Here is a 115,343-nt window from a genome sequence, read left to right on the forward strand (position 1 = left end):
CTCCGCGGACTTCTTCCACACCCTGGCTTCCAGGTGTGCCTCGCCCAAGGCCTGGGTCAGCTCGGCGACCTCGGCCTCCAGCTGTTCCTCTCGGGAGGATGGTCCGGACCTGCCGGCCACCAGGGCGGTCTTGCCGGCTTCCAGGAACTCGGCCTTCCACCGTCCGATGGACTGCTCACTGACTTTCTCCTTGCGTGCCACTTCGGCGATGGACATCTCGCCGGCCAGCACGCTCAGCACTATCCGGGTCTTCTTCTCCGCCGGAATCGAGGGTGGTCTACCCATGACTGACTCTCCTTCAGGACCTACATAACGGCCCTGCCACTAAGTCTGACGCGCGACACCTGCACGCCGGTGGGGGCTCGGGGCTACGGAAGTCCTGGTTCGGCACCAGCTGCTGCCCCACCAATATCGCCCGCACCCTGTCCTCAGTGCACCTGTATCTGGCCACTGCCACCGAGGATGCCGTACAGATCCACCAGTACGCCGAGGCGGAGCTGAGCGTTGCCCTGGCTGAAGGAACCCTGGGGCTCCAGATGCGAACTAACTACCCCAGCGACGACGTCGTCACCCTCACCATCACCGAGGCGCCCGCCGCTGAAGCCGGGCTCAGTCTGCGGATCCCGGCCTGGGCGAAGAATGCCACCGTGGAGATCGACGGCACCCCGCTCACCCCCGGGGAGGAGATCCGTCAGATCTTCACCCCGGGTCAGCGCATCACCCTGACCCTGCCCCGGGAAGTCCGAGTGGTCCAGCCCGATCCGCGCATCGACGCGGTCCGCGGTACTGTCGCCATCGAACGCGGCCCCTGGGTGCTTGCCCTGGAGGACATCGACATCGACGCCGAGACCACCGTCAATGAGGTCGCCATCGACCTCAGCGAACCGCCTGTGGCAGTCGGGGCCGATGATGCCGAGGTGACGTTGAAGCTTCTGACAGAACCCAGCAGTTGGTGGCCCTATACCGAAGGAGCTGAGCAGCCGGCGTCGTCGGCCACTCGTGTGCGACTGCACCCCTACCGGGTGTGGGCCGAGCGCGGTCCGACGACGATGCGGATCTTCCTCCCGCTGCCAGAACAGGAGAGCGTCCCGGCCACAAGCGAGTAGACTGTTGCATATGGCAACTTTTATTTCCGTGACTGAGCGCGCCCTGGTGGTCCCGCTCACTGCCCCGTGAGCGCGGCTGCGGCCGACTTCGACGACACCCCGGAGGGGATGACCCGGCGGCAGGTCAACTGGGCCATCGCCGGGTTGCTCGCGGTGTTCTTCACCGTCGGGCTGTCGATGAACATCGTGCTCACTGCACTGCCGGTGATCGTCGGGGAGCTAGAAGGTAACCAGATCCAGTACTCCTGGGTCGTCATCATCAACCTGCTCGCCAACGCCTCATCGACCCCCATCTGGGGCAAGCTCGCCGATATGGTCTCGAAGAAGAAACTCTTCCAGGCCGCCGGGGTCATCTTCATCATCGCCTGCCTGATTGCCGGCTTCGCTCCCACCATGGAGCTGCTGCTGCTTGGCCGGCTCTTCCAGGGCATCGCCATGGGTGGAGTGCTGACCTTGACCATGGCGATCATTGCCTCGCTGGTCTCCCCGCGGCGGCGCGGACGCTACGCGGGGTGGCTGGGGCTGTGCATGACGACCTCCACCATGGGTGGTCCTCTCATTGGTGGGCTCATTGTGGACACCATCGGGTGGCGCTGGTGCTTCCTCATCGGTGTGCCGATGACCCTGGTGTCCCTGTCGATCTTCTCCGCGGTGCTGAAGCTGAAGACCATCAACAAGCCGGTCAGGCTCGACATCCTCGGAGCGGTACTGCTGGTCACCATTGCCTCCACCGTGCTGATCTGGCTCTCCTTCGCCGGGCTTGATGAGTTCTTCCCGTGGGTCTCCTGGCAGTCGGCGGCGTTGTTAGGTGCCGTGGTGGTCTTACTGGGTCTGTTCCTGCTCGCCGAGCGGCGCAGCCGTGAACCGGTGGTCCACCTGCGGATGCTCACCAACCGGACCACCTTCCTGGCAGTCATCTCGTCTGTCTCCATCGCGGTGACCCTGGGGGCGCTCCCGCCGTATCTGATGCAGTACCTGCAACTGGGCCGGGGCTTGAGTCCCACTGAAGCGGGCCTGATGCTGGTGCCCCTGATCGGCGGGAACCTGGTCTCCACCACGATCAGCGGGCGGCTCATCTCCCGTACCGGCAAGTGGAAGGCCTGGCTCATCGGTGGGGCGGTGGTGCTCACCGCCGCGTTCTTCATGCTCTCCACGGTGGCCGGTGATACGGCGATCTGGGCGGTGGCCGCGGTGCTCTTCACGATGGGTCTGGGGTTCGGTGCCCAGATGCAGAACTTGATGCTCGCGGTGCAGAACACTGTTCAGGTCACCCGAGTGGGGCAGGCCAGTTCCCTCATTGCGTTCTTCCGCACCTTCGGTGGCGCGAGCTGGAACTCGCTGCTGGGGTCGGTGATGGCGCTACAGGTCGGTGGGCTCGCGGTGGCGGCTCCGACTTCAGGTGTAGCGGACCCTGCCTACGCCGACGCCGCCGGGACAGTGTTCTTTGTGGGCGCCTGTGCGACGATCCCGGCGATTATCGCCAACCTCCTGATGCCGGAGGAGCCCCTGCGCACCACGATCTGATGCCCTCTCCCCCAAACCCTCCGCGGGAATGTACAACCACAGCGGCATATATCCCGCGGTGATTCGACAAAGCCGCGGAGGTTCAGGGGAACGGGTGGAGCGGAGAGAGGGGGAAGGCCCCTGCTCTCCGGTGATGGCCCAAGGCGGTGGTGGTTCAGGGGAACGGGCGAGCGGAGGGAGACGGGCAGGGGCCTCTGTCTACCGGTGGTGGCTCAAAGCTGCGGAGGTGAGGGGGTTGATCCCCCTTTTGTAAGATGTACAATTGCACAGGCGGATATCCTCTCCGCCGGAGGTGAAAACCTCCCCTTAGGTGCGGGTCCAGGGGTTGCGCTTGACGGCCGATCGCCGGTACTAAGCGTGACCCCTGGTCTGCCTTGACCAGCAGGAGCGATGAAAGGGCCTCATGGGGTACTCACTGCCCGGTCTCTGGGTGACCGAGCACACGACGACCGTCCCGCTCGACTGGCAGAACCCCGGAGGTGAAACCCTCCAACTCTTCGTCCGCGAGATCGTCGACCCGGACAAGAAAGACGTCGATCTGCCTCTGCTGGCCTTCCTCCAAGGCGGCCCCGGCGGTGCCAACCCCCGGCCGCTGCAGCCGGGTGGATGGATCACCGAAGCCCTACCGCACTATCGCATCGTCTTCGTCGACCAGCGCGGCACCGGCCGATCCACCCCCTTAGAAGCCCGCGACGTCGCCGAACGCGGCTCCGCTGAGGCCGGCGCCGACTACCTGATGCACTTCCGCGCTGACTCCATCATCCGAGACATGGAGCACGTCCGCGCTGAACTCTACAACGGGCGCAGCTGGGCCACCCTGGGGCAGAGCTACGGCGGCTGGTTGACCTTAAGCTACCTCTCCCTGGCTCCTGAAGCCCTGACGGCCTGCTACATCTGCGGCGGAGTCCCCGGCACCCCGCCGCGAGCCGCCGAGGTCTACCGGCGGACTTTCCCCCGTGTGGAAGCCAAAACCGCCGAATACTACCGCCGCTACCCGCAGGATGAGCCCATCGTCGCTGAGATCGCCGATCTGCTGGCCGCTGAGGACATCCGGCTGCCCGACGGTGACCGGCTCACCGTTCGCCGGTTCCAAACCCTGGGCAAGGACTTCGGTATGAAACCCGGCTTCGAGCGGCTGCACTGGCTCATCGAGACCGCCTTCGCCCGCCCCGGTCGGCTCTCTGAACGGTTCCTCGCCAACACAATGACCAGCACCTCAGCGGTGGACGGGCCCATCTACTGGGGCTTGCAGGAGGCCATCTACGGCGACCCCGAGTCCGGACCCACCAACTGGGCGGCCCAGGCCGAACGCGAGAAGCACCCCCAGTTCGCCGAAGACAACCGCCCGCTGCTGTTCACCGGGGAGATGGCCTTCCCCTGGATGTTCGAGGAGATCCGGGCCCTGCAACCGGCGGCCGCGGCCGTCAACGCTCTGCACGCCCGCAGCGACTACTCCCAGATCTACAACTACTCGCACCTGGCCGCCAATGACATCCCCGTCGCCGCCGCGGTCTACTACGACGACATGTTCGTCGACGCTCACCTGCAACTCGACACCCTCAGCCGGGTCGGTAACTCCCAAGCCTGGGTGACCAACGAGTTCGAGCACGACGGCATCGGTTCCGGCAAAACGTTCAGCTACCTGCGCACCCTCGTGCGCGACCGCGGAGGAGAGAAGAAACACTGATGAGTACCACGACGACGTCGCACACCTCCCCCACACTGCGGACAGTCCCGCACGCGGCAGCTGAAGTCGCCGCCAGCAGCATCTTCGCCCCCGCCCGGGACCGGATGCTCCACCTGGCCCGGGTCTACCCGGCCGACCGTCTGCTGGCCATCTTCCGCGCCAACGCCGGGTTGGATACCCGCGGCGCTGAGCCGCCCGGCGGCTGGGAGGGGTGGGGCCACCCGAATGAGGAGCCCTGGGGCGAACACGACTACCCCGGTCAGGAGAACGCCCAGACCGCCAACCTGCTGCGCGGCCACTACGCCGGGCACTTCCTGTCCATGCTCGCCCTGGCCTACGCCGGCACCCAGGAGCAGGACCTGAAAACCAAAGTCGACGACGTCGTCAGCGGCCTGGCCCAGGTGCAGGACACCTTGGCAGCCACGGGTCGGTTTAGCCACCCCGGGTTCCTGGCCGCCTACGGGGAGTGGCAGTTCTCCCGGTTGGAGGGCTACGCCCCCTACGGTGAGATTTGGGCGCCCTATTACACCACCCACAAGATCATGGCCGGGCTGTTGGACGCCTACGAGCTGGCGGGTAACAGCCAAGCCCTGGAGGTGGTCACCGCGATGGCCCACTGGGTGCATCACCGGCTGGAAAAACTGCCGGCTGAGCAGATCCAGAAGATGTGGAGCCTCTACATCGCCGGGGAATACGGGGGGATGAACGAGACCCTCGCCCGGTTGGCCCAAGTCACCGGTGAGCAGAAGTTCCTGGCCACCGCGCAGTTCTTTGACCAGGCGAATCTGCTGCAGGCCTGCTCCACGGGGGAGGACATCCTCGATGACATGCACGCCAACCAGCACATCCCGCAGTTCATCGGCTACATCCACGAATACGAGCTCACCGGGGATCGCCGCTACTTAGACGCCGCCACCGGACTGTTCGACATGGTGGTCCCCGGGCGCACCTACGCCCATGGCGGTTCCGGGGAGTCGGAGCTGTGGGGGCCGGCCAACACGCAGGCCGGGGACATCGGCCGGCGCAATGCCGAGACCTGCGTGGCCTACAACATGCTGAAACTAGCCCGCGGACTCTTCGGCCACACCCGGGACCCGAAGTACATGGACTACTACGAGCAGGCGGTCACCAACCAGATCCTGGGCTCGCGGAAGAACGCTGACTCTGACGTCAGCCCCGAGGTGACCTATATGTTCCCGGTCCACGCCGGGGCGCGCCGCGAGTTCAACAACATCGGCACCTGCTGTGGGGGCACCGGCCTGGAGAACCACGTCAAATACCAGGACACCGCCTTCTTCACCGAGGCCGGCGCCACCTGGGTCAACCTCTATTCTCCGGCTACGCTGCACGCGGCAGACGGTGGGCTGGGTCTGCAGATCACCGGGGACTACCCGTACCAGACGCAGATCCGGCTGAATATCACCAGCGCACCGGGCACCGACCACACCCTGCAGCTGCGCATCCCCGGCTGGCTGGCACAGCAGGGCCAGCCCCGCGTGGCGGTCAACGGCGAAGAGACCACCACATCCCCGGTACCGGGCACCTACCTGCCGGTGACCCGCGTCTGGCGAGCAGGCGACGTCGTCGATCTTCACTTTCCGATGCGCCTACGGGCCGTGCCCAGCATCGACGACCCGACCGTTCAGCACCTGCAGATCGGGCCCACGGTGCTGCTGGCCCGCAGCGAAGACACGCTCTTTCAGAAGCTGCCACTGACCGGCTCCCGGATCCTCGACGCCAGCCTCACCTTGCCCACTGAACCGACCGGCGACATCGAGGCAGACACTGCTGCGGTGCTGACTCGGTTGCGCCAGACCGGCACAGTGCCCTTCGGCGGCTATGACTGGGAACCAGCCCACTCCGGGGAGCAGACCAGGTACCACATGTACCTCACCGCCGACGACGCCACTGTCGCCTTCGCCGGGGAGGACTCCGGGGTGCCCAACCGGCTGCGGCACAACGGGCAGACCGTGCTGGAGTCCATCTGGGCTGGTGGGGACGCCACCGCCGGGGGATTCACCAGCCGGGAAGCCTTCCTGGCCCGCACTGGGGAGATCGTTCACACCGCCCGCACCGAAGGCGTGCTCTCGGCCACCGAGGCTGAAACGGTGTTGACCACCGCAGCTGCTGCCGATATCACCGCCTCCGGGCACCGGTACCACGCCAGTATCGACCGGCAGACCCGTCCCGAACGGCTCACCGCCACGGTGAGCACCGACGCCGATGCTCACACTGGTACTCACCACACCGGTGCTCATCACATGGAGGCGGTCACCTGGCAGTTGCCCGCCGGGTGGGAAGAGATCACCGCCCCGCCCATCGTCACCCTCGAGGTCAACGGCACCGTCTCCTCCAGCGGCTGGTACACCACCCACCCGCAGATCACCGTCACCGCCGAACACCTGGACGCGGCCGGGACCACCGAGGGGCTCACCGTGGAATACCAGCTCGACGAGGAGCCCTGGCAGCCTTACACCGAACCGGTCACCCTGCACACCGAAGGGGCCCACACGGTCCGGGCGCGCATCACCGACGCCGCCGGGCACACCAATCTGGCCGAACGGCGGCTGCGCATCGACACCGAACCTCCGGTGACCACCCCCCAGGTGCTCATCATGGGCTCGGGAGCCGAAATCCGGTTGCGCGCCAAAGATGCAACCTCCGGCGTCGAACGCGTTCAATGGGAAGGGCCCGGCACCTTCTGGGCCACCTACCACGGCCCCGTCGTGCGGGCGTTGGGGGAGACTGAACAGGTGATCGAATTCGCCGCCACCGATGTCGCCGGCAATGAAGAACCCCGCCAACGCATCACCCTGCCCGCCCGCGAGGGCTGACCCCAGCCCCACCGAGTGGCGGGCAGGCAGTAGCCACCACCGAGTAGCGACCCCGAGTAGCTCCCACCGAGAGGACCCCTGAGATGACCACACTCGCTCTACGCAACGGACGCTTCTACGATCCGGCCACCGGCACCACCACCGAGGGTGACCTCGCCATTGATGACGGTGTCATCACCGCCGTGGGGAGCATTTCCGGGGCCTTCGACGCCGAAGAGGACCTCGCCGGTGGCACCGTGATCCCCGGACTCATTGACGCGCACTTCCACGCCTACGCCCACGATCTGGGCGGTTACACCCTGGAGACCCGGCACCTCTCCTATGTGGCGATTAACGGGGTGCGGCGGCTGGCCAAAGCGTTGCGGCGCGGATTCACCACGATCCGCGACGTTGCCGGGGGAGACCTCGGGCTGCAGCAGGCACTCCAGGCAGGGGACGAACCGGCCTGCCGGTATCTGTTCACCGGGCCGGCGCTGAGTCAGACCGGCGGTCACGGTGACGCCCGGCCCGCCGAATACGACATCTGCCTCAACCACGGGCACATCGGGGAGATCGTCGATGGGGTCGACGACATCCGCCGGGCTGTCCGGGAACGCTTCCGGACCGGAGCCCACGCCATCAAAATCATGGCCTCCGGGGGTGTAGCCTCCCCCACTGACCCGCTGCGCATCCCGCAGTACTCCGCGGAGGAGATCGCCGCTGCCTGTGAGGAAGCCGGTCGGCGCGGCAGCTACGTGGCCGCCCACGCCTACACCGCCGACGCCGTCATCCACGCGGTGACCAACGGTGTGGTGTCAGTGGAGCACGGCAACCTCATCGACGCGGAGGCGGCCCGCATCATGGCCGACCATGGCGCGTATCTGGTTCCCACGTTGGCCGCCTACGACGCCATGGGCAGGCGAGGCCCCGACGTCGGGCTTCCCGCGGTGAGTCAGGCGAAGAATGAGGAAGTCCTCCACGCCGGCAAAGACGCGGTGCGCATCGCCGCCGAGGCGGGGGTGAAGATCGGTTGGGGGAGTGACCTCATGGGGGTTCTCGAAGATGACCAGCTACGCGGTATCGCCCTGCAAGCTGAGGCGCAGAGCCCCGAGGAGCTGCTGCACTCGCTGACGGTGGTCAACGCCGAACTTATCGGTTCCCCGCAGCTGGGCACCCTGGCCGAGGGCACACCCGCTGATCTGCTCGTGCTCCAGGGTGACCCGCTCACCCAGCCTGACCTATTGTGGGACACGACACATTCCCGCACCGTGATTCGCGCCGGAGAGGTAGTGACCTAAACCCCATGCTCACCCACGAGACTCGCACCCCCTACGCAGGGCGTCTGGCCCCGGCCCGCTCCTATCTGCACAGTGACGCTCCGGCGGTGAGTCTCAACGGCACATGGGGCTTCACCTTCCACGAGCAGGTCCCCTCCACCCCACCGGCAGACCAGCCCGCCGAGGAGATCACCGTGCCTTCAACCTGGGTGCTCGACGGCCGGTGGAACAAGCCGATCTACACCAACACCCAGTACCCCTTCCCCATCGATCCGCCATACGTGCCCGATGCCAACCCCACCGGTGACTACGTGCGCACCATCGAGGTGCCCGCCGCGTGGCTGGAAACGGGCAGTGGTGACAGTGCGGCTGACGAGGCCACGGCTGGTGACAGCACCGGCGGTGACGCCGGTCGGGTGCTGCTGCGTTTCGACGGTGTGGAGTCCTTCATGCAGGTCTGGCTCAACGGGGAAGAAATCGGTGCCGCCTACGGCTCCCGGCTCGCCCACGAATTCGACATCACCGAGGCCGTCACAGCAGGGGAGAACACCCTCACTGTGCGTGTGGTGCAGTGGTCGGCGGGCTCCTACCTCGAAGATCAGGACCAGTGGTGGTTGCCCGGGATCTTCCGTGACGTCACCCTGCTGCACCGACCCGCCGCCGGCCTCGACGACGTCTGGATCCACGCCGATTACGACCCCGCCACCGGACAGGGGTTCATCGTCCCGGAGATCACCGCTGCCCAGCAGGCTTTTCCCGTCCGGCTGAGCATCCCGGAGTTGGACATCGATGTGGTGTGGAACAGCCCCGAGGAGGTCACAGAGGTACCCGTCGGCGTCGTCGAACCCTGGTCGGCTGAGGTGCCCCGACTCTACGAGACCACCGTGTCCAACGCCGCTGAGACGATCAGCCTGCGCAGCGGGTTCCGGCGCATCGAGATCATCGGCGACCACCTGCTGGCCAATGGGCGCCGCGTGGTCTTCTCCGGGATGAACCGGCACGAAACCCACCCCGATCGGGGCCGGACCTTCGACTACGACGACGCCTACGCGGACCTGGCCATGATGAAGCAGCACAACGTCAACGCCATCCGCACCAGCCACTACCCACCACACCCGCGGCTGCTGGACATCGCCGATGAACTCGGCTTGTGGGTCATGCTCGAAGGTGACCTGGAGACCCACGGCTTCGGCAGCCGCGACTGGGCCCTGAACCCCAGCGAAGACCCCGCCTGGCGTGAGGCCTACCTGGACCGGATCGAACGTGCCATCGAACGGGATAAAAACCACCCCAGCGTGGTGATCTGGTCACTGGGTAACGAAGCCGGCCGCGGGCAGAACCTCGCCGCCCAGGCCGAATGGATCCGGCACCGCGACCCCACCCGACCCATCCACTACGAAGGTGACTACGCCGGGATCTTCACTGACGTGTACTCGCGGATGTACGCCCGGGTGCCGGAGACTGAGTCCATTGGGCGCGACGACGACTACCGCCCTCTTCTGGGGTGTTCAATTGCCGAATCCGCACGCCAGCGTTCCAAACCCTTCATCCACTGCGAGTACGCTCACGCCATGGGCAACGGTCCCGGTGCCCTGGATGATTACCGGCGCATGGTGGATACCTATCCGCGGCTGCACGGCGGGTTCATCTGGGAGTGGCGGGACCACGGGCTCCGCACCCAAACCGAGGACGGCACGGAGTTCTTCGGATACGGGGGCGACTTCGGGGAACTGGTCCACGACGGCAACTTCGTCATGGACGGGATCATCCTCTCCGATGGCACCCCCTCACCTGGGCTGCTGGAGTACAAGCACGTCGAAGCGCCCCTGGTGTTCACCCGGGCCGGGCGCGGCAAAGTCCACGTCACCTCCCGCCGGCACACCGCTGACACCACCGATCTGGCGCTGAAATGGACCATCACCCACGACGGCATCGAGGTCGCCTCTGGTCAGTGTGAGATCACCGGGGAAGACGGCAAACCCGTGGCCGCCGGGGGCAGCGCCGTGGTGGACCTGTTCCACCCCGCCGAGGCCCCCGCTGCTGAGCCCGGCACCGAAGTCCACGTCACTGTGGAAGCGGTGCTGCAGGCGATCGTCAGCTGGGCTGAGCCCGGCCACGTGGTCGCCCGCGGGCAGTGGGAGGAGACCGTCCCGGCCCCGGCCCTGCCCCGCCGGCGCAGTACCCTGCCGCTGGCCGAGGCGCCAGCCGGTTTCGCTGAAACGAGCCTGTCAGACCTGGCTGGATTGGCGGTGGCTGGACCCCGGCTGGAACTGTGGCGAGCCCCCACTGACAATGACAACGGCGGGGCCTCCCATAACTACGACGTCACCGACCCGACCGACTTCGTCACTCGGGGGGAGCCCTCGCCACCCTCGGCGGAACGGTGGCGGCGAGCCAAGCTGGACAAGCTCATCACCCGCACCCTTGAGGTGACTCAGACGCAGACCAGCCGCACCGTGCGCCGCCGGTTCGCCGCACCCCAGCAGCGCACCGCGGTGGACCTCAATGAGACCTGGACCGCCGAGCGTGCCGCCGATGGGACCGTGGAACTGGTGCTGCGGGCCTCCATGGTGCCCAACCGGGAGTGGAATGATGTCTGGCCGCGGCTGGGCCTGCATTTCACCCTGCCCACGGAGGTCGACGGCGCCGCGTGGTTCGGACTCGGCCCGCACGATACCTACCCGGATGTCTCCAGCTCCGGTTGGGTGGGACGCTTCGAGGCCGGGCTGGAGGACCTCACAGTGGAGTACGCACGCCCCCAGGAATCCGGGCACCGCTCACAGCTGCGGGAGCTGACGCTACGCCGCGGTGGCACCGACTGGGTGCAGATCACCGCGGAGCAGGACCTCGCCGGCCGCCGCCCGGGGTTCACCCTCAGCCCGCACAGCGCACATGAGCTCGACGCCGCCGCACACCCGCACGAGCTGCCCGAGCCGTCTGCCACTCACCTCTACATCGACGCCGCCCAGCACGGACTGGGCTCGCGGGCCTGCGGGCCGGATGTGTGGCCGGATCATATGCTCCGGCCCACCGCCCGCACCCTCACCCTCCGCTTCCGCGCGCTCTAAGGACTTGATTCTGGCAACGAGTCGTTGGGACTCCGCGATCCGGAACGGGCGCCAGCCGCCCTCGCGAAACAAGATTTCGCGAGGGGGCCAGGCCCATCCACGGCGCCCTAACCCGGATCGCTACGCCCCACTCTCTTCTCGGAGCAGAAGCGGAGGAGGAAATGTGGGCCGGTCACTCCAGGACAGCGGTGGAGAGAGCGCGCAGGAGGGTGAGGGCACCGGGCTTGTCCAGAGGACTGTTGCGGTTGCCGCATTTGGGTGATTGCACGCAGGAGGGGCATCCGCTTGAACACGGGCAGGCCTCGATGGCCGCTGCCGTGGCGCGGACCCATTCCTCCATCACCGTGTACCCCCGTTCGGCGAATCCCGCGCCACCGGGGTGCCCGTCGTAGACGAAGATCGTCGCGGCCTCAGTGTCCCGGTGCAGAGCGGTCGAGACCCCACCGATGTCCCAGCGGTCCGAGCTGGTCAGCAGCGGCAACAGCCCGATCATGGCGTGTTCGGCGGCATGCAGAGCACCCGGGATGTGCTCTACGGTCACTCCCGCCTCGGTCAGCGCAGTCTCCGGGGCACTGATCCACACCGCTTGGGTTCGCAGGGTCGACGGCGGCAGCTCGAGCGGTTCATCAGAAAGCACCTCCGAGGTCCCCAGGGCTTTGCGCTGAAACCCCACCACCGCGCTGGTGACCTCCACTGTGCCGAAGCAGAAGCGGAACCGTTCCCCCTGCCGATGGGTCAGCTCTTCGAGGACCTCGATCGACGTCGTTTCCCGGGCCTGGGTGTAGAACGGCGGGTCAGCGGGTCGAACGAGGACCGTGTGCTGGTCTGGGTGAAGATCCTCCACCACGTAGGTGCGGCCCCGGTGGACGTACACCGCCTGCGGGTGGGCTTGGCTGTGTACCTGAGCGGAACCGATATCACCCACCACGGTGCCGTCGTCGATATTGACAATCGTGTACGGACCGGCCCCATCACCGCGCATCCGCACCCATGAGGCGGCGGAGGCGTCGTCGTGAGCAAAAAACCAGCCGGTCGGTCGGCGGCGCAGATGACGCTGCTGCGTGAGAGTTTCGACCAGCTCGCGCAGACCGGTGAAGAGCCCACTGTCGAGGTCCCCCGGGTGGAGCGGAAGCTCCTGGGCCGCGGCGAGCAGATGTGGCGCCGCAACATGCGGGTTATGCGGGTCGGTGACCGCGTCCTCCACTCCAGTGTCGAAGATCGCTTCCGGGGTGCTCAGCAGATACGAATCCAGGGGGTCGTCCCCGGCGATGAAGAACGCCGCACCGCGTTGCCCGGAGCGTCCGGCCCGTCCCAACTGCTGGAAGAACGAAGCACGGGTACCCGGCCAGCCGGCGATGAGAACCACATCGAGCCCGGTGATGTCGATCCCCAGTTCCAGGGCTGGAGTGGAGGCCACCCCGAGCATCCGTCCGGCACGCAGAGCCGCCTCCAGTTCCCGCCGCTCCTCCGCCAAATACCCGGAACGGTAGGCGGAGACCCGGTCAGTGAGAGCAGGGTCGATCTCCTTCAGGTTCTCCGCGGTGATCCGGGCCATCGTCTCCGCCCCGCGCCGGGAGGTGATGAACGCCAGGGTGCGCCGTCCGGCCACCACCAGTTGGGTCAGCAGATCCGCGGCCTCCACCACCACACTGCGTTTGAATGAGGTCTCCCCCGCAGCGCTCGGTCCCGCCCCCGCCACAGCGGGGTCGTGTGCGGAGTCCCACAGGTAGACATCCACCGCACCGTGCGGGGAGCCATCCTCAGTCACCGCCAGCACCGAGGAGGTCTGCTCACCGATGAGCTGAGCGAACGACGACGCCGGCGCGCCACTGGTGGCGCTGGCTGCGGTCATCACCGGGTCGGCTCCGTAACTGCGGGCCACCCGCCGTAGCCGCCGCAACAGCAGGGCGATATGCGAACCGAAAATCCCCCGAGCAGTGTGCGCCTCATCGACGATGATGTAGCGCAGCCGGGAGAAAAACCGGGCCCAGCCGCGGTGGTTGGGCAGGATCCCGGCGTTGACCATATCCGGGTTGGTCAGCACCACATTGGCGTGTTGACGCACCCATGTGCGGGCTTCAGGTGCGGTGTCGCCGTCGTAAGCTGCCGCACGGATCCCGCCGGCTGGTCCCACCGCACCGACGGTCTCTGCCAATTCGGTCAGGGCCTCGAGCTGGTCGGCGGCCAGAGCCTTCGTGGGAGAGAGGTAGAGGACTGTGGCCTCCCCAGTGGGGTGGGCGGTGACCGTCTCCGCGGCGGGTGCCCCGCAGATCGCCGCCAGCCCCGGCAGGTGGGTGGCCAAGGATTTCCCCGAGGCGGTGCCCGTGGCCACTACTGTGTGCCGGCCGGTGTACAGGGCCTGTGCTGCGGCGACCTGGTGGGTGAAGGGGCGGCTCACCCCGACCTGCCGGTAGGCGGCGCGTAACGGGGCCGGTACCCACTGTGGCCAGTCGGCGTGGATCGCCGTGCGAGCCGGCAGGGTCCGGATATGCCGCAGCGGGCCGTGCTCACTGACCTCAGCGGGCAGCTTCGCCTCGCGCAGCAGGGTCAGGGGGTCTTCGGTGCCGGTCACCGCTCCAGGGTAGACCGCCGCGTGGTCAGTTCAGTTCATCGATCTGACTGTGCGAAGGCCGGCGTCGGTCGCTGGCCCCGGGGGAGCCGAAGACGTGCACATCGGCCAGAGTCTCCCAGCCGAGGTACTCGTAGAGCTGCACACCGTCCAGGGTGGCGACCAACAGTCCGTAGTCGACGTCGTGCTCATGGGCGATGGCCAACAGGGCTCGGGTGACAAAAGTCCCCAGGCCCTGGCGGCGATAGTCGGGCGCCGTGTAGACCCGGTCCACAATGCAGAATTCACCGACGACGGCGACCCGTCCCCGAGCAGCAGTGTTGTCTCCCTGCCGCACGGTGAACAGGGTCCAACCCTCGAAGTCCTCCCGTTCGGTGGTGAAATCTTCCGGGGTGATGGGGTCTTCAACGTCCTGGTTGGCCATATCGCAGACCATGAGTTTCTCTTCATCGCTGAGCAGTTCCAGGCCGTCGATCTCATTGACTGCCATGACGTCGTCGTCGGGCTCGGCGATGACCGTCAGCAGCTTCCGTGGGCTCTTGGCCACAGCGGAGGCGACCTTGCGCAGATCGGTCTCATCGGGGGCGTAGAGAACGTACTCGGCCTCCTCGTCCTGCCCCGGAGCGGAGGCGGAGTGGATGCGGCCTTCGTTGCGCACCTCGTAGCCGTGGGTGCGGGACCAACCGGTGACCCAGGTCTCGACGAGTGCGTCGCTCAGCTCAATATCCATACTTCGACCATATAACGCGCCTCACATTCTGCGGTAGGCCGATCGTCACATTTACCCCGCAAGGATGACCCCGACTCATCCCTGCGTTGCAGAGGCCAGCAGTCGGCCGATACCCTTAGGGGAGTGAGCATCTCCCGCATTGTCCTCTACTACCAGTTCACCCCGCTGTCCGACCCTGAGGCGGTCAAACTCTGGCAGTACACCCTCTGCCGCGAGCTGGGGCTGCGGGGCCGGATCATCGTCTCCGAACACGGCATCAACGGCACCGTGGGAGGCCAGCTGCAGGCAGTCAAGCAGTACGTGAAGCAGACCCGCAACTACCGACCGTTCCGGAACACGGAGTTCAAATGGTCACCCGGCGGGGCGGAGGACTTCCCCCGGCTGAGCGTCAAAGTCCGCCCGGAGCTGGTGGCTTTTGGGGTGCCCGATGAGGTCAAAGTCGGAGAAGAAGGAGTCATCGGCGGGGGTGAGCATCTCAAGCCTGAGCAGGTCCATGAGCTGATCGAAGCCAAGAAGCGCGACGGCGTCGATGTCACCTTCTTCGACGGGCGTAACGCGATGGAGGCTCAGATTGGACGGTTCAAGGACGCCGTGGTGCCGGATACCGAGACCACCCGTGACTTCATCACCGAACTGGACTCCGGTAAGTACGACCACTTGAAGGACAAACCGGTCATTACCTACTGCACCGGGGGGATCCGCTGCGAGGTGCTCTCGGCGCTGATGAAGGACCGCGGGTGGGAAGAGGTCTACCAGCTCGATGGCGGCATCGTTCGGTACGGGGAGACCTACGGTGACTCCGGCTATTGGGAGGGCGAGCTGTATGTCTTCGACGGGCGGATGAACATGCGGTTTTCCGAGGAGGCGAAGACTCTCGGTGAGTGTGTGCACTGTGCCGCGCCGACGTCGCGCTTCTATAACTGTATGGACCGGGGGTGTGCCACCCTGCAGCTCTACTGCGATGACTGCGCTCACATCCCGGCCAATACGCGGTGTCACCGCTGTCAGGCGCGGCTGGCGGCGAACCCAACTGACCCGAACTCCGGCCCGCTGGAGAAACAACGCCGCCCGATGGAGCTGAGATAAACCCCGATCCCGCTCGATGTCTTGCCATGCGGTTGAGGATGGTCAGGCGCTTGAGGATGGTGAGCCGAGCGCGTCTAGGCTGGGACTATGTCTGAGACCGCTGCGCCGCAGCCGCACTCCCCACCCCCGCCTGACTCTGCTGAGCTGGAGCTGATCGCTGCGCTGCGGGCCGACCTGGCGGAGGCCGAGTTCACCAACGACGCCGTCGCCTCGCTGCTAGGAGAAGACGCCGTTGCGGCCCTGGATCGGGAGCAGGTGGTTCCCGGGCAACTGGCCGTTGAGGCTGAACTGCCCCGGCTCAGCCACGAGACCCACCCCCAGCAAAACCCCTCACCGGCGCAACTCCGCTCACCCCAGCAGCGTTGTGCGGTCCTGACCGCCCTGTGGCTGGTCTCCGTGGAAGTCACCGTCCCGCAGGTCGACGCCGCCCTGCCGCGGGTGGGAGCCGAGGGCCTGGTGGAACTGAACCTAGTGGAGATCACCGCTTCCACAGCCGACGACGCCGCCATCACCCCACAGCGTGGCCTCACCGGTGACCACCCTGAGCCACTGCAGCGAGTCCGGCCCACGGTGGATCTGCGCCCCTACCAGGTGGAGGCTGCCCACGGCATCCGCGATCTGTGGGTGACCAGTGACCTTTCCGCCCACCAGGTGGCCGGGCCCTTGCCGCACGACCATGTATTGGGCATCGGGCACGCCAGCCTCACCTTGGCCGGCATCACCCACCGTCGGCCGGTGGGGACCGCCTTAGATATCGGCACCGGCTGCGGTATCCAGCTGCTGCACTTATTGGACCACGCTGACCATGTCACCGGTACCGACCTCTCCACCCGGGCGTTGGACTTCGCGCGGTTCAACCTGCTGCTCAACGCCCCGACGCTGGGTTTGGACCCGCACCGTGTAGAGGACCGTGTGGAGCTGGTACAGGGCTCGCTCCTCGAACCGGTGGCGGGGCGACGGTTCGACCTGGTGGTCTCCAACCCGCCGTTTGTCATCACTCCGCGCGGAGTCCAGGAGACCGAGGCTGACCGCTATATCTACCGCGATGGCGGACGAGAAGGGGATGCCCTGATGTCCGAGCTGATCGCCGGTCTGCCTGCAGTGCTCACCCCCGGTGGCACCGTCCAGATGTTAGGCAACTGGGAAATCCAGGCCGCCTTCAGGGGTGAGGATGCGGAGGGTGGTGAGAATGCGGAGAGTGTGGACTGGTGGGATCGCCCCCAGCAGTGGGTCACCGAGGCCGGCCTGAACGCCTGGTTCATTCAACGCGACCATCAGACCCCGGCCCAGTACGCCGAGACCTGGCTGCGGGACGCCTCCGAGGAGCGCGACCTTCCGGCCTACCGGCGCCGCTACGCCGATTACCTGGCGGACTTCGCCAGCCGGGGGGTCACCGGCATCGGCTTCGGCCTCATCTGGTTGGGTGCTGCCCTGCAGCCGAGTACTACAGCGGCGGAGTCGGAGCCCTGGCGGCGGTTCGAGGAGCTCACCGGAGCGCTCCAGCAGCCGCTGGGCCCGGTGATCGGCACCACTGTCCAACGTGCCGCCGACACCGCCGACGACGCCGGCGCCGCACTTGACCAGACACTTGTGGTCGCTTCGGATGTCACCGAAGAGCGATACCAGCGCTTCGGTGCCGAGCACCCGGAGGTGATCTTCGCCCGCCAGGGTGCGGGGTTGCGCCGGGCACGCCCGGTCAGTTCCGCGGCCGCCGGGTTCCTCGCCGCCGCCGATGGGGAGTTCACTGCCGCCCAGCTCATCACTGCCGTGGCCTCCCTCACTGACACCGATGAACAGGCCCTGACCCGGGAGATCCTGGACCTCTATATCGATGGTTTTCTGCACGCTGCCGGGCCGTAGCGGCCGCAACGGCCCGCCTCGGCACACTGTTATAGTGAGCACCCGACGGCGCCCCCTCACTATCAGTTGCACCCGCCGTACAACGCCCAAGGAGTTCCGTGTCAGGCAAGAAGCTCGTGATCGTCGAGTCCCCGGCGAAGTCCCGCTCCATCGGCAAGTACCTTGGAGAGGACTTCATCGTCGACGCCTCCGCCGGGCATATCCGTGACCTGCCGCAGCCCTCGGAGCTGCCCGATGACATGAAGAAGGGCCCGTTCGGCAAGTTCGCCGTGGACCCCGAGCATGGGTTCGAGCCCTACTACGTGGTCTCGGATTCCAAGAAATCCAAGGTCCGGGAACTCAAACAGCGGCTCAAAGAGGCCGACGAACTCTACCTCGCCACGGACGCCGACCGTGAAGGTGAGGCGATCGCCTGGCATCTCTACGAGGTGCTCAAACCCAAGGTGCCCACCTACCGGCTGACCTTCACCGAGATCACCAAAGAAGGTATCCAGCGGGCCCTGCAAAGCCCCCGGGAGATCGACAACCATCTGGTGGATGCCCAGGAGACTCGGCGGATCCTCGACCGGCTCTTCGGCTATGAGATCTCCCCGGTGTTGTGGCGCAAAGTCGGCCGGGGTCTCTCCGCTGGGCGTGTGCAGTCGGTGGCCACCCGCATGGTGGTGGACCGGGAGCGGGAGCGCATGGCGTTCATCCCCGCCTCCTACTGGGATTTAAGTGGCACGTTCTCCACTGATGGTGGGGAGTCCTTCACCGCGAAGCTGCACACTGTTGATGGTGAGCGCATCGCCTCGGGGGGCGATTTCGATGACCGCGGGGAACTGAAGAAGAACCGGCGCGACGTCGTCGTCCTCACCGAAGCCGATGCGACCTCCCTGGCCGAGGGGCTCACCAAGGCCCGCTTCACCGTGGACTCGGTGGAGGACAAGCCTTACTCCCGCCGGCCCCAGCCGCCGTTCATCACCTCCACGCTGCAGCAGGATGCGGCCCGCCGGCTGCGGTTCTCATCCCGGGTAACCATGCAGGTGGCCCAGCGGCTCTATGAGAACGGGTACATCACCTACATGCGTACCGATTCGACGACCCTGTCGAATGAGGCGCTCAACGCCGCCCGCAAACAGGCCAGTGAGCTCTACGGCAGCGAGTCGGTACCTGAGAAGCCCCGAGTCTACGGCAAACGCAGCCAGACCGCCCAGGAAGCGCATGAGGCGATCCGGCCAGCCGGGGACTCCTTCCGCACCCCCAAACAGGTCAAAGGGGAGCTGTCCGCTGATGAGTACAAGCTCTACGAACTGATCTGGAAACGTACTGTCGCTTCTCAGATGGAGGACGCCAAGGGTTACACCGCCAGTGTGCGGCTTTCCGGGGAAGCCTCCGACGGCCGGCGGGCCACCTTCGGCGCCTCCGGGACGGTCATCACCTTCCCCGGGTTCCTAGCCGCCTATGAAGAGGCCAGGGACACCACAGAAGCGTCGTCGTCCGACGACGCCAAAGACCGCCGCCTGCCCGAACTCACCGAAGGGGAGAACCTCACCGGGGAGGACATCGAGGCCAAGGGGCATGAGACCACCCCGCCGCCGCGCTACACCGAGGCGAGTATTGTCGCCGAGCTGGAGAAGCGCGAAATCGGCCGCCCCTCCACCTACGCCCCGACGATCTCCACCATCATGGACCGCGGCTATGTCACCAAACGCGGCTCCGCTCTGGTGCCCTCGTGGACGGCATTTAGCGTGGTCCGGTTGCTGGAGGAACACTTCGGCCGCTACGTCGACTACGACTTCACCGCCCGGCTGGAAGACGATTTGGACCAGATCGCCCGCGGGGAGATTGAACGCGAAGCGTGGCTGCAGCACTTCTACTTCGGCGCCGAATCCGGAGAAGAGGGGCTCAAAGCCGTGGTGGATAATCTGGGGGAGATCGACGCCCGGGCGATCAACTCCATGGAGATCGCCCCCGGGGTGGAGCTGCGTGTGGGTCGTTACGGTCCGTACCTGGAGCGGGCCAACCCCAATGGCGAGGTCGGCGAGGACGGTGAGCTCAAACGCGACCGGGCCAATATCCCCGAAGACATCGCCCCGGATGAGCTGACCGCTGAAAAAGCCGAAGAACTCTTCGAACAGGCCGCCCACTCCGGGCGAGTGCTCGGCACTGACCCTCAGACCGGTCGGCAGATTGTGGCCAAGGACGGTCGGTACGGCCCCTATGTCACTGAGGTCATCGAGGAGATGACCGCCGAAGAGATCCAGGCGGCGATGGACGCCCAGCCCACCGAGTATTACAAGAACGGCAAACCGAAGCCGAAGAAGAAGCCCAAGCAGCCCAAACCGCGCACGGCCAGCCTGCTGAAGTCCATGAGTCTGGAGACGGTGACTCTGGAGGATGCGCTCAAGCTGCTCTCCCTGCCGCGGGTCGTCGGCACCGACGACGACGGCCAGGAGATCACTGCCCAGAACGGCCGGTTCGGTCCGTACCTGAAGAAGGGATCGGACTCCCGCTCCTTACAGGACGAGGAGCAGCTGTTTACCATCAGCCTCGATGAGGCGAAGAAGATCTTCGCTCAGCCTAAGCAGCGCGGGCGGCAGGCCGCTCAACCACCGCTGGCTGAATTCGGTGCCGACCCCACCACGGAGAAACCGGTGGTGGTCAAAGACGGCCGGTTCGGTCCCTACATCACCGACGGGGAAACCAATGTCACCGTGCCACGCGGTACCTCGGTGGAGAATCTCACCAAGGAGCAGGCCTTTAGCCTGCTGGCGGAAAAGCGCGCCAAAGGCCCGGCATCCAAGGGCAAGGGCGGGCGCCGGAAAACGACGGCCAAGGCCTAGCAGGGGGACCTGACACTGATGCGACTGGGTGTGCTCGACATCGGCTCGAACACCGTCCACTGTCTGCTCGTCGACGCGCATATCGGGGCTAAACCCTCGGCATTTGCTTCGCATAAGCGCCCGTTGTCGTTGGTGAAGTACCTCGACGACGACGGCGCGATCACCGCAGAGGGGCAGCAGAAGCTGATCGACTTCATCAATGAAGCCGGACGCTTCGCCACCCGCCACCGGGCCGAGGATCTGCTGGCTTTTTGCACCTCCGCGATCCGTGAGGCCGCCAACGGGGCTGAGGTGATCGCCCGGGTGGAGGCCGAGACCGAGGTGGAACTCACCGAACTTTCCGGGGCCCAGGAGTCGGCGATGACGTTCTTCGCGGTCCGCCGCTGGCGGGGGTGGAGCGCCGGGCACATCCTCAACTTCGACATTGGCGGCGGGTCCTTGGAGGTGGCCTACGGGCAGGACGAACTCCCCTCCACCGCATTGTCCGTGCCCCTGGGGGCCGGCCGGTTGACCCGAGAGTTCTTCCCCGCTGAGGGCAAAGGACTCCCCGGTGAGCAGGTACCCTCCAAGGCTCAGATCAAAGAGCTGCGCACCTACGTGCGCGAAGAGATGGAAGCCGCCCGGTTGGAGTTCCCCCGGCTGGACGAGCAGACCGAAATCACCGCGACCTCCAAAACCTTCCGCTCCCTGGCCCGGATGACCGGGGCCGCCCCCTCAGCGGAGGGGCCGTATGTGAAACGGACGCTGAGCTATAAGAACCTCAAGCCGCTGGTGAAACGCCTCGGGGAGATGAGCGCGAAGGAACGCGCCAAGCTGCCCGGTGTCTCCGAGATGCGGGCTCCGCAGGTCTTCGCCGGCGCCGTGGCGGCCGAGGCGGCAATGCGGGCCTTCGACATTGAGGAGCTGAGCATCTGCCCCTGGGCGCTGCGTGAGGGGCTCATCCTACGCCGATTGGACACCCTGGCCCGGGACTCGGAGGTGGAGATCCCGCACGCCCCGGCCGTGGGGCACGTGGACCTCAACCGAGGATTGCGCCGGCCGCAGCACAAAGACGTTCGCACCCTGACCGTGGAGCACGCCCATGGCTGAGCACCTCAGAGACCAGATCCCGGTGGCGCTGTCGACCTCGTCGGTCTACCCCCTGGGGGTGGCCGAAGGTTTCTCCATCGCCGAGGACCTCGGCTATGACGGGGTCGAGGTGATGGTCACCCACCGCGCGGAGACCCAACAGGCCGCAGTCATCAACGCCCATGTGGAGCGGTTCGGCCTGCCCGTGGTGGCGATCCACGCGCCCACCTTATTGCTGACCCAGCAGGTATGGGGTTCGGCCTGGGACAAGCTGCACCGGTCAGCGGAGCTGGCACAGCAGGTCGGCTGCGATGTGGTGGTCGCCCACCCGCCCTTCCGGTGGCAGGGCACCTACGCCTCGCAGTTCGCCGAAGGGATCAAGAACATCGAGGCAGAGACCGGGGTGATGTTCGCCGTGGAGAACATGTACCCCTGGCGTGCCCGCGGCCGGGAGGCGAAGATGTACCTGCCGCATTGGAACCCGGTGGGCTTTGACTACCCGCACGTGACCTGGGATTTCTCCCACGCGGCGACAGCGGAGGACGACTCCTACGAGGCCATTAAGGCACTGGGTCAGCGCCTGCGGCATGTGCACCTGACCGACGGGTGGTCCAACGGGTTCAAGGATGACCACCTGGTCCCCGGTCACGGCAATCAGCGGGTGGCCGAAAGCATGGAACTCATTGCCCAGCCGGACTTCGGCGGCACCGGGTTCGATGGTGTGGTCGCCGTGGAGGTGACCACACGCACCGCCCGCAAGGTGGGGCAACGCGAACGGATGCTCGCCGAATCCCTGGCCTTCGCCCGCACCCACCTCGGCCAGGAGTAAACACTAAACAGCGGTCGACAGCGCTGATGGATGGGGTGACAGGATCAGCGCGCAGTAGGGTGGGAGGATGAGCTCACCGAGAATCGCCATGCTGGGGCTGGGGTCGATGAACGGAGCAATCCTCGCCGGGCTGATCAGCTCCGGGGTGCGGCCCGACGACGTCACCGCCACCACCCGCTCAGCGGCCTCCGCTGAAGACAAAGCTCACCACTACGGGGTGGAGGTCCTGGCCGAGGAGACCCAGCAGGCAGCCAACGCTGCCGCCGTGGCTGAAGCCGACGTCGTCGTGCTCGGGGTCAAGCCCTATCAGATCACGGGGGTCTGCGAAGAAATCGCCTCAGCGCTGAGACCACAGGCTGTGGTGGTCTCGGTAGCTGCCGCGGTCACAGTGGACATGATGGAATCCGCTCTGACATCGGGCCAACCGGTCATCCGCGCTATGCCGAACACGCCGATGTCCGTGGGGCTCGGGGTGGTGGGCTTGGCCGCCGGGACCCACGCCACCGATGAGCACCTCGAACAGGTCAGCGGACTCTTCGCACCCTCGGGGACAGTGCATGTGCTGCCCGAGGAGCAGATTGACGCGCTGAGCGCTATCGCTGGGTCGGGGCCGGCGTACGCTTTCTACCTGGCCGAACACATGGCCGCCGCCGGAGTGGAACTCGGCCTGGATCCGGACCTGGCGGCCGATCTGGTCGCACAGACCATCCACGGGGCGGGAAAGATGCTGGTGGAAAACCGTGTCAGTGCTGATGCGGCCCAACTGCGGGCTCATGTCACCAGCCCCAACGGGACCACTGAACAGGCGATTGCCACATTCGACGCCGCCGCCATGGGACAGACGATCCGGCAGGGCGCTGCTGCGGCTGCCGCCCGGGCCGCGGAGATCACCCGAAGCCTCTGAGAAGTCCCCTTCGGCTGCCAGGGGGTCAGGCAGAGGTCGCGCCGGCTTCGGTGAGGAGTCGGCGCATCCGTGCGGAGTCGAACTTCCAGAAGTCGCGGACCTGCCCATTGATGCGCAGCACCGGGATCTCTTCAGCGAACTGTGTGGCCAGGGCGGGATCTTCCTCCACATTGGTCTGGGTGTAGTCCAGGCCCAACTCAGCGCAGATCGCCTCTGTGACCTCCAGCGCCTCAGCACACAGGTGACATCCGGGTTTGACGAGCACTTCGACATCGACGGACTGACTCATCAGTTCTCCTTGAGGTGGTGCGGGATACGCGAAAGCCCCGGCCGGTGAGCCGGGGCTGAGCGTGAAGTGTGAACTCCTACTTATTACGCCGCTGGTGGCGGGTCTTCCGCAGACGTTTGCGGTGCTTCTTCTTCGCCATGCGCTTGCGGCGCTTCTTAATCACAGAACCCATAGGGTGAACAGTCCTTGTCTGTCGGGTACGGGCACACCAGTGCCCGGTGAAAAGGTCTCACGGCAGTCTACCGACTTCCATCGAGGACGGCGAACCGAGCGCCTGGCGGACTGACGCGTCACATCTCGCGAAGTTCGCGGCGGGCTCGTCCGATAATGCGGTCGCGACGGAAAATCCGCTCCAGGTGATCCATCTGCGCCTCGACCTCCGACTGTCCGGAGGAAAAGGCCTCTAATGTCTGACGGTACTGTTTCTCGAAGCGGTCCCAGTCCTCTGCTTCCAGCTGCGGTGCCAGCTCCCGCAGCTCATCCAACGCGCGCTGGGCCTCGACACCCTGAGCGTGGGCCTCAGCGGTGACATCGGCTAACAATTCGACGGTTGCCGTGGTGTCCAGCCGGTGCGGTTTCTCATCCTCATCGTCGCTGAAGATCCACATGATCCCGTAGATGAGGAACAGCAAGGCCGCCACCGACCCGAAGGTCAGGGCCACGATCTCCCACCACGCGTTAAATTCGATGCCCATTGCGCCCTTCGTCCTCGGGGCCCTTCATCGTCAGTGCCCTGCCTCCACGTCCTTCGTCCGTTCTCCCGCCGAGTGTACAAGGAGTGCACCGCCGAGGCTGAAGGCGCCGTGATCTCAACGGCGTCAGGAGGTGCAAAAGAGGGTCGACGACGGCGAACCGCGGCTTAGAAGCGGCCGCGGCGTCCTCCGCGGGAGCCGCCGCCAAAACCACCGCTTCGTCCGCGCCGGGAACCACCACCGCCGAAACCCCCACTGCGACTCCGCCGTGCCCGCGGTGCAGAGAAACCACGACCGGAGGTGCCCCGGGACCGCCCCCCGGAGAACCCGCCACTGGGACGGGAGGTAGACAGCCCGCCACCCCAGCCGCCACGGTGCCTGCGTGATCCTCCGCCGGAGCCCAACAGGCCGCCGATGAGCAACCCCATGGCCATATTGCCCATGGCGTTGCCGCCCCGCGGTGCTCCCGCCCCGGGCATGGGACCCGGGTACCTCGCCGGTGCGCTGCGAAACTGCGTATTGTCTTGCTGGGCCAGGTCGTGGGCCTCATCAGCCAGACGTTCGGCCCGGGAGAGCAGCTCCACCGCCTGCTGGGGGTCCTGAAGGGACCGAGCTTCCGCGAAGAGCCGCTCGGCCTCGGCCAGCCGAGTCCGGGCTGGCTGACCCACCGAGCCGCGGTGAGTGGAGACGAAGTGCTCCACCATGCGTAGTTTCTCCGCCACGCGGTCGGTGCGGCGCTGCCGCAACGTCTCGGCGCGCCGTTGGGCCTCCACCCGCTCCCGGGCGGGGGCCAAGGCGGTATCCAACTGCGTTTCGGCGTCGTCGAGGTCCCGGAGGGCAGCCACCGGGTCCCCCTGCTGCTGGCGTGTGTCACGGGCCACCCGCAGCGCCCGCTGGGCGTTGTCCCGGGCCGCGAGGACGGCGTCATCCCGCGGAGCCAGCCGGGCAGCTTCCTGAAGGTCTTCGGCCAGGGAATCAATGGCGTCGTCGAGCGCGGTGTAGGACTCATCGAGCAACGAGCCGGCCTCTTCGACGTCCTGCAGCAGTGTGGCTGCCTGGCCCACGGCCTCTTCGGCGATCTGCACGTGCGTCACTGCGGTCTCGCGGTCCTCGGCTTTCAGAGACGCTCGGCCCTCTTCGACGGCCTGACGCGCCGAGTCCAGGAGCTCCTCGGCCTGCTCTGGGTTTTCCGCCACGGAGGTCACCGCCTGCGGGGAGTACCGCGACTGCAGATGAGCCAGCCGAGCCCGTGCCGACTGGATCCGTGCGGAGCTCTCCTCGGCGCGCTGTTCGACTTCGCGTAGCGCCTGGGGAAGCCGTTGGAGGAGATTGCGCATCTGCTCGAAGTGTTCGGCCTGTTCGGTGAGCGTCTCGGCGACGTCATCGGAGAGTTCGAGGATCCGGGCGTGAGTGGCACGTTGCTCGTCCTCGGTGGTGATCTGCTGTTCATCCAGTTGCTGACGTAGGGCGAAGGCCATCCGCGCCTTCTGTTGGGCTTGGGTCAGTGCCTTCTGGAAGGGATCTGTCGCTTGCAGGCCAAACTGGGCCCGGGCGAACCCCAGCTCCTCCTCTGAGCTGCGCAGAGCGTCGTCGATCTCCACCAGCGCCTGACCGCTGCGGGCCGAGAGTTCCTCCATCGGCAACTGCTGGACTCCACCGGGTGGTATGGAACCGTCTTGTTGTCCCTGCTGCTTGCCTCGCCGCAGGAAATACCACAACAGTCCACCGCCCACCGCGAGCACGACCAGTGAGATCAGCATGACGATCACCAGTGCGGTGGCCACTCCCGCCCCGGGTTCCCCCGCAGGCTCTGCGCCCTCGGTCAGGTCCTGTTCACCGGTGGCCAGCTCCTCGACCCCTTCACCGAAGGCCAGGGCTGCCTCCGCCCAATCTTCGGCACTGAGGTGGGCGACGACGTCGTCGGCCGTCATCGCTTCCAGGTCCGCTTCGGTGATCTCAGCTTCCTCAGCGGCACTGACCGCCCAGGCCTCATCCTCGATGGAGACCACCAACAGTGGACTGTTCACGCCGAGTCCGGACTCTATCGCGACCTCCACCGCATACCAGTCAGGGTCCTCTCCTGCGAGATCCTCAACGAAGTGCACGTAGACGACCTGCCCGGTCTCCTCGGCGATACCACTGTAGGCCGACTCGATCTCGGCGATCTCCTCTTCAGTGAGCACCCCGGCGAGGTCGCTCACCTGCTCTTCGAGGTGCGGAAGATCGTCAGTGGCCGCGGCGGGGACAACGCTGAAGCTCATGGCACCAGCCTATGCGCTCGGGGTGAGTGCCGGAGTCGGGAAACCACAGGGGGCGTCACGCCGCGGGTCTTGTCCCTTCACGCGTCTAGTCAAACCACGGATCCATGCCCCAGAGGGGGAAAATTTCCCGGCGGGTCTGGATCACCGCCCGGTCTAAGTCGTCCTCCGGGTCGTAGCCGGCCTCCCAGCTGCGGAAACGTAAGTCGGCGCCGTCGTCCATGGTTTCGGGGGTGTCCACCCCGTAGGTGGAGCGCACGTAGTCCCGCCAGGCCCCGGGCACTGCCAGTCCCTTCGGCAGTGCGGCACCGGAGGCCGCTGCGGTCAGCTGGGTCCAGCTGCGCGGCACCACCGTGTGGATGGCATAGCCGCCGCCACCGGTGGCGATCCACCGGCCGTCGCAGAGCTCATCGGCCAGCTCACCCACCCGGAGGGCAAGCAACCGGTGGGCGTCAATGCTTAAGTGCAGGTCGCTCATCGGGTCCAGCGTGTGCGAGTCACAGCCGTGCTGAGAGACGATGACATCGGGTTCGAAGGCGCGCAGTACCGCGGGGATCACCGCCTCGAAGGCGCGCAGGAAGCCGGCGTCACCGGTGCCCTCTGGGACTGCGATGTTCACCGCCGATCCCTCCGCCCCGGGGCCTCCGGTCTCATTGGGGAACCCGGTTCCCGGAAACAGGCTCACCCCGGACTGGTGCATCGAAATGGTGAGGACGTCGGCGTCGTCGTAGAAAATCTGCTGGGTGCCGTCCCCATGGTGGGCGTCTAAGTCGATGTAGACCGCATGCACTCCACAACGGTGCCGCAGGTGTTGGATCGCCAAGGCAGCGTCGTTGTACACACAGAACCCCCCGGCTTTGGCGCGGGAGGCGTGGTGCATCCCGCCGGCGAAGTTCACTCCGCGCACCGCTGCACCGGAGGCCAGCGCCTCCGCGAGCCCCAGGGTGCCGGCAGCAATCCGGGCGGCACCTCGGTGGATACCCTCAAAGACGGGGGTGTCCTCAGTGCCCAGCCCGTGGTCGGTGGACGCCTTCCCGGCCTCTGAGGCACGGTGGACAGCGGCGATGTACTCCCGGCTGTGCACGGTGGCCAGGGCGTCGTCGTCGGCGATTCCGGGCACGGTGAGGCTGACGTGTTCGGCATCGAAGACACCCAGCTCGCGGCAGAGCCGTTCGGTCAGTTCCAGACGCACCGGGTCCATGGGGTGGGTGGCGTTAAACCGGTAGTTCAGCAGCGCGGAGTCCCACACCACGGAGGTCGGCGGGGGAGTGCGTGTCAGCTGAGTCACACGCGCCAGCATAGCGGGATCACGGTGTAGGACGTGGTCGCTGTGTTGTGGCGTGACACCCTCAGGCGTGGTCGGCGAACCACTCCAGCTGGCTGACATCACCGGAGACGATGATGGTGTCCCCGGCCGAGACCACCGTGTCCGGTTCGGCGTAGACAAAATCCTTGCCCGGTGACTTCACTCCGAGCACATTGACGCGGTGGCGCTTGCGCGGCTGGGCCTGGTCGATCGTCTTGCCATGGAGGGCCTTAGGCGGACGCATCTTGACGATGGCGAAGTCGTCGTCGAACTTAATGAAGTCCATCATCTGCCCGCTGACCAGGTGAGCGGCGCGCACCCCGGCATCGTGTTCGGGGTAGATGACGTGGTGGCAGCCGATGCGGGTGAGGATCTTGCCGTGGGTGGGGTTGATGGCCTTGGCCCACACCTGGTGTACGCCCAAGTCCACCAGGTTCGCGGCGATGAGCACACTGGATTCGATGGAGGTACCGACGCCGACGACGGCGGAGTCAAACTCCTCAGCCCCCAGTTGCCGCAGAGCCTCCATGTCTGTGGCGTCAGCAGTCACCGTGTGGGTGAAGGCATCGGCGTGCTTCTGTACCAGCCGCGGGTCCCGGTCCACGGCGAGGACTTCCTTGTTCTGGCTGACCAGCTGCTCGGCCAGGGCGATGCCGAACCGGCCCAGCCCGATGACGAGCGTTGGTTTATTCACATGCTGCTTCTGCTTGGCCACGTCACGGTCCTCCAGGGGTGGTGTTCTCTTCAGCGTAGCGCTCAGCCGATGATCGGCCGGCCCTCCGGGTAGCGGTAGCGGATCCGACTGTGCCGCAGTGTCAGGGCGGCGGCGAAGGTCATGATGCCCACGCGTCCGGCGAACATCAGCCCGGAGAGCACATACAGTCCCGACGGCGGCAACTCCTCCGTCAACCCCGAGGTCAGTCCGGCGGTGGCGAAAGCGGAGATCGATTCGAACAGCGGGCGTTCGAGGTCCTCACCGGTGATGATGATGAGCGCCAGGGTGGAGACCAGGACGAAAGTTCCGCCCATGGCCAGCACGGACACTGCCACGCGCACCGCCTGGGCAGGAATGGTCCGGCCGTGGGCGGTGGATTCCTCGTGCCCGCGGGCTTCAGCGAGGAAGGCGAGGAGGATCACCGCGAAGGTGGTGACTTTGATCCCGCCTGCGGTGGAGGCTGAACCGCCGCCGACGAACATCAGCGCATTGGTGACCAGCATGGTCTCCGAGTGCTCCATGATGTTGTCGACCACGGAGAACCCGCCTGAGCGCATCATCACCGAGGCGAAGAGGGAGTTCTGGATCTTCTCCCAGACGGACATTGGTCCGAGGGTGTCGCTGTGACTCCACTCCAGAACAGCGTAGGCGACGGCGCCGATCACCATCAGTAGTACCGTGACCTCCACGGTGAGTTTGGTGTGGAGGCTCCAGCGCTTGATCCGCCAGCGCTCCCGCCACAGCACCAGCAGGACGGGGAAGCCGAGACTTCCCAGGAAGACACCGATCATGATCGTCCACAGCACGATGGGGTCGTGGCCGACGTCGGCGAGCCCTTCGGGGTGGATGACGAATCCGGCATTGTTGAACGCACTGATGGCATAGAAGATGCCGTACCACGCCCCGGTGGCGGCGTCGTCCTCCAGCATCATCATCCGAGGCACGAGGATCGCTGCCAGGGCGGCTTCCACCACCACCGAGCAGATGACCACAGTGCGGATCAGTGAGCCGACTTCCCCCAACCGGCCGGTGGAGATGCCCTCCTGGGCCACGAGCCGGGTCCGCAACCCCAGGTGATGGGTCACTGACATGGCGACCAGGGAGGCCAGGGTCAAAATGCCCAGGCCCCCGACCTGGATGGCGGCCAGGATGACGACCTGCCCGGCACCGGACCAGTGTTCGGCGGTGTTGACTGGGGTCAGACCGGTGACTGAAACCGCGCTGGTGGCCACGAAGAGGGCATCGTGAAACTGTGCGGAGCCGCCGTCGGCGGTGGCCCAGGGCATCATCAGCAGTGAGGTGAACACAGCGATGACCAGGGCGAAGATGAGCAGGGCCATCCGCGGCGGGGAGGACTGCGCCAGCCGGCTGAGGAAGCCGGTCAGTCGCTGCCAGGTCAGGATCACGGGCCCTACTCTAGACTGCGCGCCCGCCGGGGTGAGGTCTTCTCAGGCCGAGAAGATCAGTCGTCTTCGATGATGAGCGGGTAGACGCCGTTCTCGTCGTGGACCTCGCGTCCGGTGACCGGCGGGTTGAAGACGCAGACCATGCGCATCTCCTCTTCCACATCCACCTGGTGCTTCTCGTGGCCGTCGAGCAGGTAGAGGAAGCCGTCGGTGATCTGGTACTTCTCGCCGGTCTCTAAGTCGGTCAGTGTGCCCTTGCCGCCCACACAGTAGACGGCTTCGACGTGGTTGGCGTACCAGAACTCATTGTGGGTTCCCGCACGCAGGGTGGTCTCGTGCAGCGAGAAACCGACTTTCTCCTTGGCCAGGATCATCCGGCGGGAGCGCCAGTTTGGGGTGTCGATGTCCCGCTCGGTGCCGTTGAGGTCGTCGATGTGCAGGGTGTACATACGTCTCCTTAGGAAGTTTGCTTCAACACGGCCTGGAAGTCTTGTCCGCCAGCGTAGCGGGCTTTGCCCGCCCGCCGGGACTAACTCAGTGCGGGGCCCGCAGGCGGGAGGGCTCACCCATCTGGCCGGTGGCGGCCAGCACGGCTTCCTCTAGGATCTGCAGACCCTTCTGCAGGTCCTCATCTGGGATGTTCAGCGGGGGCATGAGTTTGATGACTTCATCCTGTGGTCCGGAGGTTTCTACGAGCATATTGCGCTTGTATGCCTCGGCGGCGACCTTACCGGCGGTGTCCGGGGCGGGGAAGGAAATCCCGGCGAGGAAGCCACGGCCCTTGACGTAGGAGCCTTTGACGTGGCCGGTGATTTTCTCCATGCCGGTGTGCAGGGCCTCGATTTTGCCGGCGAGTTCCTTCTGGAAGGAGTCATCAGACCAGAACAGTTCCAGGGCACGGGCGGCGGTGACGAAGGCGAGGTTGTTGCCGCGGAAGGTGCCGTTGTGTTCCCCGGGCTCCCAGACGTCCAGCTCCGGTTTGAACAGGGTCAGTGCCATCGCCAGGCCGTAGCCGGAGATCGACTTGGAGACGCAGACGATGTCCGGGTAGATCCCCGCTTCTTCAAAGGAGAAGAAGGTGCCGGTGCGCCCGCAGCCGGCCTGGACGTCGTCGACGATGAGTAGAATCTTGTGCCGCTTGAGCAGGTTGGACAGCTCCTTGAGCCACTCCATGCGTGCGGCGTTGAGGCCACCTTCGCCTTGGACGGTCTCCACGATGACCGCGGCGGGCTTGTCCACACCGGAGCCGGCGTCTTCAAGGACCTTCTCCAGCCAGATGAAGTCGGGTACGTCCCCGCCGAAGTAGTCGTCGTAGGGGATCTTCGAAGAGTTCGTCAGTGGGATCCCGGCCCCGCGGCGCTTCATGGAGTTACCGGTGACCGACAGGGACCCCAGGGTCATCCCGTGGAAGGCGTTCGTAAAGGACAGGATGTGTTGGCGTCCGGTGACTTTGCGGGCCAGCTTCAGGGCCGCCTCCACGGTGTTGGTACCTGTCGGGCCGGGGAACATCACCTTGTAGTCGAGGTTGCGCGGTTCCAGGATGAGCTTTTCGAAGACTTCCAGGAAGCGGCGCTTGGCCGGGGTCTTCATGTCCATGGAGTGGGTGACCCCGGCGTTGGCGACGTACTCGACGATGAGTTCGCGCAGTTCGGGGTGGTTGTGCCCGTAGTTCAGCGCACCGGCACCGGAGAAGAAGTCGAGGTACTTGGTGCCGTCTTCGCTCCACTGGTAGGGACCCTCGGCTCGTTCGAAGACAGCCGGCCAGTTCATGCAGTAGCTGCGAACCTGGGACTCGCGGGTGTCGAAAATGTCAGTAGCCATGGCGGTAATGGGTTCCTTCGGTACCTAGCGGATAACGGAAAATATGGTCGAACGTCTTCTTGAGGACATCACTGACGACGACGTCGTCAGGTCTGCTGTAACGGTTCCACGATGTAGAGATCCTCGGCAGCGTGGCTTTCCCCGGTTTCCTCTTGTGTGGGGAAAAGATCCGGGGTGAACAGTGGTTGCCGGCGGATTTCTGTGCCGTGCTCGCGGGCCAGCGCGGTAAACAGTGCGATGGAGGCTTCATTGTCCGCGGTGATCGTGGTCTCTAGGCGGGCGGCCTGGGAACGGCCGACCAGCTCGAAGAGCATCTTCTTGGCCAGTCCGCGCCCCCGGAAGCGGGAGTCCACCGCAACCTGCCAGATGAAGAGGGTCTGAGGGTCAGAGGGCTTCAGGTAGCCGGAGATGAACCCGGCCGGTTCGCCCTCTACCTCGGCCAGTACCGAGGAGGCGGAGAAGTCTCGGGCCCACAGTAAGTAGGCATACGGGGTGTTGGTGTCGAGCACTCCGGTGCCCGCGGCCAGACGCCAGAGGTCGGCGCCGTCGGCCACTGTGGGTGCGCGCAGGATGATGAGCTCGTCGTCAGTGTCCATCACTGCATAACCCTAGCCAGACGCCGGTGGGAATCAAATACTTGCGGCGCGTGGGGTGCGTAACAAGCTGGGAAATTCCTGGTCATTCCCCGGCGTGGTGAGGGGGCGTCGTCGTGGTCTCTGACTGCCTGCTGGGAGTCCGGTATGAATCCGCTTGAACCTGCTGACAAGGCACGACGCCGCCCACTAGGGTCGTGAGGTGAAAGGTCGGCAACAGATAGAGGAGGTTCCTCCCATGGGACTCGAGGACAAGGCTGATGCACAGAAGGACAAGCTCGCCGGAGCCACCAAGGAAGGTGCCGGCAAGCTCACCGGTGACAGCCAGACCGAGGCGGAAGGGAAGGGCCAGAACCTGCAGGGCAAGCTGAAGGACGCCGCTGAGTCGGTCAAAGACGCCGCAGGTGATGCCAAGGAGTCCGCCAAGGGCTTTACCGATGGACTGAAGAAGGACTAATCCCGGCTGCGCAGCATGCGCCGGTGAGAGCAGAACACCATACGTAGGCCCCGGGGAGTAGTGCTCCAGCACGCTCCTCGGGGTTTTCTCGTATTCTGGTCTGCCGTGACCAAGCGCATCATTCCCGGCTTCGGCTGGAAGCTCCACGGAGACGGCAAGACCATCCGGCCCGGCGACGTCGTCGCCCCCGAGGAACGGCTCAGTTGGCTACAGACCACCGGAGTGGGGATGCAGCACGTGGTGGCGATGTTCGGGGCCACCTTCCTGGTGCCGGTCATCACCGGGTTCCCGCCCTCGACCACCCTGCTGTTCACCGGAATCGGTACCCTGCTGTTCCTCATCATCACCGCAGGGCGGGTCCCCAGTTATCTGGGGTCCTCCTTTGCCTTTCTGGCGCCCGTGGGGGCTGCCACCGCCCAGTACGGGATGTCCGGAGCGCTCGGCGGGATCTTCCTGGCCGGGCTGGGTCTGGTGCTGGTGGGAGTGATCGTCCACTGTGCGGGTCCGGCGTGGATCCAGCGGCTGATGCCTCCGGTGGTCACCGGCTCCATCGTGGCGCTCATTGGACTCAACCTCGCTCCGGCGGCCTGGGGCAATGTGCAGGAAGGCCCGGTCACCGCTACGGTCACCATCGTGGCCATGCTGGTGGCCTCGGTGCTCTTCCGGGGAATGCTGGGCAGGCTCTCCATCCTGGTGGGTGTAGTGATCGGCTACCTGGTGGCGGTCTTCCGCGGGGAGGTGGACTTCTCCGAGGTCGGCGACGCCGGCTGGATCGGCCTACCGGAACTCACCGCGCCGAGTTTCCACCTGGGGACCGTGGCGCTGTTCATCCCCGTGGTGCTGGTTTTGGTGGCCGAGAACATTGGGCACGTGAAGTCAGTGGCTCTGATGACCAAACGCGACCTGGATCCGGTGACCGGCCGGGCGTTGATGGCCGACGGTGCGGCGACGATGCTGGCCGGCTCCGGTGGTGGTTCCGGGACCACCACTTACGCGGAGAACATCGGGGTGATGGCCTCCACCAAGGTCTACTCCACTGCTGCCTACTGGGTGGCGGGGACTTTCGCCATCCTGCTGGCGCTGGTGCCGAAATTCGGCGCGGTGGTAAACACCGTGCCCGACGGGGTGCTCGGCGGTGCCGGCACAGTGCTGTACGGAATGATCGGCATCCTGGGTGTGCGCATCTGGGTGCAGAACAAGGTGGACTTCTCCAACCCCATCAACCTGGCGGTGGCCGGAGTGCCGCTCATCATCGCCATCGCCGACTACACCATGATGTTCGGGGAGATCGTCTTCACCGGTATCGCCCTGGGTTCGATCGCGGCACTGTTGATCCACCACGGGATGGGGCTCATCGCCCGCTGGCGCGGCACCGACCCCGGCTACGAGGACGCCGACCCGGAAGCCATCGCGACCCCGCTCAACCGGGAGGATGTGGAGTACCTCGACGGTGGGGGTCGTCTCGACGACGACACCTCAGGCCGCTGACCGCATCATCTGCGCGGCCAGGGCCAGGAGCAGTTCCTCACTGTGCTGCCGGCCGATGAGCTGGATCGACCAGCTCAAGCCCGACGCGTCGGTGTGCACTGGCACGTTGATCGCGGGTAGCCCGAGCACATTGACCACGGAGCTATACGGGGTGAACTGGCACTGGGCCCGGTAGTTCTCTTCCGGGCTCAACCCGGCGAAGAACCCGACCTGTGGGGGAGCGAACCCCAACATCGGGGTCAGAAGCACATCCCACGGCCCGAGGATCGCCTCACCGGCGTCGGCGAACTGCTGGAGCTGTTCCAGTGCCTGCTCGGTTTGCTCGGTGTCCCGGGCTGCGGTCAGTTCGAGGAACCATCGGGTCAACGGTTCGAGGTCTTCGGGATCCTCCACGGGTACCCGCCCCAGTCGGGAGGTCCATAGGGCGGTGAATTGTTCGTAGTAGTTCTCAGGCCAGAACCGTTCTGTGCCGGTGCAATGTGAGGTGCCCTGGACGTGGTGGCCTTCGGCAGCCAGCCGGGTGATGCCTTCCTCCACGGCGACGATGGCGTCCTCAGCCAGGACGATGTCCAGCTCGGGGGAAAACGGCGACTCCGTGGTGACCCCGATCTGCAGGGCGGGCAGACCTTCGGACAGTGCACTCTGTACGGTACGCAGTGCACCTGCGGCGGCCAGGTCTTCTGCGGCTGCGGAGGTGAACCGGTGCCCGGCCATCACATCGAACAACAGGGCGGCGTCTTCGGCGAGCACGGCGATGGGGCCCGAGGTCATCAGGTTGGTGACCGAACTGGAGGCATCGTCATCGGGTAGGCGCCCGCGTCCTGGTTTGAGACCCACTAGCCCGCAGGCGGCTGCTGGGATGCGCACCGACCCGCCGCCGTCATTTCCTGGCGCCACAGGCAGGATCCCGGCCGCGACCGCGGCAGCGGCGCCACCACTGGAGCCCCCTGGGGTTCGGCTCGGATCCAACGGGTTGCGCGCGGCCGGGGCGATCCGATTTTCCGTGTAGCAGGGCAGCCCGAACTCGGGCACTTGGGTTTTGCCGATGCTCACAGCACCGGCGGCGTGGACCCGGTGAGCTAAAGGCGCATCCCGGGCAGGCACCCGCGGGGCCACCTCGGCGCTGCCCAGCCGCAGAGGCATCCCCGCCACGGGAATCAGATCCTTGAACCCCACTGGCAGCCCCAGCAGCGGGGCCGCTGCGGAAATGGCCGCAGGGGAGGCACTACGGCGCAGAGTCTGCAGGGAGGAGTCCATCTGGCTGGCTCGCGCCAAGGCGAGGTCTGGGTCCACTTCAGCGAAAGCGCCCAGGCGCGTCAGCGTGGCGGCGGCGGTGATCGCCGTCGTCGTCAGTTCTACACAGCTGACATCACCGTTGATGACAGCCTGCCGCCAGTGCTCGGCGGTCGCGGCACGGAAGTCGACCATCGAGAGGTCTGTGGTGTGCTCAGCAGCGGGTGTGGGCATAGGCCCCGGGGTGGCTGCAGGGTGCTCCATATGGCAACTGTATACGCCGCCCTCCGGCCCGGACAGGCAGACCGATAAGATGGTTGCGCTATGAGTGACGTCGACACTGTTCCCGCCGCAGAGGTGCCCGCCGAGGCGCAGATCCTCGACGTGCGTGAGGCCTACGAGTACGAGGTTGGCCACGCCCCCGGGGCGGTGCATATCCCGGTCGATGAGATTCCGGTGCGTTTTGACGCCGAACTTGATCCCGACGTCGACTACTACGTCATCTGCCGCACCGGTGGGCGTAGCATCCAGATCGCCCAGTGGCTCACCGTTCAGGGGTATTCAGTGTTCTTCGTCGGCGGTGGTTATGACGCCTGGGTGACCGCTCAGCGCCCGCTGGCCTCCGTCACCGGAGAGGAGCCCCGCATCCTGTGAGCGCTCCACCGTCCGTGGCTGGTTCCGGTACTCCCCGCTATTCCTTCCTGGGGCCTTCGGGTACCTTCACCGAGGCTGCCCTGCTGAAGATGCCCGGGGGGCAGAACGCCGAACGGGTGCCCGCCTCGAGTGTGCTGGCGGCACTGACCATGGTCGACGACGGTGAGGTCGACGGCGCCGTCGTGCCCATTGAGAACTCCGTGGAGGGCGGGGTGACTGCCACGCTCGACGCCGTCTCCGTGGCTCACCACCTTCACCTCACCGCAGAAGCCCTGGTCCCCATTAGTTTTGTGCTCGTCTCGGCCGAGCCCAAGCCGCTCAGTGAGGTGAACTCGGTGGCCACCCACTCCCACGCCTGGGCTCAGGTGCGCCGGTGGGCCGAGGCCAGCGTGCCACGGGCCGAGTTCGTTCCTGCCTCCTCAACCGCGGCGGCCGCCCACGGTCTGCTGCGTGATGAGCCATTGGCCGATGCAGCGATCTGCGCACCCTTGGTGGCTGAACAGTTGGGGTTACACGTCATCGCCTCCGGGATCGAGGACACCCCCGGTGCGGTGACCCGGTTCGTGCTGGTGACCACTCCCGGGCCGGTGCCGGAGCACACCGGAGCCGATAAGACCACCGTGATGATTCCCTTGCCCGAGGACCGACCCGGCGCGCTGATGGAGATCCTGGAGCACTTCTCCACCCGCGGGGTGAACATCTGCCGTATCGAGTCCCGTCCCACCGGCAACGGAATGGGGGACTACTTCTTCTCCATGGACTTAGAAGGCCACATCAGCGAAGCGCGGGTGGCCGACGCGCTGGCCGGCATCCACCGGGTCTCCCCGAAGATCCGGTTTCTCGGTTCCTACCCCCGGGCCGATGGTAAACGCCAGCAGGTCGACCCCGAGGTCTCTGAGGCGTCTTTTTCCGCCGCGCAGCGCTGGGTTAACTCCCTGCAGCAGTGAGCGCCGAGACCGGGGAGACGGCCCGAGCCACCCCGTTAACGGTCAGTGAGCCGGCGGCGACCTCCGCACCGACCCCGACCACCTCGCCCACCGGGTCGCCGTCGATCTGAAACGGCATGGGTTCCTCCATCCGCAACCACCCGGAACGGGCCTGCCGTACGGTCATCACCGGGATGGAGGAGGACAGCCGCAGTGCGGTTTTCGCCATGATCCGTGCCCAATCCAGGGCGTGGCGGGGAGTGAAGAGCACGGCATCGAAGTGCCCGTCGTCGAACCGTGCTGAGGGGATCAGCTCAATGCCGGCCTGTAGTGATCCGCAGTTAGCCAGCAGGACTGAACGGACACGGAAGGTGGCGGGGTCGCCGTCGTCGAGCTTGACGGTCACCGACTTCCTGGAACCGGCGACATGCCGCAGCCCAGCTTCCCCGTAGGCCAGCCATCCGGCACGGGCTTTGAGCACCTCACGAGTATCAGCCATGACTTCAGCGTCCAGTCCGCCGCCGGCGATGACCAGGGAGATCTCTTCATCCTGCCGTCCGGCGGGGCGTTGCAGGGTCAGTTGCAAGGTGTCCACCCGGTGTGGGGTGCCGTGGATGGCTTCCTCCACACAGGCGGGCAGGTCGTCATAGGGCAAGCCGATGTTGCGGGCGAATAAGTTCCCGGTGCCCAGCGGGATCACCCCCAGGGCGGTTTCCCGGCCGGTGAGTTCGGCGGCCACTGCCCGGACCGTGCCGTCCCCACCGGCGGCGATCACCACATCACATCCGTGCTGCAGTGCTTGCCGGGCCATCCCCCGCCCGGGGTCTTCTGCGGTGGTGTCAAAGATGACCGGATCGGGCATACCCGCTTGGGTGCAGGCGGTATAGACAGCGGCGACGGCGTCGGCGGCGCTGTCTTTGGTGATATTGACCACGACGCCGACCAGCCGCTCCTCGGGCTTCTTCGGGTGGGCGGCCAGGAGGCCGGCGAGTTCGGCGTCGTGTTCTAACTCGGCAACTCGGTGCTTCAACTGGCGAACCCGCACGACGTAGCGTGCTGACACCACCAGCAGCACAGCGGCGAGCACCGCGCAGGCCAGTACAGCCCACTGCAACGCCGAGGAAGGATCCATGCCGGGAGTCTATCCAGCCGCCCTGAGCGCCGGTGCCGAACGCAGCGAAGGTGCTGTGGACAGACCACCGTGGGGCAGACGGGTGGGCACTGCCGTGCCTGGTGGCACCGTGGCGGGACGAGTCTGAATTAGGCTGGGCTGCGTGATCGACATCAAGGACCTCCTGGAACGCCCCGACGTTTACCGTGCCAGCCAACGCGCCCGTGGCGCGGATGAATCCGCCGTTGATGAGCTCATCGCCGCTGCGGAGGCACGGTCGGCGGCGATCACCCGCTTTGAGACTCTCCGCGCCGAGCAGAAAGCCTTCGGCAAGCAGGTCGCCACCGCACAGGGGGAGCACAAGCAGCGCCTACTCGCCGAGGTCAAGCAGCTGGCTGCTGATGTCAAGGCCGCCGAGGCTGACTCCGCCCAGGCACAGCAGAGGCTGAACCAGCTGCTGGCCGCATTCCCTAACCTGATCCACCAGGGGGTACCCGCCGGAGGGGAGGAGGACTTCGTCGTGCTGCGCCATGAGGGCAGCCCGCGTGACTTCGCCGCCGAAGGTATCGAACCCAAGGACCACCTGGAGTTGGCCGAGTCCCTCGGTGCGATAGATATGGAACGCGGCGCGAAGGTCTCCGGTGCGCGGTTTTACTTCCTGACCGGTATCGGAGCCCGGCTGGAGTTGGCGATGATGCAACTGGGCCTGGACCAGGCTCTGGCAGCGGGATTCACCCCGATGATTACCCCCACCTTGGTTCGCCCGGAGACTATGGCCGGCACGGGTTTCGATGTGGAGCACGACGACGAGATCTACCGGCTGGAACGCGATGACCTTTACCTGGTCGGCACCTCGGAGGTGGCCCTGGCCGGGTACCACGCTGAAGAGATCCTCGACTTAAGCACCGGGCCGAAGCGGTACGCCGGCTGGTCCACCTGTTACCGCCGGGAAGCCGGCTCCCACGGCAAGGACACCCGCGGCATCATCCGGGTTCACCAGTTCAACAAGTTGGAGATGTTCGTCTACTGCTCCCCGGAGGAGTCCACGGCCGAGCATGAACGCCTCTTGGCTTGGGAAGAACAGATGCTCGCCGCGATGGAGCTGCCGTACCGGGTGATCGATACCGCCGCTGGTGACTTGGGGCTCTCGGCCGCACGGAAGTTCGACTGCGAAGCGTGGGTTCCCACTCAAGGCACCTACCGGGAACTGACGTCCACCTCGGACACCACGACCTTCCAAGCCCGCCGGCTTAACATTCGTGAGCGCACGGTGGCTGAGGATGGCTCCAAGGGTCCGACCCGTCCGGTGGCCACACTGAATGGAACCTTGGCCACCACGCGCTGGATCGTGGCCTTGTTGGAGAACCACCAGCAGGCCGACGGGTCCGTCCGGGTCCCGGAGGCACTGCGTGGGTATCTCGGGGGGCTTGAGGTCATCGAACCGGTGACCTGAGGTCAGGTGCGGGGATCGCTGCTGAACAGGCACGACGACGTCGTCAGTGAGTATTCAGGTTCTGCTCACCTTCGCAGATTAATAAGGAGATGTGGACTCAGAGGGTCGACTTGCAAGGTCAGGCTTATCTTGCTAGCGCAACTTATTTTGAGTTCCTAAGATTAAGGGTGTCAGGGGTCGGCAGAAGCCGGCACCGAGGATCCGAACCGAAGGAGCGGACATGACCGAGAAATACGCTGACTACACCGTCCCAGGACTCAGCCAGGACAACGGCCGGGAGATTGCCGGCCTGCTCCAGGACCGACTGCACGCCCTCAACGACCTCCAGTTGGTACTCAAGCACGTGCACTGGAACGTGGTGGGCCCGACCTTCATCGCTGTTCACGAGATGCTCGACCCGCAGACCCACAAGGTGCGCGAGTTCGCCGATGAGATCGCCGAGCGCATCGCCACCTTGGGTGTGGCACCTTCGGGGCTCTCTGGTGAGCTGGTCTCCTCCCGTTCGTGGGAGGACTACCCGCTGTACAAGGCCGATGTCACCACCCATCTGGCAGAGCTAGACAAGGTCTACACCGGCCTACTGGAAGACCACCGCAAGGTCCTCAACAAGGTCGGCGAGCTCGACGCCATCACCGAGGACATCCTCATTGGTCAGGTCAAGGAACTCGAGCTGTTCCAGTGGTTCATCCGCAGCCACTTGGAGAAGGTCTCCGCGTAAGTCGCGGTACTGGTTGATCGCCAGTACTGACGTGGGGCAACACCTCACAGCGGCACAGGCCCGCCGGGAGTACAGCAAGACGTTCTCCCGACGGGCCTTTTGCCGTGACATTGCCAGTGCATGCATTACCGGCGGCGGGGCGGGCCGCTGTAGACCCCCTGGTATTCGTCAGCGAAGAACTCCGCGGTCTTCTGCATCACCAGAGTGGCCCATTCGCCTGAGAAGTGCAGCGTGAACTCGATGTGACCGTGGTAGAGCCCGATCGTCATGCTCCTGATGTGCAGGGTGTTCTCATCCACCCAGGTTCCGGAGGAGTACGTCTCGTACCCATAGTTCGGCAGCGAATGCCTGATGTTCCGGCCAATCCCAAAGGGAATCTCCCAAGCTGCTGGAGTGTCGGATGACGCAGCAGCCTCCGCCTCTCCCACAGGGTAGAGTGTCAGATGCCCCTCACCAGCGGTGGTGACAATCGACAGGTCAAAACGGTGGCCCGCTTCATCACACACTGAGTATTGCCTGTTGACTGAAACGCCCTTGCCTCCTGGTGGAAGCGCGGACAGTTCCAACCCGTCGGTGTCGGCGCGCAGTGCCTCCTGGGCAGCCGGATCATCGGGGAGTGGCTCCGCACTGAGATGAGGTAGGACCTCATCCCATAGCGCATCCAGCAGCTGAGCGGTCCCGTCGGGTCGCGGTTGGTTGTCCCCGGTGACCACCATGATGAGGTCTTGGTCTGGAAGGCACACAATCAGCTGGCCTCCCATGCCGCGAGCGGCGAAACCACCGTGCCGGGTCAACCAGATCTGGAAGCCGTAACCGGCGCGATCATCGGGATGCTGATGCCGCTGATGCGGCAGGGATGTCACCGCAGAGGTGCGGAAACTCGTCATCTCCTGAAGGTAGGTGGCGGGTACCAGTTCCTCCCACGGCCCTGGCTGGCGACCACGCATCAGCAGCAGACCGAAGCGTGCGGCATCGCGCGGGAGGCAGAACACTCCAGAGCCTCCGTGGGTCACCCCTTGCGGATTCTGCTCAACCTCTCGCCACGAGGGCCTTCCCGCACGCTGCTGAACCGTGAGTCCCGTCGGGGTCTTCAGTCCCTGTATAGGCCCCTGGCCACCGATCGGACCGAAAACCCGCGTGGCTAAAAAATCCTCCAGGCTCTGCCCGGAGAGCCTCTCCACCACCGCGGTGAGTACCACCGTGGCGGAGGTGTCGTAGGCGAAGATCGTGCCCGGACGGCGGGTCGGAGTGACGGTGAAGAAGGTGCGCACCCAGTCGGGGTCCTCAGTCATGATGTAGGTCATGTCCTCGTGGGGGGTGCGCATTTCCAGCAGATCCACGATGCGAGCCTCCTCCACGAACGGGTGGATGTGATGTTCGGCCCGGATCTCGGGAAAATACTCGATGACACGGTCCTTCAGCTGGACCCTGCCCTCGCCGACCAGCACGCCGATGGCAACAGCAACGAAACTCTTGGCCACCGAATACATCCGGTGTGGTGTGGAGGCCGTGTAGGGATTCCAGTAGGACTCCCAGACCAGCTCGCCACGGCGCACCAGCAGAACCGAATGCAAGACGAGTTGTTGCCGCTGGAGCCTTCGGATCATGGAGTGAATCGCCGAGGAGGGGATGCCGAGACTCTCTGGACTCGCGGCGGAGGGCAGGGGGAAACGCACAGTGAAGCTCCTTTGTACGGGTAGCCGGATCAGGACAGATATGGGCGGTCACCCGGAGAGGGAACTCTCCATCTCTGAGTACATCGCCGTGGCGGCTTCCTCCGGAGTCATGCGCTCGAAGAACACTTCGATCTGGTATCGCTTGAAGATGTCCTCCATGGGACCGAATCCGATGGGCGGCAATGGCTCCTGGGTCTCGATCTCGTCTTCTAGGTCTTCAAGGAAGTCCACGGCGATCGTGTTGCTCTCGTCCAATTCGCTGGCGATCACTTCACGGATCTCCAGATTGGCCGGGTATCCCCGCTCGGTGAGGGCAAGTGTCCCTGCTGTCTCGTCATTGAGCAGGAAGTCGATGAATAACTGAGCTTCTTCTGGGTGCTCAGTGGTGGAGGCTGCCGAGACGAACATCGAGGACTTGAACCACATGCCGTGCTCGCCCGGATGGTCGGGGCGGCTCGGGAAACGCAGGAGGATGAGATCATCGCCGGAGAATTCGCGCAGTGAGGGGAGCTGGTTCGACCACCAGAACCCGATCGCTGCACGTCCGGTTCCCGTCAGGTGCTGGTCAGCTCCTTCATAGATCACCTCGGAGGTGACATCGGCCGGGGGTAGTGCCCCCTGGTGCATGAGGTCCAGGTGGTACTGGAAATACTCCGCAGCATCGTCCTCGGTGAATCCGAGTTCGCCGTCATCGGTGACGAAAAAATCTCCCTGCTGGCGCAGCCAGGTTTGGAACCCGGAGGGCTCGGCGGTGTTACTCATTCCCCACGCGTCATCCAGGTTTTCACTGAGTTCAGCGGTGATCTGGGCGTATTCCTCCCAGTCCCATGTGGTGTCGTCGGGAAGCTCGACTCCAGCTTCCTCGAAGAGCCGGGGATTGGCCACCAAGCTCATGGTGTTGAGTCCTGCGCTCAGCGCGTAGATCTCCCCGTCGATCCGGCCATGGTCGAGGACGTCATCGGGAAACTCGCTGACATCGACATCTGAGAGTTCCAGTAATGTGCCACGCTCTGCGTACTCAGCGACAAAGTTGTTGTCCATCATGATGACATCAGGTGCATCGTTGGCAGCGGCTTGGGTCGCAAGCTGATCCCAGTAGCTGCTCCAATCGGTGTATTCACCGGTGACACTGATGTGGGGATATTCTTCCTCGAAGGCCTCAATAATGCTCTGATTGATGTGCTGTTCTTGTGAACTCCACCATGAAAAACGAAGGTCTACCGGGTCGAGATCCCCGTTATCACTGTCGCCGGACGCCTGAGCGCAGCTTGTGAGGGTCAGTGCGAGAAGTCCTGTCGTGGCAGCAATCGACGTCAGGGACAGGGGGCGGTGGCGGCGCATGGCGAGTGACCTTCCTTGAGGGCGACCCCCAGTATGAGCGCAGCCTAGATCCCAGGAGTGGGTCTATGTTGATCTGCGGTCTCACCTACTGGAGGCTCATCACGGTGATGAGATGAGATGAACCTAAGGGTGAGCTGGGCCACAGTCAATAAATCGTTCCAATTTCGCCCATACTATTTAGGTCTCATATGCCCATGACGTGCGCGTGGCAGGTATCCATCCATGTCGGGATCGATAAATATGAAGTATCCTCAGAAGGGTGATTGAGGGAAGATAGAGATCCTTTTAATAGTCTCCCTGGACGTCATAATTTAACCCAATATGTTACTGGGAAGTCGCAGCCAAGGGGGCGACGTCGCGTTTCTCCGCTGCGCTGCGCAACAGCTCGACTGTGCTGGGAGCCAGGGTGATGATCTCCGAGGCCGCTGTCCGGTTCTTCGCCTCAATATCGCCCGGTGCAAAGACCTGCTTCCCAGAGGACCGCACCGTGGACTGCAGCTGAGACAACCGCTTCCGCGTGTGTTCTGCTCCAGTGAAGAACTCCGGGTTCACCACGAAGAGCGTGTGCCCCACATTCATACGCGATGCCGGATCCACCCAAATATCAGTGGTCTCATAGGCGAAGGCCGCTTCACCCAGAGCAGCGGACAGCCCCTCCAAGGCCACCGCCAGTCCAGACCCCTTATGTCCACCGAAAGGTGTCAACGAGCCATCCAGTGCTTCCTGTGCATCGGTCGTCGGATTGCCCTCGGCGTCCACCGCCCAGCCTTCGGGGACCGGCAACCCGGCGTTCCTTGCGGCCACGACCTTCCCATAGGCGCCCTGCGAGGTTGCCATATCCAGGGTCATGGGATGCTCACTGTCGGTCGGCATGCCCACTGAGAGAGGGTTGGTGCCCAAGACCTTCCCTGCACCGCCGAAGGGAGAAACCACGGGCCCGGTCGTCGAGGTGGCAATCCCCACCAGCCCCTGCTGGGCGAGCCGGTCCACCCAGAACGCCCCGGCGCCATAGTGGACGCTGTTCTGAACCGCCACCGCTACCGCGGCCGAGCGCTGCGATTCCTCGAGGGCAAAGCGCACAGCCTCAGCCATCGCCACCTGACCAAAGGCGCCGTCGGCATCCAGTAAACCGCCCCCCGGTGCAGTGTTCACCCACTTCAGCTCCGCCGCGGTATTGATACCGCCGGCCTCGGCGGCGTCGGCATATAACGGCAGGCGAAGCAACCCATGAGAGGCAATACCGCTGCGATCGGCGAAGACGAGGTTCTCCGCGGTGATGGCGGCGTCGTGCTCACGAGCCCCCGCGGCGGTGAGGACCCGGCGCGCGAAGTCCTCCGCCTCGGTGACGGTCACGGTAAAAGTGGCTGGTTTTTCAGAAGACATGCAGGCGCTTTCGTGCTCGGAGGGGATGTGCGGGCCACGTGCGCGGACTTAAACGTCCGAGCGCAGGCGTGAGACGTCGTCGAGCAGTGAACGCAGCCCATAGGACCACGGCGGCAGCTCCTCGGAGAGCCCTACCCGGTTGACCAAGGCACCCAAGTGGCTGTTCTTAATGGTGACGACGTCGCCCTGCTTGTGTGTGAAGCCCTCACCGGGGACGTCTCGGTCCTCCGTCGGGGCGAACAGGGTCCCGGTATAGAGGACAAAACCATCTGGGTACTGGTGGTGGTCTCCGAAAGTCGCCGAGACGAGCTCTTCGAAGCTCCGGGACAGTGCTGAGACCGAGTTCAACCCCTCAAGGGTGTAGCCCTCGGGACCCTCCACGGTCAGGGTGATATCCAGCTGCCGGGCCCGGTCCACTGTGAACTCCTCATCGAAGATGCGCAGCACCGGGCCGATCGCTGCCGAACGGTTGTTGTCCTTGGCGATCCCCAACAGCAAAGCACTGCGTCCCTCCACATCGCGTAGGTTCACGTCATTACCGAGCGTGACCCCCACGATCTCTCCGGCAGAGCTGACCACCAGGACCAACTCGGGCTCGGGGTTGTTCCAGGAGGAGAACCGTGGAATGCCGATATCGCTGCCGGATCCCACAGCGGAGAGCACCGGAGCCTTGGTGAACACCTCCGGGTCTGGCCCCAGTCCGACTTCCAGATACTGGGACCACCACCCGCGGGCGATGAGAGCCTCTTTGACGGCAGCGGCCTCGTCACTGCCAGGGGTGATGGTGGTCAGATCAACGCCGAGTTCGGCCTGCATTGACTCCCGGATTCTGGCCGAGGCCTGAGGGTCTCCTCCGGCGCGTTCTTCAATCACCCGCTCAAGCATCGAGCCGACGAACGTCACCCCGCAGGCCTTGATGACCTGCAGGTCCACCGGAGCCAGCAATACCGGAGCCGATGCTGTGTTTTGCTCCTCCAGGGTGATGTCCTCCACCGACAGCCACGGCTCCGCCTCAGTGAGGGCCTTCAGTGCTGTTGCCACCTCAGGCAGGTCACACAGCTCAGACACTGTGGGTGCCAGGCCGGAGGCATCCCACACCGCGCGTTGATGGATCAGAGCCGGAACCGGAAGGTCACGCGCTGGATCCCAGATCCGGGCGATGTACAGCCCAGAAGGATCGGCGGGCAGGACGTCGTCAATGGTGTGCGGCATTTTTCCTCTTTCAGCGGGTCCATTCGCCGTCAACACGACGGCGCAGCTTCAACGGGTTGTCTTCCTTCAGAGCTTCGGGCAACTCATCCTCGGTGAACCCCTGGTAAGCCACCGGGCGGAGGAACCTCCGAATGGCGGCGGTGCCCACCGAGGTGGTGTTCGACGCCGTCGTCGCCGGATAAGGGCCACCGTGATTCTGCGCGTAGGAAACGGTGACACCAGTGGGCCATCCGTTGCGGATCAGCCGGCCGCAGCGCTGCTGCAGGCTCTGGCTGATCGCAGTGATGTCCTCGTCATCCTCGCAGTGGACTGTTCCGGTGAGCTGCCCCTGAAGACGCCCGACGACGTCCGTGAGCTGACGCTGGTTCGTATAGCTGATAACCACCGCGGCGGGACCGAACATCTCGGTGTGCAGCACCTCGGACTGCTCGGTGAGGGCTTCGGCACGCGCGAAGTACACCGAAGGAGACGGGGGATTGCCGGTGCTTCCTTCGGAGATGGTCTGGACCCCGGGTAGCTGGCTGACGTGCTCGCGTGCCTCGATGAAGCCCTCGCAGATCCGTTCGTTGAGCATCTTGCCCGGCAGGTCCACACCGGCCAGTTTCTCGGTGAGCAGTTGCTGGGCCGCCTCGGCGGCATCTGTGGGGAGAAAGAGCAACCCGGGCTTCGTGCAGAACTGCCCGATGCCCATGGTCATCGAACCGATGAAACCTTCGATGATCTCTTCGGGGCGGTTCTTCCAGGCACCCTCGGTGACCACCACCGGGTTAATTGAGCCCAACTCGCCGTAGAACGGGATGGGTTCTGGGCGGGAGACAGCCCGGTCGAATAGTGCTCGGCCACCGCTGACCGATCCGGTAAAGCCGACTGCTTTGACCAGCGGGTGCTCGACGAGTTCGATACCGGCCTGCCGGCCGGTGATGGCTCCGAAGAGCCCTTCGGGGGCACCGGCCTCCCGCAGGGCGCTGGCGACGACCTCTGCGGTGAGCGCACCCAGCTCCTTGTGACCACCGTGGATCTTATGCACCACACTGCATCCGGCTGCCAGGGCGGAGGCCGTGTCACCCCCGGCCACGGAGAACGCGAAGGGGAAGTTGGAGGCGCCGAAGACTCCCACCACTCCCAGGGGGACGTTGATACGGCGAATATCAGGCCGGGGACCCATGCCCCAGTTCTCGTCGGCGTGGTCAATGGTCGCGTCGAGGAACTCGCCCTGTCGCGTCTCCTCTGCCAGGAGTTTGAGTTGGAACACCGTGCGAGTCAGTTCGGTATTCAGGCGGGCCTCAGGGAGGTTGGTGTCACCCTGGGCGACGGTGACCAGGTCCTCGCGGCGGGCTTCCAGTGCATCACCGACTCCTTCAACCCACTTTGCGCGGGTCTGAAGGGAGACCTGGCGTGCGGTGAGGAATGCCTCATGGGCAGAACGGACTGTGGTGTCGACGGACATGGAGCCTCCTTGATCCGGCTATCGGCAGCTGACGCATGTCTGGTGACGTGCGTCACGGCAGCTACGCACCCTGTCTATCAAATCCTATATGAAAGAACAATACTCTATAGGGTCAGCGATCGAGGTAGTCCTCAGTGCCGCGGGGTGTATCTACCGCAAGGTTTGGCGTGTGTTTGACATCACATGAGATGCGTGCATATTATCTGGGTCACATTGCAAAATATAGGATCAGCTCAGATCACATAGGAATGCTGAGTGATTTTTCTACGGTCTGCCCCCTGTCTGAACTGTTCGTGGCACCGGGTATGGACCGTTGTTGTCATCCGAAGGAGAAGTGCGATGAAATCTCTCCGCCCCTGGGCGGCTCTTGGCGGAACCACCGTCCTGGCGCTCGGGCTCTCGGCATGTGTGGACACCGAGGTCGAAGTTGAAGCCATCGATGCGGTGTCCTACGACGGCGAAGAACTCCGCTTCGCTCACGTCTATGACCCCGACCACCCGGTTGAAATCTGCGGTGTCCCCGCGGTCAACGAAGAACTCGAAGACGTCGGTGTGCGGATCAACTCCTATCCCTCAGGTCAACTGGGTGACGAGCAGGAGCTGCTTGAGCAGGTCCAAGCCGGAAGTCTCGAGATGGCCATCGCCGGCCCCTCCTTCTTGGGTGTCTGGGAGGAGAACGCTGAGCTCTTCGACGCCGCCTACCTCTTCACCGACGCCGACCACATGGAAGCCACTGTCAACGGTGAGATCGCCGAGGAGATCTTCGCCGAGCTGCGCGAAGGCTATGGCCTCGATGTGCTCTCCACCTGGTACTACGGGACTCGTCACGCCACCGCCGATGTGGCAGTGCATACCTCTGATGATCTCTCCGGCCACGCCTTCCGTGTCCCGGAGGCTCCGCTGTACCAGGCGCTGGCCGATGTGCTCGGCGCCTCGGCGACGTCGATGGCTCTGGGGGAGGTCTACCTGGGGTTGCAGCAGGGCACCATCGATGCCCAGGAGAACCCCATTCCCACGATCGCTTCCTACAACTTCTATGACGTGCAGAACTACCTCAACCTCACCCACCACATGGTCCAGGGGGTCATGGTCACCGGTAGTGAGGCTGCGCTCTCGGTCTTAGATGAGGATCAGCGCCAGGCACTGGATGAGGCGTTGCAGGTTGGGGCGGCTGCCACCCGCGAATGTGTCGAGGAGCAAGAGGAGTCATACATCGATGAGTGGCAGGAATCCGGGGTAATCGAGGTCAACGACGACGTCGACCTTGACCACTTCCGTGACCGTGCTGCGGAGATCATCCCTGAACGTTTCGCATGGGGCGATCTGTACCTGGAGATCCAACAGGCGGGAGATGGCGATGACTGATGCAAGTACCATTTCCATTCCCGGTGAACCCGGGGCCCCGGAGGACGCCCACTATGTGGAGGAGCGCTCCCGGGTCTACAAGGTCCTGGTCAATGCCGAATTCGTCCTCGCGGCACTCCTGCTGGTGATGCTCTTCGCCGTGGTGATTACTCAGGTGGTGGCCCGCTACGTCTTCAGTGCACCCATCAGCGGAAGTGAGGAACTCTCCCGGTTCACCTTCATCTGGTTCACCTTCATTGCCGCCTCCTTTGTGGGAGCACGGCGCAAGCACATCATTGTCCAACTCTTCACCGGTGGGAAGACCGGGAAACTGGCCGCCGCCGCTGAGGTTTTCGCCTACCTGGTCATGATCGCAGTCAGTGCGGTCCTGATCTTCGGCGGAGTGCTCATGGTCACCACGATGTGGGACATCGCCTCCCCGGGGCTGGAGATGCCCTACCGGTTCGTCTACTCGGCCCTGCCGGTGGGTTTTGTGCTCATCGCGGTGCATGCCGTGGTGAACCTCGTGCTGGCATTGATGCACCCTGAGCAGTTCGCTGGTCAGCAGGACGTAGAAACGGCAGGTCTGTAATGACGTTATTCCTCATGATCGCAGCGGTTCTCATCCTGCTGCTTCTGCGTGTGCCAGCGGCGATCGCTTTGCTGGTTCCCTCACTGGTCTACATCCTGGTCGACCCCACGGTGGGGCTGGACACCGCGGCCCAACAGACGATCTCCGGGGTGAACACCTTCCCGTTGCTGGCGGTGCCGCTGTTTATCCTCATGGGCAATATCGCCAATGTTTCCGGTATCTCCGACCGGCTCTTTGACGCCGCCAGTGCGCTTTTTGGTCGGGTCCGGGGGTCCCTGGGCTACGTCAACGTCTCTACCAGTTTCGGTTTCGCCTGGATGTCGGGGGCAGCGATCTCCGATGCCGCCGCCATGGGACGAGTCCAGGTACCCGCTATGCTCAAGCGCGGCTACCCCGATGGGTTCACGCTGGGTCTGACGGCGTCGTCGTCGTTGGTCGCTCCGATCCTGCCACCGTCGATTCCTGCGATTATTTACGCCGTCACCGCCGGGGTCTCCATTGGGGCACTGTTCGTCGCCGGCATCGTCCCCGCACTGCTGCTGGTGACCGCACTGTGCCTGGTGGTCTACTTCAAGACCCGCAAGCGTGAAGACCTGCGGATGGAGAAAGTCACCGGCCGTGACCGGTGGGTCCCAGTGCTTTCGGCACTTCCTGGCTTCGGTGCCGCCGTGGTGGTCCTCGGTGGCATTCTGGGCGGCATTTTCACACCCACTGAGGCGGCGGCGGTGGCCGTGCTCTACATGCTGGTGCTGTCGATGTGCTACCGGTCGATGGGCGTGGCCAACATCAAGCGCGTCATGCTCAACACCGTGGAGACCGGCGGTGCGGTGCTGTTCATTGTCTGTGCCGCCGCGCTGTTCGGCTGGGTGCTCGCCCGCGAGCAGGCACCCCAGGTGTTGACCCAGCTCATCTTCGAGATCACCACCAACCCCATCGTCTTCCTCATCCTGCTCAACATCGTGCTGCTCATCGTCGGCGCGGTCCTGGAACCCACTGCCGCGATCCTCATCCTGGTTCCGGTACTGGCCCCGGTGGGGGAGATGTTCGGCCTGGATCCGCTACACATGGCGATGATCGTCATCTTCAACCTCATGCTGGGGCTGCTGACCCCGCCGGTGGGGTTGGTGCTCTATGTCTTCTCCTCGGTGACGGACTTCTCCGTGACGCAGGTGATCCGCGGCGTCGCGCCTTTCTACGGCGTGCTGCTGTTCGTGCTCTTCCTCATTACCTTCTTCCCCTTCTTCAGTACCTGGCTGCCTTCCCTGGTCGCCTGAGGTGCCAGCATCATCGGAAAGGAACACACTGTGACAACAATCTCCGCAGTAGAGACCCAGGACGTCCGCTTCCCCACCTCCCTGGAGTTGGATGGTTCCGATGCGGTCAATGTGGACCCGGACTACTCGGCGGCCTATGTGCGTCTCATCGCTGAGAACGGTGAAGAGGGCCACGGCCTGGTCTTCACCCTCGGGCGCGGCAATGAGGTCATCATCTCTGCGATGCAATCCTGCGCCCAGCGGCTGATTGGACAGGATCTCGACGCCCTGCTGGGTGACCTCGGCGCGGCCTCGAAACGCCTCATCCACGATTCCCAGATGCGCTGGCTGGGCCCGGAGAAAGGGGTCAGCCACATGGCCGCAGGTGGTCTGGTCAACGCCCTGTGGGATCTGGCGGCACGGCGTGCCGGCCTGCCCCTGTGGCGGTACCTGGCCCAGCTTCCGGCCGAGGAGATTGTGGCCGCTATTGACTTCACCCACATCTCTGATGCGCTCTCCCCGGATGAGGCCCTGGAGATCCTGCGTGCCGGCGAAGAGGGTAAGGCCCAGCGCATTGAACAGCTGGAGGCCGAAGGCTACCCGGCCTACACCACCTCGCCGGGGTGGTTGGGGTACAGCGATGAGAAGATGCTGCGCCTGAGTCAACAGGCAGTGGCCGAAGGGTTCGACCTCATCAAACTCAAGGTCGGTGGCGACGTCGAATCCGACCGCCGGCGTCTGCGCCTCATCAGAGAAGCCCTCGGTGAGGACATCAAAGTCGCCATCGATGCCAACCAGCGTTGGGATGTGCCCGAGGCGATCGAGTGGCTCAACCAGTTGCAGGAGTACTCGCCGTGGTGGATCGAAGAACCCACCAGTACTGATGACATTCTCGGCCACGCTGCTATTCGACAGGCCATTGCTCCGATGAAGGTCGCCACGGGGGAAGCGGTTCACAACCGCATCATCTTCAAACAACTTCTACAAGCCGGTGCCATCGACATCATGCAGATTGACTCCACGCGGGTCGCCGGGGTTAATGAGAACCTGGCGAACCTGCTGCTGGCCAAAAAATTCGGAGTCCCCGTCTGCCCTCACGCGGGCGGTGTGGGGCTATGCGAACTGGTCCAGCACTTCTCCTTCTTCGACTACGCCGCCGTCTCCGGTACCCAGGAGAACCGCTACATCGAATTCGTCGATCATCTCCACGAGCACTTCACCGAGCCGGTGGTCATCCGCAACGCGCGGTACCAGGCTCCGCAGCAACCCGGTACTGGCGCGCAGATGCACGCGGAGTCCCGCACGCGGTGGAGCTTCCCCCACGGTGAGGGCTGGCAGCAGGTCGCCGACCGGGCGGCAGTGACCCGGACCGGTTGAGCGCGCCCGCGGGTGAGGTGGAGCCGCCGCGTATACTCCACTGCACCTCATCACACCCGGTTCACCCTCAGATGCCCACGAGCGGGAGGTCATGGAAGCAATGCCGCGGCGGTCCTCTGACGCAGAAGCCCAGGGTCACCAGATCCCCCTGATTGGTGCCACCAGCGGAACGGCGAACACACAGAGCGCCGAGGAGGCGACTCCGTACGAGCGGATCAAAGCGATGATCCTCTCCAATGCGATTCCGCCGGACACCAAACTGACCATCGACCAGCTTGCACGCGACCTCGGCGTCTCCCAGACGCCTATCCGGGAAGCCCTCCAGCGATTGGAAGGCGACCGGCTGGTGGTCTCCAAGAAGCCCCGAGGTATCTGGACCACCCCGCTGTTGGACGGGCGGGAACTGATGCACCTGATGGAGGTGCGGCTGTTGATGGAACCGTGGGCGGTCAGCGTGGTGAGCACCGATCGGGCCGTCAATCCGGGACGGAAAATGCTCGCCGAGATCGAACGCTTTGCCCACCTGCCGAACGGGCGGCACGAAGGCTACGAACTGGCCTCGCACGACGTCGCCTTCCACGACATGATCTTTGACGCGGTGGGGAATGGCTTCCTCCACGATGCTTTCCGTCACCTGCACGCCCATTTACACCTGTTCCGCCTCTACCCAGCCGACCTCGACGGCACCCACACGATTGAGGAGCACCGGGCGATCGCCGAGGCCGTGCACCGGGCCGATCCTGAGGCCGCGGCAGAAGCGATGCGTCATCACATCTTCGAAGCGATGGACAGGTTCTCCAGTGGGCTCAGCACCCCAGGCGGTCACGGGCGTTTCCACGACGTGCGTACCGGCGTCCTCCGCCACCCCGAGTGAGGCTCTTAGGCGTTACCAAACTGATGTAACGAAGGTCATAGTGGGAGCTTGACAGAAGCTCCACGAGCTATTTAGTCTCACGGTAAGACGAAATGTGGGCTATACCACGTCCCCGCCGAAGGAGGCGGAAGACGGACCCGCATGTTCTGACCGAAAGGAACCCACGCAATGGCGCGTACACCATCCCCCACAGCCTGTATTGCAACCCTCTCCGCAGCCTCTCTACTCGCCTTGACCGCTTGTGGTAACGGCGGAGGAGACGGTGACGGCGGTGACGCCAGTGCCTGGATCCTCACTGGAGGAGGCTGGCCCCAGATCGAGGATGACTTCGAACGCTGGAACGAGGAGAACCCCGATCAGGCGATCTCCGTCGAAGCCTATGAGAACGACGCATACAAGGAGCAGATTCGCACTGCGGTGGGTGCCGGCGAGGCACCCACACTCATCATGTCCTGGACCGGTGGGGCATTGCTGGAATATCTCGAAGGCGAGCGCATCATCCCGCTGACCGAGCACACCGCAGAGCTTGAAGACCGCATCCATGACTCCGTTTTCCAAAACGGTGTCATCGACGGCGAAACCTACGCGGTCCCGCTCAACGACGTGCAGCCGGTGGTGCTCTACTACAACCAGGAACTCTTCGACGAGGTAGGCATCGAGGTGCCCCAGACGTGGTCTGAGGTCGAAGAGGCCATTGACGTTTTCAATGACAATGACATTGCGCCCTTCTCTCTGGCTGGGGGATCGGTCTGGCCGGCATTGATGTGGCTGCAGTACCTCACCGACCGCCACGGAGGGGAGGAACAGTTCACCTCCATCATCGAAGACGGTGCCAGCTGGAACAATGAATCCGTTCTCTTCGCGCTGGAAACCATTCAGGAACTCGGAGTCAACGGTGGGTTCATTGACACCTACCAGAGCATCTCTGCCGCACAGAATGAAGACGCCCAGCTGCTGGCCGATGGCCAAGCCGCCATGCTGCTGCAGGGCTCCTGGGTCTACGCCACGGTGAATGACGATTTCCCAGAGTTCGCTGAATCCGGGAACTTCGGTTTCACCACCTTCCCGGTGCTCGAAGACGGTCAAGGAGACCCCAGCAACATCGTGGGCAACCCGGCGAACTACTGGTCGGTCTCAGCCGACGCCGACGAAGCCTCTCAGGAGGATGCACTCGCCTACCTCAGCGAGCACCTCTACAACGACGAGACCGTTCAGAACATGCTCGACGCCGGCTCCCTGCCTCCCCTGGAAGGTATCGAGGACCAGATCGCCGAAACCGAGGACGCCGACTTCCTCGAATTCGCTAACGAGCTGGTCTCCGAGGCCAATCACTTCCAGCTCAGCTGGGACCAGGCGGTGATGCCCGAACACGAGCAGGCGCTCATGGACAACCTCTCTGACATCCTCAGCGGCAACATCACCCCCGAGGAATTCGCAGAGAACATGGACGCAGCCACCGGGGTCTGACCGCACGTGAGTGACCATCCAGCCAGACAGAAGCGGAGCCGATGACTGCTACCCCCAAAGTCCAGGCTGCTGACGCGACGCGCAGCGGGCAGCGCTCGGTGAAGGTATCCCGGCAGGGACCCTCTTTCATCATGGCGTTGCCCGCTGTGGCGCTGTTCGGCTTCTTTGCCCTTGTTCCCCTCGTTGGCGTCGTCGTCATCTCCTTCTTGGAGTGGAACACGGTGCGCGGCTCGATCGAGTGGGTCGGTACCAGCAACTGGGAGTTCGTGCTCGGAGATCGAGACTTCACCTGGCGGGCCCTGCAGCTGACGGTGATGTTCGTCATCGGTTCGTACCTGTTTCAGGCCCCGGTGGCGCTGCTGCTGGGTGTGTTCATGGCAGGTCAGCAGAAGTACCGCGCGGTGCTCTCAGTGCTTTACTTCCTGCCGCTGCTGTTCAGCTCGGTGGCCGTGGGGTTGACCTTCCAATCATTGCTGTCGCCGAACTACGGGATCTCCGCGGCCCTGGATTTCTTGCCACTACCTAACGACTGGTTGTCTAACCCGGATCTGGTCATGTGGGTGATGATCTTTGTGGTCGGCTGGTGCTTCATCCCTTTCCACGCGTTGCTTTATCAGGCCGGTGTGCGCCAAATCCCGGAGACAATGTATGAGGCTGCCACCATTGATGGAGCTGGACGTATGCGGCAGTTCTTCTCCATCACCCTTCCGCAGCTTCGCTACACGATCATCACCTCATCCACTCTGATGCTGGTTGGCTCGCTGACCTACTTCGATCTCATCTACGTGCTCACCGGTGGCTCTCCGGCCAATGCGGTACGGATTCTGCCGTTGGATATGTACATCGAGGGGTTCAGCTCTCACAACTTGGGCAACGCCTCGGTGATCGCCGTGCTGTTGGTCACGATCGGATTGACCATGTCGCTGCTGCTCAACAAACTCTCCGGCTCCACCAAGATGGAGTCCGATAAGGCAGGTGCCTGACCGATGACTCATGCAGCTTCTACGGAGACCCGTCACCCTGATGCCGGACGGGCTCTGGATCCGACCCAGCCCGATGGCGGCGTCGAAGGCACCAAAGGGTTCGGCTCCACCGGACGGGGCACGAAGCCAGTCAAGCCGTATCAGTCGCGCAACGTCATCGGCGGCGTGCTGGGTTGGGTGTGGTTGGGCGTCATTATCCTGCCCATCTACTTCATCGTCATCACCTCTTTCCGTACCCGACAGGACTTAGCGTCGAATAACCAACTGGTTCCCACCACGGAACCAACGCTGACCAACTTTCAGCGGGTCATTGAAAATGACTTCTTCCACTTCTTCACCAACTCGGTGATCGTCACGCTCTCCACGGTGACGGTGGTGCTGGCTGTCTCCGTGATGGCTGCCTACTACATCACCCGCTCCACCAGTTGGGGTGGATCCCGAATCTTCCAGCTCATCCTGCTGGGTATCGCCATCCCCGTGCAGGCAACGATCATTCCGGTCTACTACCTGATTCAGTTTCTGGGGCTCTATGACTCCTTGTGGGCGCTCATCCTGCCGCAGATCGCTTTCGCGATTCCGCTGAGTGTGCTCATCATCGTCAACTTCGTCCGGGACATCCCCAATGAGCTCTTCGAATCGATGCGGGTCGATGGTGCAGGGGAGTGGACGATCCTGACCTCTTTGGTACTGCCGATGGCCAAGCCGGCACTGATGACCGTAGGGATCTACCAGGCGCTGCAGGTCTGGAACGGGTTCCTCTTCCCCCTGGTGCTCACGCAGTCCCGGGACGTGCGGGTGTTGCCGCTGAGCCTGTGGGAGTACCAGGGCCAGTTCGGTGTCGATGTCCCGGCGACCTTAGCCGCCGTGGTGCTGTCTGCGGTGCCGCTGTTGGTCGCCTATATCTTCGCCCGGCGTTATATCGTGGCCGGGTTGACTGCCGGCTTTAGTAAATGACCCGACGACGTCGATTCGCGCAGGGGAACAGCTCTTCCCTGGGCTGACGAGATGAGGAGTGTGGAATGGCCGAGCGTGTAACCGGACCTTGGAATGATCGGTCGCTGTCTGCTGCGGAGCGGGCGGAAGCCCTGCTGGCGCAGATGACCCTGGAGGAGAAGGTCTCGCAGCTCGGCGCCCACTGGGAGATGCGCCAAGACGAAGAGGCCCAGGGTGAGGTCGCGCCTATGGAGGATGCGATGTCCTCCGGCAAGCTCCCTTTTGACCAGGAGATCGTCGACGGCCTGGGGCACCTGACCCGCACCTATGGCACGGTGGCGCTTTCTGTGCCCGAGGGGGCTGCGGATTTGCGGCAGCGCCAGTCGGCGGTCATGGCCGCGAATCGATTCGGTATCCCCGCCATCGCCCATGAGGAGTGCCTGACCGGGTTCACCGCCTACCAGGCCACTGTCTATCCCACCTCGCTGGCCTGGGGTGCGACCTTCAACCCCGGGCTCATCGAGGAGATGGCCTCGCACATCGGGGCCGATATGGCCGCGGTGGGAGTCCAGCAGGGTCTGTCTCCGGTGCTCGATGTGGTCCGTGACCCCCGATGGGGCCGGGTGGAGGAGACCATCGGTGAAGACCCCTATGTGGTCGGTACCATCGGCACCGCCTACGTCAAAGGCCTGCAGAAGGCCGGTATCGTCGCGACCCTGAAGCATTTCGCCGGTTACGCCGCCTCCCGGGCAGCCCGCAACCACGCGCCGGTGCACATCGGGAGGCGCGAACTCATCGACCTGATCCTCTTCCCCTTTGAGATGGCCGTACGGGAAGGCAAAGTCGGCTCGGTGATGAACTCCTACGCCGACATCGATGGAGAAGCCCCGGCTGCCTCCCGGTGGCTGCTCACCGAAGTCCTGCGTGAGGACTGGGAGTTCGATGGCACTGTGGTGGCCGACTACTGGTCGGTCGCTTTCCTGGAGAAGATGCACCGTGTGGCGGCCGATCAGGCTGAGGCTGCACGGCTGGCCGTCTCCGCTGGACTGGACATTGAGCTGCCACACACCGGCAGCTACCGCACCCTCAGCGAGCAGGTCCGCCAAGGACTGGTGGAGGAGTCGGTGATCGACACCGCCGCACGGCGGGTGTTGCAGCAGAAGGCTGAGCTCGGTCTGCTCGATGAGGGCTGGGAACCGGCCATCGATGAATCCGTGAACCTCGACTCGGAAGAAAACCGCCGTCTGGCGCGACAGGTGGCCCGCCAATCCCTGGTGCTGCTGTCGAATGACGGAACCCTGCCCGCCAGCCCAGAGAAACTGGCTGGCAAACGGATCGCCGTCGTCGGACCCTCTGCCGATCAGCCGCGCACCATGATGGGCTGTTACTCCTTCCCCAACCACGTGCTGGCCAAGTACCCCGAGGGAACTTTCCCGCATAAGGGGATTGGTGTGCCCATGCCCTCAATCCTCGATGCGCTGCGCGAAACCTACGACGACGCCGAGGTCACCTACTCCTTCGGTGCTCCGATCACCAGCTTCGACGACTCACAGATCGCCGCCGCTGCCCACGAGGCAGCTGCTGCTGACCTGGCCGTGGTCACCGTGGGAGACCTGGCGGGCATGTTCGGTGCCGGCACCTCCGGTGAAGGGTGCGACGTCGAAGACCTCAAACTCCCCGGGGCTCAGCAGGAGCTGGTGGAGGCCGTACTGGCCACTGGAACGCCGGTGGTGCTGGTGCTCATCACGGGGCGACCCTACGCACTGGGTGCGATCGCAGAACAGTGTGCGGCCGTGGTGCAGGGCTTTTTCCCCGGTGAAGAAGGGGGACCGGCGCTTGCCGAGGTGCTCAGCGGGGTAGTGGAACCCACCGGGCGGCTGCCGATCGGCATTCCCGCACACCCCGGGGGCCAGCCCGCCGGCTACATCGCCGCACCCCTGGGTCAGAACAGCCAGGGGGTCTCCAATCTGGATCCCACGCCGTTGTTCCCCTTCGGTCACGGCATCAGCTACACCACCGTGGAGTACCGCAACCTGCACGTCGAATCAGCAGAGATCGCCGTGGACGGGACCGTGAATGTCACGGTCAATGTGGCTAATACTGGCGACCGGCCCACCGAGGAGGTCGTCCAGCTCTACTTCGGTGACCGCAACGCCCAGGTGGCGCGTCCGGTCAAACAGCTGCTCGCTTACGCGCGAGTGCCCCTTCAGCCGGGGGAGACCAAGGAAGTGACCTTCTGGGTGCATGCTGACCGGTTTGCCTTCACCGGGGTCGACTACCGGCGGATCGTTGAGCCCGGAATCATCGACCTCTGGGCCGGGCCCAGTGCCGGGGAGTTGCCTCTGGCCGGTCAGCTAAACCTCACCGGGGAGATCCGGGAAGTCACCGGCCACCGCGTGCTAGACACCCCCGCCCGGATCAACTAAGCAGGACAAGCTCCGGCCAGCACGCATTCCAATAACTCTCCGGTCAGCGTGAGGGCCCTGCGGATGAGATCCGCAGGGCCCTCACGTATGGGGTGGGCAGGAGGTGTCAGCTGATCGCGGCCTCGATTTCAGCCACCATTTGCTCGGCGGCTTCTTCCGAGCTCAGGCGCTCAAAGATGACCTCTTCCTCGTAGCGGAAGATGATCCCCTGTACTGAGCCGAAACCCTCTGGCGGGATCGGCGGGTTGTCACTGACCTCGTCTTCTAAGCTGGAGTGGAACTCAGCGATGAGCTGCTCGTCTTCATCGAGTTCCGCGGCTGCGGCTTCCTGGAGATCCACGTTGGCCGGGACCCCTCGGTCGTGACCATTGATCGCCGCGACCTCTTCGCTGTTCATCATGAAGTCAACGAACAGCTGTGCCTCTTCGGGGTGGTCTGAGCCAGAGGCCACCGAGTAGAACATCGCCGGCTTATAGAACAGTTCCCCGTCTTCAGCATTGCCGGTCAGAGTGGGGAAGCGGATGGGCAGCACGTCGACTTCCTCCGTTCCGGCACCGCTGGCACCGGTGTACCACTCCACGTGCATGGCCGCCTGGTCGGTGAGGACCATGGACTGCTCCTGAGCGATGCCGCGCTCCTCAGCCGCTTGAGCAGCCGGTGGCATGGCACCGGACTCGGTCATCTCCAACAGCATGTCGAAGTAGGGAACAGCATCTTCCGGTTCGAGGTCGAGATCGCCGTCGTCGGTGACGATGTCCTTGCCTGCGTGCTGACGAAGCCAGACTTCGAATCCGAAGTCTCCGAACGGTCGGGACATCCCATAGGCCTCTGAGTTATCGCTGATCTGCTGGGTGATCTCGCGAAAGTCGTCCCAGGTCCAGGTCGAATCGTCGGGGAATTCCACTCCGGCCTCATCGAAGACGTCCCGGTTGGCGATGATGGAAGCGACGGTACTGCCAGTCGGCACCCCGTAGAGGTCCCCTTCGATCATCCCTCCTTCGAGAACCGATTCCGGAATACTGCTGACGTCGACGTCCTCGAGCGGAATGAACTGCTCATTGTCGAAGTACTCCCGCATGTAGCGCAGTTCCATCTGCACCACATCGGGTAGGTCGCCGGCGGCGGCCTGGGTAGCCAATTGGTCCCAGTAGCCGTCCCAGTCACCGTATTCCCCACTGACGCTGATGTGTGGGTGTTCAGCTTCGAAGAGCTCAATGATCTCTTCAGTCGCCTGGTGGCGCTCTTCGCCGCCCCACCACGTAAAGCGGAGCTGGACCTCCTCTTGCTCACCGCCTGCGTCGTTGTCGTTCTCCCCATTGCCGTTGCCGCCGCAGGCAGTCAGCCCCAGCGCGAGCATGCTCACCAGGGCGGCGCCCTTCATCACGGTGCGAGTGGATCTCATGATGTGCTCCTGTCGTATGCCGCTGGCATTAGCTCAGCGCGGACTCGATTTCGCCGACCATCTGCTCGGCGGCTTGTTCAGGGGTGAGGTTGCCGAAGATGACCTCTTCCTCGAACCGGAAGATGATGTCCTGCACGGCACCGAAGCCCTCCGGCGGAACCGGAGGAATGGGGGAGACTTCCTCGGCAATGGACTCCTGGAAGTCCACAATGACTGAGGCTCCTTCATCCAGCTCCGGCAGGATCGCTTCGCGGACCTGCTCATTGGCGGGCAGGCCCCGGTCGATACCGGTCAGGCTGCCGGCCTCCTCATTGTTGATGAGGTAGTCGATGAACAGCTGCGCCTCTTCAGGGTGGTCTGAACCGGCCGAGACGGAGTAGAACATTGCCGGCTTGTAGAACAGCTCGGCATCTGAGGCATCTCCGGTCAGAGTGGGGAAACGCAGCGGCTCCAGGTTCACGTTCTCCCCACCGGAGAGCTGCATGATGACGGTGTCCCACTCGATATACATCGCCGCCTGGCCAGTGACCACCAAGGTTTGCTCGTGGGCGGCGCTGCGGTCCTCCGAGGCCAGCGAAGCCGGAGCCATCTGACCGGATTCATTCATCTCAAGCAGCAACTCGAAGTACGGCTGGGCGTCTTCGGCGGTGAGGTCGACGTCGCCGTCGTCGGTGACGATGTCCTTACCGGCGTGCTGGCGCAGCCATACCTCGAAACCGTAATCACCGAAGGGGCGGGCGAAGCCGACGGCCTCCGAGTTGTCGCTGATCTGTTGGGTGATCTCGTGGAAGTCGTCCCAGGTCCAGGTGGTGTCATCGGGGAAATCCACGCCGGCTTCGTCGAAGACCTCCCGGTTCGCCACGATCGCCGGAACCGTACTGCCTGAGGGGATGCCGAAGAGCTCCCCGTCGATGATGCCGCCTTCGAGAACGCCTTCGGCAACATCGCTGACGTCGACGTCGTCGAGGGGGATGAACTGATCGCTGTCGATGTACTCGCGCATATAGCGCAGTTCCATCTGGATGATGTCCGGCAGGTCACCGGCCGCTGCCTGCGTGGCTAGCTGGTCCCAGTATCCGCCCCACTCGCCGTATTCAGGCTGGACGCTGATGTGGGGGTATTCCTCTTCGAAGTTGTCGATGATCTCCTGGGTGTAGTTATGGCGGCTTTCGCCGCCCCACCAGGTGAAGCGCAGCTCGACATTCTCCTGGTCCCCGTTGGACTCGGCATCTGCCGCTCCGCAGGCTGTCAGGCCCAGGGCCGCAATCGCGATACCGGCGGGGATCATCATCCCCTTCTGTGGACGCGCCATCAGTGTCTCCTTCGTCAATGCGCGAGTGCCTTCGATGACACCCCATCAATGGTGTGACTCACATTACAGTGGGGGTAATCACATGTCAATGAACATATGTTCACATCTGGGGGTCGGTGGGGTGGGGAAGGATGAGACGCAGAAGCAGGGAGCGTGCGGGAGCGAGGCTGGCGCGATGGCGATGTGCGCAGTTGTAGGGCGAAGCGGTGAGTAATGGCGATGCGGTGAGTATCCAGGGCCGGGTGGAGGCGCCTTGGACAGACGGACGCCCCGAGGAGCCGTTGCTCGCTCGGGGCGTCACGGGGCGACGTCGTGTGCGTCTTACACACTCAACTGCTGGGCTAACTGACGAATGGACTCCGGGCTGTGGACCCCGTTGATGAAGGCGAAACGGTGCTCCAGGTGAAGGGAACCACCGTGAGGCAGGTGGATCTTCTCGTCGAAGGCCGGGGATTGGCTGGCCACGGTAAACGGAGTGGTACGGGTAAACCACTTCACCGGCGGCACGTGAGTATCCGCACTGGAGGAGGAGCCCTTAAATGCGAGGACAGTCCCTCCGCCGTCGAGTTCATCGTGCTCAGAGCTGAAGGCCACCCAGTCAGGTTCACTGCTGCCCATCAGGGCGTCTTCACCGGTGCTGCCGTCAGAACCGATGAGCGTACATCCGGTCCAGGACCGCGGGCCCCGCCAAAACCAGCCGGTGTAGCCGGCATTGGGGCGCCCAGCGGTGGTGGGACTCCCTAACGGGATCGTGCTGCCGCGCACATTGGTCAGCGTGGTGCTGAAGTCCACCGCCCAGACACCGCGTTCGGTATCCAAGGAGTGGAAGCGGTGAACCCGGTGCTCATCCACCCAGTGCTCCCCATGAATGGTCACCCACTGCAGGGATTCATCGAGCGTGACGACCTCACCGCCGGCCGGTGCAGTGGCGAAGCCGGTGTGACGCATCGATCCGGTGTTCTTCAGATGCCGGTAACCATGCTCAGCTGAGAATGTCGGCCCGCCCCAGAAGTTCTGGTCATCGACGTGGGACCAGGTGAACTGCAGACCCACGTGCCAGCGGTGATCCCACGGACGGCGGACGGCGGCCGGGCCCCCGTCGAGGAACCGCACCGGATAGAGATACGGCTTGGGTGCTTCCCGCTGTGCAGTCTCCGGCCGGTACACATACCGGGTGAGTTCGGTACCGCCGCCGCGCAGGATGACCTCGGTCTCGGTGGTGGAGACCTCGAAGGCATCAGCCATGGGTGGCCCCCTGAACTGCCGGGCTCGTTGGGCGCTGAAGCCGGTAGACATGGGCTGGATTGTGCATCCCCGTGTAATAGGTGCCCTGCCGAGCCAGGTCATGGCGGGTGACGGTCCGCCCGGTTTCAGCTGACTCGTAGAGCGCAGCGATGAACTCCAACACCCGTCGCCCGTCATCACCTGAGGCGCGAGGGCGCTGGCCACGTTCCATCGAATCCAACAACTCGCCCAGCTGCTGGATATGCGAAGAGGGGATGTTCTCCTCCGGCACCCAACGTTCCACCACCTGGGTGTCTTCGGCCCGGTGCGGGGCCGGAGTCCACCGCCAGGAGGTGTTGTCGTAGCCGTAGACGTGCTCGACCTCCACGGTGGCATCGGTGAAGTCGAACCGCAGGTAGGAGGACTCCCGCGGGGAAATCACGCTATTGATGACTGAACCGACCGCCCCGGAGGCGAACTTCACCATCGCCAGGGAAACATCCTCGGTTTCCACGTCACGGTCCAGGACTTCGGCCCGGGCGGTGACCTCGCTCCAGTCACCGAGGATCTCAAAGAGTAGATCCATCTGGTGGATGCCGTGCCCCATGGTGGGGCCGCCCCCTTCGGTCTCCCACTTTCCACGCCACGGCACCTCGTAGTACTCGTGGGTGCGGAACCACAGGGTGTGGCACACCGAGACCAACGGCCGGCCCAGGGTGCCCTCCTGCACGTGTCGACGCAGCCGCTGCGCGGCCGAGCCGAACCGGTGCTGGAAGACATACGAGGCGTAAGGGCCGGCGGCACCTTCATAACCGGCGACCTCGTCGTATTCGGCCAGGGAGAGCATGGGTGGCTTCTCACACCAGACCCAGGCGCCGGCCTGCAACCCGGCGATGACAACATCGCGGTGGGCCACCGGCGGAGTGCAGACCACCAGCAGGTCCGGCTTCTCCGCGGCCAAGAGTGACTCCGCGTCCGGGTACCGTCCGGGGATCTGCCACTCATCGGCGACGGTGTTGAGCCGATCGGCACTGACATCGGCCGCAGCGACCACCTCCACCCGGTCCTGATGGGCTTTCAGCGCGGGCAGGTGCTTGTAAACGGCGATACCGCCGGTGCCGATGAGTCCCACGCGGATCTTGGCGTGGGATGTGCTCTCAGCAGAGGTGGACATAGTTCTCCTGTTCCTGGTGGGTGGAATGAGGTGAGATGACGTGCGGTGGGGGTCAGGCGGCGTCGTCGGTGTGTCCTGGCTGCCAGGGTGGGGAGGCCTGCGGGGCAGGGCCGAGCTCGCGCAGTAGCTCCCCCATACGGGCATAGGCCCGATTGCGGTAGCGCACGACGTCGGCAGCGGTCTCCTCAGGAAAGTCACCGGTCCAGCCGGCGCCATTTTTGAGTCCGTGGCGCCCCTGACTGACCGCCTCCCGGAGTAACTCCGGCCGGCTCATCCGAGATCCGTAGGCCTCGGCGAGGGTGCCAAAGCCGTTGTTGTACACATCGAGACCGGCCTGATCGGCGATGGCGAAAGGTCCGAAGAAACCTAGTCGGAAACCGAAGGTGGTCCGCACGATGGTGTCGACATCCTCCATGGTGGCCACCTGCTCTTCAACAATGGAGCAGGCCTCCTTCAATAGGGCGTACTGCAGTCGGTTCAAAGCCATCCCCGGCCGATCGGCGACCTGGGCTCCCTCTTTGCCAGTGCGTTGCAGTAGATCCTTCACCGCGGCGATGGCCTGCGGACTGGTGGCTTCCCCGGCGACCAGTTCCACCCCGGGGATGAACGGGGCCGGGTTGGAGTAGTGCACGGTGAGGAACCGTTCTGGATGCTGTACGGCCGGGGCGAGCACCGCCACCGGGATCGTGGAGGTGTTGGTGCCGATGATCGCCTCCGGGTCGGCGTGAGCTGAGATCCGTGCCAGCACCTCGGTCTTGACCTCCGGGGATTCGAAGACCGCCTCTTCGATGAAGTCCACCCCGGCCACTGCGGTCTCCAGGCTCTGCCCCGCGCGCAGGTGCTCAGCGATCGTGGCTGCCGCCCCTGAGGGGTAGAGGCCCTGGTCCTCGAAGTCTTCAGCCTCACGGAGCAGCCGCTGCAGACCCCGCTGGGTGGCCTCCGGGTCGACGTCGACGATTGTGGTGTCCAGCCCGGCCAGTGCCAGGGTCTGGGCGATTCCTCCGCCCATGTAGCCGGCGCCGACGACGGTCACGGTGTGGATGGACTCTCTCATGGGGTGTCAGTGCTTTCTGTGGTGCGGGAATGAGGCGGCAGGGCCGAGCGTAGAACCTGGCGGATGTAGTCCCGGTTCTCCGCACAGACCCCGATGGAGTCAGAGCCGTAGTGCTCACAGCAGAAGGGGCCGGTGAACCCCAGTTCCAGCGCCCGCCGGATGACGGCCCGGTAATTGATGATTCCGTGCTTTAAGGGAACCGGGGCGGAGTGGTAGCTGCCGGTCGCCGGGTCTTCATCCCGGATGTAGTTCTTGATGTGCCAGAAGTTCGTATAAGGCAGTACGGCCTCAAACATCTCGCCATAGGCGGGCATGGGGCGGTGCAGACGGATGAGGTTACCCAGATCCGGGTTGAGCCCGACGGCGGGGTGGTCAACATCGGTGACGAACTCCACCGCTTTTTCCGGGGTGCCAATGAAGGTGTCCTCGTACATCTCCAGGCTGATCTCGATGCCGATCTCGGCAGCGTGCTCGGCCAGTTCGCGGATCCGGGCCACGGCCAGTGGGCGCAGGGCGGGGTCATCGTGGTGGCCTTCGGCCAGCCAGAACCACAGCGCCCGCTGTTGAGCCTCGGTGAGGGCCTGCATGAACCCGGTGTTGACAATGGTGGCACCGAACTCGGGGGCCAGGTCGATGAGTCGGTGAGCCCCGGCGAGATTCTCCTCTCCGTGCGTGGCATCTACCACGGAGCTGCGCGTCATGGAGATCGAACTGATGCTCAGCCCCTGGTCGGCCAGGACCTGTCGGAACTCTGTGAGCCGATTCTCCCTCAGGCGGTGCAGGGGGAGCCAGGCATCTGTGGGGTCGATATGGGTGAACCCGAGTTCACGCACCTGCCGTAGGTGATCGGCCCACACCGAGGCGGGAGCCTCGGTGAGAGGAGTGCCGTCTGCGGTCTGCCCGCCGAAGGGGAGCATATTGCAGGCGATAGGCCACGCATCCGCTGTGAACATCTGTTCCTTTCCAAATGTGCAGATGCTGAATATCTTCTGGTAACCCACATCACATTGTCAAGACGTGGGGTGAGGAGAGGTGGCGGCGTCGGCCCCTTCTGGGACCCGCGGACCGCACGGTGAGGGGTGTCGCAGGTGTGGATGCAGTCGGTGTTACAAGGAGCGGTCGATAGCCCGGGCGGTCACTTCATCGGTGACCAAGACGGTGAACCAGCCGGTCTTCGCCGCGACCAGGATGCTGGGGGCCTTATGTGTGCCCACTGCCGCAGCAATCCGATGGGGGACGGCCCGCAGGGTCTCACCGGGGATGCGCACCATGCGTTCATTGCCGGGGAAGGTCACCTCGTGGCCCTCTTGGTCGAAGAAAGCCAGGCAGACATCACCAATGGACTTGGCGAGATTCGGATGATCCCGCGGCACGGTGCGGGCGATGGACTGCCGGGACAGTGGTGGAGCGCCGACGCCGATCAGTGCGACCTTCGCCGAGGCCCAGTCCTCTTGGATCTGCTGGAACCCCGGATCGTCCTGGAGGGCCTCGAGGAGCGCCTCGGAGGGAAGTGATGGAGCGAAGAGGTAGTGCGGATACCCTCCGGAGGTGGCGGTGAACATCCGCACCACTTCATTGGTCTGGTGCCAGGGGTCGGGTTCGGCCTGTCCGCCGACAGTGGGGGCCACGATGACTCCGGAGAAATTGCCGAGCCGCTGCTGGGCCAAGGCGTAGGTCGTTTCCCCGGAGGCGATGAGCATGACATCCCCGGTCGTCAGACCCGTGGTGGACAAGGCTTGGCGCGTGGCGGAGCCCAGTCCCAAACCCATGCGGGTGGACTGGTCTCCGGGGGCGATGTGGACAGCCTCGAGCTGCAGCGCTTTCTTGAGTCGCTGGCTGAGCTCATCGGTGCGGTTGGCTGTGGGGCGGTGCACTGTGATCTCCACAATGCCGGCCTCGCGGGCTTCGGCGAGCATGCGGCTGACCGAGGGGCGGGAGACGTTGAGCTGTTGGGCGATCTCCGCCTGGGTGGCGCCCTGTTCGTAGTAGAGCTGGGCGGCACGGTAGAGCCGATCGGTCTCTGAGATGGTGTTCACCGCCTCCCTGTGGATCAGTGGGACTGCCGATGAGCGTCATCGTACACCGCAGAGTGAACACATGTTCATTAACGAGTGTTCTGAGCGTGATAGGCTGACGTCTGTAGTGATTCCCATCACATAACATGCCTGGTCAGTGAAGGAGTCAAGGCGATGACCGTCATCTTCAACGATCCCGCCCGGTTCATGGAGGATCAGCTTTCCGGCTTCCTCACTCTCTATGGGGACCGATTGCGCGGGGTCGACGGCGGCGTGGTCGTACCCGATGTCGCTTCCCGGGGTGAGGTGGCAGTGGTGCTCGGTGGCGGGTCCGGGCACTATCCCGCCTTCGCCGGACTGGTTGGGCCGGGCTTCGCCCACGGCGCGGTGGTCGGCAATATCTTCACCTCCCCCTCAGCTCGTTGGGCCTGCACCGTCGGCCGAGCCGCCGACGCCGGCCGCGGAGTGATCTTCACCTTTGGCAACTACGCCGGTGACGTCATGAACTTCACCCTCGCGGCCCGTCGTCTGGCCGAAGAAGGCATTGATGCCCGGCTGGTCATCGTCACCGACGACATCGCCTCCGCGGACGATCCCGCACAGCGCCGCGGAATCGCCGGGGATTTCACCGTCTTCAAGGTACTTGGCGCCGCCGCGGCCGAGGGACTGGACCTCGATGCGGTACAGCAGGCCGGGCAACGAGCCAATGACGCCACCCGCACCCTGGGGGTGGCCTTCTCCGGATGCACGATGCCCGGTGCCTCCACGCCCCTGTTCGACGTGCCGGAAGGACACATGGGTCTGGGGCTGGGTATCCACGGTGAGCCCGGCATCGAGGACGTTCCGTTGATGAGCGCCGATGAGCTGGCCGAACTCCTCGTCACGCGTCTCCTAGCGGAGACTCCGCCTCAAGCCACCGGAGGCAAGGTGGCCGCCATCCTCAACGGACTCGGCACCACCAAGTACGAAGAACTCTTCCTGCTGTGGGGAGCGATCGCCCGGCTGCTGGCCGCTCAGGGGCTGGAGGTGGTGGAGCCCGAGGTCGGAGAACTGGTCACCAGTCTCGATATGGGCGGCTGCTCGTTGACGCTGATGTGGCTCGACGAGGACCTCGAACGGTGGTGGCGAGCTGACGCCTACACCCCCGCGTTCCGTCGAGTGGGCCGTGGCCTGCCGGGGCCCTCCGATCCGGCAGCCTCCACCACGGAGGGTGACCCACTGGAGTCCATCCCGCAGGCCAGCCCTGCCGGAGCAGAATGTGCAGCCGCGATCCGCACTGCAGTGGTCGATATCGCTGAGATGGTGGCCGCCTCCAGTCAGGAGTGGGGACGTATCGATGCGGTCGCCGGGGACGGGGACCACGGCCGCGGCATGCTGCGCGGGATCCGGGCTGCTGAGGCGGCCATCGCCGAAACGCCCACGCACGCCGGACCTTCCGCGCTCCTGCGTGCCGCTGGACGAGCATGGGCCGACGACGCCGGCGGCACCTCCGGAGTGCTCTGGGGTGCGGCACTGGAAGCTGCAGCCGGCACACTCGATGACCAGGCGCAGCGTTACACCGCCACCGATGCAGCCCACGCCGCAGACGCCTTCCTCGCCGCGATGAAGGAACTCGGCGGGGCCCAACCGGGAGATAAAACTCTCCTTGATGCGGCCGGGCCCTTCACCGAGGCGCTCCGGGCGGGCCTTCATGCCGGAGAGGGCTTGCATGCCGCCTGGAGCCAGGCCGCCACGGAGGCTGAACGTGCCGCTGGTGCCACCGCCGAGCTACGCCCTGCCGTGGGACGTGCCCGACCCCTGGCGGAGAAAAGCATCGGTACCCCGGACCCCGGGGCGATGTCGATGGCCGCCATCCTGGCCGCCATCGGCAGACACATCGCAGACACCAAGGAGGCGGGGCATTGACGGAATCGGGGCAGCAACGCCTGAGAATCGTCGTCGGGTCCGACGACGCCGGATACGACTACAAGGAAGCCTTACGGGCCGATTTCGCTGCCGATGACCGGGTCAGCGAGGTTATCGATATGGGGGTCGGCTCCGATGAAGCCACTCCCTACCCGAATATCGCCATTGCTGCGGCGGAGAAGATCGCCGCCGGGGACGCCGACCGGGCCCTGCTGATCTGCGGCACCGGACTGGGGGTGGCGATCTCCGCGAATAAAGTTCCCGGTATCCGGGCGGTGACCGCCCATGATTCCTACTCGGTGGAACGCTCCGTGCTGTCGAATAACGCCCAGATCCTCTGTATGGGGCAACGGGTCGTCGGCCGGGAGCTGGCCCGGAAGCTCGCCGGCGAATGGCTGGATTACCACTTCGACCCGCAGAGCCCCTCGGCGGCCAAAGTTGAGGTCATCACCGGTTATGAGCAGACCGGCACCTGCTGTTGATCTGCGGAAATATGCGTATGACGTTGCGTGACGACATGTAGCGTCACCTTCGGCCTGCTGTTCTAGCGTGTCCCGGGATTACCCGGTGCGCTCAAGGAGGACACGCATGGCCCGGACAGCTCGCCGCCGCGCGGCGGCACTGCGCGGTGCCGGCAGTCTGCTGGCCCTCGCTACGCTGGTCGGCTGCGCCGCCGGCGGGGGAGAGAACCAGGTCACCATCGTCGGATTCGCGGTACCCGCCGAGGCCAACGAGGCCGTCGGCGAGGCTTTCGCCGCCACCGAGCAGGGCCAGGGTGTCACCTTCGCCACCTCCTACGGCGCCTCCGGGGACCAATCCCGGGCTGTGGCCAACGGTCTGCCCGGGGAATTCGTTCACTTCTCGATCGAACCCGACGTCACACGGCTCGTCGAGGCCGGCATGGTCGCCGACGACTGGAACGCCGCAGAGAACCGCGGCATGGTGACCGACTCCGTCGTCGTCCTGGTGGTCCGGGAAGGCAATCCGAAGAACATCACCGACTGGGAAGACCTTGCCCGTGAGGATGTCGGCATTGTCACCCCCAACCCCGGCTCCTCGGGGGCGGCCCGCTGGAACATTCTGGCCGCCTGGGCCTCAGTACTGCAGTCCGGCGGGAACGAGGACGACGCCGCCGAGTACATGGAGCAGCTCATCAGCAACGTCCACGCCTTCCCCGGCTCCGGACGGGATGCCACCACCGCATTCCTCGACGGCACCGGAGACGTGCTGCTCTCCTATGAGAACGAGGCCATTCTGGGCCGTCAGGCTGGTGAGGACTATGACTACATCGTCCCCGACCGCAGCCTGCTCATCGAGAACCCCGCGGCAGTGACCGAAGATGCACCCCAGGCGGCCCACGACTTCCTCGACTTCGCTTTAAGCCCCGAAGGCCAAGCAATCTACGCCGAATACGGATTCCGTCCGCTGCGGCATCTCGCCGACGAGGTCGAGATCGGCGAGATCGACGGCGTCAATGATCCTGCCGATCCATTCCCTGAGGTGGAGGAGTTGTGGACCATCGATGAGCACTTCGGCGGCTGGGACGCCGTCGTCGAGGAGTTCTTCGACACCGACGGTGTCATCACCGAGATCATCGAAGAATCGGGGATGAACTAATGCGCGCCTCCACCCTGAAACCTCACTCCACCCTGACCCGCCCGGCTTCGGTGGCCCTGGGGGTCTCCGTGCTGTGGTTCTCCCTGCTGGTGCTGCTGCCCTTAGCGCTGGTGGTGGTCGCCTCAGCCGAAGACGGCTGGGCGGTGTTCTGGGGAACCCTGACCAATACCCAGACTGCCAACGCCATTCAACTCACCCTCACCGCCGCGGCGGCAGCCACTGCGGTGAACATGGTGATCGGCACCCTCATCGCCTGGGTGCTGGTCCGCGACCGGTTCCCCGGCAAACGGCTCGTCGAACTGCTCATCGATATTCCCTTCGCCCTGCCTTCCCTGGTCGCCGGATTGGTGCTGCTGAGCCTCTACGGTCCCAACAGCCCATTGGGGATCAATGTGCTCGGCACCCCGTATTCAGTGTTCCTCGCCGTGCTCTTCGTGACCCTGCCGTTCGTGGTCCGCACCGTGGAGCCGGTGCTCATCGAACTCGATACCGACGTCGAACAGGCCGCCGAATCCCTCGGTGCCTCCCGGGTCACGACGTTCCGCAGGGTCGTGCTGCCGGCACTGACCCCCGCCATCGCCGCAGGGGCCACGCTCTCCTTCGCCCGTGGGGTAGGAGAGTTCGGTGCTCTCACACTGCTGACTGGCAACCGGCCCAATGTCTCCGAAGGTGCCCCCATCCGTATCCAGTCCTACTTAGAAACCGATAACACCGCCGCCGCCGCGGCTGTGGCGGTTTTCCTCCTGCTGGTGGCCCTGACCGCCATCGGAGTCTTCGATGTGCTCTCGCGGAAGGTGACCCGGCATGCGGACTAGAACACCGGCATCTGTGGTTCGTATCGGCGTCGTCGTCATCTATTTATTTCTGCTGGTCGGCTGGCCGATGGGCCGGGTGGTCCAGGAGACCTTCTTCACCGGAGAGAACTACCTGACCATGGCGCTGGCAGACCCCTCGCTGCGCAATGCCGTGTGGGTGACCCTGGCCGCTGCGGGCTGCGCGGTGGTGTTCAACACGGTGCTTGGTGTGACCCTGGGCATCCTGCTGGTGCGCTACCAGTTCCCCGGCAAACGGCTCCTTTCGGCCCTGGCGGATCTGCCCACCTCGGTCTCCCCGATCGTGGTGGGGCTGGCCTTATTGCTGGCCTACGGGCCGGTGCATGGAGTCCTCGGAGCGCCCTTGGCCGAAGCCGGAGTCCAGCTGATCTTCTCCTTCCCCGGGATTGTGCTTGCGGTGACATTTGTCTCCCTGCCGCTGGTGCTGCGCGCGGTGATCCCGGTGCTACAGGAGATCGGCACCGACCAGGAAACCGCCGCCCAATCCCTGGGAGCCTCCGGTGGACAAGTGCTGCTGCGTATCACCCTGCCCTCGATCCGCTGGGCCGTCGCCTACGGGGTGGTGCTCACCCTGGCTCGGGCCGTGGGCGAATTCGGCGCGGTGCTGGTGGTCTCCGGCGGCATCGTGAATCAGACCGAGACCGCCACGATCGCTGTCCAGCGGCTTCACCAAGGCTTCGAGACCGGGCAGGCCTACGCTATCGGGTTCCTGTTAGCCCTGGTGGCGGTGGCTGCCCTGGTCATCGTGACCATCCTGCGTCCCCACGAACGCAACGACTGAAGGAGAACTGTTGGGTATCGAGATCTCCGGGCTGAGTAAACACTATGGCGACTTCGCCGCACTCGAGGACATCACCCTCTCGGTGCCCTCCGGGGGGCTGACCGCCCTGCTGGGCCCTTCCGGTTCGGGTAAGACCACGCTCCTGCGCATCCTGGGTGGTCAGGAAACGCCCGACGCCGGAACAGTGCACATCGATGGCCGCGACGTCACCCGGGTGCCCGCTCAGCAACGCAATATCGGGTTCGTCTTTCAGCACTACGCGGCGTTTAAACACATGTCGGTGGCGAAGAACGTCGCCTTCGGACTGGAGATCCGCAAACTTCCCAAGGAACGGATCCGTCAGCGGGTCGAGGAACTGCTACAGCTGGTCCAACTCGCCCAGCACGGCCACCGGATGCCTTCGCAGCTCTCCGGCGGGCAACGGCAACGCATGGCGCTGGCCCGGGCGCTGGCGATCGACCCCTCAGTCTTGCTGCTCGATGAGCCCTTTGGTGCTCTCGATGCCAAAGTACGCAAAGAACTGCGGGACTGGCTGCGACGGTTGCACGACGACGTCCACGTCACCAGCGTCTTCGTCACCCATGACCAAGAGGAAGCCCTTGAGGTCGCCGACACGATCGTGGTGGTCAATGAGGGACGGATTGAGCAGGTTGGCACCCCCGATGAGATCTACGACCATCCGGCGACCGACTTCGTCTTCCACTTCATTGGGGAGGCCACCCGGCTCGGAGAGGTGTTACTGCGACCCCACGATGTGCTCATCACCGCCGAGGGTGAACAGCATCCTGTCAGTACCGCCCGCGCCGGCACGATCAGCCGGTGGAACCGGGTGGGATTCGAAATCCGGTTGGAGGTGACCCTCGACGAGGCTGTCCAGCAGGGGCCGGTCCATGTGCAGCTGACTCGTACCGAAGCTCAGGGCCTGGGAATCGGGCCCGGGGACCGCGTACAGGTGGCCCCGCACCCCAGCGCTGAACTTCGCCCCGCCGGAAGCCATTGAGATCCTCAAGCTGGTCAGCACCTGGTGTCGTTGAGCACCTGGTGTCGTTGAGCCCTCGATGGTGGTGAGCCTGCGCACCGTTGAGTTCTCGGGCCAGAGACGGGGAGGTCAGCTGCGTTCGGCGAAGAGGTGACGGCGCTCGGCGTAGCGTTCGCGGACAAACCGGGTGGGCTCAGCGGTGAAGCGTTGCACCTCGGAGACAGTCCACTGCGGGGGGTTCTGCGCACCGGAGAGCACCCATGCGGCTTGCCTGGCCGCGCCGTCGGCGACGTACTCACCGGGAGCCGGTACCAGGATCTCGCGTTCGAAGACCGCCGGGGCGATCCGCTGGACCGCCTCAGAGCGGGCTGCTCCGCCAATGAGCTGGATGGAGTTCACCGGCACCCCGAGGCTCGTCATGGCTTCCAATCCGTCGGCCAGGCCACAGAGCAGACCCTCCACGGCGGCACGGGCCACATCAGCGGGGTTCATCGACTCCAGAGTCAGCCCAATGAAAGAACCCGTAGCGCGTGGCAGATTGGGGGTCCGCTCTCCGGCGAGGTAGGGCACTAGGCTCAGCCCGTGGGCACCGGGTTCGGCCGAAAGCGCTAACTGTGCCAGCTGGCTGTGATTCACTCCCAGCATGTCAGCGGTGGCATCGAGTACTCGGGAGCCATTGAGCGTGACAGCTAGAGGCAGGTACTCCCCGGTGGCCGAGGCGAAACCAGCGATCAGCCCGCTGGCGTCCTGAATGGGAGTGGGGGAGACAGCGGCGACGACGCCGGAGGTCCCGATAGAGATCGACACGTCCCCGGTGGACATCCCGATACCCAGAGAAGCGGCCGCATTATCGCCGGCCCCCGGGCCCAAGGTGATGTGCCCCCACCCTCGGGAGCTATCCCCGGTGCCGGCAGACTCGTTGGGCTCCAGCACCCGGGGCAACACGATGCTCCGGGCGCGGTCTTCACTGATCCGCAGCGCCTGGGCGAGCAGATCGTACCGGTACTCGCCGAGGGCGGGGTCGTAGTACCCGGTGCCGGAGACCTCGGAGCGGTCGGTGGTCAGATCCTCCACCGACGTCGACCCGGAGAGGTTCCACGTCAGCCAGTCGTGGGGGAGGGCAACGGCGGCAACCCGCTCGGCATGAGCCGGTTCGGCATCGGCTAGCCACCGCAGTTTGGTCACCGTCAAAGAGGCCACCGGAACCGAGCCGGTCATCCGCACCCAGGCGGCGGCACCGGGACCCGGCCCCCCGTGCTCACTGATGAGCGCCTCGGCAGCAGCGGCAGAGCGGGTGTCATTCCACAGCAGAGCGTCCCGGATGAGCTGCCCTTCGGCGTCGAGGGCGACCATGCCGTGTTGCTGTCCGCCGATGGAGACGGCTTCGACGTCGTCGAACCCGCCGGCCTCATCAACCGCACTGAGCAGGGCGTCCCACCAGGCCTGTGGATCAACCTCCGTGCCGTCGGGGTGCTTGGCGGCCCCGGAACGGACCAGAGCACCCGTTTCCGCCTCACGGATGACGACTTTGCAGGACTGTGTGGAGGAATCAATACCGGCGACAAGGGCCATAGGAAGTCTCCTCGTGCTTATCAGCCGACCAGGTGGCGTAGCGCCAACTGGTTCAGTTTGACGAACCCGTAGTTGCGCTCGGCGGCCTTGTCGGCGTCGAATTCCTCGTAAGCAGAAGCATCGGAGAGGAAGTCGCTTAACGATTCGCCCTCAGCCAGGGTCGCCTCGGCGAGTTCGAAGATGCCCGAGGTCTTAAACGCCTCCTGCACCTCCGGGTCGGCGCGGTAGGCCTTGGCCTTCTCAGCGAGGAGGGTGACCATCTCCATATTGGCCGCGGCCGAGTCCCAGATGCCGTCGAGGTAATCGGTACGGGAGGGCTTGTAGTCGAAGTGCAGCCAGCCGTCGTAGCGGGGCCCGCCATTGGGGAAGCCGTTGACCAGCAGGTCCACGGTGAAGAAGGCGGAGATCAGGTCACCGTGGCCGAAGACCAGGTCCTGGTCGTACTTGATGGAGCGCTGACCGTTGAGGTCGATGTGGAACAGCTTGCCGGCCCACAGCGCCTGGGCGATGCCGTGGGTGAAGTTCAGCCCCGCCATCTGCTCGTGTCCGGTCTCCGGATTCAGCCCGACGATGTCGCCGTTGTCCAGCTGGGCGATCAGCCCCAGTGCGTGACCAATAGTGGGCAGGAAGATATCACCGCGGGGCTCATTGGGCTTGGGCTCCAACGCGATGCGCAGGTCGTAGCCCTTCTCCTTGATGTAGGCGGCGATGGTGTCTACACCCTCGGCGTAGCGCTGATGCGCGGCATTGAGGTCCTTGGCGTTGTCATACTCCGAGCCCTCGCGGCCGCCCCACATCACAAAGGTCTCGGCGCCGAACTCGGCGGCGCGGTCCACATTGCGCAGCAGCTTCCGGAGGCCGAAGCGGCGCACGGAGCGGTCATTGGAGGTCAGGCCGCCATCCTTGAAGACCGGGTGAGCGAAGGTGTTGGTGGTAATCATCTCCACCTTCAGACCCACCTGGTCGGCCACCTCTTTAAACCGGGTGAAGTACTTCTCCCGTTCGGTGTCATCAGTACCGAAAGGGGCGACGTCGTCGTCGTGGAAGGTCACACCGGAGGCGCCGGCCTCTTTGAGCTTGGGCAGGTAGTCCCACGGTTCGAGTGCAGGACGGGAGGCCTCACCGAACTGGTCCCGGGCGGTCCAGCCCACGGTCCACAGGCCGAAGGAGAATTTGTAATCGGTGGGGTTCGCTGCCATGGGTTCCTCCTGGGTTATGCCTCCGCGGCGGGGCGGGCCAGATTGTGATGCGGCCCTCATTTTGTTTCTAGATGAAACCTAATTGCTGGTAGGGATAAGATCAAGTCCGTGACGCACACCACTTTAGACTTCTATGGCGCTGACGGGAGACCGACCGGGCCCAGCCAACTAGCGCGCCTGGGCCGACGGTCGGTCACCAGTAGTCTCATTCCGCACCACGGCAACGGGGAGAGCAAGCACGATTTCGCCCGGCCGCAGCGTCGCGATCGCCCCCCGCGTCACGAAGCCCAGCGTCCCGGCGCCCGGCAGGAGTCCCTGCGAGAGGCGAACTTGCTGCTGCTGACCGAGGAGATCTTCGCCTCAGCCGAACCACTCTCCCGGGCGGATTTGTCCATCCGGACGGGGATGACCCGCTCGACCGTCTCCCGCCTGGTTGACGATCTGCTGGCGGCCGGCATCATCCGGGAAGGCTCGCCGATGGTCGGTGGAGCCCGCGGCCGGCCCGCCGTGCCGCTGAGTCCGGCTCGGCGGACCCTGGTCGGGCTGGGACTGGAGGTCAATGTGGACTTCATGGCCGCCAGGGCCCTGGATCTCACCGGGGAGGTGCTCGCCGAGCGGATCGTCGATGGAGATTACCGGGACTCCGCGCCCGAGCTGGTTCTCGCCGAGGCGGTACGACTGGCCGGAGAGGTCACCGCCGAGGTGACCGGGGCAGGGGCCCGATTGGTCGGAACAGTGCTCGCGCTACCGGGGCTCATCGCCGCCGATGCCCGCACAGTACTCTTCGCGCCGAATCTGCGGTGGCGAGGGGTCGACGTCGTCGGCATTTTGCGTGCCTGCGCCGACCGTGCCGATTCCTTCGGTGGGTTCATCACCGTGGTCAATGAAGCCAAGTTGGCGGCTCTGGCTGTGGCCCAGGAACTGACCAGCGCCGACGGGCGGGAACAGACCTTCCTCTACATTTCCGCCCAAATGGGGATCGGTTCGGCGGTGGTCGTCGACGGTGTGGTCGAGACCGGAGCCCACGGTTGGGCTGGTGAGTTGGGTCACATCTCCGTGGAGCCTTCTGGGCCGGAATGCCGTTGCGGATCCTCCGGTTGCCTGGAGGTTTACGCGGGTAAACACAGCATCCTGCAGGCGGCCGGTCTGCAACCTGGGGCTGAAGGGTCCCGGCAGCTTTCCGAGCTCATCGCTCTAACCGAATGGGACAACCCGGCTGGCGGTCAGGCGGTCGAAGCGATCGAGCGGGCTGGGTGGGCCCTGGGGGTGGCGTTGTCGGTGGCGATGAACATCGTTGATGTGCACGACGTCGTCCTCGGGGGTGAATTCGCTCCGCTCACCGATCTGCTGCGGCCCCGTATCGAAGACCAACTGCAGCGGCGGGTGCTCTCAGCGGACTTTGCTCACTTCCGGGTGCGGGAATCGGCCACCGGGCTCGCTCCGGCGACCACCGGTGGGGCACTGCGGGCCCTGCGTGCGGTGGTGGACGCCCCCCAGGACTGGGTCCCTGCGGAGGCCTGACCGCTCATCTGAGCTGGCCGGCTACGCTGCTGGCCCTCGCCACGCGGGTCTGCCCCGGCCGTCGTTCTGCCTTGACCTCCGCGGCTTTGCTGAAACTCAGCGGCATATATCCCGCTGAGTTTCGACAATCCCGCGGAGGTTAGAGAGGTTAGGAGGTTGGGGCACGGCACTGGGGCGTGGCCCGGGGTGCGGGAGGATCGAGAGGCGCGGCGCCGGGCCGGAACGTTACAGCCGGATGGCCTCGACGGAATAACCGACACGGAACCATTCTCCGGGGCTCAGGTGGACCAGGTCCTCCCCGGTGTTGAAGGCGTTCGGCGGGCAGGTGATCGGCTCCACCGCGACCCCGGCGCGGTCCAGTTTCTCCCCGGTGTAGACCTGAACCCAGGGGGTGTCGGCGATGAGCCGGACCATCAGTCCGCTGGGACCGTGCACCAATTCGGCGGTCCAACCGTTCTCCGGTAGATCGGTGTAGGCGTTGTCGATCGTCCGCCCGGCCAGCAGCGGACCGGAGGTGAAGTCGAAGTCCCCGGAGACAGTCTGCCGGTCAATGACCTTCCCATTGGGTTTGGTATGGGTGACGGTGGTGGCCGGCAGCCGCAGTCGGCACTCCTTCAGCGGGGCTCCGGCTGCGGTGAAGTAAGGATGGAAACCGGCGCCGAAAGGAGCGGTGCCGGCGTCGTCCTCTGATTCAGGGGTGTAACGCGCCATCAACGTGGTGCTCAGTCCCAGGTCTGCCGCAACCCGGTAGATGACCACGATCTCCACCGGAAACGGGTAGCCCTCGGTCGGTTCGATCTTTCCGGCCAGGTGCACCTCCGCCTGGCGCTGGAACTGAACCCGTAGCTCGGTGTTGTACAGCAGACCGTGCAGCGCGGCTCCGGTTTCCTCTTCATTGGCGGTGAGGTGGTACTCGGTGCCCTCATAGGTGTACTTGGCCTTGGCGACCCGGATGGGCCACGGTGCCATAATGACTCCGGGGAAGGCTCCATCGCCCCGCTCAGCAGGCACCACGATGTCCTCACCCTGGGAGGTCAGCCGCAGCAGCTGCCCGCCCCGGGTGCTGACCTCCGCGGAGTATCCCCCGGAGGTGATGGTCACTGTGCTCGCCGTGGTCGGCATCGTGTAGCTCCTCACTGTTCGTCTGGCAGATACATTAGTCGTATGAACAGCCCGATCGAGACATCGCCTCGCTCCCGGCAGCCGGATTTCTCCAGGCCGGCGGCCGGTGAAGGGGGAAGTTTCGCCTACCAGCAGGGCAAGAAGATGCTCTGCCTCGACGTCGACGGCACGATCGTCAACCATGACGGCTACATGAGCGAAGCGGTCCAATCCGCAGCCCGCGCCGTGGTCGCTGACGGTCACACGGTGGTCATCGCCACCGGGCGCTCCTTGCCCGCCACACTCCCGGTCATCGAGACCTTCGGCATCACCCACGGGTACGCGGTCTGCTCCAACGGTGGGGTCACCCTGCGGATTGATACGTCCACTGAGGACGGCTACGAGGTCATCCAGCGGCGGGTCTTCGATCCCTCCGAGGCACTCGAGGCCCTCAGTGAGCGGATGCCCACCGCCCGGTTCGCCATCGAGACCGCCGCCGGGCACTTCCTGGCCACGGAGCGGTTCGAAGATCAGTCCTTCGGGCTGGCTGCCGAACCGGTGAGTTTCAAGGAGCTCAAACAGGCCGAGGCTGTCCGGTTGGTGATGAACTCCGAGGACGCCACCGCCCAGGACTTCGCCCGGGCAGTCGAAGATATCGGACTCCATGGGGTGACCTATGCGGTGGGTTGGTCGGCCTGGCTCGATGTTGCCGCCGCTGGGGTGACCAAAGCCTCCTCACTGGAGGCGCTGCGGAAGGAGCTGAACGTACCGATGGAGGCGACTGTCGCCGTCGGGGACGGACGTAATGACATCGAAATGCTGCAGTGGGCCCACCGGGGGGTCGCGATGGGCCAAGCGGTCGAAGAAGTCAAAGCTGCCGCCGATGAGATCACTGCAACGGTGGCCGACGACGGGCTGGTCGACATCCTCTATTCGGTCTTGGAATCTGGCTGAGGCGTGCTGGGTCGGGCCAGGGTCACCGCATTGGCCGCCACCACCAACCCGATGCCCACCCAGGCGATGACCGGCAGATCCTCGCCGAGAAACACAGTGCCCAGTAGCGCTCCGAAGAGCGGATGTAAGGACATGCCGAGCCCAAAGACGGTCGCGCTGATCCGCCGCAACACGATCAGATCCAGGGAGTAGGGCACCGCCGTGGAGAGGATGCCGGCCACCACGGCAAAGGCGTAGGCCTGCCACGGGGGTTGGTGGGCGATCACCACAGTGATAAGCACCGGCAGTAGAGCCGCTGAGGAGAGCACGGTCGCCACTGCGGTGCCCTGGACTCCGGGGACGCGTTGGCCGACTACACGGTTGGTGAGGATGTACCCAGCCCAGCAGATCGCCCCAATGACCGCGATCCCGAGGCCCAGGAGATCACTGGAGGGGGTGGGGCGGGTCAGCAGCCCGACGCCGGCTAGCGCCAGGACCGCGCAGAACGCATCAGTCCGCCGCCGGGAACTGAGGATGGCCACCGCCAGCGGACCGAGGAACTCAATGGTCACTGCGGTGCCCAGCCCGACCCGGTCAATGGCGATGTAGAGGGCACTGTTCATCCCGGCGAAGAAGAACCCCAGTAGCAGGATGGGCCACCACTGACGGGCCGTGTACCGCCAGGGCTTCGGGCGGGTCAGCGGCAGCAGCACCATGGCGGCCACAATCTGGCGTACCGCGACGACGCCGACCGGGGTGAGCGTGCTGAATCCTAGTGACCCGATGGAGGCGCCGGCTTGGGTGCTGAACCCGCTGGTGGCGATCATGGCGAAGCCACGCAACTGGGCGCCGTCGAGCTTTCTCCTCATACCAGCAGTGTGCTCCGCTGGCTCAGGCTTTCCCAATCGCAGTCCATATGGTGAGGCGGCGGGCGCGGGGCTGAGACCGCACCGGATGAACATATTACGCGCTGTGACGACATCTATGTTCATACTCCACGGTCCTTCGTACAGTGGAAGTGTCCCATCCAGAGCGGCTGAGAGATCTGGCTCGACGACGCCGCAGCAACCCGGAGTGAACAAACTGCCGGGTGCTCCTGCCAGACCGATGGAAGGAACCGCCATGACCGATCACCGCACCACCATTCACTCCCTGCTCCTACAGGCAGAGTCCCTGGCCGCCGTGGCCCTGCTGACCCGGCCGAAGGAAGGAACCGCATGAGCACGCCGAACAGCTCCGCCTCCTCGGCGGAGACCTACGACATCCCCGAACGTGATGTCCCGCCCGAAGAACAGCCCACCTCCCACGGGAAGTTCAGCTTCTCTGAGGACTGGCTGGCCACAGTGGCCGGACTGAGCATCCTGGTACTCGCCCTGCTGGGGCTGGTCCCGGACATCGGGGAGTGGTTCTGATGAGCCAGACTGAGCAGACTGAAACCCAGAACACTGGTGAGGAAACTCCCCAGACCGACGACGCCGTCGTCGCACCACAGAATGAGGCCACCCCGGCGACAACCGCCATCGGCGTGGTGCTCATCGTCGGGCTGGCCACGCTGGTCTTCTGGCTGACCAGCAACATTCCCTCCTGGGCCGAAGGCACCTTCTTAGAGGCCGTGGCCCGGCCCATCGAGTTCCCGGTCTACGCGATCATCATCGGGTTCACCTTCAACGCCCTGCTGCACGCCCTGGGGGTGCACGGAAAACTGGCTGCCGCCTTCCGCACCGAGCTCTACATCAAGACCGGGCTGGTGCTGCTGGGTGCCACGGTGAACATCAACGTCATCATCGCCGCTGCATTGCCCTCTATTCTGCAGGCGCTGATCCTCATCACCACGGTGTTCCTGTTCACCTGGTGGTTCGCCGGGCTCTTCGGCTTGGAGAAGCAACTGCGAGCGCTCCTGGCCTCCGCCCTGAGTATCTGCGGTGTCTCCGCCGCAGTCGCTGCCGCCGGGGCCGTACAGGCCCGTAAGGAGCAACTGGCATATGTGGCCGGGCTCGTGATCGTCTTTGCGGTGCCAATGATCTTCCTGCTGCCCTGGCTGGTCGATGTCTTCAACCTGGACCCGGCGGTGGCCGGTGCGTGGATCGGTGGCAATATCGACACCACCGCCGCGGTGACCGCAGCCGGGACAATCGCTGGACCGGAGGTGCTGGAGTACGCCACGATCGTCAAGCTGACCCAGAACGCTCTGATCGGGATCGTGGCCATTGCGCTCTCGCTGTACTTCACCCTCAAGATCGCGCCGCAGGAGCAGGCTGCCGCTTCTGCTGCCGCCGGGGGTTCCGGTGAAGTGCAGAAGGTGGCACGTCCCGGTGCCGCTGAGGTGTGGCGCCGGTTCCCCAAGTTCGTTCTCGGGTTCCTGGTGGCCTCGGTGCTGGTCTCCACGCTGCTGTACTTCTGGCCGGAAGGTACGGCCATCGGCGACCAGGTCAGCAGCGGGGTGTCTGCGGCCTCCAGCCTGCAGACCCTGTTCTTCACCCTGGCGTTTGTCTCCATTGGTCTGGAATTCAAAGCCGGGGCCCTCAAAGAAGCCGGGTGGAAGCCGATCCTGGTGTTCTTCGCCGGCACGGTGATGAACCTGATCGTCGGACTGGCGGTCGCACTGCTGCTCTTCGGGGTGGTGTTCGCCGGCTGGCTGAGCTGAGGGAAGAACTCGCCGGCGCGGTGTGAGCTGCACCCGTACCGGTATGTAGACAGCAGATCCCCCGCGGGGCAGGGGTGCCCGTGGGGGATCTGCCTGTTCAGATTCGGTAATCGGCCAGGATCCGTCCAGGTCAGCGTGTTGTTCTGGGCATCACACAGCCGCTGGGTGCCACACCGCAGGGGACTCTTCCGCACAGGCGGGACCCCACGCGGTGCGGCACCACAAGTGCATCAGAAGCACCGTGAAGAACAGAAGCACCGACACTACGTAACCCGACCGCGTGAGTACACAGCCCAGATAAGGAATGTTGCACCCATGAGCACCCCGTACACAGGCCCGCTGTCGTTGACCTTGACGCAGACTCCCACCTCGGTGCAGAACCCGTTGCCCAAGGCCACCGCATGGGAGACCGCCCAGATCCTGCGCGATGTCGAACTCCCCATGGTCACCAAAGGCCCCATCATTCGCCGCCCCAAAGTGGTCGGGGCGGTCGAACGGCTGGGGTTGGAAGGCCGGGCAGTACGCCGGATGCAACAGATCAGTGAGAAATACGCCACCGGTCCACTGATGCTCAATCTGCCGGGGAAGAACATGGCCACGGTCCTGCACCCCGAGCACGTCCACCGCATCCTCGAAGAAACCCCGGAACCCTTCGCCACCGCGGAGACGCTGAAATCCCATGCGTTGAAGCACTTCGAACCGAAGGTCGCGCTCATCTCCCACGGCACCGAGCGCAGCCAGCGCCGCCGCCTCAACGAGGAAGCCCTCGATAACAACCACCCCATCCACCACATGGCCGAGCACTTCATGCCTGTGGTGGCAGAGGAGGCCGAGTCCCTCCTCGACGTCGTCGACGCTCGCTCCGGGGTGCTGACCTACCCGGACTACCTCGATGCGTGGTTCCGGGTGGTGCGGCGGGTGGTTCTCGGTGATTCCTACCGCGACCACACCGAACTCACCGAGTTGACGGAGAAGCTGCGTTCCGACGGGAACTGGGCCTTCCTCAAACCGGTCGATACCTCCGGACGAGCCCAACTGCTGGCGCAGATCAACCGGGCACTTCAGAAGGCCGAGCCCGGCAGTATCGCCGCCTATATGAAAGACATCCCCACAGGGGAGGACGCCGCCCCGGTCAACCAGGTTCCACAGTGGCTCTTCGCCTTTGACCCGGCGGGTATGGCCAGCATCCGGGGACTGGCGCTTCTGGCCGCCCACCCGGACCGGGTGGCTGCGGCCCGGCTGCAGATCACCGAGGAGAGCGGGGAGAAAGCCCCCATGCTGCAGATCCTCCGCGGCACGGTTCTGGAGTCCCTGCGGCTGTGGGCGACCACCCCGATGATCCTGCGGGAGACCACCATGGAGGTCGAGTTCGAACACGGGGTGATGCCCGCCGGCACCACCGTGTTGATTTTCGCCCCGTTCTTCCACCGCGATGACCGGCACCTGGACTTCGCCCACCGCTTCGCCCCGGAGATCTGGGAGAAGCCCCGCACCCGTGAAGAATGGCCGTTGCTGCCGTTCTCCGCCGGCACGGGGATCTGCCCCGGCCGTCACCTGGTGCTGCTGCTGACCAGCAACTTCTTGGCCCGCATCATCGGTCAGCGGGATATCGAGTTGACCAGCCACCACCTGGAGCCGAATCACCTGCCCAGCCTGCTGAACAACTACCGGTTGCAATTCCAGCTGAGTCGGTAGGCTGGCCGGCATGAGCGCGTTCCAGCTGCAGGCAGACAATCCCCATCACACCTTGGAAGAGGTCTGGCCACCCTTCGGGCTGCGGATCGAGTCCCCCCGGCTGATCCTGCGGCAGATCCGCGAAACCGACTTCCCCCAGTACCTGGCGGCGGCCTCTTCGGGTATCCGCAATACCGACCGCAGCCCGTTCATCTCCCCCTGGGATGAGAACTCCCCGGAGGAGATGGCCCGCAACTCCCTGGTGTGGGTATGGTCGCGCCGCGGGTCGATCGGCCCGGATATCTGGTACCTGATGTTGGGGTTGTTCGAAAAGCACGACGACGGCACCGAGGGTCCCCTCATCGGGGTTCAGGATGTCAACGCGGAGAATTGGCGTGTGCTCCGCACCGTGCAATCGGGCTCCTGGATGCGCCGCGACCGCCAGGGCCAGGGGCTGGGCAAGGAGGCACGGGCGGCGATGCTCATGTGGGCCTTTGACCACTTCGGAGCCGAGTACGCCGAATCCGGGGCTTATGAGTGGAACACCGCCTCTCTGAAGGTCTCAGAGTCCCTGGGCTACTTCCAGTGCGGTACCCACCGCCGGGCAGATGCCTACGGCACAAGCGCGGAGTGGGAATACCACTTGCGACTGCCCAAAAAGGACTTCCTGCGTCCCTCCTGGGCAGTGCAGGTTCAGGGTAATGAACGCCTCATGGCGTTCTTCAAACTCACCGACGACGCCGGCTGAGCAGGTGAGCAGGCGCCGTCGCCTCCGGGGGGGCGTCTAGCCTTTCATGATGGACAACGGCAGATAAGCGCTGACCACCCAGTTGGGGGCGTCGACGGCCTCAGAGATCTTGAGGTCCACTGCCACCGAGCTGAGCAGGTACGCATCGAGCGGGTCCATGCCGTAGGTGCTGCTGATGTGCTCGACCATCGCCCGGGTGGCATCCTGAGCGGCTCCGTACATATCTGGGCCGATACCCATCGTGGCGTAGTAACCGGCGTCTTCGATCCCTGGCCGCAGTGGCCCGGCGGTCTGGAATTGCGGGGCGGGGATAGAGCGGTTCTTGTGCAAGGTGATCTTCGCGCTGCCGCTGAGTGGAGCTTCAATGGCGGAGACGCAGACTTCTCCATCCCCTTGGGCGGCGTGCGGGTCGGCGAACATCAGCCGAGCCCCCGGGGTCTGCACGGGGAGAAAAACTTTGGTCCCAGCCACCAGGTCCCGGCAGTCCACATTGCCACCGAAGTGCCCTGGCGGCATGACCTCCTGGGGCTGGTCGGTGTCCGGGCTGCAGGCCAGCACCCCCAGGAAGGGGCGGATGGGCACATCGGCGGCCCCTTTGAAATCGGCGGTGTGCTCCCCGAGTTCCCACCGGTGAAGGTGGCTGTCTGGGAAGTCCTCGGCCAGCAGTCCCATCCCCTCCAGGGTGGCGGTCCATCCCCACCCCTTGTGGGAGAACTCCTGCAATTCGATTTCGACGACGTCGCCCGGCTCGGCTCCGCCGACCATCACCGGTCCTAGCAGCGGGTAGAGGCGGTCACCGTCGAAGCCGGGGAACGCCTGACCGTTGCGGAACTCAGCGAACTGCCCGTCGAGGGCGTCCGGGGCCTCGAAGCTCACCGTATCGCCGCTGCTGATCTCCAGGACGGGTGCGTGGCGCGTGGTGTAGAGGAAATTCGGGGTGCTGGGAATCTCATAAGTGGCCATGTGCTCACAGTAGTCACCCTCTGTTATCCCCATGTTTCGCCACCTGGACCGGTCCTGTTGTTCGCCGGATCTGATGCCTTGCCTAGGATGACGGTATGGGCGCTTGGAAGAAGGTCACTGCCGCCATGGTCACCGGTGGTGTGGTGGCCGCGTTGATCGCGGTGCTGCTGCGGCCAGGTGCCGGGTCAGTGGATGAGAGCTCCGCGGTGGAGGGTGACACTGACTTAGCGGCCGCTGCTGTGGCGGAGATCCCCGCCCAGGGTGTTTACGCACTCAGCGTGGCTGAGGTGACTCCCACCGGTACCCGCACCGCCACAGTGGGTGCCCCGATGGAGGGAACCTTCGAAATCGGCTCCGTCACCAAAGCGGTCACCGGGATGCTGTACGCCGACGCCGTCGAACGCGGGGAGGTCACCCCGGACACCACCCTGGGGGAGATCTTCGACTTCGCTGAGACGGACTCGGCCTCGATCACACTTGAACAGCTCAGCCAACACCGCTCGGGGCTGCCTCGGCTGCCCACTGGTCTGCGGACTGTGCTCAACTCGTACCGGTGGCTGCTGTTGGGACAGAACCCCTACCGAGATGAGCCCGCCGACGTCGTCGCCGATGTGCGTTCTGCCGCTGTGGGAGAGCAGCAGCCGGCTTACTCCAACCTGGGGTACGCGGTCCTGGGCCACGCCCTGGCCGAGACCACAGGGGAGGACTACCCACAGCTGGTCCGCACCCGTCTGGCCGAGCCGATGGGACTAGAACGCTTCACGGTACCTGCCCCGGGGGAGGGTGAGGCCTCCGCTGAGGCGGTCCAGGGGAGGGAAGCTTCCGGGCGCACCCAGCAGGCTTGGGACGACGCCGGTTACGCACCTGCCGGAGGCATCCGCGCCGATGCACAATCCATGGCGCGGCTAGCCGAAGCCCTGCTCAACGGTAGTGCCCCGGGGGTAGCAGCCCTGGACCCCACCGCTGACTTCGACGCCGAAGCCCGGATCGGAGCCGGGTGGATCACCTCAGAGATCCAAGGCCGGCAGATCACCTGGCACACCGGGCAGACCGGAGGCTTCTACACCTGGTTCGGGCTGGACCGTGAACGCGGCACCGCGGTGTTCATCTCCGGGGCAACCTCCCATGAGCTCGAGGAGGCCGGCCTGGCCCTGTTACTGCAGGCCGGGGACACGATCAGCGAGGACACCGGATGACCGGGCTGCTGCTGTTGGCCGCCGGGATCTTCTGGCTCGGCACCATGGTGGAGTTCACCGTGGCCGCCTGGGGGGCCGCCGACCGCCGCCGGCTGGTCACCGCAGCCCTGGCGGTGCTGCTGGCGGTGACATTCGCCCGAGCCGTGCTGGCGCCTAGTGGTCTGCTGGTGTGGACCTGGGTTGCCGGCGTCGGGCTCTTCGGTGCCGTGGCGGGCCAGGCTGTACTGCGTGGCCGGCGGCTGCCCTGGGTTGTTGAGGGTACCTCCCGATGGAGTATTGCGGCTTCCATCGTGTGGGCTCTTGTGCTGGTGGTACTGCTCGTCGCGGCGCTGCGCTCCTTTGTCTAGAAGCCTCCTCGCATAGGCTCACCCCATGACACCAGATCTGCCGCCGCAGCCTTCGGAATATGCCGCCACACCGGTGCTGGAGAACCAGCTGGTGCGCCTGGAGCCGATCGCCGCGCACCATGAGGCTGACCTGGCCGAAGCCGTCAGCACCGGTGAGCTGTGGAAGACCTGGTATGCCCGGCACATCCCCTCCCCGGACGGGATCGGTGCTGAGATCGAACGCCTGCTGGGACTGCAGCGTGCTGAACGGATGGCCCCGTTTGCGGTGGTCGACCGCAGCGTAGAGCGGGCTGTCGGCATCACCACCTATATGAACCTGGACGCGGCGAACCGGCGGTTGGAGATCGGCTCCACCTGGTTGAGCCCTGACGTTCAGGGCACCGGCATCAACCCGGCGATGAAACTGCTGATGCTCGAGCGCGCCTTCACCGATCTGGGGTGTATCGCCGTGGAGCTGCGCACCCACTGGCACAATCATCAGTCCCGGGCGGCGATTGCCCGGCTCGGTGCCAAACAAGATGGGGTACTGCGCCATCACATGATCTTCGACGACGGGCACGTGCGTGACACCGTGGTCTTCTCCATCCTCAACACCGAATGGCAGGCAGTACGGGCCGGTCTGATCCAACGGCTGGCCAAGCACTCCCGTAGTGCCCACTGAGCTGATGACCCCTGAACCGCCGCAGGTGAGCCCGCAGTGGGTGCGCAGTGCAGTGGTTGCGGCTCAGCAGATCCCCGCGCCCGGCAGCCACGGGAAGTACAGCGACGCCGCCGATGTCCTGCGGGGACTCGGGCTCATCCAACTGGACCCGCTGACCCGGGTCTCCACCGCCCAGCGACTGACCTGCCTGACCCGCCTGCCACGAAAGCACCCGGCCGAACAGGTCGACGCCGCGCTCTGGCCCGCCGAGGCCCCTGCTTCCTTTGAAGCCTTCACCAAGGTCGCCTGTGTTTTCCCCTTGGAAGACTGGCCACTGCTGCGGCTGCGCCGCGAGGCGACCCGCCAGCGCCACGGTCACAAGATCTCCCCCACCGTCCGGGAACGCATCCTCCAGGTGGTGGCCGAACACCCCGGCGGTGTGGCCACCGGTGTCATCGAAGCCGCATTCGGACCGGAACGCACCACCGGCTGGCACTGGTCGGAGGTGAAGAAGATCACTGAACTCATGGTGCGTATGGGTGAGCTCGTGGTCACTGCCCGAGACGGCGTCGTGCGTCTCTTCGACCTGCCCGAACGTGCCTTGCCCGCGGACGTGCGCCACGCCGAAGCACTGCCCGATGATGTGCTGCGGGCCCAGCTGGCTCGGCGTGCCGCCGGGGCCTTAGCGGTGATGACGGTCAGCGACTTTGCCCACCACTATCACCTGAGCAAGCACGACGCCGCACTCGGGGTGGAGCTGGCCGGCCTCACTGCCGTGCGCGTGCCCCAGTGGCGGGAGACTGCCTATGTGGCCGCGGAGCTACTCCAGACACCTGTGCCGGAACCTGGTATTGGCGCGGTCAAGGATGCCCGGCTCATTGGCCCCTTTGACCCCCTGCTGCGTGACCGCCGCCGGGCACAGCGGATCTTTGGCTTCGACTACACCTTCGAGGCCTATGTGCCACGCCAGAAACGGGTCTACGGCCACTACGTTATGGGATTGCTTTCCGGCACTGAGTTGATCGGACGGGTAGACCTCCGGCGTCAGCACGGGGAACTGGTGGTCAACCGTTTCTGGGTTGAACCGGGCACGCCGCGGCGCAGCGGCCTCGCCCGGACCAAAGCCGCCGCCGCCACCCTGGCCCGCCAGCTCGGCGTAACCCTCCGGCTGCCGGAGTAAACGGTGCAAGAATGTCCAGCCCTCCGGCGTCGTGGATTACCCGCTTGCCTTGCCCATTGCCCGCCTGGCCCGCTGTCCGCTCCACCGCCCTGGCGCCGTCAACTACCCGCCTGCCTTGTCCACTGCCTGCTCCACTGCCCCGGCGTCGTCGATTACCCGCCTCGTCGCCTCTCTGTCCCGCTGCCCCGGTGTCGCGGCCTGCTGCTTGCCTTACCCATTACCCGCTCGCCTTTCCAACTGCCTGCTCCGTTGCCCCGGCGAACGTCCACAGCACTGGATGTCTTCCACAGTGCAATGGGGCGTGGAAGAGCCGATGTGGTGTGGAAGCTTGGGAGATGTGGGCGGGTGTGAAGGTGTGGACGTTTGGAAAGGGCTGCGGGGCGAGGAATGCGGCCGGGGCCGGGAACGGGCGCGGGTGGGGTGGGCAGGTCGGCCGGATGGGCAGGCGGGCAGGGTGCCGTTATACGCTGAGTGATGACACGCTGATTTGACCTTCAAGGAGGAAGACGTGGCAATTGTCCGCGATGTGACCATTGAGATTCCCGCCGGATCCCGTGTGAAGTACGAGATCGACCACGAGACTCACCGCCTGCGCCTGGACCGGGTGCTCTACACCCCCATGCAGTACCCCACTCACTACGGGTACTTCGACGACACCCTCGGCGAAGACGGCGACCCGCTGGACGCGCTGGTCTACATCCCGGACGTTGACCTCATCCCCGGTGTGGTCGTGGAGGCCCGCCCCATCGGCGTGCTGAACATGACCGACGACGGCGGCGGAGACGCCAAACTGATCTGCGTGCCCGACGACAAGCGGTTCGACGACATCACCGAGATCGAGCACCTCTCCGAGTGGACTCGCAAGGAGATCGAGCACTTCTTCACCCGGTACAAGGACTTAGAGCCCGGCAAGTGGGTCAAGATCGAGGGCTGGGCCGGCCGCGAAGAGGCCGAAGCGGAGCTGCAGCGCTCCATCGAGCGCTACAAGGGCTAAACCTCCCCGGCGGGAGGTTACTGCACCGGGGAGGTCCTGCACGGGGAGATCTCTCCACCGGGGGTACTGTACGGGGGCTCCTGCACGGGGAGACCCTTCGGCCGGGAGGTGCCCGCACTAGGAGACCTTCCCACCGACACGCCCCCCACAGGGAGACTTCTCCACCGGGAGGATCCTGCACCGGGGGACGTCCGCACTGGGAGACCCCTCGGCCTGGAGGCTCCTCTACCGGGGCTCCTGCACGGGGGAGACCTCCCCGCTGGCACACCCCCATGGGGAGGCCCCTCTAGCGAGACGCCTCCCCATGGGAACATCTCTCCAGCCCCGGCCATGACATCTAGCTGGTGCGCTGAAGGCGTCGCACTCCGCGATGCACCCCGTATGTGTCATGGAGCGCTGTTTCGACCCCTGTGATGACATCTAGCGGGTGCGCCGTGGCACCAGCCGCCCACCGTGCACCCGCTAAATGTCAGATCCGCTCGGCGGCCTGCAGCCAGCTGGCGAAGAAGGCGTAGTCCCAGGCCCGTTCCTTCCACGTTTCATACCGCCCGGAGGCCCCGCCGTGGCCACCATCCATCTCGATCTTCAGCAGGATGGGAGCCTCGCCCTGCTGGTGCTCGCGCAACCGCTGGACCCATTTGGCCGGCTCCACGTACAGCACCCGGGTGTCATGCAGGGAGGTGACTGCCGCGATCGCCGGGTATTCGGCGTCGTGGACGTTCTCATACGGTGAGTAGGACTTCATGTACCGGTAGACCTCTTCATCGGTGATGGGGTTGCCCCATTCCTCCCACTCCAGGGCGCTCAGCGGTAGCTCCGGGTCCAGGATGCTGGTGAGGTTGTCCACGAACGGCACCTGGGCCAGAATCGCCCGGTACTTCTGCGGGGCCATATTCGCCACTGCACCCATGAGGAGTCCGCCGGCGGAGCCACCCATCGCCGCGACCCGGTCTGCGGCACCCCATCCCTGCTCTACCAGGTAGTCGGTGGCGGTGATGAAGTCCCTAAAGGTGTTGGTCTTCTTCAGCTTCTTGCCGTCGTCGTACCATCGCCGCCCCAGTTCACCTCCGCCGCGCACGTGCGCAATGGCGAACACGATCCCCCGGTCCAACAGGGAGAGCACTGCGATCTGCATACTCGGATCCATGGAGATCTCATAGGAGCCGTAGCCGTAGACCACCAGCGGGTTGGTCCCATCCGGTTGGACCTCTGTGCGGCGAATGACGGTGACCGGGATGCGGATCTCCTGGCCGTCGGGCCCGGTCTCCCCGGTGGGGACCCAGAGCCGGTCCGCGGCGTAGTTCTCTGCGGCGAAATCGTTGACTGGGGTTTCACGCCGCAGCAGGGGTTCACCGCCGGCGTGGGGGACATCGTAGATCCTCGGTGGGGTGAGCCAGGAGGTGTAGACCACCCGGTATACCGGGGCGTGGTACTCGGCCTGGGCGAGGCTGAGGGTGAACATCTCTTCGTCGAACTGCGGACCAGATAACGACGACGCCGGCACCCCCTCCCCTCCGGCGCGCACCTGCCGTACGGCGTCCAGGGGGAGCAGATATACCGACTCAATGGTGTTCACCCGGGCGGTCACCAGGATCTGGGTGGCGGTGACGGTGACTGAGTCATCAATCTTGACGGTGTCCTCGTGCTGCAGCACCCGCGGGCCGAGGTCGAGCTGGCCCGGCTGGGTGTGCGCAGTGCCCGCCTGGGTTGTACCGGTTTGCTCTGCTGCGGACTGGTCTGCGCTGGACTGGTCTGCGCCGGACGGGCCGGTTCCGCCCCCATCAGCAGCGGCCTGCTCTTCGAGTGCCTGGCGAGTGGTGACTGAGACGGACTTATTCGGCCCGTCCTGGTTGTGGGTGATGAGTAGCAGGCGTTCGCCGTCCAGCTCCACCGGATCCACACTGTGCTCCAGGCGGTGCTCCGCTCCGATGAGCAGTACCGGTTCGGCCTCAGGGTCGGTCGCATCGAGAATCCGGGTCTCGTTGTACTCGGAGTTCCCGGATGAGATGAGCAGCTCTCGCTTATCCGCTGACAGGTACGGGAAGGTCCAGAGCTGTTCGTTGGTGACTTCCAGCAGCAGGCGATCCTCGGCCGGGTCTGTGCCCAGGGTGTGCTGATAGAGGCGGTAAGGCCGCCAGGCGGCGTCGGCCACCATGTAGTAGGCCCACCGGCCGGTGGGGTCCAGGATCGCCCCACCGTGGACGTTCTCCACCACCTCGGGCAGGTTCTCCCCGGTGGTCAGGTCCCGGAACCGTAGCGTGTAGTGCTCGTCGCCGGAGGTGTCCTCCGCGTAGGCCATCACGGCTCCGGCGTCGTCGATACTGATCCCACCCAGCTGGTAGAAGGGGTGCCCGGCGGCCTCAGCGTTGGTGTCGAAGTAGGTCTCTTCCCCCTCCAGGGTCACCCCGGGTTCCACCTGCGGGGGAGTCCACGCGGCCAAGGGTGAGACCGTCACCGCCTCTGCGGTCGGGTCGGCTTCCTCGTGCTGGGTGCCAGCGACAGCATCCTGACTGATGACGCGGCAATAGATGGGGTGCTGCTCGCCCTCAATAGTGCGGGTGAAGTACCAGTAGTCTCCGCGCCGAGCCGGGACCGAAAGGTCCGTCTCTACGGTGCGGTGCTTGATCTCGGCGAAGATCGCCTCTCGCAGCGGCTGCTGGTCGGTAGTCATCGCCTCGGTGTAGGCGTTCTCGGCGTGCAGATGGTCGATGACCTCTTTGGATTCTTTATCCCGCAGCCACTCGTAGGGATCAACCACCGTGTCGCCGTGGTGGGTGCGTTCAGTGGGGATCTTCTTCGCCCGCGGGGGAGTGGGAGTGCTCATTCGCCCATTCAATCAGAGCAGGTTGAGCACAAGCACGACGCCGGCTCAACCGCCTGCGCGCACCAGTCCGGATTCGTAGGCGGTCACCACGATCTGCGTGCGGTCGCGCAGATTCAGCTTCCCCAGGATCCGGGAGACATGGGTCTTGACGGTCTGTTCGGCGAGGAACAGTTCGGCGGCGATCTCCGTATTGGACAGCCCCCGAGCCACGCATCGCATGACATCGAGTTCCCGTTCGGTCAGCTCGGCCAGCACCGTGCGATTCTTCGCCGGCGCTTCGGGGCGGGCCGCATAGTCGGCGATAAGTGTTCGGGTGATCTTTGGTGACAGCAGCGCTTCCCCGCCGGCGACGACCCGGACCGCGTGGATGAGTTCCTCCGGGGTGGCGTCTTTGAGGAGGAAACCGCTGGCCCCGGCGCGCAGGGCGGCGAAGACGTACTCATCGGCGTCAAAGGTGGTCAGCATGAGGATCCGCGGCGGCTCACCGGGCATACTGAGCAGCGTGCGCGTCGCCTCCAGCCCGTTGACCCCCGGCATCCGGATATCCATCAGCACCACATCCGGCCGGGTGCGTTTGACTGTCTCGGTGATGCCCGCGCCGTCTTCTGCGGTTCCCACCACGTCGATCCCCTCTTGGGCATCGAGCAGCGCAGCGAACCCAGCACGAATCATGTGCTGGTCGTCAACAATGAGCACCCGCACTGTGCCTCCCACAGGTGATCCCGCAGGGGAGGGGGAACGGTCAGCGGAGGGCTCGGGGTTCGGCGGCACAGCCATACGCTACCCCAGGGCTGAGGTGCGCCGGCCAGCGGAGACCGGCGACGTCGTCGTCGTGGCTCCCCAGTACGGTCACCACGCCACTGGTCTCACTCCTCAGAGGGACGTCGCCGGGGTGAGGGGGTCTTTAGGGTGAGGCGCATGAGGACTCTGCGGCGGTTGGGACGGGATCTGGCCTATGTGCTGGCTGGTTTCCCCATCGCGGTGTTCAGCTTCAGCTTACTGCTGGCGCTGACCGTCACCTCCGTGGCCACAGCGGTGATCTGGGTGGGGGCGCTGCTAATGCCGATCACCCTGGTGGTGGCCTCCGGATTTGCCGAACTGGACCGCAGCCGCCTGCGTGCTTGGGGTGCTGATATTCCCCCAGTGGCTTACCGGCCTTTGGGCCCGGGGATCGCGGGGAAACTGCGGATCCTTGCCGACCCGCGTCGCTGGTTGGACTTGGTCTTCGAGATGCTCATCACCTTCCCGCTGCGGCTGGTGACCTGTGTCATCGCCGTGGTGTGGACACTGCTGGGCCCGGCCGGGGTCACCTATTTCATCTGGTCGTTGCTCCTGCCCACTACCGATGGTGGCCTCACCCAGCTGCTGAGGTTGCTCTGGCCTGCGGTGGTACCGGAGACCTCTGCCGGCCGCTATGTGCTGGAATCAGCGGGGAACTTCGGCCTGGGGCTGGTGTTCCTGCTGACGTTGCCGGTGGTGGCCCGGGGATTGGCGTGGCTGGATGCCACCTTAAGTACTGTGCTGCTGGGGGCTGCCGCCGAGTCCCATGACCCGGCGCTACGCCACCCCGGTGCGGCCCCGCCCCGGAAGTCGCCGGCTTCCTTCAGCGGCAGGGCCTGGTCCCGGATCGGTGCCGGGTTCACTGCCGTGGTGTTGCTGGCGGTCGGCTGGCCGGTCATTTCCGCGGTGTACCAGGTCAATGTCGCTGTGGCGATGGTGCTGGTGACCGCCCACTGTGCGGCCATTATGGTGACCCTCCGATGGCCCTGGGTTGGTCTGGGGCTTTCGATATTGGCCGCGGCCCTGCTGATGCCGTTCACCGCCGCTGCGGGGATCTCCGTGTGGCCCTGGCCGGTGACCACGATGTTGACCCAGTTCGCGGTCTTTGCCGTGGCGGCCCTGGCCCGCCCCTGGTACGTGGCCGCCTCCGGCTGGAGTGCCTCGGCGGTGCTCACCTTGGGGGTGCTGCTGACCGGGATGGAGTCCACGCCTGAGTCGGGGCCGCTGGCCAACGCGATCGTGTACACCTCGGTGAGTGCCGGCGTCGTCGTTATCGGTGCGCTGCTGCGGATCTGGATCCTCAACGCCGGTCGGTTGGAGGCGGCTGAACGCAGCAGCGCCGAGCAGGACCGGCGGCGCAAAGAGCTCGAGGATCGCAACCGGATCGCCCGGGAGCTGCACGATGTGGTCGCCCACAGTTTGTCTGTCATCAGTGTGCAGGCCACCACCGCCCAATACCGCAACCCGGATATCGACGACGCCGCCCGCGGTGAGTTCGAAGACATCGCCGCCTCCTCCCGGCAAGCGTTGAGCGAGATGCGCATGCTGTTGAACATCCTCCGCGGTGCCGACGACGCCCCCACAGCCCCCGAGCCCGGGCTGGAAGATATCGAATCGTTGATCTCCACCACCCGGGCCTCCGGGACACCGATCCGCTACACCGGGCTGCGGGCCGGCCACGCCATCGGTGCCAGCTCCGCGGTGGGGCTGGCGGCTTACCGCACAGTGCAGGAGGCGTTGAGTAATGCACTCCGGCACGCCCCGGGAGCCTCGATCCACGTCACCGTGGCGGAACGGGCTGATCGCGGGCAGCGGCGGCTGCGGGTTGAAGTGGTCAACGGGCCACCGCCGGAGCCGGTGACTGATCCGGCCCCCGGCGCCGGGCTGGGACTGGGTGGGATCCGGGAGCGTGCGGCCGCGGTGGGAGGCCAGGCAGAGACCGGCCCCACTGATGACGGGGGTTTCGCGGTCCGGGCCAGCTTGCCGCTGTGATCGGGCCGGTGACCCTACGCCGGTAGGGGGTCAGGTTGGCTCCCCAGTGGGACGCGCACCGGGTCACCGTCTTCTTACGGTGAGGCCATGACGCTGACACCTGAAGCACCGACCACGCAGCAGTCGGCCCCCGCAGCCGGCGCCTCTGCCGCCGGAGGCACCGCCCCGGCCCGGGCGCGGAACCGCCAGACCAATGAGTTCTTCGAGTTGTCCCAGCAGGTGAAGGATCTCGGTCTCATGGAGCGCGGGGCCACCGCCTACATCGGCCGGGCGATTGTGCTGGTCTCCGCTTTCGCCGCCGCAGGGGCGCTGTTGGTGGTTCTGGGGGACAGCTGGTGGCAACTGGCTCTGGCGGTGGTCTTCGGAGTGTTGTTCACCCAGGCTGCTTTCTTGTCCCACGACGCAGCTCACCAGCAGGTCTTCTCCACCGGCAAAAGCAACGAGTGGTTGGCCCGCATCGTGGGGAACCTTGTGGTGGGGATGTCCTATGGCTGGTGGGTGAAAAAGCACGGTAAACACCACGCCCAGCCCAATGTCATTGGCAAGGACGGGGACATCGCCCCGGGCACCTTGGCTTTCGTCCCGGAGGACGCTGCTCAGCGCACCGGCATCGCTAAGTGGTTTGCCCGCCGGCAGGGGTGGTTTTTCTTCCCCATCCTGGTGTTCTTCGGTTTCGTGTTGCACTATCAAGCTGTTCACACGGTGGTGCGCACCCCGAAGCTCAAGCGCCGTGGCGTGGAGGCCGTTTTCCTCGCCGTGCGACTCATCGGCTACCCGGCACTGGTGATCTGGCTGCTGGGGCCGGTGGTGGGGATTGCCTTCCTGGTGGTCCAGGTCGCGGTCTTTGGTGTGTACATGGGAGCCAGTTTCGCCCCGAACCACAAGGGCATGCCGCTGATCCCCAAAGACGCCGACGTCGACTTCCTCCGCCGCCAGATCCTCACCTCCCGGAACATCAGCGGTGGACGGATCGCCGACTGGGCCATGGGTGGGCTGAACTATCAGATCGAACACCACCTGTTTCCCCGGATGGCCAGTCCCAATCTGCACAAGGTCAAGCCGCTGGTGGAGCAGTTCTGCGCCGAGCGGGGGATCACTTACACCGAGACGGGGATTCTGCAGTCCTATGGCATCGTGATCCGCTACCTCAACCGGGTTGGCTTGGGTTACTCCGATCCCATGGACTGTCCGGTGGCCGCCCAGTTCCGGCCGCGGTCCACAGTGCTAGGCTGACACCGCAGTGAGAGGGTGAGACCGCAGTCACAGCGGAGGTGATGTTTCACCGATGTTCTACCTCAACCGGGACCGGGAGAACGATGACGACCCCGAGTACGTGGTCCGGCTCAATCGCCTCGTTGCGCTCCTGGTGGGCATGGTGATCCTCGGCATTGTCATGTGGACCCAGATCGACTGGGACGCCATGTAGCCAGGCTGGGGTCAGTTGCGTTGGCGGGCGTCGAGGAAGTCCTGCACGTCCTCGCGGCCCCAGCACTCGATGTTCTCCAGCTCGGGTAAGTCCTCATCGAGGAAGACCGGATCCAGCCCTTGGGCGCGTTGCTGCTCATAGTGCCGCAGGAGCTTCAGCGCTTGCGGGGCCATCAGAGAGATGACGATCAGGTTGAACAGGGCGATGACGATCATCGCCAGGCCCGCGATCGCCCAGGCGAGGTCTACCTCGATCGTCGCGCCGATGAACACCACACCGGTCAGCACCACGGCGAAGATCTTCCGGACTGTTTCCGAACGGGAGAAGAACAGCACATTGGCCTCCCCGTAGGAGTAGTTCCCCAGGATCGAGGTGAAGGCCACCAGGAAGATAATCACCGCCAGGGCCACTGCGCCGAAGACCCCGAGGGTCTCTTCCAGGGCCCCCTGGGTGAGTTCGGCGCCTACACTGGCGTCGGCCTCCACAGGGTCGGGGAAGGTCACCAGGATGATGAATGCGGTGATGGTGCAGATCAGCCAGGTGTCGAAGTACACACCCAAGGTCTGTACGAGACCCTGCTTGGTGGGGTGGGAGACATCGGCTGTGGCTGCGACATTGGGGACGGAACCCATCCCGGCTTCATTGGAGAGCATCCCGCGCTGGATTCCTGCGGCGATCATCGCTCCGAAGGCCCCACCGGCGGCGGCCTGAATGTTGAACGCCTCGCCGAGGATTGAGGCGATCGCCCCGGGCAATTGGTCAATATTGAGCACGACGACGACGATTCCCAGGATCAGATACAACGTCGCCATGATCGGCACCACGTTTTGCGCGACCCGCGCGACCTGACGCAGCCCGCCGATGACGATCACCCCGGCCATGAGTACCAGCAGCCCGGCTAGCACCCAGGTCAAGGTGCCGGTGTCTTCCATCCCGGCGGTCTCGGCGGCCCCGGTGACGGTGTCGACGATCGTATTGGCCTGCAGGGAGGTGAAGCTCAGCGCGAAGCAGAAGATGAAAATCACTGCGAAGGCGACTCCGGCCCACCGGGCCCCGAGCCCCCGTTCGATGTAATAGGCGGGCCCGCCCTTGAAGGTGTCGAACCGGCGGGTCTTATACAGCTGGGCCAGGGTGGACTCAATGAAGCTGGCGGCTGCGGTGAACAGTGCCATCGTCCACATCCAGAACACGGCCCCGGCGCCGCCCATGGCGATCGCCCCGGAGACCCCCGCGATGTTCCCGGTCCCCACTCGGGCGGAGGCGGTCACGGTGAACGCCTGGAACGCCGAGAGGGAGCGTGCCCGCCCGGAGGCGTCTTTCTGCGCACTATCGGTGATGGCCCGGAACATGTTCGGTAGGTGCCGCAGCTGCACCACCCGGGTGCGGAAGGAAAGAATGAGCGTGACCACTCCGATAATGACCCCGAAGACCATCCATGCCGGGTCTTCAATCGCTTCGAGTGTTTCGACCAGTTCGTCCATCATCACCACTTCGTTTCGTGTCGGTCATGGGGTGTCTGCGCAGGTCAGGGCCGTATGCGCTGTTGTCACGGAACTTTAGCCAGACTGTGAGGCGCGCTACAAGGGGCCGCTCGGAGTTGCTTCAGCCGTTTGCGGCCTGTGGCGGCCTAGGCTTAGAGACCATGAGCCAGCCCCGCCGTCCCTCACCCGCTGTGGCCCGCCGCCGGCAGATCCTTGCCGCCGTGCTCGCGGTGTTGCTGCTGGTGCTGGTGATCTGGGGTGTGCGGGGAATCTTTGGCCTCTTCGACTCAGATGATGAGCAGGCCGAAGGGCAGGGCACGCAGAACACTCCGCCAGCGGAGGAGGCCACCGGTGATCCGACCCCGGAGGCTGAGGAGGCAGAGGACGACGACGCCGCAGAGGACTCCCTGCCTGAGGGCCACTGCGCACCCGGCGACATTGAGGTCACCGCCAGCACCCACCAGGAGTCCTACCTGGCCGATGAAGCTCCCCTGCTCATCATGGAGGTCACCAATACCGGTTCCACTGAATGCACTATCGACGTCGGCACGGCTGAGCAGACCTGGACCATCACCCACAACGGAGAACAGATCTTCACCACCGAGGACTGCGCCGTGGAGACTGACAGCCTCGAGCTGGAGTTCGAACCCGGCCAGAGTGAGGACGCCCGCTTCACGTGGCCGCGGTCGGACTCCAGCGTGGACTGCACTGCACCGGCCCAGCTGCCCGGAGGCGACTACCAGCTGACGGTCTCAGTCTCCGGGGTCGCCTCCGAGCCGCACACCTTCGAGGTGGCCGGTGATGACTGATTTCCGTATCCGCCCGGCCCGCACCGCCGATGTGCGCGCCATTATGAGCATGTCCGAGCCCCTCGTGGAGAACCGGGTTCTGGTGGCCAAAGAGGCCGTCGCTTATTACGAGGACATTCAGGAATTTCTCGTGGCCGAGACCGGTGAGGCCGATCAGGCCCGGCTCATCGGTTTCGGCGCCCTGCACGTGATGTGGGAAGACCTCGCTGAAGTCCGCACCCTGGCCACCGACCCCGCCTGGCGTGGCCATGGGGTTGGCTCTGCGCTGCTGGGTGGCCTGCTTGACCGTGCCCGGGACCTCGGCATCCGCCGGGTCTTCTGCCTGACCTTTGAAACGGAGTTCTTTACCCGGCACGGGTTTGAACCCATTGATGACGAACCAGCACCGGTGGACCCTGAGGTCTATGCCGAATTGCTGCGCTCCCCGGATGAAGGGGTCGCCGAATTCCTCGACCTCGCCCGGGTCAAACCCAACACTCTGGGCAACACCCGCATGATCCGCTCCCTGGACTGACCACTCCGCACACAGTACGACTGCCCGCGTGGGCTGCATATCCGGTCCTTGAAGTAAACCGTTTATCTCTAGCTGTTCACTCTGCGTTCACCTTCAGACCAACTCCGCGTCACTTTGCGTCCCTAGCGTGACGCATGGCTCGCGCCGTGCCCGGCACGGGAATCTCACGAGCCGCAACCAAGCACCAAGGCAACCGGCGCGTCTGTGCGCCGACGTCAACTCTTGAGAGGGACATTGTGAAAGCAGCAAGCTTCGGTCGCGCGGCGGCCATTCTCTCCGCGGCATCGCTGGCCCTGGTCGCCTGCGGCGACAACGGCGATGACAACGGAAACGGCAACGGCAACGGCGGCGACGACAACGGTACTGACACCAGCGAACTCTCGGGCAGCCTGTCCGGTGCCGGTGCTTCCTCCTTCCAGCTCGCCATCCAGGAATGGGTCATCGAGTTCGAAGCCGACACCGGTGTGACTGTCGACTACGACGCCGTCGGCTCCGGTGACGGTCGGGCGAACTTCCTCAACGGTGCGGTTTCCTTCGCCGGCTCCGACGCCCTGATGGACGACGACGAATACGCCGAGTCCCAGGAACGCTGCGGTGAAGACGGTGCCTTCCACATTCCCACCGCTATCCTGCCGATCGCTGTGGCTTTCAACCTCGAGGGCGTTGACGAGCTGAACCTCGACGGTGAGACCATCGCCCAGATCTTCGCCGGTGAGATCACCAGCTGGGACGATGAGGCCATCGCCGAGCACAACGACGGCGTCGACCTGCCCGACACAGAAATCACCGTGGTGCACCGCCAGGACTCCTCCGGCACCACCGAGAACTTCACCGACTACCTCAACCAGGCCACCGACACCTGGACCTGGGAAGCCGACTCCGAGTGGCCTGGTGAGATCTCCGCCGAAACCGGTGACGGCACCTCCGGTGTGGTCGAGGCCGCCAACTCCACCGACGGCACCATCACCTACGCCGACGCTGAGCAGGCTGTGCAGGGTGGCCTGAGCACCGTCGCCGTCGAGGTCGGTGGCGAGTACACCGAGTTCTCGCCCGAAGCTGCTGGCCAGGCCGTGGCAGCCTCCGAGCTGCGCGGTGGTCAGGCTGACAACGACATGGGCTTCGACCTGGCCCGTGACACCGAGGAAGTCGGCGCCTACCCGATCGTTCAGGTGGCCTACACCATCTGGTGCAACGAGTACGACGACGCCGACGAGGCTGACCTCGCCCGCGCCTTCGCTGAGTACATCGTCTCCGAGGAGGCCCAGCAGATCGCAGCTGACGAGGCCGGTGCCGCTCCGCTGAACGAGGAGCTCACCGAGCAGGCTCAGGACGCCGTCAGCCAGATCTCCGGCGGCTGATCCTCACCACCATCACGCGGCAGAAGAGTCATACCCGCCGCAGCACGGCAGTGGCCGCCGGGGCCCGGATGGGCCCCGGCGGCACAGCCCGTTTTCCTCGCACCGCACCTAAGACCAGTTTCGAGAGGCACACCCGGTGACCACCACCTCCGAGCCGAAGACCACGGATAAACGCACCAACACCCTGGTCTCCTCCGATAAGGCCGGCGCCGCCGTCGACCGCGGATTCGCCGCCCTGGCCAAATTCGCCGGGATCTTCATCCTCATCATCCTCGCCTTCGTCGCCCTGTTCCTCTCCTGGAACTCCGGTGGAGCGCTCTACCAGGAAGATGAAGGCCTCATCATCGGGCGCTTCCTCAACTATGCCTGGCCCTTCGCCCTGGGTACCGTCGTCGTCGCCGTATTGGCCCTGGTGATGTCGGCACCGGTGGCTATCGGCGTGGCTCTCTACATCTCCCACTACGCCCCGCCGCGGGCCTCGAAAACCATCGGCTACATCATCGACCTGCTTGCCGCCATCCCCTCTGTGGTCTATGGCGCCTGGGGAATGTTCGTGCTGGCACCGGCCATGGTGCCCCTGTACCGGTGGCTCAACCAGTGGCTCTACACCTGGCCACAAGAGAACCTCGGCTTCGGTATCCCCTTATTCGCCGGATCCCCGGGTCTGGGACAGAACATCTTCACCGCTTCCGTGGTGCTGGCGGTTATGGTGCTGCCCATCATCTCCTCGGTCTGCCGAGAGATCTTCATCCAGACTCCTAAGCTCCACGAGGAAGCCGCCCTGGCCCTGGGGGCCACCCGCTGGGAGATGATCAAGATGGCGGTCTTCCCCTTCGCCCGTGCCGGAGTGATCTCCGGCATCATGCTCGGCCTCGGCCGTGCCCTCGGCGAAACCATGGCCGTGGTCATGGTGGTCTCTGGGCTGGGCTTCCAATGGTCGATCATCTCCGCCGGTAACTCCACGATCCCCCGCGAAATTGCCCTGAACTTCGGTGAGACCGCCCCGAACAGCGAACGCTGGCACCAGCTCATCGCCCTGGGTCTGGTGTTGTTCATCATCACCCTGATCGTCAACATGATCGCCCGCTGGATCGTCTCCCGCCACAAGGAATTCTCCGGAGCCAACTGATGTCACAGACACACACCAAACCCGAGACCCGGCGCGCGAGTTCAGCGTCCTCCAACGGAACCCCCGACCCCGTGGAACAGGCCGCCCAGCTGGTACGGCCCAACACCATCGCTGGCAATCAGCTGCCCAGCTGGTTCCTCTTCGCAACCGCAGCGATCGGTGCGGTCGCCGGGTTCGTCATCAGCTGGTTGGTCACCGGATTCCAGATCAACTACGCCCTGTGGTTCGTCTTCTCTGCCGCAGTGTTCGTCGTCGTGAGCTACCTCATCACCCGGGCTAAGCAGGGCAAACGAAAAGCCACCGACGGGCTGTGGCGCAACCTGGTCTACGTCGCCTTCGTCATTGCGCTGATCCCGCTGGTCTCGGTCATCTGGTCAGTCACTGCCGACGGTGTCCGCGGCATCACCGCCGCCGGATTCTTCACCGAGGACATGTCCCAGAACGCCTCCCAGTCCCGGGAACGGCAAATCCACGAAGGCGAACGCCCCATGGGTGGCGGTGTCCTGCACGCCATCATCGGCTCGCTGCTCATCACCCTGACCGCCACGGTGATCTCGGTGCCCATCGGGTTGCTGACATCCATCTATCTGGTCGAATACTCCCGCGGTGGCCCGCTCTCCCGTGGCATCACCTTCTTTGTGGATGTGATGACCGGTATCCCCTCCATCGTCGCCGGGCTCTTCGGTGCCGCCGCGGTCCAAGTGGTGCTCTCCATCGGGAACCAGATCGGACTGTGGAGCTACGGACCCGGAAACTACCGGATGGGACTCACCGCCGCCGTCGCGCTCAGTGTGCTGATGATCCCGGTGGTAGTCCGCACTACGGAAGAGATGCTGCGTGTGGTCCCCAACGAACTCCGCGAAGCCTCCTACGCCCTGGGTGTGCGTAAATGGCGGACCATCCTCAAAGTTGTCATTCCGACGGCGATCTCCGGCATTGCCGCCGGAGTCACTCTGGCCATCGCCCGGGTCATCGGTGAGACTGCCCCCATCCTGCTCACCGCGGGGATGCTCAACCGGGTCAACTGGGACATGCTCAACGACGCGATGATGACCCTGCCGGTCTACATCTACTGGACCTTCACCCACCCGGTGGGGGTCGGGGAGCTGACCTACCTCTCCGAACAGCGCGCCTGGGGTGCCGCCCTGGTGCTCATCATGATCGTCATGGCCCTGAACCTCATCGCCCGCATCATCGCCACGATCTTTGCCCCGAAGAAGACCGGACGCTAGGAGCCCGTAGAAACTATGTCCAAGTCCATCACCGCCAAAGACCTCAACGTCTACTACGGCGACTTCCTCGCCGTTGAAGGGGTCAACGTGGAGATCGCCGCCCGCTCGGTGACCGCGTTCATCGGGCCCTCCGGCTGCGGAAAGACGACCTTCCTGCGCACCCTGAACCGGATGCACGAAGTGCTCCCCGGGGCCCGGGTCGAAGGCCAATTGCTCCTCGACCAAGACGACATCTACGGTCCCGGTGTCGATCCGGTCACCGTTCGCGCCATGGTCGGCATGGTCTTCCAGCGCCCCAACCCTTTCCCCACGATGAGCATCCGGGAGAATGTGCTGGCCGGGTACAAGCTCAACGGGGCCCGGCTCTCCCGTTCCCAGTCCGATGACATCGCCGAATCTGCCCTGCGCGGAGCGAACCTCTGGGAAGAAGTCAAAGACCGGCTCGACCAGCCTGGCTCTGGACTCTCCGGTGGGCAGCAACAGCGGTTGTGCATCGCGCGCACTATTGCCGTCAAACCCGATGTGATCCTCATGGACGAACCCTGCTCCGCCCTGGACCCCATCTCCACCCTGGCCATCGAGGACCTCATCGCCGAGCTCAAAGAACAGTTCACCGTGGTCATCGTCACCCACAACATGCAACAGGCCGCCCGAGTCTCCGAGAAGACCGCCTTCTTCAACATCGCCGGCACCGGTAAACCCGGCAAACTCATCGAATACGACGACACCGCCACCATCTTCAACAATCCCTCAAACGAGCAGACTGAACGCTACGTCTCCGGCAAATTCGGATAAGTAGGGCTGCGGTGTGAGGGAAGGCTGCTATGTGTGGGGGACCGCACGCTAACCCCGAGGAAACCGCCCACTAGCCCTGGGGTCCACTATCCGCCCCTCGCGGGCAACTCCCCACCCTCGGGGCACCCCCACTAACCTCCGTAACCTCCGCGGGAATGTCGAAGCTCCGCGGCATATATCCCGCTGTGTTTCGACATTCCCGCTGAGGTCTGGGCAGGGTGCAGAGGTCTGGGCAGGGTGCAGAGGTCTGGCCCCGGGCGCCGTGGGTTGGGTGTCGCAGGGTCGGTGCGGCAGGTGGTGCAGAGGGGGCTGGCGGTGGTCGGGGGGAGGGATTGCGGTGTTGTGGCGCGTGGGAGGTGGCGTTGGGTGTTAGACGAGGACGGCGGCGAGTAAGGCCGTGACGGCAGCACCACCGAGCACCCCCACCACGGGGGTCGCGGCCCAGTACCCCACAATCCGACGGAACTGCCGGAAGTTCACCGTCGCGAAGCGCTGATTCGATCCGGAGCCGATAATCGCACTGGCCGCGGTCAGCGAGGTCGACAACGGCAGTGAGAGCAGCAGTGACCCGATGAACAGAAGCCCCGACGTCGTCGTGGTCGAGACCATCCCCCGCAGAGGGTCAATCGCCACCAATCGATGCCCCAGCACGTGCCCGATGCGCCACCCACCGTTGAGGCAGCCGGCCCCGATGACCAGCGCCATCACCACAGAGGCGGCCGGCAGCCAGGCAGAGGGGTCGCTGACCCCTGCAGCACCTAGGGCGATGAGCAGTACCAGCAGGAACCGTTGCCCCTGCTGCAGCCCGGTGCCCAGACTCGTCAGTCCCACCGTCAGGGACTGAGCCACGCGGGAGAACCGGTTGACGTCCTCGGTGTCTTCCCCGCGGGCTAAGCGCACCGCCAAGAACACCATCAGGTAGGCGGTGCCGAAGGCTACCAGGGGCGAGACCAGCAGAATCATCAACGGGGTCAGCCACGGCAGCGCCAAAATCTCAGCGGAGCCGACATCGGAGAAGATCGCCGCCGCCAAGGCCCCGCCGAGCAGTCCAGCCAGCAGCACGTGGGTGGTGGAGGTCGGCATCCCGCGGAAATAGGTGACGATATTCCACCCCAGCACCGTCGCCAGGGCGGAGAACACCACGATGAGCGTCAGCTGGGCATCGAAGGCCGGGAAGTCGAACCAGGCAAATAAGTGTAGGCCGATCGGCAGGGCCAGGAGCACCCCGATCGCGTTGAACACGGCCGCCAACCGGGCGGCCACTCGAGCGGTCAGTGCGCGGGTGCGTACCGGAATGGCGATCGAGTTCGGCACATCGTGGAGTCCGGCCACGAACAGCGTCGGCACCATGACCGCCGCCACACAGAGCAGAAGCACACCCTCCACCGGCGTCAGGACTCCCGCACGATGATGGCCCCGCACACCCCGGCGACCTCTCGCTGGGCGTGCACGGCGGCAAGCACCTCAGCAGCCAGGGCCGCCTGCTGCTGGGCGATGGTCGGTTGCAAGGCGCTGTCTGAGGAGGTGACCCATTCCCGGTGTGTCCGGTTGGCCTGTTTAGTCAGCCGCTGGATCTGCGCCCAGTAGTCCTCCAAGTGGTCGAAGTCCTCCAGTCGCCGCATCGCTTGCGTGGTCAGCTCCACCTGACGCGTTAGGGTTTCGAACTGATCGTGGCTCTGAGCCGGCAGTTGTAGTGACTTCCGCACGATCATCAGATCCCCGGTGGCAGCAATATGCTCCATGGTTCGGTTTAGGTGGGTGGAGAGGGCAAAGATGTCCTCCCGCGGCAGCGGGGTGAGGAACACACTGCGGATCTGGGTCATCAGTTCGAAGTGCTTGTCCATGGCCTGGCCTTCCAGGCTGAGGAGTTCATCGCGCCGGGCCGCCCGCTCCCCGGCGGGGGTGCCGAGCAGTTCGGTGAGTAGCCCGGTGCCTTCGCGGAGCACCTCAGAGATCCCGGCCAGCAGGTCAGCGGACTGCGCGTGGCGCTGACGGTTCAGTGCGATCATGCGTCCCCATGTGGAGTTCAGGTGAACAACGAGTGAAATGTACGTGCTGAGTGTATAGCCAGCGGGTGAACGCACCCTCCCACAGGGTGTTCGTCACGACTCAGCGCACATCACAACAGGGCAGAAATCACCGCGGAGTGAACCACAGGGAGAGGAAAAAGGGGGTGCCGGGCTGGGAACGCCTCACGGCGCGTGGCCGCTCGTAGCGGCTAAAGGTTGGAGCCCGGGGGTTACCTGCAGCCCGGCACCTGACCACCAGTGTGCCCGGCGTCCTCTCCGCAGGTCAACCCGCACCTCACCCTGCCTGGCCATCGTCCAGCGGTGGCACGCCTTGTGGTCTCAGCGCAGGTGGGAGGCCAGCTCAGTTAGAGCCTGGTGGCCGACCAGGTCCCCAGCAAGCATCGGCACCGTGTCGATCACTGCCTGCGGTACCTGCCGTTGGAGTTCCGCCAAGTGCTCATCCTCACGTGCACGGCGGGTTGCAAGGAACTCTCCCTGGTCGGTGGGGGAGAGCCGGTTGACCACGAATCCGCCGACGTCGACCCCCAAACGGCGCAGTTCGGCGTGCAGTTCCACCGATTCCAACACTGGTAGGCGCTCGGCAGTAAGCACGACGACGAAGCTGCAGCGGGTGCCGTCGGTCACCAGCGCCCGGAGCCGCTCAAAGCGTTCCCGCCGGGTGAGCAGGATCTGCCGGATGCGCCTGTCCCGGTTGGCTCCGCGGCTGGATTCGGGGTCATCGTCACCGTCGAGAGCGCGGATCGCCGCACCGAAGCGCTCCGCGCGGGTCCGGCTCTGCAGCAGTCCTTCGGTCCACGCGGACATGATCTCCGGCAGGGCGAGCAGCCGGGCCGTGTGTCCCGAGGGCGCGGTGTCGAAGACGATGAGCTCGGCCCCCACCTCGGCGGCCTGGTCTTCGGTCACCTGGGCGATACGTTCTAGCATCGCCGCCTCGTGGGTCCCGGGGGAACGTCCCGCCAGACGCAGGTGTTCTTCGACCCGGCCGTGCAGGTGTTCAGGCATGAAGTCCCGCAGTGTGCGACCCACCTGGGCCAAGTGGGCTTGCAGGCTTGCTTCCGGGTCGATCTCCACGCCGGCTAGGAATCCGCCCCGGCTGCCGGTGGTCAGGGCGATGGGTTCATCGCCCACCGTGCGTTGCCACAGGTGTCCCAGGTTGTGGGCCGGATCCGTGGAAGCCAGTAACACCCGGCGCCCTTCTTCGGCCTGGTGCAGGGCCACTGCCGCGGCCAGTGAGGTCTTCCCGACCCCGCCTTTGCCGCCGATGAACAGCACCTGCCGGCTGCGGGCCCGATCTAACAGCACGCCAGTCCGTCCACCGGGGAGGAGTCCAGGCCCTGCCGCAGATGCCATTGGTGCATGCGGTCTAGCATCTCCGGCAGCAGCTCGAGGGTGGCCCCCGATGCAGGGTTCGGCACCCCGAGTGCTTCGGAGAGCACCAGCATCATGAACAGGTCCTCTTCATCCCGTTTGGCTCGGGCGAAGACTCGCCGGTACGGGGCGGTGTAGAACTCCCGCAGGTGGCGTTCGGCGCGGCGGAACAGGGTGAGCGGATCCACTTACGACGCCGGCAGCTTCTCGTCGTCGGTGAGCAGTTCGTCGTCTTCAGGTTCCTTCTGAAGTTTGCGGGCGCCGAGCATCGCGATAATCGACTCGATGAGCACCCAGGTCCCGGCGATGAGGATGACGACGTTGAGGCTGAAGAGCAGCCATTCGCCGTCGTCGAAGAACCCGAACACCTGCACGAGCGCGGCGTAGAGACTCATCACCAGCACAAACGCCATCGGGATGAGCACTGGCAGGAACGGCCGGCCCTTGCGCAGCAGGATCACGGTGATGATGCCCATGGTCAGTGCAGCCAGCAGCTGGTTGGTGGTGCCAAATAGCGGCCAGATGAGCATCCCGCCGGAGCCGTCGCCGCCCTGGGAGAAGGTCAGGGCCGCAGCGATGACCACCACCACGGCGGTGGAGACCACCACATTGACCTTCACCTTGGCGAGTTCGCCGACCTCCTGAACCACGAACCGCATCAGGCGCACCCCGGTGTCCATGGTCGTCGCGGCGAAGAGCACCGCCATGGTGGCCAAGATCGTGGCCGAAAGCCCGGCAGGGATGCCCAGCCCGGCGTTGACAATGTTCGCGCCACCTTCGACGAAGACCGGAACCCCGCCGGAGGAGAACGAGTCGTAGACCTCTTCCCACTGGGCCAGGGTCTGGAACCCGGCGGTGGTGGCGATGATCGCACCCAGGGCGAGCAGACCCTCACCCACGGCGCCGAAGTAGCCGACGAACCGGGCATCGGTTTCCCGATCCAGCTGTTTGGAGGTGGTTCCGGTGGCCACAGTGCCGTGGAACCCGGAGATCGCACCGCAGGCGATCGTCACGAACAACAGCGGGATGAGAGAGGGCGTATCTGCCGGGGCGTTGGAGTTAAATGCCGGTGCGACGATAGTGGGTGTGGCGATCAGCGTGGCACCATAGAGGATCCCCAGTCCGATGAACAGCTGAATGCCATTGATGTAGTCACGTGGCTGCAGCAGCACCCACACCGGCAGCAGGGAGGCCACCGCAGCGTAGAGGAACAGCAGCACGATCCACTGGCCATTGGGGTTCAAGCCCAGGAACTGCTCCGGCAGGGTGATGGGGTAGCGGTCACCCACCAGGATCAGGGCGTACAGCGCAGCCACGCCCAGGGCGGTCACCAGCAGCAGGTTCATGCGGAACCGGTAGATCGCCTGGCCCACCAGCAGGGCGACGATGAGCGCACCCCAGACCGGGATGACCGCGCCAGGCTGAGCCACAAGCAGGTCGGAGATGACCACACCGAAGGCACAGACCACCATGAGCAGCAGCAAAAAGACAACTACTAAGAAGAGGTTTCGTCCACGGGGACCGATGTACCGGCCAGAGAGAGTGCCGATCGATTGGCCCTTATTGCGCTGGGAAGCCCAGAGGGCTCCGAGATCGTGCATCCCGGCGATAAAGATGGTCCCGAAGACCACCCAGAGGAAGGCTGGCAGCCACCCCCAGATGACAGCGACCGCAGGACCGACGATCGGGGCGGCACCGGCCACAGAGGTGAAGTGGTGGCCCCAGAGGACGTATTTATTGGTGGGCACGAAGTCCACACCATCGCGGTAGGCGTGTGAGGGGGTCTTGAACTCGGCATTGAGCTTGTAGACCCGCCGGGCCAGGAACTTGGAGTACAGCAGGTATCCGGCCACCATCATCGCGACGCCGATGAGGGCCAGAACCACGGAATTTGGTGCATCCATCGGGCTCTCCTGAAGAGGTTCAAAGTCAGTGACCGGCGTCATATTACGGCCAGAAGGCGCCCGGGCGATACTCAGGTGAGTCGAGTCCAGTATATGACCTAAATGTGATATACGCCACAGTATCAGGGGTGGTGATGCTCGCCCGTGCTCCCTCGCCAGTGCCACGTCGTCTCGAGTGACGCAGCACAGCGTCTGCGAGGATCTAGTAGCTCAGGAGTGTGTGCCTTCACGCGTCCAGGCGAGAAGCTCGGCATCGGTGAGTACACCGTGTGGGTGTGGTCCGGCGGCCCACACTCGGTCTCGTTCTTGCTGGGTGAATCCCGACGGGCTGTGGGCGAAGACGAGGTTGCCCTCATCGGTGGCGGTGAGGGTTTCCTGCGGGGCTGACAGCAGGGCGGTAGCGGGGTCCCCCGTGGCGCTGAGCATCGTTGCGGTGAGCTTGCGTGCGAACTTCATGTCGGCGTCGTCGCCGTAATTGACCAGCGCCAGTCCTTGGGGGTTCAGTGTGGAGAAGACGCGGGCGAAGAACGCAGCACGTGTCACACGGGCCGGGGCTGCCGCGGAGTTGAACAGATCCACTACGACGACGTCGAATTTTCTGGTGGCGCGTTCTGAGCTGAGGACATCGGCGGCGTCACCGGTGACGAGCTCAGGTGCTTGGCGCATGGGCAGGTGTTCCAGGACGAACCCGACGAGCTCGGGCTCGATCTCCACCACGGTCTGCCGGGTGTGGGGCCACCGGTGTTCGACCCACAGGGGGAGAGTCAGTGCCCCGGCACCTAAGTGCAGGATTGAGGTGGGTGCTCCGTTGAAGAGGCGGGGTGCCGTCGTCGTCAGCAGTGTGCTGAACCGGATGAGGTAATCGTGGAGGAGGAAATCCGGGTCCCCGACTTCCACGTGCGACTGCTCAGCACCGTCGATGAACAACACCACTCCGCGGTCGGTGAGCGTGTCCTCACGCAGCTCAGCAGTGCTGCCGGAATGCGAGAGGCGGGTCCGGGCGTACATCGGCAGTGGATCCTTCACAGGTATGGAGCCAGTGGTGTCAGCGCGGCAGGGGGACAGGTTCACGGCGGGAGCGGGAGGCGGCTATGAATTCCCGGGCCCGTTGAGTGCGAGCGCTGGTGAGCAGGCTGACGACGACGAACAGCGCCGTGGAGACTATCAATCCCCAGACACCGCTCCCCTGACCCAGCAGCAGGTATCCGGTGTATTCAAGCACCAACACCAGCGTCCCGGCCACAGTCACCGAGACGATGACCCCAGCGGCAGTGCCCCGGGACCAGAAGAACGCGCCGATCGTGGGCGGGACCATCACCAGCAGTCCCGCGGAGGCCGAGACTGAGAGCACTGCGATGAGGTCTAGCTGCAGGTGCGCGAACCAGTAGGCGAGCCCGGCGATCACCGGCAGCACCAGTCGGCCCAGCAGCAGCTGGGTCCGTTCGGTGGCGCCACGGTGGGCGGGTCGGTACACATCCCGGGTCACCATGGAGGACAGGGTGAGCATGATCGAGTCGATCGTGGAGACCGCCGCGGCCATGATCCCAATCATCACGATGATGGCCAGCGGCACTGGAACCAGATCCGAGGACAACAGTGCCGGGGTGGCCTGGTCGGGGGAGCTGAGCTCGTCGAACTCTAGGATGGCGGCCAGCCCCCAGATCACCGAGATCATCGTGTAGATGAAGCCGAAGACCATGAAACCCAGGAGCATCCGCCGCATATCCCGCATCGAGGCCGGGGTGTAGAGCCGCTGGCTGACCTGCGGGTTGGAGATCATGAAGAACACCCACGGCAGGGTCAGTGCCAGGAAGGTGCTGAAGGTGAAGTAGCCGGTGCCCGGCACGCTGAGCACGCCTGGTTCAGCGGCCAGGTCCCCGAAGAAGCTGCCTAGCCCGCCGAGTTGGGTGATGACCAGGATCACCACCAGGCTGGCTGAGACCACCATGATGATCGACTGGAGGGAGTCGGTCCAGGCCACTGAGCGCAGCCCGGCGATCAGCGCGAACGCCAGTGCCAGGCCTGCTGCCAGGGTGGTGCCGGCGGTGAAGCTGATTGCCCCGCCGGACATCCCCGAGAGCAGGTAGCCGACACCGGCTAACTGGACTGCAGCATAGGGGATGAGGAAGACACAGCTGGCAATCGCCGTCGTCGCCCCCGCTGCCCGGCTGGAATACCGGTGCCCGAGCATCTCAGAGGGGGTGACGTAACCGTAGGTTTTGCCCACCCGCCAGAATCGGGGTCCGAAGATGAGGATGAGGACCACACCGCAGAGGTAGAGCAACTCGAAACCCAGAGCCCCGACGCCGCCGGCGTAGGTCAACCCCGCCAGGCCGATCATCATGAAGGCGCTGTAGGTGGTGGCTGAGTAGCTCATCGCTGAGACGAAGCCGCCCATCTTTCGGCCACCGAGGAAGTAGTCGGACATATCCCCGGAGCCACCGCTGCGGGAGGCGACCGCGGCGAGGAGCGCGACGGCGACGTAGATGGCCACACCGGTCCAGATCCACAGGGGGTCCACGTCAGTCCTTCCACTCGAAGCTGAGGATGGCGACGATTCCCAACACCACCAGTGTGGAGGCGGTCCAGAAGAGGAAGCTGCCGTACCAGGCGTCGATATCGCGCAGCAGGGTGTAGGGCACTGCGTACATCAGCACGATGATGACACCCACCGTGCCCAGGGCCCACCGGCGTACGGTGCTGTTTACTCCCAGATGATCTCCAGCTCTTCTTGGGTGAAGTTCACGATGGGGGTGCCGATGCGGGTGGAATCCCCCCACAGCTCGAAGCGACCTTCCTGGCCGTCCTCGACGCCGTCGACGTAGACGTCGATGCTGCCGCTGAAGTAGTCCGGCTCCACCAGGTGGGGCTGCTGGTAGTCGAACCGCGGGGTGAGGTTGTTCAACTCTTCTTCGGTGCTGGTGGGCATGCTGCGCTCCACGGTGCCGTCGATGAGTTCTGTGCCGTCGATTTCCTCAGGGATGTCGAGTCCGCAGCCGGCTTCGAGGTCTTCGGAGGACATGCACTCCTCGATCTCGGAGAGGATGAGCTCGCGCCATTCTTCGAGAGCGTCATCGCTGAGGGCCATGTCGCTGCTGGAGAGGAAGACATCGGAGCCGTCGGCCTGGACTAGGCCGTCTTCGATGCTGTCGAAGGTGTAGGCCTCGATGTTGAAGCCGAGCTCGTAGACCAGCCCGGCGAAGACGTCCACAGAGCCGTTGACCTCTTCCCCGTTGAGGGTGGGGCTGAGTTCACCGGTGGCATCAGGCAGGCTGAACCGCTCGGTGACCGAGTTGGGTTGGATCTCCCACTCGTCGGAGTCGAAGGACTGCCACAGTTGAGCGGTGAGCTCGATCTGTTCTCCGTCAACGGTGAGGGTGACGTCAACGTCGGCGCTGTAGTCGTCCTCGTTGAGGACTTCCCCCACGCTGATGTCGTCAATGGGGGCAAGCTCCAGGGAGTCAGCGAGGATCTCAGCGGACATGGCGTTGTTGGTGGGGTTGGATTCCCACAGGCTGGTGGCGGCGTCGTAGTCCCCGTCGGCCAGGGCGGTGAAGTAGGTTTCGACCGCGCTGGCCGGATCCGAGGTGTCTCCGGCAGCGTCTTCGTCTTCTTCGGCGTCTTCGTCTTCGGTGACCTCGTCGTCGGTGGTGTCGGTCTCGTCATCGTCCCCGCCGCTGAACAGCAGCACCAGAATGAGGATGAGGCCACCGATGAGCAGCACACCGACGATGGCGATGATCGCGATGATGAGGCCGACCGGGCTCTTCTTTTCCCCGTCGCCGTCTCCGCCGCCGCCCTGGGTGTAGGGGTTGCCGGGACCCTGTGGGGGCTGACTGTTGCCCGGACCCTGGGGTGGTTGGCCACCGTAGCCGGGTTGCTGGTGCTGGGAGTACTGACCCGGCTGCTGCCCGTAGGGAGGCTGACCGGGTTGCTGGCCCTGCGGATGGCCCTGATGCGGTCCGCTCGGGTGCTGACCTGCCTGCGGTTGACCGCCCTGGTGGGGGTACTGGCCCTGCTGGCCCGTGTTGCCGTAGGGGCCAGGCTGCTGGCCGTAGGGGTTCTGCTGCCCAGCCCCCTGTCCCTGCTGGTTACCAGGGTGTCTCTGGTCTCCGTTGGAGGATCCCCATTGCTGGTGTCCGCCGTTCTCCGGTCCGCCGCTGTGCTGGCTCATCTGATTCCCGTTCCGTTCGTTCCCCATGTCAGGGACAGCATTGTCAACGGGTCTTATGCTATCGGCTCTGCCGTGGCAGCGGTATGTGGCTCAGTCGAGTGTGCCGGCTCGATAGGCCTTGGCGGAGGCTTCGAGCTCCTCGGCAGTGGTGGTCAACTGGTGGGCTTTGTCGGTGAGTCGTTGGGCCTCAGTACTGGTGAGGTCCTGGTGATCGGCCCAGAGCGCCTGGCCCCGGGCGATGACTCGGCAAAAGGCTGCGGCACGGTCGAAGGCGACGTCGATATCTCCGCTGTGCATGCCGTGCAGTACTCGGTCGGCCAGCCGGGTCATCTCCTCGGCGGTGGGTGGCTCTGCGATCCCGGCGATGACCGAAGGAGCCGAATGGCTGCGGCCTAAGCGGTAGTACTCGCTCATGCGTTCAGGGCTGGCACGCACGGCCTGGCGGAGAGCGTAAATCCGCCAGAGCGACCCGGCCATTGAGCGCGCCGGTGAGTGGGACCAGAGTTCGGCGATGGCGTCGAGACCTTCGGTTTCGGCCAGTCGGATGAAACGCTCGGTGGCTTCGGGGTCAGCGGCTTCCCGTCCGGTGTTGACGAGGGCGTGTGCGGTGTCATGGGCGGCTTGGGAGACCAGTGCCGGATCAGTGCCGCCCTCACGACGGTCGAACGTGGCAGGGTCGGCATAGGCTGGACGGCGGTAGCGCGGTGCGTAGCCCATACGAGGTAACTCCTCTCCTGTAGCTCACCTGCGATACGATGGTCTCCGGCCTTTTGGCCACCGGGCCTTTAGCTCAGATGGTAGAGCATCGGACTTTTAATCCGCTTGCGAGCGCCGTACGCGACCTCGGCCACGGTTCTCTCGATCCCTGTCATACCAGCGATCCAGAGCCATTCCTCCTCTGTGATTCCAGCGTCGCGAACACCCTTTGATGGCCATTTTGATGGCCATTTTTCGGGCGTGCTGCGGACTACGGAGTGTCTGAGGGCGCAGTTGTTGGGTTCTCCCTGGCTTCCTGAGCAAGAAGCGCCTCCTTCATAAGGACTTGAAGGTACGTCTGCTGTCTGACAGGTGGATCGTCGCCGTGAAACTGTTCCCACTTCTCAGCGATGAGGGCTTGATCCTCTGGAGAGAAACGAATGAGACTGCCCTGGCGGTGACAAGGCCAGGCCCCTCGGTTCGCCTTGGCAAGAACTTTCTTCACCGGGTGCGAGTAGAGAACAGCGATCTCTTGAGCTGTTACCCAACGCGCAGAGTCCGCTATACGTGTTGCTGGTCTCCTTGGAGACCTCTCAGACGACATCGTTGAGGAGCCTCTTGATTCGCTCCCGCCGGAGCGCGTTCTGCTTGCGGGTGGGCAAGTCGGGTTGGTTGGATTTCCACATATCGCGAATGTCCCGCTGGTCCTCCGGGGAGAACCTAATTGTGCGGCCCATGCGATGGCAGGGCCACTCCCCGGTCTTGATGCGGGTCCTTACTGCCGTTTGTGACATCGCGTAGAGGTCGGCCAAGTCTGAGACTGTTGCCCACCGCTGCATGAGCTCATACTCGTCCAGCGGTCGCTCGTCTTTGCGCTGAGTCATCACGTCAGATTCTTCCAGTCGTTGCACGAGTAGGGAACAGTCGCAAAGCCACAACTGGGTGCAGCTGCTTTGCTAGCGAGAGGCCAGCGGACAACGTATGCTAAGATTTTTGGCGGTTCGCGGACTATCCTGTATCTCAAAATTTTGGGTAGATTTGCGTGCTCC

General features: G+C 64.7%; 99 protein-coding genes and 1 riboswitch. Of the genes, 53 read left to right on the forward strand and 46 right to left on the reverse strand.

All coding sequences use genetic code 11. From position 1 onward, the window contains the following. On the reverse strand, window positions 1–285 hold a 285-nt coding region (locus H578_RS0107200; RefSeq protein WP_022873531.1), incomplete at its 3' end, for a transposase. 146 nt (window positions 286–431) lie between these two features. Between H578_RS0107200 and H578_RS0107205 the strand changes: the two genes are divergently transcribed. The 6 genes from H578_RS0107205 to H578_RS0107230 all read left to right on the forward strand — a co-directional run bounded on the left by H578_RS0107205 (window position 432) and on the right by H578_RS0107230 (window position 11,475). Beyond that, complete coding sequence (locus H578_RS0107205; RefSeq protein ID WP_022873021.1) at window positions 432–1,106, forward strand: glycoside hydrolase family 127 protein; 675 nt, start codon at window positions 432–434, stop codon at window positions 1,104–1,106. 66 nt (window positions 1,107–1,172) lie between these two features. After that, window positions 1,173–2,630, forward strand: a complete 1,458-nt coding sequence (locus H578_RS13985) for an MFS transporter (RefSeq protein WP_022873022.1) — start codon at window positions 1,173–1,175, stop codon at window positions 2,628–2,630. A gap of 403 nt (window positions 2,631–3,033) precedes the next feature. Continuing rightward, window positions 3,034–4,317: an alpha/beta fold hydrolase gene (locus tag H578_RS0107215; protein ID WP_022873023.1), complete on the forward strand. Its 1,284-nt coding sequence runs from the start codon at window positions 3,034–3,036 to the stop codon at window positions 4,315–4,317. Next, the gene (locus H578_RS0107220; RefSeq protein ID WP_022873024.1) at window positions 4,317–7,151 is read left to right on the forward strand and encodes a beta-L-arabinofuranosidase domain-containing protein; all 2,835 of its coding nucleotides are present in this window, start codon (window positions 4,317–4,319) and stop codon (window positions 7,149–7,151) included. Before H578_RS0107215 ends, H578_RS0107220 begins: the two co-directional genes overlap by 1 nt. Window positions 7,152–7,234: 83 nt before the next feature. Next, window positions 7,235–8,428, forward strand: coding sequence for a metal-dependent hydrolase family protein (locus tag H578_RS0107225; protein WP_022873025.1), 1,194 nt, complete (start codon window positions 7,235–7,237; stop codon window positions 8,426–8,428). A 5-nt stretch (window positions 8,429–8,433) separates the two neighbouring features. Then, window positions 8,434–11,475, forward strand: a complete 3,042-nt coding sequence (locus tag H578_RS0107230; protein WP_022873026.1) for a glycoside hydrolase family 2 TIM barrel-domain containing protein — start codon at window positions 8,434–8,436, stop codon at window positions 11,473–11,475. A 172-nt stretch (window positions 11,476–11,647) separates the two neighbouring features. Here H578_RS0107230 and H578_RS0107235 read toward each other — a convergent pair whose 3' ends face one another. Both H578_RS0107235 and H578_RS13990 read right to left on the reverse strand, forming a co-directional pair. Next, window positions 11,648–14,047 carry a DEAD/DEAH box helicase gene (locus H578_RS0107235; protein ID WP_022873027.1) on the reverse strand — a complete coding sequence of 800 codons (2,400 nt, stop codon included), beginning with the start codon at window positions 14,045–14,047 and terminating at the stop codon, window positions 11,648–11,650. A gap of 25 nt (window positions 14,048–14,072) precedes the next feature. Beyond that, entirely contained in the window at window positions 14,073–14,774 is a 702-nt protein-coding gene (locus H578_RS13990; RefSeq protein WP_022873028.1) for a GNAT family N-acetyltransferase, read from the reverse strand. Between the two features lie 123 nt (window positions 14,775–14,897). Between H578_RS13990 and trhO the strand changes: the two genes are divergently transcribed. The 6 genes from trhO to proC all read left to right on the forward strand — a co-directional run bounded on the left by trhO (window position 14,898) and on the right by proC (window position 23,346). Beyond that, window positions 14,898–15,860 carry an oxygen-dependent tRNA uridine(34) hydroxylase TrhO gene (gene trhO, locus H578_RS13995; RefSeq protein WP_022873029.1) on the forward strand — a complete coding sequence of 321 codons (963 nt, stop codon included), beginning with the start codon at window positions 14,898–14,900 and terminating at the stop codon, window positions 15,858–15,860. 87 nt (window positions 15,861–15,947) lie between these two features. Then, window positions 15,948–17,720, forward strand: coding sequence for a DUF7059 domain-containing protein (locus tag H578_RS0107250; RefSeq protein WP_022873030.1), 1,773 nt, complete (start codon window positions 15,948–15,950; stop codon window positions 17,718–17,720). Window positions 17,721–17,818: 98 nt separating this feature from the next. Continuing rightward, window positions 17,819–20,545: a type I DNA topoisomerase gene (gene topA / locus H578_RS14000; RefSeq protein WP_022873031.1), complete on the forward strand. Its 2,727-nt coding sequence runs from the start codon at window positions 17,819–17,821 to the stop codon at window positions 20,543–20,545. 18 nt (window positions 20,546–20,563) lie between these two features. Beyond that, the gene (locus H578_RS14005) at window positions 20,564–21,634 is read left to right on the forward strand and encodes a Ppx/GppA phosphatase family protein (RefSeq protein WP_022873032.1); all 1,071 of its coding nucleotides are present in this window, start codon (window positions 20,564–20,566) and stop codon (window positions 21,632–21,634) included. Continuing rightward, window positions 21,627–22,442: a sugar phosphate isomerase/epimerase family protein gene (locus H578_RS0107265; protein ID WP_022873033.1), complete on the forward strand. Its 816-nt coding sequence runs from the start codon at window positions 21,627–21,629 to the stop codon at window positions 22,440–22,442. The genes H578_RS14005 and H578_RS0107265 overlap by 8 nt, the downstream gene beginning before the upstream one ends. A gap of 67 nt (window positions 22,443–22,509) precedes the next feature. Beyond that, the gene (proC, locus tag H578_RS0107270) at window positions 22,510–23,346 is read left to right on the forward strand and encodes a pyrroline-5-carboxylate reductase (protein WP_022873034.1); all 837 of its coding nucleotides are present in this window, start codon (window positions 22,510–22,512) and stop codon (window positions 23,344–23,346) included. Between the two features lie 25 nt (window positions 23,347–23,371). On the opposite strand, the gene H578_RS0107275 is transcribed toward proC, so the two are convergent. From H578_RS0107275 to ectA, 10 genes are all read right to left on the reverse strand, one after another. After that, on the reverse strand, window positions 23,372–23,635 hold the full coding sequence (locus H578_RS0107275) for a glutaredoxin family protein (RefSeq protein ID WP_022873035.1): 264 nt from the start codon (window positions 23,633–23,635) through the stop codon (window positions 23,372–23,374). Window positions 23,636–23,711: 76 nt separating this feature from the next. Further along, the gene (locus H578_RS15925) at window positions 23,712–23,807 is read right to left on the reverse strand and encodes a 30S ribosomal protein bS22 (RefSeq protein ID WP_022873036.1); all 96 of its coding nucleotides are present in this window, start codon (window positions 23,805–23,807) and stop codon (window positions 23,712–23,714) included. Between the two features lie 118 nt (window positions 23,808–23,925). Beyond that, window positions 23,926–24,330, reverse strand: a complete 405-nt coding sequence (locus H578_RS0107285; RefSeq protein ID WP_022873037.1) for a hypothetical protein — start codon at window positions 24,328–24,330, stop codon at window positions 23,926–23,928. 164 nt (window positions 24,331–24,494) lie between these two features. Then, window positions 24,495–26,588, reverse strand: coding sequence for a TPM domain-containing protein (locus tag H578_RS14010; protein ID WP_022873038.1), 2,094 nt, complete (start codon window positions 26,586–26,588; stop codon window positions 24,495–24,497). Window positions 26,589–26,673: 85 nt separating this feature from the next. Beyond that, complete coding sequence (locus tag H578_RS0107295) at window positions 26,674–27,885, reverse strand: acetoin utilization protein AcuC (protein WP_022873039.1); 1,212 nt, start codon at window positions 27,883–27,885, stop codon at window positions 26,674–26,676. A 49-nt stretch (window positions 27,886–27,934) separates the two neighbouring features. Continuing rightward, entirely contained in the window at window positions 27,935–28,606 is a 672-nt protein-coding gene (locus H578_RS0107300; protein ID WP_022873040.1) for a potassium channel family protein, read from the reverse strand. A 41-nt stretch (window positions 28,607–28,647) separates the two neighbouring features. Further along, a complete protein-coding gene (locus H578_RS0107305) occupies window positions 28,648–30,012 on the reverse strand; it encodes a TrkH family potassium uptake protein (protein WP_022873041.1) in 1,365 nt (454 codons plus the stop codon). Between the two features lie 56 nt (window positions 30,013–30,068). Then, window positions 30,069–30,461, reverse strand: a complete 393-nt coding sequence (locus tag H578_RS0107310; RefSeq protein ID WP_022873042.1) for an ectoine synthase — start codon at window positions 30,459–30,461, stop codon at window positions 30,069–30,071. Between the two features lie 85 nt (window positions 30,462–30,546). Further along, on the reverse strand, window positions 30,547–31,833 hold the full coding sequence (gene ectB, locus H578_RS0107315) for a diaminobutyrate--2-oxoglutarate transaminase (protein WP_028464047.1): 1,287 nt from the start codon (window positions 31,831–31,833) through the stop codon (window positions 30,547–30,549). An 86-nt stretch (window positions 31,834–31,919) separates the two neighbouring features. Further along, window positions 31,920–32,429 (reverse strand): diaminobutyrate acetyltransferase, encoded by a 510-nt coding sequence (ectA, locus tag H578_RS0107320; protein WP_033420426.1) that lies wholly within the window; start codon window positions 32,427–32,429, stop codon window positions 31,920–31,922. Between the two features lie 235 nt (window positions 32,430–32,664). On the opposite strand from ectA, the gene H578_RS0107325 reads away from it, so the two are divergent. Together H578_RS0107325 and H578_RS14015 are read left to right on the forward strand one after the other, a co-directional pair. Next, complete coding sequence (locus tag H578_RS0107325) at window positions 32,665–32,883, forward strand: CsbD family protein (RefSeq protein ID WP_022873043.1); 219 nt, start codon at window positions 32,665–32,667, stop codon at window positions 32,881–32,883. A 105-nt stretch (window positions 32,884–32,988) separates the two neighbouring features. Next, entirely contained in the window at window positions 32,989–34,371 is a 1,383-nt protein-coding gene (locus H578_RS14015; RefSeq protein ID WP_022873044.1) for a uracil-xanthine permease family protein, read from the forward strand. Here the strand turns inward: H578_RS14015 and H578_RS14020 are convergent. Beyond that, complete coding sequence (locus H578_RS14020; RefSeq protein WP_169558509.1) at window positions 34,360–35,868, reverse strand: amidase; 1,509 nt, start codon at window positions 35,866–35,868, stop codon at window positions 34,360–34,362. The genes H578_RS14015 and H578_RS14020 overlap by 12 nt on opposite strands. A 60-nt stretch (window positions 35,869–35,928) precedes the next feature. Between H578_RS14020 and H578_RS0107340 the strand changes: the two genes are divergently transcribed. Both H578_RS0107340 and pheA read left to right on the forward strand, forming a co-directional pair. Then, window positions 35,929–36,258, forward strand: coding sequence for a rhodanese-like domain-containing protein (locus H578_RS0107340; RefSeq protein ID WP_022873046.1), 330 nt, complete (start codon window positions 35,929–35,931; stop codon window positions 36,256–36,258). Further along, window positions 36,255–37,205 (forward strand): prephenate dehydratase, encoded by a 951-nt coding sequence (pheA, locus tag H578_RS0107345; protein ID WP_022873047.1) that lies wholly within the window; start codon window positions 36,255–36,257, stop codon window positions 37,203–37,205. Before H578_RS0107340 ends, pheA begins: the two co-directional genes overlap by 4 nt. Here pheA and H578_RS0107350 read toward each other — a convergent pair. Then, window positions 37,186–38,316 carry a diacylglycerol/lipid kinase family protein gene (locus H578_RS0107350; protein WP_022873048.1) on the reverse strand — a complete coding sequence of 377 codons (1,131 nt, stop codon included), beginning with the start codon at window positions 38,314–38,316 and terminating at the stop codon, window positions 37,186–37,188. The two genes, pheA and H578_RS0107350, sit on opposite strands and share 20 nt — an antisense overlap. 142 nt (window positions 38,317–38,458) lie before the next feature. Between H578_RS0107350 and serS the strand changes: the two genes are divergently transcribed. Both serS and H578_RS0107360 read left to right on the forward strand, forming a co-directional pair. Then, window positions 38,459–39,748, forward strand: a complete 1,290-nt coding sequence (gene serS, locus H578_RS0107355; RefSeq protein ID WP_022873049.1) for a serine--tRNA ligase — start codon at window positions 38,459–38,461, stop codon at window positions 39,746–39,748. A 220-nt stretch (window positions 39,749–39,968) separates the two neighbouring features. Next, entirely contained in the window at window positions 39,969–40,466 is a 498-nt protein-coding gene (locus H578_RS0107360) for a Dps family protein (RefSeq protein ID WP_022873050.1), read from the forward strand. Between the two features lie 125 nt (window positions 40,467–40,591). Here the strand turns inward: H578_RS0107360 and H578_RS0107365 are convergent, their stop codons facing one another. The 5 genes from H578_RS0107365 to H578_RS0107385 form a co-directional block, all read right to left on the reverse strand. Continuing rightward, window positions 40,592–42,142, reverse strand: a complete 1,551-nt coding sequence (locus H578_RS0107365; RefSeq protein WP_022873051.1) for a serine hydrolase domain-containing protein — start codon at window positions 42,140–42,142, stop codon at window positions 40,592–40,594. A gap of 48 nt (window positions 42,143–42,190) precedes the next feature. Beyond that, window positions 42,191–43,483 carry an ABC transporter substrate-binding protein gene (locus tag H578_RS0107370; RefSeq protein ID WP_022873052.1) on the reverse strand — a complete coding sequence of 431 codons (1,293 nt, stop codon included), beginning with the start codon at window positions 43,481–43,483 and terminating at the stop codon, window positions 42,191–42,193. Between the two features lie 324 nt (window positions 43,484–43,807). Beyond that, on the reverse strand, window positions 43,808–44,866 hold the full coding sequence (locus tag H578_RS0107375) for an Ldh family oxidoreductase (RefSeq protein ID WP_022873053.1): 1,059 nt from the start codon (window positions 44,864–44,866) through the stop codon (window positions 43,808–43,810). Window positions 44,867–44,914: 48 nt separating this feature from the next. Continuing rightward, on the reverse strand, window positions 44,915–46,078 hold the full coding sequence (locus H578_RS0107380; RefSeq protein ID WP_022873054.1) for a fumarylacetoacetate hydrolase family protein: 1,164 nt from the start codon (window positions 46,076–46,078) through the stop codon (window positions 44,915–44,917). Between the two features lie 10 nt (window positions 46,079–46,088). Beyond that, on the reverse strand, window positions 46,089–47,525 hold the full coding sequence (locus H578_RS0107385) for an aldehyde dehydrogenase (NADP(+)) (protein WP_022873055.1): 1,437 nt from the start codon (window positions 47,523–47,525) through the stop codon (window positions 46,089–46,091). 339 nt (window positions 47,526–47,864) lie between these two features. Between H578_RS0107385 and H578_RS0107390 the strand changes: the two genes are divergently transcribed. The 9 genes from H578_RS0107390 to H578_RS0107430 all read left to right on the forward strand — a co-directional run bounded on the left by H578_RS0107390 (window position 47,865) and on the right by H578_RS0107430 (window position 58,774). Continuing rightward, window positions 47,865–48,890 (forward strand): DctP family TRAP transporter solute-binding subunit, encoded by a 1,026-nt coding sequence (locus H578_RS0107390; RefSeq protein WP_022873056.1) that lies wholly within the window; start codon window positions 47,865–47,867, stop codon window positions 48,888–48,890. Beyond that, entirely contained in the window at window positions 48,883–49,461 is a 579-nt protein-coding gene (locus tag H578_RS0107395) for a TRAP transporter small permease (RefSeq protein ID WP_022873057.1), read from the forward strand. The genes H578_RS0107390 and H578_RS0107395 overlap by 8 nt, the downstream gene beginning before the upstream one ends. Window positions 49,462–49,475: 14 nt before the next feature. Then, on the forward strand, window positions 49,476–50,735 hold the full coding sequence (locus H578_RS0107400) for a TRAP transporter large permease (RefSeq protein ID WP_245554948.1): 1,260 nt from the start codon (window positions 49,476–49,478) through the stop codon (window positions 50,733–50,735). Window positions 50,736–50,765: 30 nt separating this feature from the next. Next, entirely contained in the window at window positions 50,766–52,091 is a 1,326-nt protein-coding gene (locus H578_RS0107405) for an enolase C-terminal domain-like protein (protein WP_022873059.1), read from the forward strand. Between the two features lie 91 nt (window positions 52,092–52,182). Then, window positions 52,183–52,965 carry a GntR family transcriptional regulator gene (locus H578_RS14025; RefSeq protein WP_084710064.1) on the forward strand — a complete coding sequence of 261 codons (783 nt, stop codon included), beginning with the start codon at window positions 52,183–52,185 and terminating at the stop codon, window positions 52,963–52,965. Window positions 52,966–53,133: 168 nt separating this feature from the next. Beyond that, window positions 53,134–54,432 carry an extracellular solute-binding protein gene (locus H578_RS0107415; RefSeq protein WP_022873061.1) on the forward strand — a complete coding sequence of 433 codons (1,299 nt, stop codon included), beginning with the start codon at window positions 53,134–53,136 and terminating at the stop codon, window positions 54,430–54,432. A 41-nt stretch (window positions 54,433–54,473) separates the two neighbouring features. After that, window positions 54,474–55,415: a carbohydrate ABC transporter permease gene (locus tag H578_RS0107420; protein WP_022873062.1), complete on the forward strand. Its 942-nt coding sequence runs from the start codon at window positions 54,474–54,476 to the stop codon at window positions 55,413–55,415. 3 nt (window positions 55,416–55,418) lie between these two features. Then, window positions 55,419–56,369 carry a carbohydrate ABC transporter permease gene (locus tag H578_RS0107425; RefSeq protein WP_022873063.1) on the forward strand — a complete coding sequence of 317 codons (951 nt, stop codon included), beginning with the start codon at window positions 55,419–55,421 and terminating at the stop codon, window positions 56,367–56,369. A 65-nt stretch (window positions 56,370–56,434) separates the two neighbouring features. Further along, window positions 56,435–58,774 (forward strand): glycoside hydrolase family 3 N-terminal domain-containing protein, encoded by a 2,340-nt coding sequence (locus tag H578_RS0107430; RefSeq protein ID WP_022873064.1) that lies wholly within the window; start codon window positions 56,435–56,437, stop codon window positions 58,772–58,774. A gap of 106 nt (window positions 58,775–58,880) precedes the next feature. Here the strand turns inward: H578_RS0107430 and H578_RS0107435 are convergent, their stop codons facing one another. The 7 genes from H578_RS0107435 to H578_RS0107465 all read right to left on the reverse strand — a co-directional run bounded on the left by H578_RS0107435 (window position 58,881) and on the right by H578_RS0107465 (window position 66,976). Beyond that, complete coding sequence (locus tag H578_RS0107435; RefSeq protein WP_022873065.1) at window positions 58,881–60,176, reverse strand: ABC transporter substrate-binding protein; 1,296 nt, start codon at window positions 60,174–60,176, stop codon at window positions 58,881–58,883. Between the two features lie 28 nt (window positions 60,177–60,204). Continuing rightward, on the reverse strand, window positions 60,205–61,488 hold the full coding sequence (locus H578_RS0107440; RefSeq protein WP_022873066.1) for an ABC transporter substrate-binding protein: 1,284 nt from the start codon (window positions 61,486–61,488) through the stop codon (window positions 60,205–60,207). Between the two features lie 321 nt (window positions 61,489–61,809). Beyond that, a complete protein-coding gene (locus tag H578_RS0107445) occupies window positions 61,810–62,733 on the reverse strand; it encodes a DUF6807 domain-containing protein (RefSeq protein ID WP_022873067.1) in 924 nt (307 codons plus the stop codon). Further along, window positions 62,726–63,886, reverse strand: a complete 1,161-nt coding sequence (locus tag H578_RS0107450) for a Gfo/Idh/MocA family protein (RefSeq protein ID WP_022873068.1) — start codon at window positions 63,884–63,886, stop codon at window positions 62,726–62,728. The genes H578_RS0107445 and H578_RS0107450 overlap by 8 nt, the downstream gene beginning before the upstream one ends. A 52-nt stretch (window positions 63,887–63,938) precedes the next feature. Further along, a complete protein-coding gene (locus tag H578_RS14030; protein ID WP_051130826.1) occupies window positions 63,939–64,940 on the reverse strand; it encodes a 3-hydroxyacyl-CoA dehydrogenase family protein in 1,002 nt (333 codons plus the stop codon). Beyond that, window positions 64,937–65,893, reverse strand: coding sequence for a sugar phosphate isomerase/epimerase family protein (locus H578_RS0107460; RefSeq protein ID WP_022873070.1), 957 nt, complete (start codon window positions 65,891–65,893; stop codon window positions 64,937–64,939). The genes H578_RS14030 and H578_RS0107460 overlap by 4 nt, the downstream gene beginning before the upstream one ends. Before the next feature lie 153 nt (window positions 65,894–66,046). Then, a complete protein-coding gene (locus H578_RS0107465; RefSeq protein ID WP_022873071.1) occupies window positions 66,047–66,976 on the reverse strand; it encodes a sugar-binding transcriptional regulator in 930 nt (309 codons plus the stop codon). A 153-nt stretch (window positions 66,977–67,129) separates the two neighbouring features. Between H578_RS0107465 and H578_RS0107470 the strand changes: the two genes are divergently transcribed. The 6 genes from H578_RS0107470 to H578_RS0107495 all read left to right on the forward strand — a co-directional run bounded on the left by H578_RS0107470 (window position 67,130) and on the right by H578_RS0107495 (window position 73,091). Continuing rightward, window positions 67,130–68,860, forward strand: a complete 1,731-nt coding sequence (locus H578_RS0107470; protein ID WP_022873072.1) for a dihydroxyacetone kinase family protein — start codon at window positions 67,130–67,132, stop codon at window positions 68,858–68,860. Continuing rightward, a complete protein-coding gene (locus H578_RS0107475; protein WP_022873073.1) occupies window positions 68,857–69,342 on the forward strand; it encodes a ribose-5-phosphate isomerase in 486 nt (161 codons plus the stop codon). Before H578_RS0107470 ends, H578_RS0107475 begins: the two co-directional genes overlap by 4 nt. Before the next feature lie 106 nt (window positions 69,343–69,448). After that, window positions 69,449–70,477 (forward strand): sulfate ABC transporter substrate-binding protein, encoded by a 1,029-nt coding sequence (locus H578_RS0107480; protein ID WP_022873074.1) that lies wholly within the window; start codon window positions 69,449–69,451, stop codon window positions 70,475–70,477. Beyond that, complete coding sequence (gene cysT, locus H578_RS0107485) at window positions 70,477–71,292, forward strand: sulfate ABC transporter permease subunit CysT (RefSeq protein ID WP_022873075.1); 816 nt, start codon at window positions 70,477–70,479, stop codon at window positions 71,290–71,292. Before H578_RS0107480 ends, cysT begins: the two co-directional genes overlap by 1 nt. Continuing rightward, entirely contained in the window at window positions 71,282–72,091 is an 810-nt protein-coding gene (locus H578_RS0107490) for a sulfate ABC transporter permease subunit (RefSeq protein ID WP_028464055.1), read from the forward strand. Before cysT ends, H578_RS0107490 begins: the two co-directional genes overlap by 11 nt. Before the next feature lie 10 nt (window positions 72,092–72,101). Next, a complete protein-coding gene (locus H578_RS0107495) occupies window positions 72,102–73,091 on the forward strand; it encodes a sulfate/molybdate ABC transporter ATP-binding protein (protein ID WP_022873077.1) in 990 nt (329 codons plus the stop codon). 108 nt (window positions 73,092–73,199) lie between these two features. On the opposite strand, the gene H578_RS0107500 is transcribed toward H578_RS0107495, so the two are convergent. Continuing rightward, window positions 73,200–74,642 carry a xylulokinase gene (locus H578_RS0107500; RefSeq protein ID WP_022873078.1) on the reverse strand — a complete coding sequence of 481 codons (1,443 nt, stop codon included), beginning with the start codon at window positions 74,640–74,642 and terminating at the stop codon, window positions 73,200–73,202. 20 nt (window positions 74,643–74,662) lie between these two features. Beyond that, on the reverse strand, window positions 74,663–75,841 hold the full coding sequence (gene xylA, locus H578_RS0107505; RefSeq protein WP_022873079.1) for a xylose isomerase: 1,179 nt from the start codon (window positions 75,839–75,841) through the stop codon (window positions 74,663–74,665). Between the two features lie 108 nt (window positions 75,842–75,949). Here xylA and H578_RS14035 point away from each other — a divergent pair, with 108 nt between their 5' ends. Continuing rightward, a complete protein-coding gene (locus H578_RS14035; protein WP_022873080.1) occupies window positions 75,950–77,362 on the forward strand; it encodes an ROK family transcriptional regulator in 1,413 nt (470 codons plus the stop codon). Between the two features lie 225 nt (window positions 77,363–77,587). Here the strand turns inward: H578_RS14035 and H578_RS14040 are convergent, their stop codons facing one another. After that, window positions 77,588–78,484 (reverse strand): aldose epimerase family protein, encoded by an 897-nt coding sequence (locus H578_RS14040; RefSeq protein WP_022873081.1) that lies wholly within the window; start codon window positions 78,482–78,484, stop codon window positions 77,588–77,590. A 144-nt stretch (window positions 78,485–78,628) separates the two neighbouring features. Here H578_RS14040 and H578_RS0107520 point away from each other — a divergent pair, with 144 nt between their 5' ends. Beyond that, entirely contained in the window at window positions 78,629–79,417 is a 789-nt protein-coding gene (locus H578_RS0107520) for an HAD family hydrolase (protein WP_028464056.1), read from the forward strand. On the opposite strand, the gene H578_RS0107525 is transcribed toward H578_RS0107520, so the two are convergent. Further along, window positions 79,393–80,265 carry an EamA family transporter gene (locus tag H578_RS0107525; protein ID WP_051130828.1) on the reverse strand — a complete coding sequence of 291 codons (873 nt, stop codon included), beginning with the start codon at window positions 80,263–80,265 and terminating at the stop codon, window positions 79,393–79,395. The genes H578_RS0107520 and H578_RS0107525 overlap by 25 nt on opposite strands. Before the next feature lie 151 nt (window positions 80,266–80,416). Beyond that, window positions 80,417–80,510, forward strand: a riboswitch (SAM riboswitch). A 103-nt stretch (window positions 80,511–80,613) separates the two neighbouring features. Here H578_RS0107525 and H578_RS14045 point away from each other — a divergent pair. The 4 genes from H578_RS14045 (at window position 80,614) to H578_RS14050 (ending at window position 84,462) form a co-directional block, all read left to right on the forward strand. After that, window positions 80,614–80,808 carry a hypothetical protein gene (locus tag H578_RS14045; protein WP_022873085.1) on the forward strand — a complete coding sequence of 65 codons (195 nt, stop codon included), beginning with the start codon at window positions 80,614–80,616 and terminating at the stop codon, window positions 80,806–80,808. Then, window positions 80,808–82,040, forward strand: a complete 1,233-nt coding sequence (locus H578_RS0107540; protein WP_022873086.1) for a YeiH family protein — start codon at window positions 80,808–80,810, stop codon at window positions 82,038–82,040. Before H578_RS14045 ends, H578_RS0107540 begins: the two co-directional genes overlap by 1 nt. Before the next feature lie 315 nt (window positions 82,041–82,355). Continuing rightward, entirely contained in the window at window positions 82,356–83,735 is a 1,380-nt protein-coding gene (locus tag H578_RS0107545) for a cytochrome P450 (protein ID WP_022873087.1), read from the forward strand. A gap of 10 nt (window positions 83,736–83,745) precedes the next feature. Next, complete coding sequence (locus H578_RS14050) at window positions 83,746–84,462, forward strand: GNAT family N-acetyltransferase (RefSeq protein ID WP_022873088.1); 717 nt, start codon at window positions 83,746–83,748, stop codon at window positions 84,460–84,462. Window positions 84,463–84,498: 36 nt separating this feature from the next. Here the strand turns inward: H578_RS14050 and H578_RS0107555 are convergent, their stop codons facing one another. After that, window positions 84,499–85,425, reverse strand: coding sequence for an acetamidase/formamidase family protein (locus H578_RS0107555; protein ID WP_028464059.1), 927 nt, complete (start codon window positions 85,423–85,425; stop codon window positions 84,499–84,501). Window positions 85,426–85,520: 95 nt separating this feature from the next. Between H578_RS0107555 and H578_RS0107560 the strand changes: the two genes are divergently transcribed. From H578_RS0107560 to H578_RS0107580, 5 genes are all read left to right on the forward strand, one after another. Continuing rightward, the gene (locus tag H578_RS0107560; protein WP_022873090.1) at window positions 85,521–86,621 is read left to right on the forward strand and encodes a serine hydrolase domain-containing protein; all 1,101 of its coding nucleotides are present in this window, start codon (window positions 85,521–85,523) and stop codon (window positions 86,619–86,621) included. Further along, window positions 86,618–86,968, forward strand: a complete 351-nt coding sequence (locus H578_RS0107565; RefSeq protein WP_022873091.1) for a hypothetical protein — start codon at window positions 86,618–86,620, stop codon at window positions 86,966–86,968. The genes H578_RS0107560 and H578_RS0107565 overlap by 4 nt, the downstream gene beginning before the upstream one ends. Before the next feature lie 25 nt (window positions 86,969–86,993). Further along, window positions 86,994–87,629, forward strand: a complete 636-nt coding sequence (locus H578_RS0107570) for a GNAT family N-acetyltransferase (protein ID WP_022873092.1) — start codon at window positions 86,994–86,996, stop codon at window positions 87,627–87,629. A gap of 4 nt (window positions 87,630–87,633) precedes the next feature. Continuing rightward, on the forward strand, window positions 87,634–88,788 hold the full coding sequence (locus tag H578_RS15605; protein ID WP_156837252.1) for a DNA glycosylase AlkZ-like family protein: 1,155 nt from the start codon (window positions 87,634–87,636) through the stop codon (window positions 88,786–88,788). Window positions 88,789–89,302: 514 nt separating this feature from the next. Then, window positions 89,303–89,782 carry an inorganic diphosphatase gene (locus tag H578_RS0107580; protein ID WP_033420444.1) on the forward strand — a complete coding sequence of 160 codons (480 nt, stop codon included), beginning with the start codon at window positions 89,303–89,305 and terminating at the stop codon, window positions 89,780–89,782. 469 nt (window positions 89,783–90,251) lie between these two features. Here the strand turns inward: H578_RS0107580 and H578_RS0107585 are convergent, their stop codons facing one another. After that, window positions 90,252–92,606, reverse strand: a complete 2,355-nt coding sequence (locus H578_RS0107585) for a S9 family peptidase (protein ID WP_022873095.1) — start codon at window positions 92,604–92,606, stop codon at window positions 90,252–90,254. Window positions 92,607–92,651: 45 nt separating this feature from the next. Further along, on the reverse strand, window positions 92,652–93,308 hold the full coding sequence (locus H578_RS0107590; RefSeq protein ID WP_022873096.1) for a response regulator: 657 nt from the start codon (window positions 93,306–93,308) through the stop codon (window positions 92,652–92,654). 216 nt (window positions 93,309–93,524) lie between these two features. Between H578_RS0107590 and H578_RS0107595 the strand changes: the two genes are divergently transcribed. The 3 genes from H578_RS0107595 to H578_RS16185 all read left to right on the forward strand — a co-directional run bounded on the left by H578_RS0107595 (window position 93,525) and on the right by H578_RS16185 (window position 96,804). Beyond that, window positions 93,525–95,378 (forward strand): sensor histidine kinase, encoded by a 1,854-nt coding sequence (locus H578_RS0107595; RefSeq protein ID WP_033420427.1) that lies wholly within the window; start codon window positions 93,525–93,527, stop codon window positions 95,376–95,378. A gap of 87 nt (window positions 95,379–95,465) precedes the next feature. Beyond that, window positions 95,466–96,611 carry a fatty acid desaturase family protein gene (locus H578_RS0107600; protein ID WP_022873098.1) on the forward strand — a complete coding sequence of 382 codons (1,146 nt, stop codon included), beginning with the start codon at window positions 95,466–95,468 and terminating at the stop codon, window positions 96,609–96,611. A 52-nt stretch (window positions 96,612–96,663) separates the two neighbouring features. Then, entirely contained in the window at window positions 96,664–96,804 is a 141-nt protein-coding gene (locus H578_RS16185; protein ID WP_022873099.1) for a hypothetical protein, read from the forward strand. An 11-nt stretch (window positions 96,805–96,815) separates the two neighbouring features. On the opposite strand, the gene H578_RS14060 is transcribed toward H578_RS16185, so the two are convergent. Then, a complete protein-coding gene (locus H578_RS14060; protein WP_051130829.1) occupies window positions 96,816–98,285 on the reverse strand; it encodes an alanine/glycine:cation symporter family protein in 1,470 nt (489 codons plus the stop codon). A gap of 161 nt (window positions 98,286–98,446) precedes the next feature. Between H578_RS14060 and H578_RS15610 the strand changes: the two genes are divergently transcribed. From H578_RS15610 to pstB, 6 genes are all read left to right on the forward strand, one after another. Then, window positions 98,447–99,094, forward strand: a complete 648-nt coding sequence (locus tag H578_RS15610) for a hypothetical protein (RefSeq protein WP_156837254.1) — start codon at window positions 98,447–98,449, stop codon at window positions 99,092–99,094. Next, window positions 99,087–99,608, forward strand: coding sequence for an amino-acid N-acetyltransferase (locus H578_RS0107620; protein ID WP_022873102.1), 522 nt, complete (start codon window positions 99,087–99,089; stop codon window positions 99,606–99,608). Before H578_RS15610 ends, H578_RS0107620 begins: the two co-directional genes overlap by 8 nt. A gap of 236 nt (window positions 99,609–99,844) precedes the next feature. Continuing rightward, window positions 99,845–100,966: a phosphate ABC transporter substrate-binding protein PstS gene (pstS, locus tag H578_RS0107625; protein WP_022873103.1), complete on the forward strand. Its 1,122-nt coding sequence runs from the start codon at window positions 99,845–99,847 to the stop codon at window positions 100,964–100,966. Between the two features lie 136 nt (window positions 100,967–101,102). Continuing rightward, window positions 101,103–102,095, forward strand: coding sequence for a phosphate ABC transporter permease subunit PstC (pstC, locus tag H578_RS0107630; protein WP_022873104.1), 993 nt, complete (start codon window positions 101,103–101,105; stop codon window positions 102,093–102,095). Continuing rightward, window positions 102,095–103,327, forward strand: a complete 1,233-nt coding sequence (gene pstA / locus H578_RS0107635; protein ID WP_022873105.1) for a phosphate ABC transporter permease PstA — start codon at window positions 102,095–102,097, stop codon at window positions 103,325–103,327. The genes pstC and pstA overlap by 1 nt, the downstream gene beginning before the upstream one ends. Before the next feature lie 15 nt (window positions 103,328–103,342). After that, window positions 103,343–104,122, forward strand: coding sequence for a phosphate ABC transporter ATP-binding protein PstB (gene pstB, locus H578_RS0107640; protein WP_022873106.1), 780 nt, complete (start codon window positions 103,343–103,345; stop codon window positions 104,120–104,122). 369 nt (window positions 104,123–104,491) lie between these two features. On the opposite strand, the gene H578_RS0107645 is transcribed toward pstB, so the two are convergent. The 11 genes from H578_RS0107645 to H578_RS0107700 form a co-directional block, all read right to left on the reverse strand. Then, a complete protein-coding gene (locus H578_RS0107645; protein ID WP_022873107.1) occupies window positions 104,492–105,508 on the reverse strand; it encodes an inorganic phosphate transporter in 1,017 nt (338 codons plus the stop codon). A gap of 5 nt (window positions 105,509–105,513) precedes the next feature. Beyond that, the gene (locus H578_RS0107650) at window positions 105,514–106,131 is read right to left on the reverse strand and encodes a DUF47 domain-containing protein (protein WP_022873108.1); all 618 of its coding nucleotides are present in this window, start codon (window positions 106,129–106,131) and stop codon (window positions 105,514–105,516) included. Window positions 106,132–106,470: 339 nt separating this feature from the next. Continuing rightward, window positions 106,471–107,454 carry an ArsA family ATPase gene (locus H578_RS0107655; RefSeq protein ID WP_022873109.1) on the reverse strand — a complete coding sequence of 328 codons (984 nt, stop codon included), beginning with the start codon at window positions 107,452–107,454 and terminating at the stop codon, window positions 106,471–106,473. Next, a complete protein-coding gene (locus H578_RS0107660; RefSeq protein WP_022873110.1) occupies window positions 107,445–107,708 on the reverse strand; it encodes a cory-CC-star protein in 264 nt (87 codons plus the stop codon). The genes H578_RS0107655 and H578_RS0107660 overlap by 10 nt, the downstream gene beginning before the upstream one ends. Further along, window positions 107,709–109,424, reverse strand: coding sequence for a carbon starvation CstA family protein (locus H578_RS0107665; RefSeq protein ID WP_022873111.1), 1,716 nt, complete (start codon window positions 109,422–109,424; stop codon window positions 107,709–107,711). A gap of 210 nt (window positions 109,425–109,634) precedes the next feature. After that, a complete protein-coding gene (locus H578_RS14070; protein WP_022873112.1) occupies window positions 109,635–110,432 on the reverse strand; it encodes a spermidine synthase in 798 nt (265 codons plus the stop codon). Window positions 110,433–110,469: 37 nt separating this feature from the next. After that, window positions 110,470–111,945, reverse strand: a complete 1,476-nt coding sequence (locus tag H578_RS0107675; protein WP_022873113.1) for a sodium:solute symporter family protein — start codon at window positions 111,943–111,945, stop codon at window positions 110,470–110,472. A 1-nt stretch (window position 111,946) separates the two neighbouring features. Continuing rightward, on the reverse strand, window positions 111,947–112,075 hold the full coding sequence (locus H578_RS16685) for a hypothetical protein (protein ID WP_281163350.1): 129 nt from the start codon (window positions 112,073–112,075) through the stop codon (window positions 111,947–111,949). 53 nt (window positions 112,076–112,128) lie between these two features. Then, entirely contained in the window at window positions 112,129–113,598 is a 1,470-nt protein-coding gene (locus H578_RS16480) for a hypothetical protein (RefSeq protein WP_156837255.1), read from the reverse strand. A 90-nt stretch (window positions 113,599–113,688) separates the two neighbouring features. Beyond that, on the reverse strand, window positions 113,689–114,315 hold the full coding sequence (locus H578_RS0107690) for a hypothetical protein (protein WP_022873116.1): 627 nt from the start codon (window positions 114,313–114,315) through the stop codon (window positions 113,689–113,691). 572 nt (window positions 114,316–114,887) lie between these two features. Then, window positions 114,888–115,178, reverse strand: a complete 291-nt coding sequence (locus H578_RS0107700; RefSeq protein ID WP_156837256.1) for a hypothetical protein — start codon at window positions 115,176–115,178, stop codon at window positions 114,888–114,890. Window positions 115,179–115,343: the final 165 nt, after the last annotated feature.

The sequence above is a fragment of the Nesterenkonia alba DSM 19423 genome, assembly GCF_000421745.1.
Lineage (GTDB): Bacteria > Actinomycetota > Actinomycetes > Actinomycetales > Micrococcaceae > Nesterenkonia > Nesterenkonia alba.

Bases quoted from the DNA above. Each gene is read 5' to 3' on its own strand.
- H578_RS15610 (WP_156837254.1), top strand. From the start codon at position 98,447: ATGAGCCAGCCCCGCCGTCCCTCACCCGCTGTGGCCCGCCGCCGGCAG.
- H578_RS13990 (WP_022873028.1), bottom strand. From the start codon at position 14,774: ATGGATATTGAGCTGAGCGACGCACTCGTCGAGACCTGGGTCACCGGT.
- H578_RS0107490 (WP_028464055.1), top strand. From the start codon at position 71,282: ATGCGGACTAGAACACCGGCATCTGTGGTTCGTATCGGCGTCGTCGTC.
- H578_RS16685 (WP_281163350.1), bottom strand. From the start codon at position 112,075: ATGTACGCAGTGCCCTACACCCTGCTGCGCGATATCGACGCCTGGTAC.
- H578_RS0107470 (WP_022873072.1), top strand. From the start codon at position 67,130: ATGACCGTCATCTTCAACGATCCCGCCCGGTTCATGGAGGATCAGCTT.
- H578_RS0107460 (WP_022873070.1), bottom strand. From the start codon at position 65,893: ATGTTCACAGCGGATGCGTGGCCTATCGCCTGCAATATGCTCCCCTTC.
- H578_RS14050 (WP_022873088.1), top strand. From the start codon at position 83,746: ATGAGCGCGTTCCAGCTGCAGGCAGACAATCCCCATCACACCTTGGAA.
- H578_RS0107435 (WP_022873065.1), bottom strand. From the start codon at position 60,176: ATGAGATCCACTCGCACCGTGATGAAGGGCGCCGCCCTGGTGAGCATG.
- H578_RS0107650 (WP_022873108.1), bottom strand. From the start codon at position 106,131: ATGATCGCACTGAACCGTCAGCGCCACGCGCAGTCCGCTGACCTGCTG.
- H578_RS0107500 (WP_022873078.1), bottom strand. From the start codon at position 74,642: ATGGCCCTTGTCGCCGGTATTGATTCCTCCACACAGTCCTGCAAAGTC.
- H578_RS0107230 (WP_022873026.1), top strand. From the start codon at position 8,434: ATGCTCACCCACGAGACTCGCACCCCCTACGCAGGGCGTCTGGCCCCG.
- ectB (WP_028464047.1), bottom strand. From the start codon at position 31,833: ATGGCTACTGACATTTTCGACACCCGCGAGTCCCAGGTTCGCAGCTAC.
- H578_RS0107325 (WP_022873043.1), top strand. From the start codon at position 32,665: ATGGGACTCGAGGACAAGGCTGATGCACAGAAGGACAAGCTCGCCGGA.
- proC (WP_022873034.1), top strand. From the start codon at position 22,510: ATGAGCTCACCGAGAATCGCCATGCTGGGGCTGGGGTCGATGAACGGA.
- H578_RS16480 (WP_156837255.1), bottom strand. From the start codon at position 113,598: ATGAGCCAGCACAGCGGCGGACCGGAGAACGGCGGACACCAGCAATGG.
- H578_RS0107395 (WP_022873057.1), top strand. From the start codon at position 48,883: ATGACTGATGCAAGTACCATTTCCATTCCCGGTGAACCCGGGGCCCCG.
- H578_RS14040 (WP_022873081.1), bottom strand. From the start codon at position 78,484: ATGCCGACCACGGCGAGCACAGTGACCATCACCTCCGGGGGATACTCC.
- H578_RS0107415 (WP_022873061.1), top strand. From the start codon at position 53,134: ATGGCGCGTACACCATCCCCCACAGCCTGTATTGCAACCCTCTCCGCA.
- H578_RS0107600 (WP_022873098.1), top strand. From the start codon at position 95,466: ATGACGCTGACACCTGAAGCACCGACCACGCAGCAGTCGGCCCCCGCA.
- H578_RS0107275 (WP_022873035.1), bottom strand. From the start codon at position 23,635: ATGAGTCAGTCCGTCGATGTCGAAGTGCTCGTCAAACCCGGATGTCAC.
- H578_RS14045 (WP_022873085.1), top strand. From the start codon at position 80,614: ATGAGCACGCCGAACAGCTCCGCCTCCTCGGCGGAGACCTACGACATC.
- H578_RS0107380 (WP_022873054.1), bottom strand. From the start codon at position 46,078: ATGCCGCACACCATTGACGACGTCCTGCCCGCCGATCCTTCTGGGCTG.
- H578_RS0107350 (WP_022873048.1), bottom strand. From the start codon at position 38,316: ATGGATCCTTCCTCGGCGTTGCAGTGGGCTGTACTGGCCTGCGCGGTG.
- H578_RS0107620 (WP_022873102.1), top strand. From the start codon at position 99,087: ATGACTGATTTCCGTATCCGCCCGGCCCGCACCGCCGATGTGCGCGCC.
- H578_RS0107555 (WP_028464059.1), bottom strand. From the start codon at position 85,425: ATGGCCACTTATGAGATTCCCAGCACCCCGAATTTCCTCTACACCACG.
- H578_RS15605 (WP_156837252.1), top strand. From the start codon at position 87,634: ATGACCCCTGAACCGCCGCAGGTGAGCCCGCAGTGGGTGCGCAGTGCA.
- H578_RS0107430 (WP_022873064.1), top strand. From the start codon at position 56,435: ATGGCCGAGCGTGTAACCGGACCTTGGAATGATCGGTCGCTGTCTGCT.
- xylA (WP_022873079.1), bottom strand. From the start codon at position 75,841: ATGGCAGCGAACCCCACCGATTACAAATTCTCCTTCGGCCTGTGGACC.
- H578_RS0107520 (WP_028464056.1), top strand. From the start codon at position 78,629: ATGCTCTGCCTCGACGTCGACGGCACGATCGTCAACCATGACGGCTAC.
- H578_RS0107565 (WP_022873091.1), top strand. From the start codon at position 86,618: ATGACCGGGCTGCTGCTGTTGGCCGCCGGGATCTTCTGGCTCGGCACC.
- H578_RS0107420 (WP_022873062.1), top strand. From the start codon at position 54,474: ATGACTGCTACCCCCAAAGTCCAGGCTGCTGACGCGACGCGCAGCGGG.
- H578_RS0107375 (WP_022873053.1), bottom strand. From the start codon at position 44,866: ATGTCTTCTGAAAAACCAGCCACTTTTACCGTGACCGTCACCGAGGCG.
- pstB (WP_022873106.1), top strand. From the start codon at position 103,343: ATGTCCAAGTCCATCACCGCCAAAGACCTCAACGTCTACTACGGCGAC.
- H578_RS14070 (WP_022873112.1), bottom strand. From the start codon at position 110,432: ATGTACGCCCGGACCCGCCTCTCGCATTCCGGCAGCACTGCTGAGCTG.
- H578_RS0107570 (WP_022873092.1), top strand. From the start codon at position 86,994: ATGACACCAGATCTGCCGCCGCAGCCTTCGGAATATGCCGCCACACCG.
- H578_RS0107340 (WP_022873046.1), top strand. From the start codon at position 35,929: ATGAGTGACGTCGACACTGTTCCCGCCGCAGAGGTGCCCGCCGAGGCG.
- H578_RS0107445 (WP_022873067.1), bottom strand. From the start codon at position 62,733: ATGGCTGATGCCTTCGAGGTCTCCACCACCGAGACCGAGGTCATCCTG.
- H578_RS0107310 (WP_022873042.1), bottom strand. From the start codon at position 30,461: ATGTACACCCTGCACATCGACGACCTCAACGGCACCGAGCGGGACATC.
- pstA (WP_022873105.1), top strand. From the start codon at position 102,095: ATGTCACAGACACACACCAAACCCGAGACCCGGCGCGCGAGTTCAGCG.
- H578_RS0107700 (WP_156837256.1), bottom strand. From the start codon at position 115,178: ATGACTCAGCGCAAAGACGAGCGACCGCTGGACGAGTATGAGCTCATG.
- H578_RS16185 (WP_022873099.1), top strand. From the start codon at position 96,664: ATGTTCTACCTCAACCGGGACCGGGAGAACGATGACGACCCCGAGTAC.
- H578_RS0107690 (WP_022873116.1), bottom strand. From the start codon at position 114,315: ATGGGCTACGCACCGCGCTACCGCCGTCCAGCCTATGCCGACCCTGCC.
- H578_RS14030 (WP_051130826.1), bottom strand. From the start codon at position 64,940: ATGAGAGAGTCCATCCACACCGTGACCGTCGTCGGCGCCGGCTACATG.
- H578_RS14010 (WP_022873038.1), bottom strand. From the start codon at position 26,588: ATGAGCTTCAGCGTTGTCCCCGCCGCGGCCACTGACGATCTTCCGCAC.
- H578_RS0107285 (WP_022873037.1), bottom strand. From the start codon at position 24,330: ATGGGCATCGAATTTAACGCGTGGTGGGAGATCGTGGCCCTGACCTTC.
- H578_RS14005 (WP_022873032.1), top strand. From the start codon at position 20,564: ATGCGACTGGGTGTGCTCGACATCGGCTCGAACACCGTCCACTGTCTG.
- H578_RS14025 (WP_084710064.1), top strand. From the start codon at position 52,183: ATGGAAGCAATGCCGCGGCGGTCCTCTGACGCAGAAGCCCAGGGTCAC.
- H578_RS0107250 (WP_022873030.1), top strand. From the start codon at position 15,948: ATGTCTGAGACCGCTGCGCCGCAGCCGCACTCCCCACCCCCGCCTGAC.
- H578_RS0107545 (WP_022873087.1), top strand. From the start codon at position 82,356: ATGAGCACCCCGTACACAGGCCCGCTGTCGTTGACCTTGACGCAGACT.
- H578_RS0107385 (WP_022873055.1), bottom strand. From the start codon at position 47,525: ATGTCCGTCGACACCACAGTCCGTTCTGCCCATGAGGCATTCCTCACC.
- H578_RS0107440 (WP_022873066.1), bottom strand. From the start codon at position 61,488: ATGGCGCGTCCACAGAAGGGGATGATGATCCCCGCCGGTATCGCGATT.
- H578_RS0107425 (WP_022873063.1), top strand. From the start codon at position 55,419: ATGACTCATGCAGCTTCTACGGAGACCCGTCACCCTGATGCCGGACGG.
- H578_RS0107450 (WP_022873068.1), bottom strand. From the start codon at position 63,886: ATGTCCACCTCTGCTGAGAGCACATCCCACGCCAAGATCCGCGTGGGA.
- H578_RS14060 (WP_051130829.1), bottom strand. From the start codon at position 98,285: ATGGACGAACTGGTCGAAACACTCGAAGCGATTGAAGACCCGGCATGG.
- H578_RS0107295 (WP_022873039.1), bottom strand. From the start codon at position 27,885: ATGCTGGCGCGTGTGACTCAGCTGACACGCACTCCCCCGCCGACCTCC.
- H578_RS15925 (WP_022873036.1), bottom strand. From the start codon at position 23,807: ATGGGTTCTGTGATTAAGAAGCGCCGCAAGCGCATGGCGAAGAAGAAG.
- H578_RS0107215 (WP_022873023.1), top strand. From the start codon at position 3,034: ATGGGGTACTCACTGCCCGGTCTCTGGGTGACCGAGCACACGACGACC.
- H578_RS0107225 (WP_022873025.1), top strand. From the start codon at position 7,235: ATGACCACACTCGCTCTACGCAACGGACGCTTCTACGATCCGGCCACC.
- H578_RS0107400 (WP_245554948.1), top strand. From the start codon at position 49,476: ATGATCGCAGCGGTTCTCATCCTGCTGCTTCTGCGTGTGCCAGCGGCG.
- H578_RS0107525 (WP_051130828.1), bottom strand. From the start codon at position 80,265: ATGAGGAGAAAGCTCGACGGCGCCCAGTTGCGTGGCTTCGCCATGATC.
- H578_RS0107585 (WP_022873095.1), bottom strand. From the start codon at position 92,606: ATGAGCACTCCCACTCCCCCGCGGGCGAAGAAGATCCCCACTGAACGC.
- H578_RS0107360 (WP_022873050.1), top strand. From the start codon at position 39,969: ATGACCGAGAAATACGCTGACTACACCGTCCCAGGACTCAGCCAGGAC.
- H578_RS0107390 (WP_022873056.1), top strand. From the start codon at position 47,865: ATGAAATCTCTCCGCCCCTGGGCGGCTCTTGGCGGAACCACCGTCCTG.
- H578_RS0107220 (WP_022873024.1), top strand. From the start codon at position 4,317: ATGAGTACCACGACGACGTCGCACACCTCCCCCACACTGCGGACAGTC.
- H578_RS0107265 (WP_022873033.1), top strand. From the start codon at position 21,627: ATGGCTGAGCACCTCAGAGACCAGATCCCGGTGGCGCTGTCGACCTCG.
- H578_RS0107370 (WP_022873052.1), bottom strand. From the start codon at position 43,483: ATGCGCCGCCACCGCCCCCTGTCCCTGACGTCGATTGCTGCCACGACA.
- H578_RS0107665 (WP_022873111.1), bottom strand. From the start codon at position 109,424: ATGGATGCACCAAATTCCGTGGTTCTGGCCCTCATCGGCGTCGCGATG.
- H578_RS0107595 (WP_033420427.1), top strand. From the start codon at position 93,525: ATGAGGACTCTGCGGCGGTTGGGACGGGATCTGGCCTATGTGCTGGCT.
- H578_RS0107540 (WP_022873086.1), top strand. From the start codon at position 80,808: ATGAGCCAGACTGAGCAGACTGAAACCCAGAACACTGGTGAGGAAACT.
- ectA (WP_033420426.1), bottom strand. From the start codon at position 32,429: ATGGACACTGACGACGAGCTCATCATCCTGCGCGCACCCACAGTGGCC.
- H578_RS0107560 (WP_022873090.1), top strand. From the start codon at position 85,521: ATGGGCGCTTGGAAGAAGGTCACTGCCGCCATGGTCACCGGTGGTGTG.
- cysT (WP_022873075.1), top strand. From the start codon at position 70,477: ATGCGCGCCTCCACCCTGAAACCTCACTCCACCCTGACCCGCCCGGCT.
- H578_RS14020 (WP_169558509.1), bottom strand. From the start codon at position 35,868: ATGGAGCACCCTGCAGCCACCCCGGGGCCTATGCCCACACCCGCTGCT.
- H578_RS0107480 (WP_022873074.1), top strand. From the start codon at position 69,449: ATGGCCCGGACAGCTCGCCGCCGCGCGGCGGCACTGCGCGGTGCCGGC.